Source organism: Lentzea terrae, assembly GCF_003265345.1.
Lineage (GTDB): Bacteria > Actinomycetota > Actinomycetes > Mycobacteriales > Pseudonocardiaceae > Lentzea > Lentzea terrae.
Window position 1 is genome coordinate 93,937 of sequence record NZ_QFWW01000037.1, and the last position, 114,296, is coordinate 208,232.

General features: G+C 68.4%; 116 protein-coding genes, 4 tRNA genes and 1 pseudogene (1 of these 121 running past the window's edge). 54 read left to right on the plus strand and 67 right to left on the minus strand.

Features of this window, described 5'->3' with window-relative positions:
- Nucleotides 1–799, plus strand: the 3' portion of a protein-coding gene (locus DI276_RS45615) for a VWA domain-containing protein (RefSeq protein ID WP_232837367.1). 287 nt of this gene lie to the left of the window's left edge; 799 of the gene's 1,086 nt are visible here — the last part of the coding sequence; the start codon falls outside the window, past its left edge; it ends in the stop codon at nt 797–799.
- Here the strand turns inward: DI276_RS45615 and DI276_RS45620 are convergent.
- Both DI276_RS45620 and DI276_RS45625 read right to left on the minus strand, forming a co-directional pair.
- Nucleotides 796–1,251, minus strand: coding sequence for a hypothetical protein (locus tag DI276_RS45620; protein ID WP_112275975.1), 456 nt, complete (start codon nt 1,249–1,251; stop codon nt 796–798). The two genes, DI276_RS45615 and DI276_RS45620, sit on opposite strands and share 4 nt — an antisense overlap.
- On the minus strand, nt 1,248–1,712 hold the full coding sequence (locus tag DI276_RS45625; protein WP_232837368.1) for a hypothetical protein: 465 nt from the start codon (nt 1,710–1,712) through the stop codon (nt 1,248–1,250). Before DI276_RS45625 ends, DI276_RS45620 begins: the two co-directional genes overlap by 4 nt.
- A 78-nt stretch (nt 1,713–1,790) precedes the next feature.
- Here DI276_RS45625 and DI276_RS45630 point away from each other — a divergent pair, with 78 nt between their 5' ends.
- From DI276_RS45630 to DI276_RS45645, 4 genes are all read left to right on the plus strand, one after another.
- Nucleotides 1,791–2,555 carry a DUF2470 domain-containing protein gene (locus DI276_RS45630; protein ID WP_232837369.1) on the plus strand — a complete coding sequence of 255 codons (765 nt, stop codon included), beginning with the start codon at nt 1,791–1,793 and terminating at the stop codon, nt 2,553–2,555.
- Nucleotides 2,556–2,802: 247 nt separating this feature from the next.
- Complete coding sequence (locus DI276_RS45635) at nt 2,803–3,501, plus strand: CPBP family intramembrane glutamic endopeptidase (protein ID WP_112276317.1); 699 nt, start codon at nt 2,803–2,805, stop codon at nt 3,499–3,501.
- Nucleotides 3,502–3,648: 147 nt separating this feature from the next.
- Nucleotides 3,649–4,836: an arginine deiminase gene (locus DI276_RS45640; RefSeq protein ID WP_112276319.1), complete on the plus strand. Its 1,188-nt coding sequence runs from the start codon at nt 3,649–3,651 to the stop codon at nt 4,834–4,836.
- Nucleotides 4,837–4,936: 100 nt separating this feature from the next.
- Nucleotides 4,937–5,494 carry a ferritin gene (locus DI276_RS45645; protein ID WP_112275980.1) on the plus strand — a complete coding sequence of 186 codons (558 nt, stop codon included), beginning with the start codon at nt 4,937–4,939 and terminating at the stop codon, nt 5,492–5,494.
- A 74-nt stretch (nt 5,495–5,568) separates the two neighbouring features.
- On the opposite strand, the gene DI276_RS45650 is transcribed toward DI276_RS45645, so the two are convergent.
- The 8 genes from DI276_RS45650 to DI276_RS45685 form a co-directional block, all read right to left on the minus strand.
- Nucleotides 5,569–6,705, minus strand: coding sequence for an RNA polymerase sigma factor (locus DI276_RS45650; RefSeq protein WP_112276321.1), 1,137 nt, complete (start codon nt 6,703–6,705; stop codon nt 5,569–5,571).
- Between the two features lie 2 nt (nt 6,706–6,707).
- Nucleotides 6,708–7,115 (minus strand): YciI family protein, encoded by a 408-nt coding sequence (locus tag DI276_RS45655; protein WP_112276323.1) that lies wholly within the window; start codon nt 7,113–7,115, stop codon nt 6,708–6,710.
- 107 nt (nt 7,116–7,222) lie between these two features.
- Nucleotides 7,223–7,795, minus strand: a complete 573-nt coding sequence (locus DI276_RS45660; RefSeq protein ID WP_157985362.1) for a hypothetical protein — start codon at nt 7,793–7,795, stop codon at nt 7,223–7,225.
- A 216-nt stretch (nt 7,796–8,011) separates the two neighbouring features.
- On the minus strand, nt 8,012–8,812 hold the full coding sequence (locus DI276_RS45665; RefSeq protein ID WP_112275984.1) for a hypothetical protein: 801 nt from the start codon (nt 8,810–8,812) through the stop codon (nt 8,012–8,014).
- A 3-nt stretch (nt 8,813–8,815) separates the two neighbouring features.
- A complete protein-coding gene (locus tag DI276_RS45670) occupies nt 8,816–9,262 on the minus strand; it encodes a SigE family RNA polymerase sigma factor (protein WP_232837391.1) in 447 nt (148 codons plus the stop codon).
- Nucleotides 9,263–9,427: 165 nt separating this feature from the next.
- A complete protein-coding gene (locus DI276_RS45675; protein WP_112275988.1) occupies nt 9,428–9,763 on the minus strand; it encodes a DUF952 domain-containing protein in 336 nt (111 codons plus the stop codon).
- A gap of 44 nt (nt 9,764–9,807) precedes the next feature.
- Nucleotides 9,808–10,743: a DUF5926 family protein gene (locus tag DI276_RS45680; protein WP_112275990.1), complete on the minus strand. Its 936-nt coding sequence runs from the start codon at nt 10,741–10,743 to the stop codon at nt 9,808–9,810.
- 26 nt (nt 10,744–10,769) lie between these two features.
- Nucleotides 10,770–11,510, minus strand: a complete 741-nt coding sequence (locus DI276_RS45685; protein WP_112275992.1) for a glycerophosphodiester phosphodiesterase — start codon at nt 11,508–11,510, stop codon at nt 10,770–10,772.
- 89 nt (nt 11,511–11,599) lie between these two features.
- On the opposite strand from DI276_RS45685, the gene DI276_RS45690 reads away from it, so the two are divergent.
- Nucleotides 11,600–12,784, plus strand: coding sequence for a cytochrome P450 (locus DI276_RS45690; RefSeq protein WP_112275994.1), 1,185 nt, complete (start codon nt 11,600–11,602; stop codon nt 12,782–12,784).
- Here DI276_RS45690 and DI276_RS45695 read toward each other — a convergent pair.
- The 11 genes from DI276_RS45695 to DI276_RS45745 all read right to left on the minus strand — a co-directional run bounded on the left by DI276_RS45695 (nt 12,781) and on the right by DI276_RS45745 (nt 22,844).
- Nucleotides 12,781–13,752 (minus strand): glycerophosphodiester phosphodiesterase, encoded by a 972-nt coding sequence (locus DI276_RS45695; RefSeq protein ID WP_112275996.1) that lies wholly within the window; start codon nt 13,750–13,752, stop codon nt 12,781–12,783. The two genes, DI276_RS45690 and DI276_RS45695, sit on opposite strands and share 4 nt — an antisense overlap.
- A 66-nt stretch (nt 13,753–13,818) precedes the next feature.
- The gene (locus tag DI276_RS45700) at nt 13,819–14,724 is read right to left on the minus strand and encodes a DUF4328 domain-containing protein (RefSeq protein WP_232837370.1); all 906 of its coding nucleotides are present in this window, start codon (nt 14,722–14,724) and stop codon (nt 13,819–13,821) included.
- Between the two features lie 2 nt (nt 14,725–14,726).
- On the minus strand, nt 14,727–15,065 hold the full coding sequence (locus tag DI276_RS45705) for a rhodanese-like domain-containing protein (protein ID WP_232837371.1): 339 nt from the start codon (nt 15,063–15,065) through the stop codon (nt 14,727–14,729).
- Nucleotides 15,066–15,124: 59 nt separating this feature from the next.
- Entirely contained in the window at nt 15,125–16,018 is an 894-nt protein-coding gene (locus DI276_RS45710; protein ID WP_112275999.1) for a hypothetical protein, read from the minus strand.
- Entirely contained in the window at nt 16,018–16,509 is a 492-nt protein-coding gene (locus tag DI276_RS45715; protein WP_112276001.1) for a SigE family RNA polymerase sigma factor, read from the minus strand. The genes DI276_RS45710 and DI276_RS45715 overlap by 1 nt, the downstream gene beginning before the upstream one ends.
- Nucleotides 16,510–16,626: 117 nt before the next feature.
- Nucleotides 16,627–18,219: a solute symporter family protein gene (locus DI276_RS45720; RefSeq protein WP_112276003.1), complete on the minus strand. Its 1,593-nt coding sequence runs from the start codon at nt 18,217–18,219 to the stop codon at nt 16,627–16,629.
- Entirely contained in the window at nt 18,216–18,566 is a 351-nt protein-coding gene (locus DI276_RS45725) for a DUF485 domain-containing protein (protein ID WP_112276005.1), read from the minus strand. Before DI276_RS45725 ends, DI276_RS45720 begins: the two co-directional genes overlap by 4 nt.
- 258 nt (nt 18,567–18,824) lie before the next feature.
- The gene (locus DI276_RS45730; RefSeq protein WP_112276007.1) at nt 18,825–20,624 is read right to left on the minus strand and encodes a sodium/solute symporter; all 1,800 of its coding nucleotides are present in this window, start codon (nt 20,622–20,624) and stop codon (nt 18,825–18,827) included.
- A 1-nt stretch (nt 20,625) separates the two neighbouring features.
- Nucleotides 20,626–21,054, minus strand: a complete 429-nt coding sequence (locus tag DI276_RS45735) for a hypothetical protein (RefSeq protein ID WP_112276009.1) — start codon at nt 21,052–21,054, stop codon at nt 20,626–20,628.
- The gene (locus DI276_RS45740; protein WP_112276011.1) at nt 21,051–21,920 is read right to left on the minus strand and encodes a LytR/AlgR family response regulator transcription factor; all 870 of its coding nucleotides are present in this window, start codon (nt 21,918–21,920) and stop codon (nt 21,051–21,053) included. Before DI276_RS45740 ends, DI276_RS45735 begins: the two co-directional genes overlap by 4 nt.
- Nucleotides 21,921–21,983: 63 nt before the next feature.
- Nucleotides 21,984–22,844 (minus strand): S49 family peptidase, encoded by an 861-nt coding sequence (locus tag DI276_RS45745; protein ID WP_112276327.1) that lies wholly within the window; start codon nt 22,842–22,844, stop codon nt 21,984–21,986.
- Nucleotides 22,845–22,941: 97 nt separating this feature from the next.
- Between DI276_RS45745 and DI276_RS51670 the strand changes: the two genes are divergently transcribed.
- Nucleotides 22,942–23,109 (plus strand): hypothetical protein, encoded by a 168-nt coding sequence (locus DI276_RS51670; protein WP_166048541.1) that lies wholly within the window; start codon nt 22,942–22,944, stop codon nt 23,107–23,109.
- Between the two features lie 224 nt (nt 23,110–23,333).
- Here DI276_RS51670 and DI276_RS45750 read toward each other — a convergent pair whose 3' ends face one another.
- A complete protein-coding gene (locus tag DI276_RS45750; protein WP_112276013.1) occupies nt 23,334–24,596 on the minus strand; it encodes a sensor histidine kinase in 1,263 nt (420 codons plus the stop codon).
- 111 nt (nt 24,597–24,707) lie between these two features.
- Between DI276_RS45750 and DI276_RS45755 the strand changes: the two genes are divergently transcribed.
- From DI276_RS45755 to DI276_RS45765, 3 genes are read left to right on the plus strand one after another with little or no spacing between them, the layout of a single operon-like run.
- Entirely contained in the window at nt 24,708–25,415 is a 708-nt protein-coding gene (locus tag DI276_RS45755; protein ID WP_112276329.1) for a (Fe-S)-binding protein, read from the plus strand.
- Complete coding sequence (locus DI276_RS45760) at nt 25,397–26,815, plus strand: LutB/LldF family L-lactate oxidation iron-sulfur protein (RefSeq protein WP_112276015.1); 1,419 nt, start codon at nt 25,397–25,399, stop codon at nt 26,813–26,815. The genes DI276_RS45755 and DI276_RS45760 overlap by 19 nt, the downstream gene beginning before the upstream one ends.
- The gene (locus DI276_RS45765) at nt 26,808–27,386 is read left to right on the plus strand and encodes a LutC/YkgG family protein (RefSeq protein WP_112276017.1); all 579 of its coding nucleotides are present in this window, start codon (nt 26,808–26,810) and stop codon (nt 27,384–27,386) included. The genes DI276_RS45760 and DI276_RS45765 overlap by 8 nt, the downstream gene beginning before the upstream one ends.
- Here DI276_RS45765 and DI276_RS45770 read toward each other — a convergent pair.
- The 3 genes from DI276_RS45770 to DI276_RS45780 all read right to left on the minus strand — a co-directional run bounded on the left by DI276_RS45770 (nt 27,379) and on the right by DI276_RS45780 (nt 30,096).
- Entirely contained in the window at nt 27,379–28,245 is an 867-nt protein-coding gene (locus tag DI276_RS45770) for an Fpg/Nei family DNA glycosylase (protein WP_112276019.1), read from the minus strand. The genes DI276_RS45765 and DI276_RS45770 overlap by 8 nt on opposite strands.
- A gap of 15 nt (nt 28,246–28,260) precedes the next feature.
- Nucleotides 28,261–28,698, minus strand: a complete 438-nt coding sequence (locus DI276_RS45775; RefSeq protein WP_112276030.1) for a DUF983 domain-containing protein — start codon at nt 28,696–28,698, stop codon at nt 28,261–28,263.
- Nucleotides 28,699–28,791: 93 nt separating this feature from the next.
- Nucleotides 28,792–30,096, minus strand: a complete 1,305-nt coding sequence (locus DI276_RS45780) for a sigma-70 family RNA polymerase sigma factor (protein ID WP_198681327.1) — start codon at nt 30,094–30,096, stop codon at nt 28,792–28,794.
- 173 nt (nt 30,097–30,269) lie between these two features.
- Between DI276_RS45780 and DI276_RS45785 the strand changes: the two genes are divergently transcribed.
- The 3 genes from DI276_RS45785 to DI276_RS45795 all read left to right on the plus strand — a co-directional run bounded on the left by DI276_RS45785 (nt 30,270) and on the right by DI276_RS45795 (nt 31,338).
- Entirely contained in the window at nt 30,270–30,668 is a 399-nt protein-coding gene (locus tag DI276_RS45785) for a DUF7674 family protein (RefSeq protein ID WP_112276032.1), read from the plus strand.
- Between the two features lie 32 nt (nt 30,669–30,700).
- Nucleotides 30,701–30,773: transfer RNA gene (locus DI276_RS45790), tRNA-Gly, on the plus strand.
- A 136-nt stretch (nt 30,774–30,909) separates the two neighbouring features.
- Nucleotides 30,910–31,338: an OsmC family peroxiredoxin gene (locus tag DI276_RS45795; protein WP_112276331.1), complete on the plus strand. Its 429-nt coding sequence runs from the start codon at nt 30,910–30,912 to the stop codon at nt 31,336–31,338.
- Here the strand turns inward: DI276_RS45795 and DI276_RS45800 are convergent.
- Nucleotides 31,313–32,353, minus strand: a complete 1,041-nt coding sequence (locus DI276_RS45800) for a cytochrome P450 (RefSeq protein WP_112276034.1) — start codon at nt 32,351–32,353, stop codon at nt 31,313–31,315. The genes DI276_RS45795 and DI276_RS45800 overlap by 26 nt on opposite strands.
- 58 nt (nt 32,354–32,411) lie before the next feature.
- On the opposite strand from DI276_RS45800, the gene DI276_RS45805 reads away from it, so the two are divergent.
- Genes DI276_RS45805 through DI276_RS45820 form a run of 4 tightly spaced genes read left to right on the plus strand, consistent with a single transcriptional unit; the run spans nt 32,412 to nt 36,712 of the window.
- The gene (locus DI276_RS45805; protein WP_198681312.1) at nt 32,412–35,216 is read left to right on the plus strand and encodes a BTAD domain-containing putative transcriptional regulator; all 2,805 of its coding nucleotides are present in this window, start codon (nt 32,412–32,414) and stop codon (nt 35,214–35,216) included.
- A gap of 40 nt (nt 35,217–35,256) precedes the next feature.
- On the plus strand, nt 35,257–35,886 hold the full coding sequence (locus DI276_RS45810) for a hypothetical protein (protein ID WP_157985365.1): 630 nt from the start codon (nt 35,257–35,259) through the stop codon (nt 35,884–35,886).
- 28 nt (nt 35,887–35,914) lie between these two features.
- Nucleotides 35,915–36,307 (plus strand): contact-dependent growth inhibition system immunity protein, encoded by a 393-nt coding sequence (locus tag DI276_RS45815; protein WP_112276041.1) that lies wholly within the window; start codon nt 35,915–35,917, stop codon nt 36,305–36,307.
- 45 nt (nt 36,308–36,352) lie between these two features.
- A complete protein-coding gene (locus DI276_RS45820) occupies nt 36,353–36,712 on the plus strand; it encodes a septal ring lytic transglycosylase RlpA family protein (protein WP_112276043.1) in 360 nt (119 codons plus the stop codon).
- On the opposite strand, the gene DI276_RS50605 is transcribed toward DI276_RS45820, so the two are convergent.
- The 4 genes from DI276_RS50605 to msrA form a co-directional block, all read right to left on the minus strand.
- Nucleotides 36,699–37,076, minus strand: a complete 378-nt coding sequence (locus tag DI276_RS50605) for a hypothetical protein (RefSeq protein WP_157985366.1) — start codon at nt 37,074–37,076, stop codon at nt 36,699–36,701. The genes DI276_RS45820 and DI276_RS50605 overlap by 14 nt on opposite strands.
- A gap of 94 nt (nt 37,077–37,170) precedes the next feature.
- Nucleotides 37,171–37,761: an SdrD B-like domain-containing protein gene (locus tag DI276_RS45825; protein WP_157985367.1), complete on the minus strand. Its 591-nt coding sequence runs from the start codon at nt 37,759–37,761 to the stop codon at nt 37,171–37,173.
- 324 nt (nt 37,762–38,085) lie between these two features.
- Nucleotides 38,086–39,759: a hypothetical protein gene (locus DI276_RS45830; RefSeq protein ID WP_112276047.1), complete on the minus strand. Its 1,674-nt coding sequence runs from the start codon at nt 39,757–39,759 to the stop codon at nt 38,086–38,088.
- Between the two features lie 197 nt (nt 39,760–39,956).
- Complete coding sequence (msrA, locus tag DI276_RS45835) at nt 39,957–40,628, minus strand: peptide-methionine (S)-S-oxide reductase MsrA (RefSeq protein WP_112276049.1); 672 nt, start codon at nt 40,626–40,628, stop codon at nt 39,957–39,959.
- 124 nt (nt 40,629–40,752) lie between these two features.
- Here msrA and DI276_RS45840 point away from each other — a divergent pair, with 124 nt between their 5' ends.
- The 4 genes from DI276_RS45840 (at nt 40,753) to DI276_RS45855 (ending at nt 47,361) form a co-directional block, all read left to right on the plus strand.
- The gene (locus tag DI276_RS45840; protein WP_112276051.1) at nt 40,753–41,853 is read left to right on the plus strand and encodes a hypothetical protein; all 1,101 of its coding nucleotides are present in this window, start codon (nt 40,753–40,755) and stop codon (nt 41,851–41,853) included.
- Nucleotides 41,854–41,888: 35 nt separating this feature from the next.
- Entirely contained in the window at nt 41,889–43,922 is a 2,034-nt protein-coding gene (locus DI276_RS45845) for a glycosyltransferase family 4 protein (protein WP_232837372.1), read from the plus strand.
- Nucleotides 43,923–43,983: 61 nt separating this feature from the next.
- Entirely contained in the window at nt 43,984–45,066 is a 1,083-nt protein-coding gene (locus tag DI276_RS45850) for a hypothetical protein (RefSeq protein WP_112276055.1), read from the plus strand.
- 3 nt (nt 45,067–45,069) lie between these two features.
- Nucleotides 45,070–47,361, plus strand: coding sequence for a glycosyltransferase (locus DI276_RS45855; protein ID WP_232837373.1), 2,292 nt, complete (start codon nt 45,070–45,072; stop codon nt 47,359–47,361).
- On the opposite strand, the gene DI276_RS45860 is transcribed toward DI276_RS45855, so the two are convergent.
- Entirely contained in the window at nt 47,309–48,229 is a 921-nt protein-coding gene (locus tag DI276_RS45860) for an FkbM family methyltransferase (protein ID WP_112276057.1), read from the minus strand. The two genes, DI276_RS45855 and DI276_RS45860, sit on opposite strands and share 53 nt — an antisense overlap.
- 335 nt (nt 48,230–48,564) lie before the next feature.
- Between DI276_RS45860 and DI276_RS45865 the strand changes: the two genes are divergently transcribed.
- The 3 genes from DI276_RS45865 (at nt 48,565) to DI276_RS45875 (ending at nt 49,728) form a co-directional block, all read left to right on the plus strand.
- A complete protein-coding gene (locus DI276_RS45865) occupies nt 48,565–48,939 on the plus strand; it encodes a hypothetical protein (protein WP_045313056.1) in 375 nt (124 codons plus the stop codon).
- A 133-nt stretch (nt 48,940–49,072) separates the two neighbouring features.
- A complete protein-coding gene (locus tag DI276_RS45870; protein WP_112276059.1) occupies nt 49,073–49,414 on the plus strand; it encodes a hypothetical protein in 342 nt (113 codons plus the stop codon).
- 86 nt (nt 49,415–49,500) lie between these two features.
- Nucleotides 49,501–49,728 carry a hypothetical protein gene (locus tag DI276_RS45875; protein WP_112276061.1) on the plus strand — a complete coding sequence of 76 codons (228 nt, stop codon included), beginning with the start codon at nt 49,501–49,503 and terminating at the stop codon, nt 49,726–49,728.
- Here DI276_RS45875 and DI276_RS45880 read toward each other — a convergent pair.
- Together DI276_RS45880 and DI276_RS45885 are read right to left on the minus strand one after the other, a co-directional pair.
- On the minus strand, nt 49,725–51,509 hold the full coding sequence (locus DI276_RS45880; protein WP_112276063.1) for a gamma-glutamyltransferase family protein: 1,785 nt from the start codon (nt 51,507–51,509) through the stop codon (nt 49,725–49,727). The genes DI276_RS45875 and DI276_RS45880 overlap by 4 nt on opposite strands.
- A 19-nt stretch (nt 51,510–51,528) precedes the next feature.
- Nucleotides 51,529–52,830 (minus strand): UDP-glucose dehydrogenase family protein, encoded by a 1,302-nt coding sequence (locus DI276_RS45885; RefSeq protein WP_112276065.1) that lies wholly within the window; start codon nt 52,828–52,830, stop codon nt 51,529–51,531.
- 293 nt (nt 52,831–53,123) lie between these two features.
- On the opposite strand from DI276_RS45885, the gene DI276_RS45890 reads away from it, so the two are divergent.
- Nucleotides 53,124–53,882, plus strand: coding sequence for an SDR family NAD(P)-dependent oxidoreductase (locus tag DI276_RS45890; RefSeq protein ID WP_112276067.1), 759 nt, complete (start codon nt 53,124–53,126; stop codon nt 53,880–53,882).
- Here the strand turns inward: DI276_RS45890 and DI276_RS45895 are convergent.
- A complete protein-coding gene (locus tag DI276_RS45895) occupies nt 53,879–55,522 on the minus strand; it encodes a TM0106 family RecB-like putative nuclease (protein ID WP_112276069.1) in 1,644 nt (547 codons plus the stop codon). The two genes, DI276_RS45890 and DI276_RS45895, sit on opposite strands and share 4 nt — an antisense overlap.
- An 82-nt stretch (nt 55,523–55,604) precedes the next feature.
- Here DI276_RS45895 and DI276_RS45900 point away from each other — a divergent pair, with 82 nt between their 5' ends.
- A complete protein-coding gene (locus DI276_RS45900; protein ID WP_112276071.1) occupies nt 55,605–56,039 on the plus strand; it encodes a DUF6474 family protein in 435 nt (144 codons plus the stop codon).
- Here the strand turns inward: DI276_RS45900 and DI276_RS45905 are convergent.
- On the minus strand, nt 56,017–57,666 hold the full coding sequence (locus DI276_RS45905; protein ID WP_112276073.1) for a BCCT family transporter: 1,650 nt from the start codon (nt 57,664–57,666) through the stop codon (nt 56,017–56,019). The two genes, DI276_RS45900 and DI276_RS45905, sit on opposite strands and share 23 nt — an antisense overlap.
- Before the next feature lie 58 nt (nt 57,667–57,724).
- On the opposite strand from DI276_RS45905, the gene DI276_RS45910 reads away from it, so the two are divergent.
- The 4 genes from DI276_RS45910 to DI276_RS45925 are packed head-to-tail and all read left to right on the plus strand — an operon-like array spanning nt 57,725 to nt 60,554.
- A complete protein-coding gene (locus tag DI276_RS45910) occupies nt 57,725–58,240 on the plus strand; it encodes a hypothetical protein (protein ID WP_157985368.1) in 516 nt (171 codons plus the stop codon).
- Between the two features lie 45 nt (nt 58,241–58,285).
- Nucleotides 58,286–59,014: a YcnI family copper-binding membrane protein gene (locus DI276_RS45915; protein WP_112276076.1), complete on the plus strand. Its 729-nt coding sequence runs from the start codon at nt 58,286–58,288 to the stop codon at nt 59,012–59,014.
- Nucleotides 59,011–59,538, plus strand: a complete 528-nt coding sequence (locus tag DI276_RS45920; RefSeq protein WP_112276078.1) for a copper resistance CopC family protein — start codon at nt 59,011–59,013, stop codon at nt 59,536–59,538. Before DI276_RS45915 ends, DI276_RS45920 begins: the two co-directional genes overlap by 4 nt.
- Nucleotides 59,535–60,554: a copper resistance D family protein gene (locus tag DI276_RS45925; RefSeq protein WP_112276080.1), complete on the plus strand. Its 1,020-nt coding sequence runs from the start codon at nt 59,535–59,537 to the stop codon at nt 60,552–60,554. Before DI276_RS45920 ends, DI276_RS45925 begins: the two co-directional genes overlap by 4 nt.
- On the opposite strand, the gene DI276_RS45930 is transcribed toward DI276_RS45925, so the two are convergent.
- A complete protein-coding gene (locus tag DI276_RS45930) occupies nt 60,547–61,374 on the minus strand; it encodes a LysR family transcriptional regulator (RefSeq protein WP_112276082.1) in 828 nt (275 codons plus the stop codon). The two genes, DI276_RS45925 and DI276_RS45930, sit on opposite strands and share 8 nt — an antisense overlap.
- 87 nt (nt 61,375–61,461) lie before the next feature.
- Between DI276_RS45930 and DI276_RS45935 the strand changes: the two genes are divergently transcribed.
- The gene (locus DI276_RS45935; RefSeq protein WP_112276336.1) at nt 61,462–62,181 is read left to right on the plus strand and encodes an SDR family oxidoreductase; all 720 of its coding nucleotides are present in this window, start codon (nt 61,462–61,464) and stop codon (nt 62,179–62,181) included.
- An 83-nt stretch (nt 62,182–62,264) separates the two neighbouring features.
- Here the strand turns inward: DI276_RS45935 and DI276_RS45940 are convergent, their stop codons facing one another.
- Together DI276_RS45940 and DI276_RS45945 are read right to left on the minus strand one after the other, a co-directional pair.
- Nucleotides 62,265–62,546: a hypothetical protein gene (locus tag DI276_RS45940; RefSeq protein ID WP_109632983.1), complete on the minus strand. Its 282-nt coding sequence runs from the start codon at nt 62,544–62,546 to the stop codon at nt 62,265–62,267.
- A gap of 153 nt (nt 62,547–62,699) precedes the next feature.
- Nucleotides 62,700–64,082: a helix-turn-helix domain-containing protein gene (locus DI276_RS45945; protein ID WP_112276084.1), complete on the minus strand. Its 1,383-nt coding sequence runs from the start codon at nt 64,080–64,082 to the stop codon at nt 62,700–62,702.
- Between the two features lie 493 nt (nt 64,083–64,575).
- On the opposite strand from DI276_RS45945, the gene DI276_RS45955 reads away from it, so the two are divergent.
- Entirely contained in the window at nt 64,576–64,935 is a 360-nt protein-coding gene (locus DI276_RS45955) for a hypothetical protein (protein ID WP_035909125.1), read from the plus strand.
- A 392-nt stretch (nt 64,936–65,327) separates the two neighbouring features.
- Here the strand turns inward: DI276_RS45955 and DI276_RS45960 are convergent, their stop codons facing one another.
- The 3 genes from DI276_RS45960 to DI276_RS45970 are packed head-to-tail and all read right to left on the minus strand — an operon-like array spanning nt 65,328 to nt 68,555.
- Nucleotides 65,328–66,107, minus strand: a complete 780-nt coding sequence (locus DI276_RS45960; protein WP_112276086.1) for an SDR family NAD(P)-dependent oxidoreductase — start codon at nt 66,105–66,107, stop codon at nt 65,328–65,330.
- Nucleotides 66,107–67,267, minus strand: a complete 1,161-nt coding sequence (locus tag DI276_RS45965) for an MFS transporter (RefSeq protein WP_112276338.1) — start codon at nt 67,265–67,267, stop codon at nt 66,107–66,109. The genes DI276_RS45960 and DI276_RS45965 overlap by 1 nt, the downstream gene beginning before the upstream one ends.
- Before the next feature lie 40 nt (nt 67,268–67,307).
- The gene (locus DI276_RS45970; protein ID WP_112276088.1) at nt 67,308–68,555 is read right to left on the minus strand and encodes a GH1 family beta-glucosidase; all 1,248 of its coding nucleotides are present in this window, start codon (nt 68,553–68,555) and stop codon (nt 67,308–67,310) included.
- A 114-nt stretch (nt 68,556–68,669) separates the two neighbouring features.
- On the opposite strand from DI276_RS45970, the gene DI276_RS45975 reads away from it, so the two are divergent.
- A complete protein-coding gene (locus DI276_RS45975; RefSeq protein ID WP_232837374.1) occupies nt 68,670–69,284 on the plus strand; it encodes a TetR/AcrR family transcriptional regulator in 615 nt (204 codons plus the stop codon).
- On the opposite strand, the gene DI276_RS45980 is transcribed toward DI276_RS45975, so the two are convergent.
- Nucleotides 69,281–69,550, minus strand: a complete 270-nt coding sequence (locus DI276_RS45980; RefSeq protein ID WP_112276092.1) for a hypothetical protein — start codon at nt 69,548–69,550, stop codon at nt 69,281–69,283. The genes DI276_RS45975 and DI276_RS45980 overlap by 4 nt on opposite strands.
- 41 nt (nt 69,551–69,591) lie before the next feature.
- Nucleotides 69,592–70,773, minus strand: coding sequence for an amino acid deaminase/aldolase (locus tag DI276_RS45985; protein ID WP_112276094.1), 1,182 nt, complete (start codon nt 70,771–70,773; stop codon nt 69,592–69,594).
- Between the two features lie 86 nt (nt 70,774–70,859).
- On the opposite strand from DI276_RS45985, the gene DI276_RS45990 reads away from it, so the two are divergent.
- Complete coding sequence (locus DI276_RS45990) at nt 70,860–72,140, plus strand: D-arabinono-1,4-lactone oxidase (RefSeq protein WP_232837375.1); 1,281 nt, start codon at nt 70,860–70,862, stop codon at nt 72,138–72,140.
- Here the strand turns inward: DI276_RS45990 and DI276_RS45995 are convergent.
- The 4 genes from DI276_RS45995 to DI276_RS46010 all read right to left on the minus strand — a co-directional run bounded on the left by DI276_RS45995 (nt 72,137) and on the right by DI276_RS46010 (nt 74,724).
- Nucleotides 72,137–72,793: an NAD(P)H-binding protein gene (locus tag DI276_RS45995; RefSeq protein ID WP_112276098.1), complete on the minus strand. Its 657-nt coding sequence runs from the start codon at nt 72,791–72,793 to the stop codon at nt 72,137–72,139. The genes DI276_RS45990 and DI276_RS45995 overlap by 4 nt on opposite strands.
- 14 nt (nt 72,794–72,807) lie before the next feature.
- On the minus strand, nt 72,808–73,425 hold the full coding sequence (locus DI276_RS46000) for a hypothetical protein (RefSeq protein ID WP_112276100.1): 618 nt from the start codon (nt 73,423–73,425) through the stop codon (nt 72,808–72,810).
- Nucleotides 73,426–73,740: 315 nt separating this feature from the next.
- Complete coding sequence (locus DI276_RS46005) at nt 73,741–74,553, minus strand: NADP-dependent oxidoreductase (protein ID WP_157985369.1); 813 nt, start codon at nt 74,551–74,553, stop codon at nt 73,741–73,743.
- An 88-nt stretch (nt 74,554–74,641) separates the two neighbouring features.
- A tRNA-Leu gene (locus DI276_RS46010) sits at nt 74,642–74,724 on the minus strand.
- Between the two features lie 117 nt (nt 74,725–74,841).
- On the opposite strand from DI276_RS46010, the gene DI276_RS46015 reads away from it, so the two are divergent.
- Genes DI276_RS46015 through pknB form a run of 7 tightly spaced genes read left to right on the plus strand, consistent with a single transcriptional unit; the run spans nt 74,842 to nt 84,486 of the window.
- Nucleotides 74,842–76,074, plus strand: coding sequence for a DUF3662 and FHA domain-containing protein (locus DI276_RS46015; protein ID WP_112276104.1), 1,233 nt, complete (start codon nt 74,842–74,844; stop codon nt 76,072–76,074).
- A 50-nt stretch (nt 76,075–76,124) separates the two neighbouring features.
- Nucleotides 76,125–76,586, plus strand: a complete 462-nt coding sequence (locus DI276_RS46020) for an FHA domain-containing protein FhaB/FipA (RefSeq protein WP_030465595.1) — start codon at nt 76,125–76,127, stop codon at nt 76,584–76,586.
- Nucleotides 76,583–77,983, plus strand: a complete 1,401-nt coding sequence (locus DI276_RS46025) for a PP2C family protein-serine/threonine phosphatase (protein WP_112276106.1) — start codon at nt 76,583–76,585, stop codon at nt 77,981–77,983. The genes DI276_RS46020 and DI276_RS46025 overlap by 4 nt, the downstream gene beginning before the upstream one ends.
- A complete protein-coding gene (locus DI276_RS46030; RefSeq protein WP_408610640.1) occupies nt 77,984–79,462 on the plus strand; it encodes an FtsW/RodA/SpoVE family cell cycle protein in 1,479 nt (492 codons plus the stop codon). It abuts the gene before it with no gap.
- Nucleotides 79,459–80,943, plus strand: coding sequence for a peptidoglycan D,D-transpeptidase FtsI family protein (locus DI276_RS46035; RefSeq protein ID WP_112276109.1), 1,485 nt, complete (start codon nt 79,459–79,461; stop codon nt 80,941–80,943). The genes DI276_RS46030 and DI276_RS46035 overlap by 4 nt, the downstream gene beginning before the upstream one ends.
- On the plus strand, nt 80,943–82,430 hold the full coding sequence (locus DI276_RS46040; protein ID WP_112276111.1) for a serine/threonine-protein kinase: 1,488 nt from the start codon (nt 80,943–80,945) through the stop codon (nt 82,428–82,430). Before DI276_RS46035 ends, DI276_RS46040 begins: the two co-directional genes overlap by 1 nt.
- A gap of 55 nt (nt 82,431–82,485) precedes the next feature.
- On the plus strand, nt 82,486–84,486 hold the full coding sequence (pknB, locus tag DI276_RS46045) for a Stk1 family PASTA domain-containing Ser/Thr kinase (RefSeq protein ID WP_112276113.1): 2,001 nt from the start codon (nt 82,486–82,488) through the stop codon (nt 84,484–84,486).
- 51 nt (nt 84,487–84,537) lie between these two features.
- Here pknB and DI276_RS46050 read toward each other — a convergent pair whose 3' ends face one another.
- Nucleotides 84,538–85,179 (minus strand): aminodeoxychorismate/anthranilate synthase component II, encoded by a 642-nt coding sequence (locus tag DI276_RS46050; protein WP_112276115.1) that lies wholly within the window; start codon nt 85,177–85,179, stop codon nt 84,538–84,540.
- Between the two features lie 77 nt (nt 85,180–85,256).
- Here DI276_RS46050 and DI276_RS46055 point away from each other — a divergent pair, with 77 nt between their 5' ends.
- The 3 genes from DI276_RS46055 (at nt 85,257) to DI276_RS46065 (ending at nt 87,806) form a co-directional block, all read left to right on the plus strand.
- Entirely contained in the window at nt 85,257–86,609 is a 1,353-nt protein-coding gene (locus DI276_RS46055; RefSeq protein WP_112276117.1) for an FAD-dependent oxidoreductase, read from the plus strand.
- A gap of 97 nt (nt 86,610–86,706) precedes the next feature.
- Nucleotides 86,707–87,168, plus strand: coding sequence for a hypothetical protein (locus tag DI276_RS46060; protein WP_112276119.1), 462 nt, complete (start codon nt 86,707–86,709; stop codon nt 87,166–87,168).
- Nucleotides 87,169–87,347: 179 nt separating this feature from the next.
- Complete coding sequence (locus tag DI276_RS46065; protein WP_112276121.1) at nt 87,348–87,806, plus strand: hypothetical protein; 459 nt, start codon at nt 87,348–87,350, stop codon at nt 87,804–87,806.
- A 258-nt stretch (nt 87,807–88,064) separates the two neighbouring features.
- Here DI276_RS46065 and DI276_RS51675 read toward each other — a convergent pair whose 3' ends face one another.
- Both DI276_RS51675 and DI276_RS46070 read right to left on the minus strand, forming a co-directional pair.
- Complete coding sequence (locus DI276_RS51675; RefSeq protein ID WP_198681314.1) at nt 88,065–88,220, minus strand: hypothetical protein; 156 nt, start codon at nt 88,218–88,220, stop codon at nt 88,065–88,067.
- Nucleotides 88,220–89,197, minus strand: coding sequence for a class E sortase (locus tag DI276_RS46070; protein WP_232837376.1), 978 nt, complete (start codon nt 89,195–89,197; stop codon nt 88,220–88,222). Before DI276_RS46070 ends, DI276_RS51675 begins: the two co-directional genes overlap by 1 nt.
- Before the next feature lie 529 nt (nt 89,198–89,726).
- On the opposite strand from DI276_RS46070, the gene crgA reads away from it, so the two are divergent.
- Nucleotides 89,727–89,993, plus strand: a complete 267-nt coding sequence (crgA, locus tag DI276_RS46080; protein WP_065915483.1) for a cell division protein CrgA — start codon at nt 89,727–89,729, stop codon at nt 89,991–89,993.
- 244 nt (nt 89,994–90,237) lie between these two features.
- Nucleotides 90,238–90,633, plus strand: a complete 396-nt coding sequence (locus tag DI276_RS46085; protein WP_232837377.1) for a PH domain-containing protein — start codon at nt 90,238–90,240, stop codon at nt 90,631–90,633.
- Here DI276_RS46085 and DI276_RS46090 read toward each other — a convergent pair.
- Nucleotides 90,630–91,550 (minus strand): rhomboid family intramembrane serine protease, encoded by a 921-nt coding sequence (locus DI276_RS46090; protein WP_232837378.1) that lies wholly within the window; start codon nt 91,548–91,550, stop codon nt 90,630–90,632. The genes DI276_RS46085 and DI276_RS46090 overlap by 4 nt on opposite strands.
- On the minus strand, nt 91,547–92,095 hold the full coding sequence (locus DI276_RS46095; RefSeq protein ID WP_112276346.1) for a peptidylprolyl isomerase: 549 nt from the start codon (nt 92,093–92,095) through the stop codon (nt 91,547–91,549). Before DI276_RS46095 ends, DI276_RS46090 begins: the two co-directional genes overlap by 4 nt.
- A 94-nt stretch (nt 92,096–92,189) precedes the next feature.
- On the opposite strand from DI276_RS46095, the gene DI276_RS46100 reads away from it, so the two are divergent.
- Entirely contained in the window at nt 92,190–92,756 is a 567-nt protein-coding gene (locus DI276_RS46100; RefSeq protein WP_112276127.1) for a hypothetical protein, read from the plus strand.
- Between the two features lie 72 nt (nt 92,757–92,828).
- Here the strand turns inward: DI276_RS46100 and DI276_RS46105 are convergent, their stop codons facing one another.
- From DI276_RS46105 to DI276_RS46115, 3 genes are all read right to left on the minus strand, one after another.
- Entirely contained in the window at nt 92,829–95,459 is a 2,631-nt protein-coding gene (locus DI276_RS46105) for a hypothetical protein (RefSeq protein ID WP_112276129.1), read from the minus strand.
- A gap of 124 nt (nt 95,460–95,583) precedes the next feature.
- Nucleotides 95,584–96,282, minus strand: a complete 699-nt coding sequence (locus tag DI276_RS46110; RefSeq protein ID WP_157985370.1) for a hypothetical protein — start codon at nt 96,280–96,282, stop codon at nt 95,584–95,586.
- Nucleotides 96,283–96,385: 103 nt separating this feature from the next.
- A complete protein-coding gene (locus DI276_RS46115; RefSeq protein WP_112276133.1) occupies nt 96,386–96,919 on the minus strand; it encodes a DUF2020 domain-containing protein in 534 nt (177 codons plus the stop codon).
- Between the two features lie 93 nt (nt 96,920–97,012).
- Between DI276_RS46115 and DI276_RS46120 the strand changes: the two genes are divergently transcribed.
- On the plus strand, nt 97,013–97,408 hold the full coding sequence (locus DI276_RS46120; protein ID WP_112276135.1) for a DoxX family protein: 396 nt from the start codon (nt 97,013–97,015) through the stop codon (nt 97,406–97,408).
- A gap of 80 nt (nt 97,409–97,488) precedes the next feature.
- On the opposite strand, the gene DI276_RS46125 is transcribed toward DI276_RS46120, so the two are convergent.
- From DI276_RS46125 to dnaA, 11 genes and pseudogenes are all read right to left on the minus strand, one after another.
- Nucleotides 97,489–97,561, minus strand: a tRNA-Ala gene (locus tag DI276_RS46125).
- A 36-nt stretch (nt 97,562–97,597) separates the two neighbouring features.
- Nucleotides 97,598–97,717, minus strand: a pseudogene (locus DI276_RS52840) (DLW-39 family protein); the annotation flags it as partial.
- Between the two features lie 185 nt (nt 97,718–97,902).
- A tRNA-Ile gene (locus DI276_RS46130) sits at nt 97,903–97,976 on the minus strand.
- A gap of 73 nt (nt 97,977–98,049) precedes the next feature.
- Entirely contained in the window at nt 98,050–98,823 is a 774-nt protein-coding gene (locus tag DI276_RS46135) for a DUF3566 domain-containing protein (RefSeq protein WP_408610644.1), read from the minus strand.
- A 285-nt stretch (nt 98,824–99,108) separates the two neighbouring features.
- Entirely contained in the window at nt 99,109–101,652 is a 2,544-nt protein-coding gene (gyrA, locus tag DI276_RS46140) for a DNA gyrase subunit A (protein ID WP_112276137.1), read from the minus strand.
- Between the two features lie 55 nt (nt 101,653–101,707).
- Complete coding sequence (gene gyrB, locus DI276_RS46145; RefSeq protein ID WP_112276139.1) at nt 101,708–103,675, minus strand: DNA topoisomerase (ATP-hydrolyzing) subunit B; 1,968 nt, start codon at nt 103,673–103,675, stop codon at nt 101,708–101,710.
- Nucleotides 103,676–103,902: 227 nt separating this feature from the next.
- The gene (locus DI276_RS46150) at nt 103,903–104,436 is read right to left on the minus strand and encodes a DUF721 domain-containing protein (RefSeq protein ID WP_112276141.1); all 534 of its coding nucleotides are present in this window, start codon (nt 104,434–104,436) and stop codon (nt 103,903–103,905) included.
- A 106-nt stretch (nt 104,437–104,542) separates the two neighbouring features.
- Entirely contained in the window at nt 104,543–105,649 is a 1,107-nt protein-coding gene (gene recF / locus DI276_RS46155) for a DNA replication/repair protein RecF (protein WP_112276143.1), read from the minus strand.
- Nucleotides 105,650–105,652: 3 nt separating this feature from the next.
- Nucleotides 105,653–106,567: a phosphogluconate dehydrogenase (NAD(+)-dependent, decarboxylating) gene (gene gnd, locus DI276_RS46160; protein WP_112276145.1), complete on the minus strand. Its 915-nt coding sequence runs from the start codon at nt 106,565–106,567 to the stop codon at nt 105,653–105,655.
- A gap of 42 nt (nt 106,568–106,609) precedes the next feature.
- Nucleotides 106,610–107,734 (minus strand): DNA polymerase III subunit beta, encoded by a 1,125-nt coding sequence (dnaN, locus tag DI276_RS46165; RefSeq protein ID WP_030465617.1) that lies wholly within the window; start codon nt 107,732–107,734, stop codon nt 106,610–106,612.
- Nucleotides 107,735–108,394: 660 nt separating this feature from the next.
- Nucleotides 108,395–109,990: a chromosomal replication initiator protein DnaA gene (dnaA, locus tag DI276_RS46170; protein WP_112276147.1), complete on the minus strand. Its 1,596-nt coding sequence runs from the start codon at nt 109,988–109,990 to the stop codon at nt 108,395–108,397.
- A gap of 349 nt (nt 109,991–110,339) precedes the next feature.
- On the opposite strand from dnaA, the gene rpmH reads away from it, so the two are divergent.
- From rpmH to DI276_RS46195, 5 genes are all read left to right on the plus strand, one after another.
- Complete coding sequence (gene rpmH / locus DI276_RS46175; protein ID WP_030465619.1) at nt 110,340–110,483, plus strand: 50S ribosomal protein L34; 144 nt, start codon at nt 110,340–110,342, stop codon at nt 110,481–110,483.
- A 74-nt stretch (nt 110,484–110,557) separates the two neighbouring features.
- Nucleotides 110,558–110,851 (plus strand): ribonuclease P protein component, encoded by a 294-nt coding sequence (gene rnpA / locus DI276_RS46180; RefSeq protein ID WP_408610645.1) that lies wholly within the window; start codon nt 110,558–110,560, stop codon nt 110,849–110,851.
- Nucleotides 110,848–111,105, plus strand: a complete 258-nt coding sequence (gene yidD / locus DI276_RS46185) for a membrane protein insertion efficiency factor YidD (RefSeq protein WP_030480223.1) — start codon at nt 110,848–110,850, stop codon at nt 111,103–111,105. The genes rnpA and yidD overlap by 4 nt, the downstream gene beginning before the upstream one ends.
- Before the next feature lie 5 nt (nt 111,106–111,110).
- Nucleotides 111,111–112,133: a membrane protein insertase YidC gene (yidC, locus tag DI276_RS46190; RefSeq protein ID WP_112276151.1), complete on the plus strand. Its 1,023-nt coding sequence runs from the start codon at nt 111,111–111,113 to the stop codon at nt 112,131–112,133.
- 31 nt (nt 112,134–112,164) lie between these two features.
- On the plus strand, nt 112,165–112,719 hold the full coding sequence (locus DI276_RS46195) for a Jag family protein (RefSeq protein WP_198681316.1): 555 nt from the start codon (nt 112,165–112,167) through the stop codon (nt 112,717–112,719).
- A 194-nt stretch (nt 112,720–112,913) separates the two neighbouring features.
- Here DI276_RS46195 and DI276_RS46200 read toward each other — a convergent pair whose 3' ends face one another.
- Nucleotides 112,914–113,372 (minus strand): protein-tyrosine phosphatase family protein, encoded by a 459-nt coding sequence (locus tag DI276_RS46200; protein ID WP_112276352.1) that lies wholly within the window; start codon nt 113,370–113,372, stop codon nt 112,914–112,916.
- Nucleotides 113,373–113,581: 209 nt separating this feature from the next.
- On the opposite strand from DI276_RS46200, the gene rsmG reads away from it, so the two are divergent.
- Nucleotides 113,582–114,229 (plus strand): 16S rRNA (guanine(527)-N(7))-methyltransferase RsmG, encoded by a 648-nt coding sequence (rsmG, locus tag DI276_RS46205; protein ID WP_112276354.1) that lies wholly within the window; start codon nt 113,582–113,584, stop codon nt 114,227–114,229.
- The last annotated feature ends 67 nt before the right edge of the window (nt 114,230–114,296 follow it).

Here is a 114,296-nt window from a genome sequence, read left to right on the forward strand (position 1 = left end):
CGCCCGCACCCGCGACACCGCGAAAGCCGTGGTGCGCAAGGTGGTCGAGGACATCGAGAAGCGGCTCACCGATCGACTCGTCGAGGCCGTCCGCGGCGCCGTGGACCGCTCGAAGCGCACCCACCGGCCGCAGCTGCCGGACGTCGACTGGGCGACGACGATCAAGGCGAACCTCAAGAACTACCAGCCGCAGCACAAAACCGTGATCGTCGAGGACCTGATCGGCCACCGCAGGCGCAGCCGCGCGGCAGCGATGCGGGACGTCATCCTGCTCGTCGACCAGTCGGGTTCGATGGCGGACTCGTTGGTGCACGCGGCAGTCCTCGGTTCGGCGCTGGCCGGCATCCGCTCGATCTCCACCAGGCTCGTCGTGTTCGACACCGAGGTCGCGGACCTGACCGATCAGCTCAGCGACCCGGTCGACCTGCTGTTCAGCGCCCAGCTCGGCGGCGGCACGGACATCAACCGCGCGGTCGCCTACGCGCAGACCCAGGTCCGCCGGCCCACCGACACGGTCATCGTGATCATCAGCGACCTGTACGAGGGCGGCTCGGAGACCGAACTGCGAAGAAGAGTCCGGGAACTGGTCGCGAGCGGCGTCACGGTCGTGAACCTGTTGGCGCTCAGCGACTCCGGCACCCCGGCCTACGACCACGAGCTGGCGGCCAAGCTGCACGCCCTGGGCGCACCCGCGTTCGCCTGCACGCCGGACAAGTTCCCCGAACTGCTGGCGGCCGCACTGCGCAAGGACGACCTCACTCAATGGGCGGAGTCCGAAGGCATCGCAACGGGCCGTTAGCGGTCCACGACCCGTCCGCGGGTGAGGAACGCCAGACCTCGCGTCATCGCCACGACACGCCCGCGCTCGTCCGGACCGGCGATCCACATCTTGCCGGTGTGCCGCACCAGCACGCGGGCCCGCTCCGGCAGTTCGGGCAGCCGCAGGTTGTTCTCGGAGCCGTCGACCGTCAGGTACGCCTGTCGCCCGATCCGCCTGCCGGGCACGAACTTCACCGACACCGGGCGGAACGGGAACCTCTCCATCAGCTGCTGGGTACCGCGGCGCTGGACGAAGTGCCGCAACCCCGGCGCGGCCAGTTCCAGCACGACGGGCACGGACAGCACGGTGAGCCACAGCCAGCCGATCATCAGCACGACGCCGAGCACGGCCAGCGCGAAGAAGATGTGCCCGACCGCGCGCCGATCCGCCCGCGCCAGGCAGGTGTCGCTCCAGGTCTCGATGATCGTCATCTGGTCACGCGCGCAGGAATCAGCTGCGGCACCCCGCGAAACGTGACGACGGTGTTGCCGGCCGAGTCCGGCGGGACGAACCACGCGCGACGATGGCGCGCAATGCGTCCGCGGAGGAGAGGACCGACGCGCACGGTCAGCAAAAGCGGCGGCGAAGACAGCACGACCAGACGCCCTCCTTCCCACTTCACATGGGCGAAATGCCACGGTTCACCTTCCGGTAAACGCACCGGACGGCGACGCGTCACCACCCACAGCACAACTGCGGCGAAGAAGAGCAGCATCAGCGCCACCGGTGAGGACCACGACCACACAAGTACCAGGACGAACTGGAGAACGAACGCCGACGCGGCGAGGACGGTCCACATGAGGGCACGACGACTCGATCGGTTGACGCAGTGCCGGGTCCACCGATCGTCCAACGCCGTCACCTCGGTGGAAGGCTTGTTGGGCACGACCACCTGTCCACCGTACAGGTGATCCTTCCCAGAATGAGTGGAGCTAAGTTAGGCTTGCCTAACCTTCGAGGAGGTGCAGCGGTGACCGACACCCAGACCAAGCGCCCACCGGCGCCGCACGCCGCCGAGCGCGCTCGCACGATCGCGGCTCGCGGTGGTCACGCCGCCCTGCTTCCTCAGGCCGGATCCCGCACCAGCCCGTTGTTCCACCACGTGCACCCGTGCGGCACCACGATCTTGCTGCTCGCCGACGAGCACCCGCTGGTGGGGCAGCTGTGGCAGGCCCCGCGGGCAGAGGTGACGGCGATGCTGGAGATCGCCGACCAGGCGCCGGTGCCGTTGCGCGAACCGGTGCGCGGCCTGCTGTGGCTCACCGGCTGGGTCACCGCGCTGGACGGCCAGGAGGCGCGCGACGAGATCCTCGCGGTCGCCGACGTGCGACCGGACCACCGGCTGCTGGACGCGGGCCACGGTGCGTCCGTGCTGCGGCTCACACCGGCGTCGATGGTGATCGCGGACGCCGAGGGCACGTCGTCGATCCGGCCGGAGCAGTTCTCCAGCGCGACGCCGGACCCGTTCTGCGGCAACGAGGACCACTGGCTGCGGCACCTGGAGCTGGCGCACCGGGATGTCGTCGGCCAGCTCGCGCGGCACTTGCCGGAGGAGCTGCAGAGCGGTCACGTGCGGCCGCTCGGGCTCGACCGGTTCGGGCTGCGGTTGCGGGTCGAGGCCGAGTGCGAGGACCACGACGTGCGGATCGCGTTCTCGAAGCCGGTCAGCACGCCCCAGGAGCTCGCCGCCGAGCTGCGCCGGTTGATGGGCTGCCCGTTCCTCTCGCAGAGGTAGTGCCGCGGCCCGGAACGTTGCCGAGCGAATTCGCGGTCAGACGGGTGCATCGTGGTGCCGCCCCCGCGTCCTCATACTGGATGTATGGGGGCGCGGAGGCGGTGCCGCGAGGCGCCCTGCTGACCGCGAATTCACCGCCCACGTTCCGGGTCGCGGCACTAACCTCGCGCGGGTGACCTTGACTGCCCCGGAGATCCAGGCTGACGAGAAGCGCGGCTACCAGCTCGAGTTGCTGATCGTCTTCAGCATGACGCTGGGGCTCTCCGGCCTGCGCAGCCTCGTGCGGCTGATCGACAGCCTGCTCCAGCCGACCCCGCTCAACCAGCAGTCCGTCGCGATCAACGTCCCGCAGGCGAAGGCCGATCTGCTGGACCTCGTGGCGCAGCTGCTCGGCGTGCTGCAGCTCGCCGCGTGGGGCGGCATCGGCCTGTACCTGTTGTGGCGCACCGGGATCAAGCTCAAGGTCATCGGGCTCGACGGAACGCGCAAGCGAGCGGACGCGGTGGGCGCCCTGGGCCTTGCCGCGATCATCGGCATCCCCGGCCTGGCGTTCTACTTCGCCGCGTGGGCGCTCGGCCTGAACCTCGCCGTGCAGCCGTCCACTTTGGACAACCAGTGGTGGATGAGCGTGGCGCTGATCCTCGCCGCCGCCGGCAACGCGTGGGCGGAGGAGGTGCTCGTCGTCGGGTACCTGATCACCCGACTCAACCAACTGGGCTGGCGGCAGTACACCGCGCTGTTCGCGGCCGCCGTGCTGCGCGGGTCGTACCACCTCTACCAGGGCTTCGGCGGCTTCGTGGGCAACCTGGTCATGGGTCTGGTCTTCGGCTTCTACTGGCAGCGCACGAAGCGGTTGTGGCCACTGGTGATCGCTCACACGATCCTCGACGTCGTCGCGTTCGTCGGTTACACAATGTTGCGCGGCAAAGTGAGCTGGTTGCCCTAATGATTCGACCGTAGAATCCAATATTCCGCACGATTCGTTGCTAGTTTGGGCTCAGCAGCGGCGATTTGTGCTGTTCGGGGTTACGCTCGTCCGGTGACTGCGCACACGATCGCTGAGACCGAAGCACTTCCGGACGCCGCGCCCCGGGTGGACAGCGAGGTCGGCCCGTTGCGCACGGTGTTGCTGCACCGGCCGGGCAACGAACTCAAGAGGCTCACCCCGCGCAACAACGACCAGCTGCTGTTCGACGGCGTGCCGTGGGTCGGCAGGGCCCAGGAGGAGCACGACGCGTTCGCCGCGACGCTGACGTCCAAGGGCGTCGAGGTCCTGTTGCTCGCCGACGTGCTGGTGCAGGCGCTGGAGGACAACCGCGCGCGCATCGCGGGCATCCACAGCGCGGTCAACGAACGCCGCCTCGGCATCGACCTGGCGGACGCGCTGCGCAGCCACCTCACGTCGCTCAACGCGTCGCAGCTCGCCCAGGTGCTGATGACCGGCATGACGTTCGAGGAGATGCCGGCCGCCGAGGGCGCGTCACTGGTGCGCAAGATGCACCTGCCGGTCGACTTCGCCGTCGACCCGCTGCCGAACCTGCTCTTCACCCGCGACTCGTCGGTCTGGGTCGGCGACCGCGTGGCCATCACGTCGCTCGCACTGCCCGCCCGCGACCGCGAGACGACGCTCACGGACCTGATCTACGCCTACCACCCGCGGTTCCGCCGCACCGGACGCGCGTACGGCGCCCACTCGGCCCCGCTGGAGGGCGGCGACGTGCTGCTGCTGGCGCCGGGCGTGATCGCGATCGGCGTCGGCGAGCGCACGACCCCGGCGGGCGCGGAGTCGTTCGCCCGCTCCGCGCTCGCGGACGGTCTCGCGCACACGGTGCTGGCGGTGCCGATCGCGCAGGAACGCGCCACCATGCACCTCGACACCGTCTGCACGATGGTCGACCGCGACGCCGTGGTGATGTACCCGGCGATCAGCGACAACCTGTCCGCGTACCCGTTGCGCTTGGACGGCGACGGCGGTGTCCGCGTGGACGGGCCCGTGCCGTTCCTGGAGGCGGCGGCCGAGGCGATGGGCATCGAGCGGCTGCGGGTGATCGACACGGGCCTCGACCCCGTGACCGCCGAGCGCGAGCAGTGGGACGACGGCAACAACACGCTGGCGGTCGGCCCCGGTCTGGTCGTGGCGTACGAGCGCAACGTCGAGACGAACGAGCGGCTGGAGGCGGCCGGCATCGAGGTGCTGCGGATCGCGGGGTCGGAGCTCGGCTCTGGCCGCGGCGGTCCCCGGTGCATGTCGTGCCCGATTGACCGAGCACCCCTCGTTTAGATCATTAGGAATGCCTAACCTTTGTTTGGTTCACCTTTCCAAACAAAGGTTAGCTTTTCCTGGAATGCGGGTGTCACCGATTTGAGCTAACGTACTCCGCATGGCCTCGAACGTGAAGAAGATTGCCCCGAAGAAGTCTAAGTTCCACGAACTGCTGCAGACTCAGGTCGGCAACGAGTTCTCCGCTTCGCAGCAGTACATCGCGCTCGCCGTGTGGTTCGACAACGAGGATCTCCCGCGCCTCGCGTCGCACTTCTACAAGCAGGCTCTCGAAGAGCGCAACCACGCGATGATGATCGTCCAGTTCCTCATGGACAACGACATCCCGGTGGCCATTCCCGGCACCGCGGCCCCGCTCAACGAGTTCAAGACGCCGCGCGACCTCGTCGACCTCGCCCTGCGCCAGGAGCAGCAGGTCACCGACCAGATCGTGGCGCTCGCCAGGGCCGCCCGCGAGGAGGGCGACTACATCGGTGAGCAGTTCCTGCAGTGGTTCCTCAAGGAGCAGGTCGAGGAGGTCTCCTCGATGAAGACGCTGCTCACGATCATGGACCGCGCGGACGGCAACATGTTCTACGTGGAGACGTTCCTCACCCGCGAATCCGTGGGCGACGCTGCCGACTCCGGCGCTCCCACTGCCGCCGGTGGCGCGCTCTGAGTTTTTCCTCGCACGCTTGAGTGCCTGAATTGTGCGGCCCGCCTCACCTTCACCGGTGAGGCGGGCCCATCTTTTCAGCGACACTGCCGGTTGAGCCGGGCCGCCTGCCGCGTGAGGTATTCCCGTTCGGCGAGGTTCGACGCTTTTCCGGCCGCCTCGACGTAGAGCCGCGCGGCTGTTTGCTCGTCGCCGTCGCGCTCGTGCAGGTATGCGGCCACCGCCGTGTAGCGGGGCAATGAGTCGTCGAGTTCACCGAGTGCTTTCAGCCCGGCCCTCGGCCCGTCCGCCTCCGCGACGGCCACCGCGCGGTTGAGCCGCACGATCGGACTGTCCGTGAGCTTGGCGAGCTCGTCGTACCACTCGACGATCTGCACCCAGTCGGTTTCCTCGGCCCTGGGAGCGTCGGCGTGCAGGGCCGCGATCGCCGCCTGCGCCTGGAACTCGCCGAGCCGGTCCTGCGCGAGCGCTGCCTGCAGGATCTCGACGCCCTCTGCGATCAGCTCGGTGTCCCACTTCGCGCGGTCCTGGTCGGCGAGCGCGATGAGGCTGCCGTCCGGTGCGGTTCGACTCGCCCGCCGGGCGTGGTGCAGGAGCATGAGCGCGAGCAGGCCGGCGACCTCGGGGTGGTCGATCGCGCCGGCGAGCTGGCGGGTGAGCCGGATGGCCTCGGCGGCGAGGTCGACGTCGCCGGAGTAGCCCTCGTTGAAGACCAGGTAGAGCACGCGCAGCACGGTGGCGACGTCGCCGGGCTGGTCGAACCGGACGTCGCCGACCGTCTTCTTGGCGCGGCTGATGCGCTGGGCCATGGTCGCTTCCGGCACGAGGTAGGCCTGGGCGATCTGGCGGGTGGTCAGGCCGCCGACAGCCCTGAGCGTGAGCGCCACGGCCGACGACGGCGTCAACGACGGGTGCGCGCACAGGAAGTAGAGCTGGAGCGTGTCGTCGGTGTCCGGCACCGGACCGGCTTCCGGCTCGACGTGCTCCTCCCGGCGCCGCCTGGCCGTCTCCGCTCGGGTCGCGTCGATGAACTTGCGCCACGCCGCGGTGACGAGCCAGCCCTTCGGATCGCGCGGCGGATCGTCCGGCCACACCCGGATCGCCTCGACGAGCGCGTCCTGCACGGCGTCCTCGGCCGCCGCGAAGTCGGCTCCGCGGCGGACGAGGATCCCCAGCACGCTCGGGGTGAGGCTCCTGATCAGCGCCTCATCCACGGTCACTCCGTGATCGTCGGCGCGTTGCCGTAGAACGGCCGGACCTCGAGCCACTCGTGGATCGGCTTGCCGTCCTTGCCCGGCGCCGCCGACAGCTCCCCGGCCAGCTCGACCGCGCGCTCGTAGCTGTCGACGTCGATGATCATCCACCCGGCGATGAGGTCCTTCGTCTCGGCGAACGGCCCGTCGGTGACCGGCGGCTTGCCCTCACCGTCGTACCGGACCCAGGCACCTTCCGGAGCGAGTGCCTGTTCGCTGACGTACTCCCCGGTGGCGCTGAGCTTGTCCGCGAAGTCGCGCATGTACTGGATGTGCGCGGTGATCTCGTCCTGCGTCCACTGGTCCATCGGCACGTCGTTGACCGAGGCCGGGGCGCCGCGGTAGTGCTTGAGCAGCAGGTACTTGGCCATCTCCGGTGTCTCCCTCTGTGCGTTGCGACCCATCTTGGCCGCTTTCACCACGGGGACGGAGCCGGCGCGGGCTTCTCGACACGACTGCTCAAGATTTTTCGACCGGGTCAGAGGTAGGCCATCGAGCAGTCGGCATCGCGCGAGATGAGCTTCACGCGCACGACCTTGTTCGCGTCGCTGTCCGGTTCGCCGAGGAACGAGTAGCCGACGGTGTCGGTGACCCGCGCCGACCAGCCGCTGCGGTACGCGGATGCGTTCGGGTAGGCCTTCTTCACGTCGGCGAAGGTCGAGCCGATCCCGATGCCGGTGGACGTCTTGGCGTCTGCGGGCAGCGTGATGCGGACGATGCCGTATCTCTTCGAGATCGCGAGCTCGTCGTCCGCAACGCACATGTGGTCGCCGTCGCTCTGCCAGGTCAGATCGGTCAGGCCGGCCGCACGGGCCTCGTCGAGCGTCATGCCGATCTTGACGGGGCCGTAGCCGATCCGGTTGTCGACCTTGACCGCGACGTTCGCCTTCGGCGGCTCGGTCACGGCCTGCGGGGTCGAGGAGGACGTCTGCGGGTTCGACGAGGACGTCTGCGGTGCGGCGTTCTGCACCGGCGCGGGCGCGGAGGTGCACGCGGCAATTCCGGCGACGGCGACAGCCGCAAAGAAGGCGAGCTTGACCGAGTTCTTCATTTGAATGATCCCCCAAATAATGAGTAAACAAAAGGAAGAAAGAAACGACCCACTAAATTCCCCCAGGCCGTTTCAGACACCCGTAAGACGCCCTCTGAGCTGCGAGGTTGCGACCGGGTTCATCACGAAGAAGTCACGGGCCCCGATGTCACCCGAAAGGACGCCGAGGTCCCGCCGCACCCCCAAGAGCGGCGGGACCTCAGCAAGATCAATCGATCAGACGGGGCAGTCGTTGGCGTTCAGGCGCATTCGCACGACGGTCACCGCGGCACCGTCGGTTTCGAAGACATAGGTCCATTTCGGCGTACCCGCCATCTGCACGAGCAGGGTCGAGCCGCTCTGCGTCGCCGACGGATAGGCGGTCTTCACGTCGGCCACGGAAGAGCCCGCGCTGATGCCCCGCTGCGTCTTGGCGTAGCCGGGCAGCGTGAGCCGGACGATGCCGTTCGCCGGCGAGATGACCGCGGCGTCGCTGTCCGGCACCAACGTCGTGGCGTAGGTCGTGCACGAGCCGGCCGACGTGCCCGGTTCGACCAGCGACCCGGTCGCCAGCGCGTTGGCCTCGCTCATCCCGAGCACGAGCTTGCCGACCTTGCTGGACTCGGACGGCAACGCGGGCGGCGGAGTGGTCGTGGTCGGCTTCGGCGTGCTTTTGCCGGTGGTGCCGCCCGCGCCGGGGTTGCTGCCGGTGGCGTTCGGCGCCGTCGGTGGGGCGGTCACGGTCGTGGTCTGAGCGCCGCTGCTGATCGACGACGAGGGCGGGGCGGAGGAGGACGTCGGCATGGACGTCGGCAGCAGGTCGCCCACCGGGTCGTCCGACGGGGAGCGCAGCTGGGTCAGCCCGATTCCGGCGCCGACGAGCGCGACCAGGGCGAAGGTGGCGGTCATGGCGGAACGGCGGCGTCGCCTGCGATGGGCGCCGCGAACCACCGCGTCGGCCGCGTCCGGGGCCACGTGGACGTCCAGCCGATCGTCGCTGAAGAGCCTGCGCAGCTCGTCGTCGAGGTCGTCGTCCACCGGTCAGTCCTTTCCCAGGCGGGTCCGGAGACTCGCCATCGCCTTGCTGCTCTGGCTCTTCACGGTGCCGCACGAGATGCCGAGCGCGTTCGCGATCTCGGCTTCGGACAGGTTCTCGTAGTAGCGCAGCACGATCACCGCGCGCTGCCGCGGCGGCAGGTCGCGCAGTGCTTGCCAGAGCGGTTCGTTTTCGAGCCTGCTCAGCTCGGGCGCAACGGCACCGCGGTCGGGGAAGTCGGCCACGAGGCTCTCGCGGCGCCGGCGACGCCAGATGCTGATGTGCGTGTTGGCCATGGCCCTGCGGATGTACGCGAGCGGGTCGTCGCCCTTTCGCTGCACGGACACCCAGCGCGAACCGACCTTCTCCAGCACGGACTGCACGAGGTCGGCCGCGTCGTGCGAGTTGCCGGTCAGGGCGTGCCCGTAGCGCAGAAGTCCGGGCATCGACATGCGCACGAACTCCGCGAAGTCCCCCACGGCTTCCGCTCTTCCTCCGCCGTGTTCGGCGGCCAACTCCAGCTGCAGCACCGCCACCACGGCACACCCCCTCCCCGAAGCAACAACTGGGCCCCGGGAGGTTCACGCTCGAGTGCGCGGAACGGTTGCCTCACTAAATCACAAAACGGCAACGGCCTGCGGTAGAACGAACGAACCGTCCGGCTCGCAGGGGAAGTCGTGCACCTCGACCACGGCCGCAACCGGAATCGAGCCGTACACGTGCGGGAACCACAGCGGCGAATCCGCCACCGCCTCCCACCGGACCGGAACGTCGAGCAACCGCGGGTCGATCACGAGCAACAGCAGCCCGCTCTGCCCGTGGAAGAACTTGCCGGCCGTCACGTGCACGACGCCCCGGTCCGAGCAGTGCACGAACTCCTCGCCGGCAGGCGCGATCGAACCGGCCGACTGGGCAGCGGCCCAGCCGGCCGTCGAGATGATGTGCAGCAGCACTTATCCACAGCTCCTTGTGGACAACCGTGTGGACAACCTGTGGATCAGCGCAGCGTGATCTGCCGGCCGCGCAGACCGTCACGGGCCCGGCGCTCGGCGTCGGTCAGCGGCTCGTCGGACGCCAGCGCCTCCAGCAAGCGCTTGCCCAGCGCCTCGGCCGGCTCGGCCCACTCGCGGGCGTGCATCTCGCGGTCGAGGTCCCAGACCGGCACGAGCAGGCCGTGCGCGCGGAACGAACCGGCGTAGCGGGAGCCCTCGCCCAGGTCCAGCTCACCGCGGGCGGCCAGCCGCGCCATCGCGGGCAGCAGCTTCTCCTCCGGCTCGGGACGGACCCAGCGCAGGTGCGCCTTGTCGCCGGCGTCGACCCAGTAGGCGGCCTTCACGCCGGGGGCGTCGAGCCGCTCGGTCGGCAGGATCGCGGCGTTCGCGCGCTCCAGCGACAGGGCGACGTCACCGGTCGGCTCGGTGCCCTCCGGCATCCACCACACGAAGTCGGTGTGCAGCTCGGGCACGATCTCGGCCTCGGGGTCGAGCAGGTCCTGCAACCGGCCGGGGTGCTCGCCGTTGTCCGGGCCGACGACCGCGAGCACGTCACCGGTCTTCGCCTGCTGCGCCCACTGCAGCGCGCGAGCCAGGTCGCGGCTGATGTCGCCGGACCGCGTCTGCACCTGCAGGCCCACGAACGGCACGTCGTCGCCGCGGATCAGACCGGCGGCCGCCATCGGCAGCACCGTCGCCAGCGTGACCTCGCGACCGTCCTTGACCGGCAGCTTCGCGATCGCCGACGGCACGAACTCGCGCAGCGCGATCAGCTCGCACTCGGCGGCCAGCCCCTCGAACGGCCTGGACACGATCACGTCCGTCGCGCCGCCCGGTGCGCCGTGGCAGGCCTTGTAGCGCTTGCCGGACCCGCACGGGCAGGGCTGCTTCGGGTTGATCCCGTCCTTCGGTGCGTCCTTGACGGCAGTCCGCTTGGCCACCTCGGCCCTCCTCGTGTTCAGGCTTCTCAGGTGGCCAAGTTAGCCGTCAGCAGGCGGCGGGTGTTCGCCGGGGCATTCGTCGCGAGGTAGCGGACGCCCAGGTCACGGCACAGTGCGATGTCCTCGGCGCTGTCCACGGTCCACACGTACGTCTCATGGCCCGCCCGGCGCGCCCGATCGACGTAACCGGGGTCGTTGCGCAGCACGTGCACGCCCGGCCCGGTGTAGTCAGCGAACGACGGCAGCGCACCGCTGCGGTACCGGCCGAGGCGGTCGAGCAGCAGCACCGTGCGGATGTCCGGCGCCTGGTCGCGGAACGCCTTCACCGCCGTCGGCGAGAACGACATCATGACGATCTGGCTGTCGAGCTGGTGCCTCTTCAGCGCCTCGACGAGCTTGCGTTCGACCTCGTTGCGGTAGCGGACGGGGTGCTTGGTCTCGACGAAGAGCTGCACCTGCGAGCCCTTGACCAGGTCCAGCAGCTCGTCGAGCACGAGCAGTCCGGCCGGCTGACCGTGGCGGTGCCAGCTGCCGTAGTCGTGTTTCTTCAGCTCTTCCAGCGTGAGCGCGCTGACCGTGCCACGGCCGTTGGACGTGCGGGCGAGCGTGCGGTCGTGCACACACACGATCTCGCCGTCCTTCGACAACCTGATGTCGCACTCCAGCCCGTCCGCACCCTCCTTCAAAGCGAGCTCGTAGGCGCCGATGGTGTGCTCGGGACGGTCAGTGGACGCGCCGCGGTGCGCGACGATCGCTGGCAGCTGCACAACCCGAACGATAGTGTCTGCGCAACAATTTGAGTCATCAATCAAATGGACGTGGACGAAACGCGAATCGCGACTTACCGTCCCGCCTTGTGACGTTCGACCAGCGCGATCCCGCGTTCATCGCCGACCCGTACCCGGCCTTCGCCACCCTGCGCGAAGCCGGTGAGGTGCATCACCACGAGCAGATGGGCGTTGCCGTCGCCGTCTCGCACGCCGCGTGCTCGGCCGTGCTGAGGCACCGGTCGCTCGGCCGGATCTGGTCGGACGTGAAGCCGGTCGAGCAGTTCATGGCGTTCAACCTGCTGCACCGCAACTCGCTGCTGGAGAACGAGCCGCCCACGCACACCCGCCTGCGCCGCCTGGTCGCCGCCGCGTTCGGCCGCGGCCACGTCGAACGCCTCCGCCCGTGGGTCGCCGACCTGGCCGACCGCCTCGTCGACGAGCTGGTCGCGAAGATCGACGACCAGGGCCAGGCAGACCTGCTGGCCCACGTCGCCGCGCCGCTGCCGGTCGAGGTGATCGCCGAGCTGCTCGGCGTCCCCGGCCAGGACCGCTACCTGCTGCAGCCGTGGTCGAACGCCATCGTGAAGATGTACGAGTACGGCCTGCCCGCCGAGCAGCAGGAAGCCGCCGAGCGCGCCGCCGCGGAGTTCGTCGCCTACCTGCGCGAGCTGATCGCGTTGCGCCGCAAGAACCCCGGCTCCGACCTCGTCTCGGACCTGGTCGCCGTCACCGACACCGACGGCGCCCGCCTCACCGAGGACGAGCTCGTCGCCACCGCCGTGCTGCTGCTGATGGCCGGCCACGAGGCCACGGTCAACGTCATCGGCAACGGCGTCTACGCCCTGATGCAGCACCGCTCGCAGTGGGAGCGCCTCTCGCCGGAGATCATGCCCACGGCCGTCGAGGAACTGATCCGCTACGACTCGCCGTTGCAGCTCTTCGAACGCACCGCCACCGAACGCGTCGAGATCGCGGGCCACGTCATCGAGCCCGGCCAGAAGATCGCCGCGCTGCTCGGTGCGGCCGCGCGCGACCCGTTGGTCTTCGAGAACCCCGACACGCTCGACGTCGGCCGCGAGAAGAACCAGCACCTCGGGTTCGGCATGGGCATCCACTACTGCCTGGGTGCGCCGCTGGCCCGCATCGAGGTGGAGGCGGCGCTGTCGTCGTTGCACCGCAAGCTTTCCGGCGCGGTGCTGGCCGAGGAACCCGACCGGCGCGCGGAGTTCGTGATCCGCGGGCTGCACTCGTTGGTGCTCGGCAGGGGCTAGTGCCGCGGATAACGCTTGGGGAGCTTGAAACCGCGCTCCTTCAACACCTTCCGCAACCGGTCCGGGTAGTCGGTGATCAGGCCGTCGATCCCGGTGTCGATCACCTCGTGCATCCGTGACTCCTCGTCCACGGTCCACGGGATCACGGTGAGACCTTGAGCGTGCGCGTCCGCGACCAGTTCCTTGGTGGTCATCGTGTGCACCGGTGAAAGCGCACGGGCGCCGAAACTGCGCACCGCTTTGGCAACGCTGCCGCCGAAGTCGTCCAGGTTCAGCCCACCGGTCCACGGCGAGCCCGGCCGCAGGAACTCCGGCTGAGTCAGGGCGACCAGCGGGATGCGCGGCTCGACCTCGCGCAGCCGCATCAGCGTGCCCCAGTCGAAGGACTGGACGGTCACGTTGGACAGGAAGCCGCTGCGCCGGATCTCGCGGACCGCCCGTTGCACGAACTGCTCGCGCGGCGCGGTCTCGTGCGGGGCGGCTGCCTCGACCTTGGTCTCGATGTTGAAGCGGATGCCCCACGCGCGGTGCTTGCGGGCGAGGTCGAAGAGCTCGGCCAGCGTGGGCATGCGGGCACCCGGCGAGAGCTCCTGGTTCGGGTACTGCGACCACCGGGTGCTGCCGCAGTCGAGGGTGCGGACCTGGGCGAACGTCAGGTCCTTCACGTACTTGCCGGCGTACGGGAACGCCGGGTCGCCGGGAAACGCGGGCAACGTGTCGAGGCACTTCGCCGGGTTCGTCTTGCGGTCGTGGGTGATGACCTCACGGCCGTCCTTGGTGATCTGCAGGTCGAGCTCCAGCGTCGTGACGCCGAGCTCGAGCGCCTTGCCGAACGCCTTGAGCGTGCTCTCCACGGTCAGGCCGATGCCGCCGCGGTGGGCCTGCAGGTCGAGTTCCCGGTGGTGGTGCGCCTGGACGACGCCTGGTGTGGCCATTGCGATCACCAGAGCCCCGATGAGTGTCCGCATTCGTCCAACCTGGCACTCGCTGAGAACGCCGGGAAGGTCCTCACGGACGAACGTCGCCTGAACAGATCAGCGCGGCGAACCGGACGCGCGGAACGACCGCAGCGGGGGCTGGGGAGCGTCCTTGACCTCGAGCACGCGCATCAACCGCACGGACGCGGCGTCCACCGGGAGCAGCAGCGTGGTGATCCGCCGGACGACCAGCGCCGTGGTCACCGCGACGCCCGCCAGCACCAGGTTGGCGAACGCGTGCAGCAGCACCCCGTCGGCCAGCGCCTGCGTGCTGTCGCGGAACGACCACAGGATCATGATCACGAACAGCAACCCCGACCCGGCCCAGAAGCCCCACCACCAGCGCAGCAGCGTCGACGGGCGGGGACGTTCGTCGGCCGACCCGTGCGCCACCGCGTGTTCGAGCTCGGCGAGCACCGAGCCGGGCACGACGAGGTTCATGCCGGGAACGACGAGCCCGAGCAACGCCTGTTCGTCCGAGCGGGAGGGCCCGTAGCCCACGATCGTCGCGGCCACGTTGCGCGCCCGCCGCACCCACAACAGCGTGAGCACGAACGACAGCGCGGAGCCGGTGATCATGATCGCCGTGGAGGACACCACCAGCGCGTCCGACGCGCTGACCACGCCGGGGGAGAGCGCGCCGAAGCGGCTCATCGCGACCAGGACGTACCGCCAGACCTCGGACAACGCCGCCCAGACGGCGACGAAAGCGAGCAGCCACAACGAGTTCTGCGCGGTGCGGCCGAGCCGGCGCACCCCGTCGACCGAGTCGGCCTGCTCGACGGTGCCGGGTACGGCCGTCGGCCAGCGCCACGCCAGCAGCGGGAAGCCCCAGCGCGGCGGGACCGGGTAGTTCGGCGGGCCGCCGTAGGACAACCGCTGCGACCGCCGCGCAGACTGCGGATACGCACCGGGTGGCGGAGTCGCCACCCAGTCCACGCGCATCGGCTGCAACGGCTGCACGATCAGATGACCTCGGGTTCCATGCCCTCGACGCCGCCCTCGAGCGGGCGACCGTGGGCGTCCCAGTGCTGCATGCCGCCCTCGACGTTGACGGCTTCCCAGCCGTTCTGGTTGAGGTACTGGGTCACGCGGGCGGAACGACCACCGGCGCGGCACACGACGTAGAGCTGCACGTCGTTCGGCACCTCGTCGAGCCGGGCACCGATCTCGCTCATGGGGATGTGCAGAGCGCCGGGCGCATGGCCCGCGTCCCACTCGTCCTGCTCACGCACGTCCAGCAGGACGGCGCCTTCCGGCAGCACGGCGGGCACGTCAGCGATCTCCACGCTTGGCACAGTCACGCCCTAGATGTTGCCATGCCGGAGGTTGCGCTTTCGTGAACCTCCGGCACGGCACACCCTCAGGCCACCCCCGCGATGGCGGGCCCGAGCCGGGTGAACTGTTCCTCGCTCAACGGCAGCGTGGCGCGACCAGCACCCGTGCGCTGCAGGACGCCCGGCTGGTTCGGATCAGGACGCACGTCCGGGCTGCCGTAGTTGCGCAGTTCGAGCCGCACGAACAGACCGTCCTTGCGGTAGATCTCCAGCACCTGCTTGAGCGACTGGAAAGGCTCGTACGGCCGGATGTTGTGCAGCTGCATGACCGTGCCGTTGGCGAGGGTCAGCCGCCTGGCCGGTTCACAGTCGCCGGTCGCCCAGAGCCCGTCGTCCGCATGCCACTGCGGGGTACCGGGGAACCTGCCGGCGGAGATGCTGAGGCTGCCGGTCCCGCCGGAGTCGGTCAGGTCGAACTCGATGGCGTCCTTGATGGAGCTGCCCGGCGCGTTGCTGACGGTCACCTCCGGCAACTCCCGCCGCACCAGGTCGATCAACGCGTCGACGGTCTTGGCGGACAACACGTCCGTGCCGAGCCCCCACACCTCCAAGGGTTCCTTCGAGTTGCACAACGGAATCTGCACGACTGCGCGACCGGCGGGTGGCGGCGCGCTCGTCGCGGGTGTCCACGTCCCGTACGGGATCTGCGGCGGGGTGTTGACCCTGGGCCAGCCCGTCGCGTGCTCGACGGTGGCGGGACCGTAGTTCGGCTGGTCCGCAGGCGTGGGGTCCGGCGCGGCGTGGTTCAGCGTCGCGGCGCCGATGCCGATGCCGGCGACCACCGCGAACACGCCCAGCACGGCACCCGCGCGCTGGGCGAACACCCGGCGGCGGCCGCGCTTGAGCACGTGGTCCAAGGTCGTCGTGGGAGGCGGGGCGGAGACGTCGAGAGCTCCGCGCAGCTTCTCTTCGAGATTCATCAAGCACACTCCGAAGTGACCGGCTCGCCGTACGCCTCGCGGAGCGTCGCCAAACCCCTGGCTGTCTGACTTTTGACGTTGCCGATCGAACAGCCCAGCTCAGCGGCCGTCTGCTCGATGGACAGGTCGTGCACGAACCGCAGCACCAGCGCGGCCCGCTGCTTGGCGGGCACCTGCTGCAGTGCCGCGTTCAACTTGGCGTCGGGATCGGAGAAGCCGCCGCCGACGCCGAGCTCCGGCAGCTCGGCGACCGGGCTCACGCGGTCGCGGCCGCGGCGCCTGCTGTCGATGAACGCGCGCGTCACGATGGTGCGGACATAGGCCTCCGCCGTTTCGCGCCTGATCGTCGGCCACTTCGCGTACGCCTTCACGAATGCGTTCTGCGCGAGCTCTTCCGCCTCCGACCAGTCACCGCACAACGCGTACGCCGTGCGGCGGGCCCAGTCGAACCTGCTCGTGAAGAACTCCGAGAACTCTTCGTCCCGTCGCACTCCGGTCCCCCTGCTTTCGCTGCTTCCGCGTTCAATACGCGGCCAGCACCAGCAGGGTTGCACGCACGAAAAACGGGCCGCCCCCTGGGGGACGGCCCGTTCTCCGGAAACGATCGGCTAGTGCGCGATGGCCTTCTCGGCGCCCGCACCGGTGAGGGAGCGGACCTCCATCTCGGCCTGCTTGACCGGGTCGGCCTTGTCCTTCGAGAGGATCGTGCCGATGTAGCCGAGCAGGAACGCGACCGGGATCGACACGATGCCGGGGTTCGACAGCGGGAAGAGCGCGAAGTCGGCGTTCTTGAACATCGACGTCGGCTGACCGGAGACCGCCGGCGACAAGACGATCAGCGTGATCGTCACTGCCAGACCGCCGTAGATGCTCCACAGCGCGCCCGAGGTGTTGAACCTCTTCCAGAACAGCGAGTAGAGGATCGTCGGCAGGTTGGCCGAGGCCGCGACCGCGAACGCCAGCGCCACGAGGAACGCGATGTTCTGGCCGTTGGCGATGATGCCGCCGCCGATGGAGACGAGGCCGATGACGATCGCGGTGAGGCGGGCGACCTTGACCTCGGAGTCCTTGTCCTCCGCCTGACCCTTCTTGATGATGTTGGCGTAGATGTCGTGTGCGAACGACGCCGACGCCGTGATCGTCAGGCCTGCCACGACCGCGAGGATCGTCGCGAAGGCGACCGCCGCGATCAGGCCGAGCAGGATCGGGCCGCCGAGCTCCAGGGCGAGCAGCGGAGCCGCCGAGTTGGCCTTGCCGGGCGCCTTGTTGATCGCGTCCGGACCGACCAGCGCACCGGCGCCGTAGCCGAGGACCAGCGTGAACAGGTAGAAGATGCCGATCAACCAGATGGCCCACACGACCGAACGACGGGCTTCCTTCGCGGTCGGCACGGTGTAGAAGCGCATCAGGATGTGCGGCAGACCCGCGGTGCCGAGCACGAGGGCCAGTGCCAGCGACAGGAAGTCGAGCTTCGTGGTGCCGTTCTTGCCGTACGCGAGACCGGGGCCGAGCAGCTTCTCGCCCGCCTTCGGCGCGTTGTCGACCGCGGCGCCGAGCACGGAGGAGAGGTTGAAGCCGTACTTGCCGAGCACCCAGACGGTCATGATGCCCGCACCGGCGATCAGCAGGACCGCCTTGATGATCTGCACCCAGGTGGTGCCCTTCATGCCGCCGATGAGGACGTAGGCGATCATCAGGGCGCCGACCACGGCGATGACGAGGGCCTGGCCACCAGTGCCCGTGATGCCGAGCAGCAGGGCGACGAGACCACCGGCACCGGCCATCTGGGCCAGCAGGTAGAAGAACGAGACTGCCATCGTCGACGTGGCGGCCGCCGCGCGGACCGGACGCTGCCGCATCCGGAAGCTCAGCACGTCGCCCATCGTGTACTTGCCGGTGTTGCGCAGCAGCTCGGCGACCAGCAGCAGCGCGACGAGCCACGCCACCAGGAAGCCGATCGAGTACAGGAAGCCGTCGTAGCCGTTGAGGGCGATGGCGCCCGCGATGCCGAGGAACGACGCGGCGGAGAGGTAGTCACCCGCGATCGCGATGCCGTTCTGCGGCCCGGTGAACGCGCGGCCGGCGGCCAGGTAGTCGGCAGCGGTCTTGGTGTTGCGGCTCGCCCGGATGACCACGAACAGCGTGACCAGGACGAAGACACCGAAGATGCTGATGTTGAGGATCGGGCTGGACTCGTTCACTTGCCGTCTCCCTCGATCTCACCGCGGAGCTTCTCCGCCAACGGGTCGAGGTTCTTGTTGGCGTGCCGCACGTAGAGCGTCGTGATCACGAAGGTGGACACGAACTGCAGCAGACCGAAGATGAGCCCGACGTTGATGTTGCCGACGACCTTGGTCGACATGAACCCGTGCGCGTAGTCCGCGAGCAGCACGTACAGCAGGTACCAAGCGAGGAACAGCCCGGAGACCGGGAACACGAACTTGCGCAGCCGATGCTTCAGCTCCGCGAAGTCATCACTTGCTTGTACGTCGACCCACTTCTGCGCATCGGGGGCCGACTCGCTCGGGGTGTGTTCGACAGTGCTCACAGTCCCCTCCTCGCGGTACTCGTCGTGGGTGTCAGCAACGTGACGTGCACGTAATGCCTCCAGGTGCGGTCTGTTCTTGGTCGAGAACCGTATGGAGACTTGAGTCACTCAGGTAAGACCCCGTCCGTGCCAATGCGCCCAGCAGTCGGGTGATGCGACGAACGGTCAGTATGCGTAGACGAACAGCACTCTGCGTGACCGCAATCACCGTTCACCGATTCGAGTGACCAATTTTCACCCAATTGAAACGCTGGGTACTCACCGTGACCGACCAGCTCCCCTGCGCTGGTCGTCGGCCATCCGCGCCTTCTCCTCGGCCGTGCCGAACCGCGCGATGTCGCGGTCGCGGATGAAGCCCAGCGGGTCCGGCGCGTGCAGTCTCAGCAGGATCTGGTTGACGTCCGCCGGTGCCCTTCTGCGGGTGGCCTTGCTGACCACGATCATGGTCGCGAAGGCGATCGGAACGGTGATCAGCGCTGGTTGGGTGATGAACGCGGGCGCCCAACGGCCGGTGTAGGAGCTGACCACGCTGATCACCTGAGCGGAGATCACCATGCCGCCGCCGACGACGAGACCGCACACCGCACCCACCCAGGTGAGTCCTCTCCACCAGATGCCGAGGACGAGCAGCGGGCAGAAGGTCGAAGCGGCTAGCGCGAACGACATGGCCACGGTCAGTGACGCATCGGAGCGCGGCAACAGCAGTGCGAGCCCGATCGCGACGAGTCCGGTGAACACAGTTGCCCACCGGAAGTCACGAACCTTGCCCGGCATGATGTCCGTCGAGACCACCCCGGCGACGGACACGACGAGCCCGGACGAGGTCGACAGGAACGCCGCGAAGGCACCCGCGGCGACGATCGCGCCGAGGATCTGACCACCCAGGTTCGGCAGCATCGTCTCCGGCAGCATCAGCACCGCCGCGTCCGTCTTCCCGTTCACCAGCAGCTGCGGCAGGTAGAGCCGGGACAGCACGCCCAGCACCGTCGGGAAGATGTAGAACAGGCCGAGCAGGTAGAGCACGTGCAGCGCCGTCCGCCGGGCCGCCTTGCCGTCCGGGTTGGTGTAGAAGCGGACCAGGACGTGCGGCAGGCCCATCGTGCCGAGGAACGTCGCGAAGATCAGCGAGTAGGTCTTGAGCAGGTCGGAGATGCCGCCGGTCTGCGGGCGCGTCCAGTCGTGGTTGTTCGTCGGCGAGCCCTCGACCACCGGGACCGGGCTGCCGGCGGGGAACTCCATCACCGTGCCGGGGCTGAGCTCGTAGACGCCGCGCCCCCAGAACACCGGCCCGTCGGCGTGCCTGCCGTCGATCTCGCCGTGCACCTTCAACGTCAGCGGCTCGTCGACCCTGACCTTGATCACCTGCTCGGCCACGGTGATCGACTCGGCCTGCGGGAACCTGACGACGCCCTCGTCGCTGATCGGCTGCGTGCCGCGGTCCGGCGAGGCGAGGAACACCACGAAGAGCACGAACGTGGGCGCGGCGATCGCGAAGAGCTTGCCCCAGTACTGGAACGCCTGCACCAGCGTGATCGCGCGCATGCCGCCGCCCAGCACGTTGATCACCACGATGACCGTGACGATCAGGCCGCCGAACCACGCGGGCAGACCGGTGATCGTGGTCAGCGTCAGACCGGCGGACTGCAGCTGCGGCACCAGGTACAGCACGCCGATGCAGACCACGAAGAACGTGCTGAAGTGCCGCACGTTCACCGATCCCAGCCTGGCCTCGGCGAAGTCGGGCAGCGTGTAGGCGCCGGACCTGCGCAGCGGTGCGGCCACGAACAGCAGCAGTGCGAGGTACCCGGCGGTGAAGCCGATCGGGTACCAGAGCGCGTCGATGCCGTCCTTGAGCACGAGCCCGGCCACGCCGAGGAACGACGCGGCGGACAGGTACTCGCCGGAGATCGCGGCGGCGTTGCGGGTGGCCGGGATCGCCCGGCGCGCGACCAGGAAGTCCGGGGTGGTGTTGGCCTTGCGCGAGCCGACGTAGCCGAGCAGGAACGTGACGGCCGCGACGGCGACGATGGCGCTGAGGCTCCAGAAGGTGGCGGTCACGTCAGCGGTCGACCATGTTCACGAAGTCGCGCTCGTGCCGTTCGGCCTGCCTGCGGAACACCCAGCCGACCCCGTAGAGGATCGGGAAGGGCGCCAGGCCGAGCACGAGCCAGGGGATGCCGATGCCGAGGATCTCGAGGTCCCCGATCTGCGGGAACAGGTAGAAGGTGATCGGCAGCAGGCACATGCCGATCAGGACGGCGAAGGCGAGCCCGAACGCGGACCGGAGCTGCTGCTTGATGAGGTCGCGCACGAGCTTCTCGCCGACGCTGGTCTGCTCCTCCAGCTCGATGATCGTGCGCAGCGCCTTGCCGCGTGCCTTCGCGGAGTCGTTGAGGACGACGCGCCGCCTGCGTGGCTTGCGGGCCTGCTCACCGAGCCAGGCCTCGCGGGCGGCCTGCTCGGGCTTTCCCGCGTCGTGCCTGCTCACCAGCCGCTCTTCGGCGGTCGGACGATCCGTTCCTTGAGCTCCTTGGTGTGCCGGCGGCTCACCGGGAGCTCCTTGGCGCCGTCACCGGTGCCGATGACCACCGCGTACCCGTTCGCGGTCATGCGCAGCTCGCTCACCAACGGCAGCGCGACCAGGTACGACCGGTGGATGCGCACGAACCCAGCGTTCGCCCAGCGTTCCTCCAGCTGCGCCAGCGGGATGCGCACCAGGTGGCTGCCGTCCTGGGTGTGCAGGCGGGCGTAGTCGCCCTGCGCCTCGACGTACCGCACGGACGCGCGCGGCACGAGCTTGATGGTGCCGCCCAGCTCGACGGGGATGACCTCGTCGTCGGTCGGCTCTGCGGCCACGGCCTGCGCGGTGGCCGCGGCCGGTGCCTGTGGTGCGGCCGTGCGGCCCACGCGGTCGGCGACCCGGGAGATCGCCTTGAGGACGCGCTCCTCGTTGATCGGCTTGTTGATGAAGTCGAGCGCGCCGACGTCGAACGCCGTGACGAGCGCGTCGCGTTCCTCCACGCCCGTCACGAAGACGAGAGCGGGCGGGTGCCGGAACGCGCTGAGCACCCGTGCGAGATCCATGCCGGAGAGTCCGGGCATGTTGATGTCCGCGAACACCGCGTCGACCGGCGGGAGGCCGATCTTGGTTCGCGCCATCACCTCCTGCTCGTAGTCACCCCTCAGGATGCGCAGCGCCTCGGCAGCGTCGAAGGCCGTGAGGACGCGCCGGATGTGAGGACTGCTCTCGAGCAGGAACTTGATCTCGCTCAGGCCAGGAGCCTCGTCATCGACTGCGAGGACGAGGAGACCGGCGTTGTCTTGGGTACTCACTGTGTCGGGCATCTTGCCCATCAATGTGCGGTCATGTCTACGCCGGGGTAGGTCCCGACACGCCCTGCGAAACCGAACTGATGCTCACAGCCCGAATCGGGACCAGCGAGCACGTTCCTCGAGGCTCGAGAGCACCTGCGTCACGAGATCGCCCGATCGGGTGGACGCGGCCGCGAGCCCGAGCTTGGCCAGCAACGGCTTCTTCGGCTCGGCGATCGTCAGCTCGGCGTCCGGGAAGCGCTTGGCGATCACGGTCCGGATGGTGCCGATGCCGTCGACCAGGCCGAGCTGCTGGGCCTTGGCGCCGGTCCAGATCTCACCGCTGAAGAGGTCTTCCTCGGTCTTGAGCTTGGCACCGCGGCGTTCGGTGACCCACGCCTTGAACTGCTCGTGCAGATCGGCGTGCAGGCCCTTGAGCCACTCGACGTCCTCGGGCTTCTCGGCCTGGAACGGGTCGAGCCGCACCTTGTTCTCCCCAGCCGTGTAGACGCGACGCTCGACGCCGGCCTTGTCCAGCAGGCCGTTGAGCCCGAAGCCCGCGCTGACCACACCGATGGAACCCACAAGGCTCGTGCCGTGCGCGTAGATCTCGTCCGCGGCACACGCCAGCCAGTAGCCGCCACTCGCCGCCACGTCCTCGCAGAACGCGAGCACCGGCACGTGCTTCTTGGTGGCGAGCTCGCGGATGCGCTCGGCGATGAGTGCTGACTGTGTCGGCGCCCCGCCGGGCGAGTTGATGAGCAGTGCCACGGCGATCAGGCGCTCGTTGTCGAACGCGCGGTTGATGGCCGTCTCGACGTTCTGGAGGCTGATCGTGTTGCGCGTGACCGGCGAGGACTGCGGGGTGATCACCCCGTGCAACCGCACCGCGGCGACGACCGGCGGCCGCTCGCCCCGGTCCATGACCCTCGGAAGACGGGCCGCGATCTTGTCCGTGACGCTCATGTACTCGACAGTACGTGCGTTCCACGGCCACGCGGGAGCCTCGATGGTGGTCGGTTGCTCCCGCGTGACGTGGAACACGTGATGCTAGGTTCGGGCTGTGACGTTCAACCCGATCCGCTGGCTCGAACGCTATGTCGAGTGGTGGGACGACCGGGGCAGGCAAAACGCCGCCGGACCGACGCCGATGCACATCTACTGGATGTGGGTGAGCTGGAGCGTGTGCGCCGTCGTGCTGATCACGACTTTGGCTGTTGCAGCCCGCTGACCTGCAGGCTTCTCAGCACTTGCAGCTGTTGAACCCCTTGGCGGTGCACTTGATGCAGACGCGGACGCGCTCGGGTGCTTGTTGTTCCTGCAATTGATGTTGCCCTTAACTCGCGGCCGGCCCCTGTTGCACAAAACGGCCGGCTGTTCATTGGTCAACACCACAATCGGCAGGTTCAGCTTCCGAGTTGAGGATGGTTGAGCGCTCAACTTCTGGCGCCGAGGTCAGGCGCGGATGGCCGGCTGCTCGTTCGTCATCGGCTCGTCGGTGAGCTGCGAGCCCAGGTTCAGGTTCGGCAGCACGTTCCGCGCGAACTTCGGCACCTTGAGGATGACCTTGGTGCCCGCGTTGGGGGCGGTCTCCACGACCAGGGCGTACTCGGCGCCGAACACCGTGCGCATGCGGTCGTTGATGTTGCCGATGCCGACGTGCGCGCCGGTCTGGTGGGCGTCCTTGATGTCGTCGAGGCGGTCCGGATCCATGCCGACGCCGTCGTCCTCGACGCTGATCAGGGCCTCGTTGCCGTTGTCCTCAGCGGTGATCGTGAGCATGCCGCCGCCGGGCTTCTTGGCCAGGCCGTGCCTCACCGCGTTCTCGACCAGCGGCTGGAGCACGAGGAACGGCAGGACTACCTGCAGGACCTCGGGGGCGATGCGCAGGCGCACGGTCAGCCGCGAGCCGTACCTGGCCTGTTCGATCGTCAGGTAGCGGTCGATGTTGGTCAGCTCGTCCGACAGCGTCGTGAACAGGCCGTCGGTGCGGAACGAGTAGCGGGTGAACTCCGCGAACTCCTGCAGCAGCTCGCGGGCGTGCGCCGGGTCGGTGCGGATCAGCGACGAGATCGTGTTCAGCGCGTTGTAGACGAAGTGCGGCGAGATCTGGGCTCGCAGCGCCCTCACTTCGGCTTGGGCGAGCGCCTGCCGTTGCTTCTGGACGACCTCGAGTTCTAGCTGCGTGGAGACGAACCGGGCGGTCTCCTCGGCCATCCGGATCTGGCGCTTGGACGCGACCCCGGACACCACGATCAGGGTTCCGGCGACGTCACCCTCGACAACCAGCGGAACGACAACAACGCTGTGCAGTGAGCACGGGCCCTGCAGCTCGCAGCCGAGCTTGCGGTGGTCGACGTGCTCTTTGTGACAGTTGTTGATGGCACGGGCGACCGTGTCGCGGAGGTACTCGTAGTGGTCGTTCGCGCCGCCGTCCCACGACAGGACGGTGCCCTCTTCGTCGGTGATGGCGACCGCGACGCAGCGCAGCATCTCGCGCAGGTGGGGTGTGGCCTTGTTCGCGGCTTCCTCGGTCAGGCCCGCGCGGAGGTCGCTCGACGCCCTGGACATGCGGTCGAGCATGTCCATCACAGCATCCTCGACCGAGGTGCTGACTCGTCGAGCGCGGCACAGCATCACGAAGAGGCCGAGAACGGCCAGGGTCGCGATGACGCCGAGCACTGCGCGCTCGGTCAACAGGTCGCCCACAAGGCACATGCTGTGCTGTGGGGTGGCCGGATAGCAAGAGGCGCGCCCGGCGTACCCCCGTACGGTCCACCGATCCGGGTAGACATCCGATGATTTTGGGGAGAGGGTGTGCCCGTGAAAGTGGCCCTGTTCGCGACCTGCCTCACCGACACGTTCTTCCCGTCGACGGCCCGTGCTGTCGTGCGTCTGCTCGAACGACTCGGCTGTTCGGTGGAGTTCCCGCTCGACCAGACGTGCTGCGGGCAGATGCACTTCAACACCGGCTATCGGGAGCACGCGAAGCCGTTGGCGCGCAAGTACACCGACGTTTTTCAGAACTACGACTACGTGGTTGCGCCATCCGGGTCATGCGCGGGCATGGTTCGGGAGATCCATCCCACGCTGGGCACGTCGCCGCCGCGGACGTTCGAGCTCGCCGAGTTCCTCGTGGACGTGCTGGGCGTGACCGACGTGGGCGCCTGGTTCCCCCACCGGGTCACCTACCACCCCACCTGCCACTCGTTGCGCATGCTGGGCGTCGGGGACAAGCCGATGGCGCTGCTCAGGGCGGTCAAGGGACTCGATCTGGTGGAACTGCCGGACTCGACGCACTGCTGCGGCTTCGGCGGCACGTTCGCGGTGAAGAACGCCGAGACGTCCACGGCGATGCTCGCCGACAAGATGCGGTGCGTGCTCGACACCGGCGCGGAAGTTCTGTCCGCGGGTGACAACTCCTGCCTCATGCACATCGGCGGTGGCCTGTCGCGGTTGCGCGCGGGCGTCCGGCCGGTGCACCTGGCGGAGATCCTGGCTTCGACGGAGGAGGACCCGTGGCGCGCAACCCCGTGACGTGGCTGGGCAGCCCGACGTTCCCCAAGGCCGCGCACAAGGCGCTGGCCGACACCCAGCTGCGGCAGAACCTGCGCAAGGCCACCGGAACCATCCGGGCCCGCAGGGCAGCCGCGGTCGCCGAGATGACCGACTGGGAGATGCTCAGGGTCGCCGGCGAGCAGATCAAGGACGACGTGCTGGCACGCCTCGACACGCTCCTCGTGCAGCTGGAGGAGTCCGTCACGGCACGAGGCGGCGTCGTCCACTGGGCACGTGACGCCGAAGAGGCGAACCGGATCGTGCTCGACCTCTGCCGCGCGCAGAACGCGGCCGAGGTGGTCAAGGTCAAGTCCATGGCCACGGCGGAGATCGGGCTCAACGAGGCACTCGAAGCCGGTGGCGTGCACGCGATCGAGACCGACCTCGCCGAGCTGATCGTGCAGCTCGGCGACGACCGGCCGTCGCACATCCTGGTGCCCGCGATCCACCGCAACCGCTCGGAGATCCGCGAGATCTTCCAGCGCCGCATGGGGGTCGAGGTCTCCGACGAACCGGCGGACCTCGCCGAGGCCGCACGGGTCTACCTGCGCGAGAAGTTCCTGACCACGAAGGTGGCCATCTCCGGAGCCAACTTCGCCGTCGCCGACACCGGGTCGATCGTGGTGCTGGAGTCCGAGGGCAACGGCCGGATGTGCCTGACGCTGCCGGAAACCCTGATCACCGTGATGGGCATCGAGAAGCTCGTGCCGACGTGGCAGGACCTCGAGGTCTTCCTGCAGCTGCTGCCGCGGTCGTCCACAGCGGAACGGATGAACCCGTACACGAGCGTGTGGACCGGCGTGACCCCTGGCGACGGTCCACAGCAGTTCCACCTGGTGCTGATCGACAACGGCCGCACTCAGACCCTCGAAGATTCCATTGGGCGCCAAGCACTGCGGTGCATCCGGTGCTCGGCCTGCCTGAACGTCTGCCCGGTCTACGAACGCACGGGCGGCCAGTCGTACGGCTCGGTCTACCCCGGTCCGATCGGCGCGATCCTGACGCCGCAGCTGGTCGGCGACATGCACGACAAGCAGGCCGCCTCGCTGCCGTTCGCGTCTTCGTTGTGCGGCGCGTGTTTCGAGGTCTGCCCGGTGCGGATCGACATCCCGTCCGTCCTCACGCACCTGCGCGCCGAGGTGGTGGAAGCCAAGGGGCGCACCGCGGAATCGGTCGCGATGTCCGCCGCCGCGTGGATCTTCGCCTCGGCCTCGCGGTACGAGAAGGCGCAGAAAGCCGGTTCGCTGGCCCGTTTCCTGGCCAAGGACGGGAAGATCACGTCCCTGCCGTGGCCCGGTTCGAAGTGGACGTCCTCACGGGACGTGCCCGCGCCGCCGCAAGAGTCGTTCCGCACGTGGTGGAGGAAGAACCGTGGCTAGCGCACGAGAAGAGATCCTCGCGCGGATCAAGGCGGCACGCGTGCCTCCAGCAGCGCCGGTCGTCCGCGGGTACAACCGGCAGGGACCGAGCAGCGTCGAGCTGTTCGCCGAACGGGTCGCCGACTACCGCGCGATCGTGCACACCGTCAGCGGCGTGCCCGAGTTCCTGACCTCGTTGCGGGGCAAGCGAATCGTGGCTCCGGCGGACGTGCCGGCGGAGTGGCTGGTCGACGGCGTCACGTGGCTGCACGAGCCGTTGTCGATCGAGGAGCTCGACCAGGCGGACGGCGTGCTGACCGGGTGCGCGGTGGCGATCGCCGACACCGGCACGATCGTCCTCGACGGTGGCGAAGCGCAGGGACGGCGGGCGTTGACGCTGCTGCCCGACTACCACCTGTGCGTGGTGCGGGCGGACCAGATCGCGGGCTCGGTGCCGGAAGCGTTGGCACGGCTGGAACCTACTCGGCCGTTGACGTTCATCAGCGGTCCGTCCGCGACGAGCGACATCGAGCTGAACCGGGTGGAGGGCGTCCACGGCCCGCGCACCCTGGAAGTGCTGATCGTCACTTGAGCAGGCGTGACAACCGGCGGTCGGCCAACGGCTTGCCGCCGGTCTGGCACGTCGGGCAGTACTGGAACGCCTTGTCCGCGAACGACACCTCGCGCACCGTGTCACCGCAGACGGGACACGGCAGCCCGGTGCGCGCGTGCACCCGCAGGCCCGACCGCTTCTCGCCCTTGAGCCGGGCCGCGTCCTGGCCGACGGACCGCGCCACGGCGTCGGTCAACGTGCTGAGCATCGCCTCGTGCAGCCGGTCCAGCTGCTCCTCGTTGAGCTTCCCCGCCGTCGCATAGGGCGACAACCGGGCCATGTGCATGATCTCGTCGGAGTAGGCGTTGCCGATGCCCGCGATCAGGCTCTGGTCGGTCAGCGCCGTCTTCAATCGTTCGGTGCGCTTGGCCAGCAGGTCTTCCAGCTGCGTGCGGGTGATCCCCAACGCGTCCGGACCCAGCTTGGCCACGCTCGCGATGGTCTTCGGGTCGCGCACGATCCACGCCGCGAGGCCCTTCTTCGTGCCGGCTTCCGTCAGGTCGAACCCGGGTCCCTGCCCTGGCGGCCCGAGGTGCACGCGCAGCGCCAGCGGACCGCGGCCCTGCTTGGGTGGCGGCGCGGACATGGTGTCGGCCCAGCGCAGCCAACCGGCGCGGGCGAGGTGCACGACCAGGTGCAGGCCGTCCGCGACCTCCAGATCGAGGTGCTTGCCGTGCCGGTGCGCGGCCACGACCTCCTGACCGTGCAGCGCGGTCCACGGCGGGTCGAACGTCTTGAGCACCTGCAGTGACGCCACGTCGACGCGGTGCACGGTTCGGCCCACCGCGTTCTCACGCAGGTGGTGGACCAGTGCTTCTACCTCGGGTAGCTCGGGCACCGCTCCAGTGTCGCATCAGTCGACGGGCTGCAACGGGCCTTCGACGTCGGGCAGCGAGTGCATCTCGATCGTGCGCGCGACGCGCGAGGCCTCCTGGCGCACCGCCATCGGACCCCTGACCTGGCCGATCCACCGTTCGGGTGGCAGCTCGTCGGCCGTGGCCTTGCTCTCCGCGACCAGCGTGTGCGGCCGGCGCAGCGCCCAGCGGACCGGGAAGAACGCGAACAGGAAGATCAGCGCGAGGATCAGCCACGCGGGCACGACCACCTGCTCGGGCGTCCAGGCGATCAGCACGACCACCATGATGGCCAGCATGCCCGCCATCATGATGCCGGGCAGGACGCCACCGCTGACGTCGTGCTCGAAGTCGTCGGACTCCACCGGGTTGCGCCACTCGATGCGGCTGTGGACCGTCCACATCCGCCCGTCGGCACCGCGCACCAGCCGCGTCATAAACCCGCTCCCACGCTCGGTCGGTTCTGCTCAAACCGTACCTGGCGCGAGGCGAGCCTTGTGGGTGAACTCGCCCTATCGAGATCGTTACCGTCAGTCCTCGACGGGCGGTTTGGGATAAAGCGTGATCGTGGTGGCCGTGGTCTGCGGCGGAGGCGGCGGTGGGCACGGGTCCGAGGGCGGCTCGGACGTCGTCGGCGGAGTGTTCAGCGACTTGACGTCCCGCGCGGTGGTCGTCACCGAGGTGATCACCTCGGACGAGGACGACGACTGCACGACCGGCAACGCCCGCTCGACCGGCGGCTCCTTGCGCTTCTCGCTGGTCTGCGGCGGCGCGTAGGACGTCGTCCTGCGCACCGTCTCCTGCTTCGGGGCACCACCGGGGTTGACCACGTTCTCACGCGGCTGCACTTGCTGCTGCTTGGTCTCGGGTGCCGGCGCGACCACGATCTCCTGGCTGTGGCCGGAACTGGTCCCCGACGTGCTCATGGCGATCACGGGCTTCTGGTCCGGCTGCAGCACCGCGACGCCGGGTCCGCCGTTGAGCACCGCGGCCATGGTCCCGATCAGGCCGATGGTCGCCGCGCTGGCGGCGACGAACGCCATCTTCGTCTTGCTGATCAGCACCTTCCCCGCGAACGCGAGGCCGAGCGTGGACGGCACGATCAGGAACGCCGCGTTGGCGCGCAGCGTCGCGCAGACCTCGTTCAGCTCGGTGTAGAGCTGCGAGCAGGGCGAACACGTGTCCAGGTGGGCGCGGATCCGGCGTTCCTCGACGCCCTGGACCCCGCCGGCGGTGAAGGTGCCGAGCTTCGCCCTGATCGCCGCGCACGACGACCGCCCGTCGTCGGCCGCCAAGTGCGCCTGCAGGTACGCCGCACGCAGACCCTCACGCGCGCGGCGAGCCAACGCCGACATGGCGTTGGGCGAAAGACCGAAATGCGGCGCCACGGTGGCAGGGCGTTCGCCCTCCACCTCGACGCGCCACAGCACGACCCGCCACCGCTCCGGCAGGCTGGAGAAGGCTCTGGTGATGAGGTTGTGCTCAGCCCGGCGGTTCGCGTTGTCGCCGACCGGCTCCACGCGACGCCCCAACTCCTCGTCCTCCACCGGGACGTCCCGCCGCCGGCCGCTCCACTCCCAAGCGACCCGCCGCGCGACGGTCAGCAGATAGGTGCGGACGTGGTCCGTGGGACCGCTGCCACGCCTGATCGCCTGCAGCATGCGGAAGAACGACTCTGCGGTGAGGTCGTCAGCTTCGGCCGCCTCGCGGACGTGCCTGAGTGAGAAACGGCGGATCGCGTCCGCGTGCCGGGAGAACAGTTCGCCGTAGGCCGAGTCGTCTCCCTCGCGCACCCTGGCGAGCAGGTCCCGGTCGACCTCGTTCTCGTCGACCATCACGGGTTCAACATGCCACAAGGGGCCAGACCTGCTCCTGGACGAGAGCAGGTCGATATACAAGACCATCCGATAGTCGTGAGCTGATCAGCGCAACGCATCCGGTGACGAGACGGTCACAGGTGGGCGTCGGACCGTCGGCGCAACAAGATCGAGCGACTATCGTCACGGCCGTGGTGGACTGGCGAGAACGTGCTTCGGCCCTGGTGCCGGAACTTCGGGCTGTCGCCGAGACCGAGGAGTGGTCCTGCCACGTCTTCTTCTCCGAGCTGTCCCAACTGGCCGCGGAAGCACATCGCTCGCAGGACGACGACGTGCTGCGCCGCGCGTACGGGTTCGCGCACTGGTGCTTCCACCAGCCGGAGCAGTTCCTCGAGAACGCGGCGTTGATCAGCTTCTACGAGCACGTCTTCGACGACTGGGACCTCCGCGAGGAAGTGGCGGCGTGGCTGCCGTGCGACGTGCTGCCCAAGGTGCGGGCGCTGTGGGAGTGGCGCTGGCCCAAGGAGCAGTTGGACGAGGTAGATCAGCTGTTGGCCGGGTTGCAACCCCCCGGTCGAGACGCCGTTTAGACCTGTTGTATAGTTCTTTCCCGTAAGGCAGTGCGGATGTAGCGCAGTTGGTAGCGCATCACCTTGCCAAGGTGAGGGTCGCGAGTTCGAGTCTCGTCATCCGCTCTCGTGAGAAGGCCGGTGTCCATTGGACACCGGCCTTCTGCGTTCTCGGGGTGATCTCGGGGCGCCGCCGTGGAAAGGTGGTCACCGTCCGCTCGCATCAACCTGATCGAGCTCGTTCGACAAGGACATGGAGACCATGGCTGTCACCCAATCGGCAAGCGCGCACTGGGAAGGCTCTCTCATCGAGGGCAAGGGCAACGTCAACCTCGACACCTCCAAGAGCGGCAGCTTCGACATCGACTGGAAGGCCCGCGCCGAGGAGGCCGGTGCCAAGACCAGCCCCGAGGAGCTGATCGCGGCTGCCCACTCGTCGTGCTTCTCGATGGCGCTCTCCCACGGCCTGACCGGTGCCGGCACGCCGCCCACCTCCATCGACACCAACGCCAAGGTGACTTTTGTCGCCGGACAGGGCATCACGGCCATCCACCTGACCGTGCGCGCCAACGTGCCGGGTCTCACCCAGGAGGCCTTCGTCGAGGCCGCCGAGGGCGCCAAGGCGAACTGCCCGGTCTCCAAGGCGCTCGCGGCGGTCGAGAACATCACGTTGGACGCCGCCCTGGTCTGAACCGCAGCTCCGCGGGCCCGTGGCTGATCAGGTGCTTGCGGTGGCGCACGGGCTGCTCGACCACTTCGAACGAGCGGTCGAGCAGCTCTTCGGCCACGATGCGGCCCTCGAGCCGCGCCAGGCCCGCGCCCAGGCAGTAGTGCGGTCCGTACCCGAAGCCGAGGTGGGCCGGCACGGACGGCCTGCCGGGGTCGAAGTCCTCGGTGAACACGCGCGGGTCGCGGTTGCCCGCCGCGTAGTCGAGGAACAGGTGCTCGCCCTCGGCGATCTTCACGCCGGCCATGGTGACCGGGCAGGTCGCCGTCCGGAAGAAGCCGATGAACGGCGCGTCGAGTCGCACCACCTCCTCCACCACGCCGCCCAGCCGGCGTTCCCGGTGGTCGAGTCGCAGCAGCGTGCTGGACAGCAGGTTCGTGGTCGAGTCGGTGCCGGCCACGACGATCGCGAGGCAGAGCGACAGCCGTTCCTGCTCGGACAGCTGGCCGCCCTTGAACGCGTTCGAGCGCCCGAAGTAGGCGCAGAACTCGTGCATCGCGGCGAAGTACGACCCGAGGACCCGTTCGCTGACCTCCTCTCCGCTGGTCAGTTCCAGCACCGGTGCGACGAACTCGCGGAACAGCGGGAAGTCCGGTTCGGGCACACCGAGCACGTCGCCGACGACGCCCAACGCGAACGGCGCGGCGAACTCGCTCACGAAGTCGGCTTCCTCGGGCAGTTCGTCGAGAAGCCGCCGAGCGCGCGATCGAATTGAGTCAGCCATTTGGCGCACGGCCGATGGGGTGAATTTCTGATTCGCCGCCGCACGAATTCGTGCGTGTCTGGTGCCGTCCGCCGCGTTGAGCGAGGACATCAATTCCAGCAATCGCCGCTGCTCCGGCGGCAGCAGTGCCGCCACGGCCGCGACCTGCGGACCTGTCATGTTCCGGGAGGAGAACGTCACCGGATCAGCCAGCACGGCACGCAGGTCGGCGTATGCGGTCACCCGCTGGGCGTTGATTCTCGGGTCGAATTCCATTGCAGTATCTTGTCCCGGTTCCAGCCTTTGTCGGGGGCTGACGACAGGACGAATTCAAGTGATCATCCGGCTGCTCGGCCCGCTCGAACTCACCGGTCCGAACGGAGCAGTTCAACTCAGCAGCGCGGGACAGCGGACCCTCGTGGCCCGGCTGGCCCTCAACCCCGGTGAGACGGTGACCAGGAGCGCGCTCGTGGACGCGCTCTGGTCGGACGAGGCACCAGCGACGGCCACGAAGACCTTGCACAGCCTGCTCGCACGCCTGCGCGGCCAGATCCGGGACGCCGGACTCGGCGAGCTCATCACCACCCGCGAACCGGGCTACGTGCTGAACACCCCCGCGGACACCGTGGACGCCGCACGGTTCGAGGCGCTCGTCGCAGCAGCACGGAAGAGCGAAGACCCGGTGCAGTCCGCACGGATGCTGCGCGAGGCGCTGGCGTTGTGGACGGGCGATCCGTTGGCGGACTGCAGGCCTGGCGAGTGGACCCGGCACGAGTCCGCGCGGCTCACCGAGCTGCGGATGGACGCGACCGAGGACCTGATGGACGCCTCGCTGGACCTCGGGGAGCACGCCGCAGTGGCGCCGCTGGTGAACGCGCTGGTCGAGCAGCACCCGTTCCGCGAACGGCTGTGGGAGCAGCTGATGATCGCGCTCTACCGGTGCGGACGGCAGGCGGAGGCGCTGGCCGCGTTCCACCGGGCGCGCGGCATGCTGGTCGACGAGCTGGGCATCGAGCCCGGCACCCGGCTGCGCGATCTCGAACAAGCGGTGCTGACCGCCGATCCACGCCTCGACCTGGCCGAACGCGTGCCGGTGGTGGTGCGCGGCAACCTGCCGGCCGACCAGTCGAGCTTCGTGGAGCGGCCGGAGACCGAGCACGTCGCCGGCCTGATCAGGCAGCACCGGCTGGTCACGTTGATCGGTGTCGGCGGGGTGGGCAAGACGCGGCTCGCGGTGCACGTGGCGCGGAGTGAGCAGCCGCCGGACGGGGTGTGGCTGGTGGAGCTGGCGGCGTTGCGCGACAAGGCGCTGGTGCCGCACACCGTCGCCGAGGCGCTGGGCGTGGTCGACCAGACCGGGCGCGGGCAGCTGACCGTGCTCACCGAGTTCCTGGCCGAGCGGGACGCGTTGCTGGTGCTGGACAACTGCGAGCACGTCGTCGACCACTGCGCGGTGCTGGTCGACACGCTGCTGCGCGTGGCGCCACGGCTGCGGGTGATCGCGACCTCTCGCAGAGCTTTACGGGTCTACGGCGAGCAGGTGCTGTCCGTGGCGCCGTTGTCCGTGCCTTATCCGGCGGCAACGTTGTTCGCGCAACGCGCCGACGCCGCGGTACCTGGCTCGTTCGTCATCACGGGAGCGAACGAGCAGGCCGTGACGGATCTGTGCCGGCGGCTCGACGGCATCCCGCTGGCGATCGAGATGGCGGCACTGCGGGTGCGCGCGTTGACGCCGGCGCAGCTGCTGGAACGGCTGGACGACCGGTTCAAGGTGCTGACCGACGGCGGGCGGACCGCGTTGCCGCAGCACCAGACCCTCCTCGCGACGATGGACTGGAGCTTCGACCTCTGTTCGCCGCGCGAGCAGCTGCTGTGGGCACGGGCGTCGGTCTTCGCGGGCAGCTTCGACCTGGCCGCGGCCGAGGCGGTGTGCTCGGACGACACGCTGACGGCGGACTTCATGTTCGACGCGGTCGACGGGCTGGTCGACAAGTCCGTGCTGCAGCGCGAAGAACACGCCGGCGTGGCGCGCTATCGGTTGCTGGAGACCATGCGCCAGTACGGGCAGACGCGCCTTCGTGCGAGCGAAGAGGAGCCACGGCTGCGCATGCGGCATCGCGACTGGTACGCGGGCGTGGCCGAGCAGGGCGAGCGGGCCTGGTTCACGCCGCGGCAGGTCGCGACGGTCGGGTGGATGACGACCGAGAGCGGCAACCTGCGAGCGGCGCTGGAGTACTCGCTGACGACACCGGGCGAGGCCGACTCGGGCCTGCGACTGGCGGCGACGCTGTGGTTCTACTGGGTCGGCTGCGGGCGGTTCGCCGAGGGGCGGCACTGGCTGAACTGGGCGCTGTCGCTGGAGACCGAGCCGTCACGGGCGCGCTGCAAGGCGTTGTGGGTCACCGGGTACGTGGCGACGTTGCAGGGCAACACCTCCGCCGTGCCCGCGCTGCTGGAGGCGTGCCGCACGGAGGCTGTGCTGCTCGACGACACGGACGCCGACGTCTACGCGACCTACGTGCAGGGAGCGGCGGCGGTGTTCAACGACGATCTGCCGTTGGGGGCGTCGCTGCTCGCCGAGGCCGACCGGCTGCACACCGAGCTCGGGCACCTGGACAGCAACGTGATCATGGCTCGGGTGGCGTTGGCGATCACCGTGGCCTTCGGCGGTGAGCTCGACCGGGCGGCCACTTTGTGCGCCGAGGCGCGGGTCGTGTGTGAGGAGAACGGAGAGCTCTGGGCGCGCGCGTACGCGTTGTACGTCCTGGCTTTCGTGGCGATGGGACGTGGTGACGTCGTCGAGGCTCGTGAGCTGGCTACTTCTTCGTTGCGCATCAAGGAGAAGTTCGACGATCTGCTGGGGATCGCGGTGTCGGTGGAGCTGCTGGCGTTGATCTCGGTGGTCACGGGGTCTGCTGCGCACGCCGCGCTGCTGCTGGGCGGCGCCGACCGCGTGTGGCAGTCGGTCGGGTTGCCGCTCTTCGGGTCGGCGAACTTCGCGGCCTCGCACGACCAATGCGTGGCGTTGTGCCTGCAGGCGTTGGGCGAGGAGGACTACGCGGCGGAGTTCGCGCGTGGCTCCGCGCTGACCGTGGACGCGGTGGTTGCGGCAGCCCAGCAGGAACTCACGCAGTCGTGACGCAGTCTCGGTGCAGTCGTCGAGGACCAGCGTGTTCTGAATGAGAACCAGCGTGCGCATCCCCGACGAGGAAACGATCGAGGAAGTCCTGAAGCTCGCCGCGCGAGCTCCGTCGTTCGGCATCGTGCCGCCGTGGCGATGGCGTAAGGGCAACGAGTGCCTGGAACTCGTGACAACACGCACGGACCAGACGGCGATGCTCGCGTGTGGTGCCGTGCTGCACCACGTGCGCGTCGCACTCTCGGCGATGGGCTGGGACTGCCACGTGCTGCGGTCGGTCGCTGCCGACGGCCAGGTCGCGTCCGTGCACCCGCGTTGGGAGCTGGACCCGTTCTCGTGCGAGGTGGCGTCCGCGGCGGCGATCTCGTTGCGCCGCGCGGATCCACGCCCGTTCCTGGCCGACGAGGTGCCGGACTCGGCGCTGACGTGGCTGCTGCACGCGGCCCGCGCCGAGAACTGCGACCTGGAGCTGATGGCCCGGCGCAGCGGGGTGTTGGTGCGGATGATCGGCCACGACTGGCTGCGGCTGGGCGAGGCCGTGAGCGCCGTGCTGCTCGCATCGACCGTGTGGGGTCTGGCGTCGCAGGCGTTGCTGCACGACGGCGAGGTGCTCGTCCGGGTGGGCTGGCAGTCACCCAATGCCGAACCGTTGCCCCGGTCGGCCCGCTAGGTCTTCCCCCGGCAGGGACTATGTGTGCGTGGACCGCGACAGAACGCTCGCGCACCTGAGCGACGACGACTGGCTGAGACCTGACTCGTCGTCCACCCAGCTGTACCGGGACCTCTGCGCGTTGCGCGACCTGCCGGTGCGGGAGCTGACGCCGACGTCGCTGCACCTGCTGGTGACGCATCAGGTGGGCTTGGACGTGACCGCGCTGCTGGCGCTGGAGCACGTCGAGTCGGACCCGCTGCGGTCGTTCGCGCTCTACCCGGGCGACCTGCTGGCCGCTCTACTGAGAGTAGATCACTCGTTTTGGACCGATCACCCTGAGTTGCTGACCCGGATGTCGGTGCTGCTGGACCGCCTGCGCACGTTGCCGGAGGGTGACTGGCAGCTGCTGGTGAACGCCGCCGAGCAGTTCCCCGGTTAGGCGCGCGTTAGGCGTCTCTTTGCCGCGTCCTGGGTTCCTTGGCGCATGGCAAAGATCCTCGCGGCCGCCGGCCTCACGCTGGCCTCCATCGCCGCCTCCGCTGTGCTCATGTCCCCCACCGCCGTCGCGGCGGAGACCTGCAAGGCCTCCTACTACACCGGTGGCGGTACGACGGCCAGCGGTGAGCGCTTCGACCCCAACAAGCTCACCGCCGCGCACAAGACGCTGCCGTTCGGCACGAAGGTCAAGGTGAAGAACCGCTCCAACGGCAAGACCGTCACCGTGCGGATCAACGACCGCGGCCCGTTCATCACCGGCCGCTGCATCGACCTGACCCCGAAGGCCTTCAAGACCATCGCGCCGTTGTCACAGGGCGTGGTCGGCGTGACCGTCACCAGGATTTAGTTGAGTAGAAAACGATCGTTTCGCTTGACCCAATCGAGTGAACGAGATAGGCAATCCGGGTGTTGGCGGCGATGAGTGGGCCTGGTCGGCTCGCAACCGGTGCACTCCTAGGTGCGTTCTTCGCCGCATTTACCGTGCTAGCACCGCATGTCGGATCGTTCGCGTCGGGCGATCCGACAGCCCCGGACGGCGACAGACCGGCCCGCGTATCGCTCATCAACACGCCTTCGCTGATGCCAACCCAGTCCGAGCCGCCATCACAGACAGTGTCGTCCCAGCCGTCGTCTTCCGCGTCGTCTTCTTCTTCGACGACAACGACGACGACAACCACCACGACGACGACAGCCGCGGCCACGACGACCACGACTCAACCGCCGAAGCCCACCACCACGACCACGCAGCCGCGGCCGCCCACGACGACCACGACCACGCGGCCGTGCGGACTCATCTTCTGCTGATCACGCGGTCCTGCGACGTCCGAAGTAGACCGACGCGCCACCCACGAGCAGCGCCAGCACACCGAACGCGCCCAGGCCGGTCACGTTCGCGCCGGTGAGCGCGAGATCCGTATCCGCCTTGTGCACGACCGGAGGGATCTTCTTCGGCTCCGGCTGAGCGCCTCCCGGTGCGTTGACGGGCACGACCTCGACCGCCCAGCCAGGCGACCGGGTGCTGACGTACCACTTGGTCTTGACCTCGTACGGCCCGTTGACCTTCACCGCGTAGAGGCCCCTCGGAATGTTGTTGAAGTGAGCCCAGCCGTGCTCACCCCCGCCCGTGGCGGTCGCGACGACCTGACCGGTCTTCGGGTCCACCAGGCTGAAGCTGACGCCGGTGAGGTGCTCGCCCTCCGGGTCCTGCCAGCCGTTCTCGTTGCGGTCGACGTAGATCGAACCGTAGGTGTCAGCGGTTCCGTTGCCGACCTTGACGAAGTCGGACACGCTCGGGAAGCCGTCGACGAGACCGCCTGCCGGGCCGAAGTCGCACTCCACGTAGGTGTAGCCGTGCTCGGAGGCGTCGTCAGGGACGGTGCCAGGCACAGTGAACACGCGGCTCTGACCGGCCGGAATGGTCACACCCCGGTCCCAGCGCAGGTCGCCGAGACCGTGTGTCGGGCGCAGGCTCTTCCTGCGCAAAAGCGGTCAAGCCGCTGGTAGCGGTCAACGCCAGGGCTGCGACGAGCACGGCGGATCTGCGCGCGACACCGCGCATTCTCGATGCTGACAAGTGGACTCCCCAGTAACAGGCCACCGCACCGACGCGACACGACCCCCGACGCACCGCGTGAAACCCCCGCCGCGCGGTGGACATGGCTTCAACGACGCACGATAAGGTGCCCGACCAGGGAAAACAATTCTCAATTCACATCTGACTCAGTCCTTGATCGTGTACTCCACGATGTCGTTCGACTCGGTCCGCTCGACCGGCAACCCCGCGACCGGCCGGCTCGCGTAGTCGACGCCGTGCGGCTGCGACTTGATCACGATCACCTTCCGGATCCCGTAGTTCCTGAGCACGAGGAGGCTCTCCTCGTCGGGGAACGTCCGGGTGACGTTGGCGATCTCCCGGTACGACTCGGGGAAGTTGCCCGAGTTGCCGTTGGCCATCGTCGGGAAGCCGTTGGTCGACCACAACAGATAGGTCAGGTTGATCAGGTCGCCGGTCGGCAGCACCAGCAGCGGCTCCTGCGCCTGGGTGAACACCCGCTCCAGGTCCGGCGGGATGCCAGGGTTCTGCGCGTACGGCATTCGCGGAATGCTTTCCACCAGGACGGCCAGCGCGGGTACGAGCAGGTAGATCGCGATGAGCTTCAACGAGACCTGTGTGCGGACCACGAGCAGCCGGCCGAACTCGGTGACCGCGCCCGCGGCGAGGAGACCCAGCGGCAGGAGCGCCCAGATCATGATTCGCCCTGGCGTCCGCAGCGCGTTCCAGCCGGGCAGGTAGTCCCACAGCACCTCGTAGACGGCGCCGCCGAGGAAGTTCACCCCGAGCGCCAGCACGGCCGAGACGACCACCGCGGCCGCCAGCATGACGCGGACCCGCACCCGCCACGCGCTGACGAACAGGCCGATCACCGCGAGCAGGACCACGACCAGGCCGGGAAACAGCAGCTTCTCGTTGACGCCCGGCTCGGGAATCACGGTGTGGTCGGTGAAGACCGACCCCGCCCACAACCAGGTCTCGAACGAGGTGGTCCACAACCCGTTCACGGGTGGCGAGAAGACCCCGACCTCCTCCCAGGTGCGCTTGAACCCGTAAAGGTCGACCACGCGGAAATACGGCACGATCAGGAGCCCGGTGACCACGATGAACACCACGGCGCCGTACGCGTTCGCGATCACGACCGACCGCGATCGGCGCCGCCAGGCGGCGATGATGATCACTATCCCGATCACGCCCATCACGTGGGCGAACGGAAGCCCGATGGCGAACCCGATCGACACCTGCCAGGCCGCGATCAGCCACCCGGCGAAGATCCACCAAGGCCGGGACGCGGCCCGCTCCCGGTGAAACGAGTAGCCGTGCCCCTTGGCGAGCGCCCACAGGGCGAGCGCGATCCCGCCGGTCGACACGATGTTGAGGTGGTACAGGTGCGTCAGCCTCCAGGGCGCCCACGCGAAGACCAGACCGGCCAGCGCGGCTCCCTGCCAGTTGCTGCCCAGCTGCTTCGCCAGGAGATACGCCCCGGTGAACGCCAGCGCGAAGGCGAGCACGAAGGCGACGTTGTACCGGAGGATCGCGTCGTACTGGCCGTCACCGCCGATGAGGCTCAGCGGCAGGTATCCGAGCAGCGAGTCGGTGAACGCGAAGTTGTCGACGGCCGGGTAGAACTGATTGGCCGTCCACAGGCTGCCTCCCTCGGTGAGAAAGCGGCGCACCCAGGCCAGTTCCCACGCCTGCAGCAGCGGGTCGCCCAGACCTCCGGTGATCAGCGACCGCGGGTGCAGCACGAGCTGGAAGTTGAAGACCACCGAGATCAGCAGCCCGAAGTAGAACGCGACGGCGCCCTCGGACCTCAGCAACCGCCCGGCGCCCGAGGCCACCCGACCCCAGGGAACCTTCCTGGGCCGCCCTTCTGGTTCCGAAACCGCCTCCGGTGCCGAAATCGCCCCCACGAGCTGGCCCTTCTGTGCGTCAGCCGGTCAATCCCCCGATGCGCCCACGTCTGACGGGCATCGGGCTGACTGTACTTCGCGCGGAGCGGGCCACGGGCCGGGGTTGCTCAGGCCCGCGCAGGGAATCAGGGCTGCGAGGTGATCAGCCCCACCGGGCACGACACACCGGTGCCACCCAGGCCGCAGTACCCGTACGGGTTCTTCGCGTCCGAAAGATATTGCTGGTGGTAGTCCTCGGCGTAATAGAACTCGCCGCGCGGTTCCACCTCCGTGGTGATGGCACCGAGCCCGCCGCCCGCCAGCGCCTGCTGGTAGACAGCCCGCGACGCCTCCGCGGTGACCCGCTGCCCTTCGTCCGCGTAGTAGATGCCGGAGCGGTACTGAGTTCCGACGTCGGCCCCCTGCCGCATGCCCGATGTCGGGTCGTGGCCTTCCCAGAACACCCTCAGCAGCGCCTGGAAGGGCAGCACGACCGGATCGTGGACGACCAGCACGGCTTCCGCGTGACCGGTGCGGCCGGAGCACACCTCTTCATAGGTGGGATTGGGCGTGTGGCCCGCCGTGTAGCCGACTGCGGTCGTCCACACGCCCGGGGTCTGCCAGAACAGCCGCTCGGCGCCCCAGAAGCTCCCCATGGCCACGACCGCCGTGCGCAACGTCGAGGGGAACGGCGGTGCGATGGGGCGGTCGGTGAACACGGCGTGGAACGGGGGTACCGTCTGCGGCGTCGAACGCCCTGGCAACGCGTCATGCGGGGCAATCAGCTTCGTCTTGTTGCTGCGACCGAACAACGCCATTGCTCCAATCTAAGGGTGTCGTGTGCCACAAGGCGGTCACAACTTGCCAGGTCGGCGCGATGTCAAACAGTCGGCTTCGGCACAATGTGGCCGTCTGACGGCTGTCTGAAAGGGGGTGCCAGGCGTGACCTGGCAAGAAGAGCTGCAGAAGCTTGACCTGGAGCTGGCCTCGGGTCGGATCTCTGCGGACGACTACCGCCGACGTCGGGACGAGGTGCTGTCCGGCTCGGCGTCCGCGCCTGCCCCGCAACAGCAGCAGCAAGGCCCCTTCGCCCAGCCGTTCCGCTGGCAGGCGACGCCGCCGCAGCAGGCGCCCAACCCGGACGCGACGCAGGTGGTCACCCCCGGTCAGGCACCGTCTCCGGACAAGACCCAGGTCGTGAACACCCAGCAGGGCAATGACGGCGAGCGCACGCAGTTCGTCCGGCCGGTCACCGGGCCGAACCAGCAGCAGGGTGGCTGGCAGTCCAACCAGCCCGTCTCCGCACCGCCGCCCTGGACCACAGGCGGCGACGGCGGCTTCGGCCCGATGGGCGACCCGACTCCCGGCTGGATCGCCCAGGGCCCGGAGACGTTCGACGACGCGCGCGAGCGCAGCGGCAAGGGCCGGGTGTTCGCGATCATCGGTGTGATCCTGGTGCTGGCGCTCATCGGCGGTGGCGTCTGGTGGTTCGTCGGCAAATCCGGCAGTGGTGGCGGTGGCGGTGGTGAGACCACCCAGCAGACGACCACGAGCAAGCCGAGACCGAAGGACGACCTGGAGATCGGCGAGCTGGGCGGAACCAAGCAGAACCAGGCGCACATCAAGACCTACGAGGACGTGGTCTCGGAGAAGCTCCTCACCGACGAGGAGAACACCGTGTACTCCACGGCCGGTGCGTCGAAGACCCGCGTCGGTCTGGTGACACTGCCGAGCGGCAACGTCGTGCAGATCATCACCGTGCAGGCGACCGATGCGACCGCCGCGGCAAATGCGGTCGACGCACTCGGTGCCTTGCAGCTCAAGTTCGGCATGAAGCCGTACTCGGGCGGGACCACTCCTGCCGGTGTGACCGCTCAGCAGGTCGATGTCGTGGGTGACAAGAAGGGCTCCGTTCGCGCCCACTACGTGCACAAGAACACCATCGTGCGCGTGCAGGTCGTGGGCAAGGACCAGGCGACGATCAGCAAGGACTTCGACGCGGTGCTCGCCGCGCAGATGACCGCGCTGCCCGTCGGCCCGTGATGTCCGCGGGCGACCCCATGGTGGTCGCCTGCACGGTGGCGACACGTGCCCAGCTACCTGCCGCGCAGGTGCTGGGCACGTCCTACCTGAGGCACCACCCCGAGCACGAGTTCGTCGTCGTCGACCTGGAGGACCCGCCGGACTGGCTGGGCTTCGGGATCGACGAGTACCTCGATCTGGCGACCGCGCACGACATCGGCGAACTGGCCGAAGCCGTGGCGCCGAGAGTCGCGAAAGGACTGCTGGAGAAGTACGACGTGGTCGTGCTTCTGCCGCCGCACGCTCTTGTGCTGGCTCCCCTGGCGATCGCCACGCGAGGCGTCGTCGACCTGTCGGACTCCGCGCTCGCGCACTGGAACCTGCACGAGAGATCGCTCGAAGGCGCGAACCTGATCAGGTTCGACGACTACGACCCGAGCGTTCCGTGGGTGCTCGCGCCGAACTGCTCGCAGGTGCTGTTCTCCGAACGACCCGAGCTGAAGAAGATCTACGATGAGTACGCGAGCCTGGTCGAGCCGGCCGATCACCCGTACCGCTTCGGGTCCCTTCAGGACGGAACGCCGATCACCGCGCCGATGCGCACGCTCTTCCGTGAGGCGCTCACACCGTCGAACCCGCTCAACCCGGCCAAAACACGGCCTCCCCACGCCTTCGACGGCGACCGTTTCCGTGACTGGCTCCGCCTTCCCGCCACGCCCGTCGAACGCGTCAACGGCTTCAACCGGCTGCTGCTGGCCGTGTGGCGGTCGCGCGTCGACCTGCAAGTCGCCTTCCCGCACCCGTACGGACCTGGTTTCCGCCAGTGGTGCGAACTTCATGGCACGAACGAGGGCCTGCCCGAGTGGGCGCTGCCGGGCGAGCCGATCGCACCGACCGCACCTCAAGACGAGTTCGGGGTCAACGTCGCCGGCTACCACACGGCCGAGCTGGGCATCGGCGAGATGGGCCGGATCATGTTGCGCGTGCTGGCGGCTTCCGGTGTTCCGCACGTGTCCGTGGTCGAGGAGCACTCGATCACCACGACTGTCCGAACCGGACTCGAACGCCCGGACTCCGTCGGCAGGCCCCGCTTCCCGATCAGCCTGATCACCGTGAACGGGGACTTCACCGCGCCGCTGCTGGCCGCACATCCCGAAGTCGGCCACGACCGGTACCGGATCGGGCTGTGGGCGTGGGAGATCGAAGAGTTCCCCGCGTCGATGCACCACGGTTTCGCCCACGTCGACGAGATCTGGACGGTGAGCGAGTTCTCCCGGCGCGCCATCGCCGAGCACTCGCCGGTGCCCGTGCACACGATCCCGGTGCCGGTGCCCGACCCCGGCGAGCCGCGCCGCGACCTGAGCGGCCGCACGCGGTTCCTCTTCGCGTTCGACTACAACAGCACGGCCGGCCGGAAGAACCCGTACGGACTGGTCACCGCGTTCCAGGCGACGTTCGAGGGTCGTACCGACGTCGAGCTGGTCATCAAGTCCACGAACTCGCACTCGAACGTGTCCGCCGCGGAACGCCTGCGGCTCCAGGTCGCGAGCGATGAGCGGATCACCCTGGTGGAGCGCTACCTCACCGTCGAGGAGCTCGCCGACCTGTACGCCACCAGCCACGCGTACGTGTCGCTGCACCGCGGCGAGGGCTTCGGCCTCACCGTCGCCGAGGCGATGATCCGCGGCATCCCGGTCATCTCGACGGACTACTCGGGCACGGCGGAGTTCGTCACGGAGGAAACCGGCTGGCTGGTTCCGCACACCACGATCACCGTCGGTCCCGGCTGGGCTCCCTACCCGGCTGACGGCCACTGGGCCGATCCCGACCTGGACGCCGCCGCACGAGCGATGCGAGCGGTCGCGGACCAGCCTGAGGAGGCACTCCGGCGCGGTGCCGCCGCACGCGCGCATCTCCTGCGGACCCGTCCGATCGACGTCGCGGCGCGGTGGACGGCCGAACGCCTGACCGCGGCCCACGCGGAGTGGCAGGCCCGGCACGAGGAGCCGGTCCCGGTTCCGGTTCCGGACCCGCCGTCGCTCGCGAGGCGAGTGGCGCGCCGGATCGTCAGGACCGTCCGAATCCCCTGATCCACGTCGTTGACCTCCACTAGAATTCACGCACACCTTCTCCGCACTCCCTGGACGGCTGATGTCGGAAGCACGCCTGGCGGACGCACTCGTCCGCCTGGATCAGAACAAGGAACTGCGGCTGCCACTGCGTTCCCGTGATCTGCTCGGCAGACTCGCGATGCGGTTGCTCTGGCGTCGCCAGGTGAAGTGGCAGATCGAGACCAACATCGCCACCCGCGACGCCGTATCCGCGTTGAGCGAGATCTTGCACAACCAGCACCAGGTGCCGAAGGCCGAGCTCGCGCACGAGGTTCAGCAGCTGCAGCGGGCCGACCAGAACATCATGGCCGGGCTGAACCAGCGCCTCTACGCGGCGATCGGCAGCCTGCGCACCGAGCTGGGCGATCTGCGCCTGCAACTCGTGGACACCGGGCTGCACGCCGAGAAGGTGGATCAGCGCCTCAACGCGCTCGAGGCCCAGCTCGCCGAGCTCACCGCGGCCGCACGCGACGCTCGTCTGCGAAACGCCCAGGTCGACCTCGTGCTCGACCAGTTCCGCCAGACGGACCGCGCCGACACGTCTGCCGTCACGGTTCCCGCCGTGGCGAACGGGGTGGAACTGGCGATCGCCGAGCTGCTCGACGGCCCGGCAGAACACGTGCGCGCCGCACGGGCGGCGCACCTGCCGGTCGTGGAAGGCCGTGGCATCGTGTTCGACGCCGTGCCGTGGCGCGGCGAGTGGTTCGAGGTGCTGCGCGAGGCGGGCATCCCCGCGACCGGCGCGTCGGCGAACCCGTCGGTGATCAAGCACAACGCCGAGCTCGGCTTCCGCCTGGAGGAGGCGGACCCGCTGGACGCGCTCAGCTACGTCGACAAGCGTTCGCTCGGGGCGGTCACGGCTTTCCGCTTCGTCGAGCGGCTGTCGGCGGAGGCGCTGCCCCGGTTCGTGGCCCTGGCCGCGGGCTCGTTGCGACCGGGCGGTGTTCTCCTGGTGGAGAGCGCCGCAGCCGGTCCTGAGTTCCACGTCGACCCGTTCGCGTTGCGGCCCGTGCACCCGACCTACCTGCGTTTCCTCGCCGAGTCGGCGGGCTTCGCCGAGGTGGAGGTCGAGCACCACGACCACCCGCTCGGTGCACGCTTCACGTTGACCGCGCGGATGTGATTCGTGCGCTACAGCATGTGGAGCCCGCTGCCACCTGACCGCAGCGGGATCGCCGACTACACGCACGAGCTGCTCACCGAGCTGGACGACGTGGAGCCCGTCTCCCGGACGAGTTCGCGCGCACGGTCCACCGGACTGGCGTGCTACCAGATGGGCAACCATGCCGGCGCGCACTCGTGGATCTACGACCAGGCGCTCGCGGTACCGGGTGTGGTCGTCCTGCACGAGATGTCGTTGCTGGACTTCAACCTCGGCTACTGCGACGGCCTCACCCCGGCGTTCTACCGGGAGCTGAAGGACGCGCACGGTCCGATCTGGGGCGATCCGCACGATCCGGCGCTGCTGCACGGGCTGCCCGCGGTCGAGGTCGACGGCGTGAAGATGCTCGACAGCCGCACGATGACGCTGGAGCACCGCCTCGTGACGGCGAGCCGCGGCGTGATCGTGCACGATCCTCACTCCGCCGGGCTGCTCCGCGAGCGCTTCCCCGGCAAGCCGATCTTCGTGGTGCCCCACGGCGCACCGCTGCGCGACGACACCGATCGCGACGACATCCGGACGCTCTTCGACTGGACCGACGAGCACGTGGTGTTCGGCGCCTTCGGCGGTTTCAACCGGATCAAGCGCGTTCTGGTGACCGTGCTCGCGTTCGCCGAGGTGCGCAGGCGGTGGCCGAACGCCCGGCTGCTGATCGCGGGCCATGTCGACTACCCCGACGTGCACGCCTCCGTCGTCAGCGTCATCGAGCAGCTCGGTCTCGAGGACTCGGTGCAGCTGGAGCTCAGCCCGGCGAAGAAGACGTTCGAGGACCTGATCACCGCGACCGACGTGGTGATCAACCTGCGCTGGCCGACGATGGGCGAGACCAGCGGCGTGATGATGCGGGCGTTCGGCGCGGGCCGGATGGTGATCACGAGCGATCTGCCGCAGCACCGCCACTTCGACGAGGCGTTCTGCACGCGCATTCCGATCGAGCCCGCCCGCGAGGCGGAGGCGCTGGCCGCGTTGCTGGAGAAGGTGGTCGAGAACCCGGCAGAGGCGCGCGCGGCGGGCAAGCTGGCACGTGACTGGGTGGCGGGGAACGCGTCGTGGCCGATCGCCGCCGAGGGCTACCGGCAGGCTCTGGACAGCGTTGCCGCGGGCGAGAAGCCGGACGACGCTCCGCACGCCGGCGTGAACCTGTTCGCCGACTTGCGCGCCACGACAGGCCTCTCCGAGTCGTTCCGCCGGGCGGGTACGGCGATGCGCCGAGCCGGCCTGCCGATGACGTACACGGAGTTCAACTCACGCGCGCCCGTCCGCACGGTGCAGGTGCCGCGCGAGATGCTGGAGCTGCGTGGCGGGAAGGACTACCCGGTCGACCTGTGGATGGTGAACCTCAACGAGTTCCAGCTCATCCCGGAGACCGCGCTCGACCGGTACACGATCGCGCTCTGGGCGTGGGAGATGCCGGAGATCCTGGACTACACGCTCCAGCAGCTGCCGCGGGTGGACGAGCTGTGGGTCGTGTCGTCCTACGTGGCCGAGGCGTTCCGCACCGCGACCGACGTGCCGATCACGGTCGTGCCGAACGTGGTCACCGAGATCTCGCCGACCCCGGACCGGGCGCGGTTCGGTCTGGACGAGGACGCCTTCGTGGTGCTGTTCACCTTCAGCGCCTCGTCGAGCGACGCGCGCAAGAACCCGTGGGGCGTGATCGACGCGTTCCGGCGAGCCTTCGCACCGCACGAGCGAGGCACCACCGCACAGCTCGTGATCAAGGTGGTCGACCTCGACATCTTCCCGCTGATGGCCGCCGCACTGCAGGACGCGGTCGCGAGCGTCAACGGCGTGCTGATCACGGGTGACCTGACCCGCGCCGAGATGGACTCGCTGCTCGCGAGCTGCGACGTGTACGCGTCACTGCACCGGTCCGAGGGCTTCGGCATGGGCATGGCGGAAGCGATGTCGATCGGCAAACCGGTGGTGGCCACCGGTTACAGCGGCAACACCGACTTCATGCCACCGGGATCGGCAGGCGTGGTCGGGTACGACATCCGCCCGATCACCATGGCCGACCACCGCTACGACGAGCGCTTCGCCGACTGGTACCGCCCAGGACTGCTGTGGGCCGAGCCGAACGTGCCGCAGGCCGCGGGATGGCTGCGCCGGTTGGCGGACAGCCCGTCGCTGCGCGCCCGCATGGGTGCTGCCGCGCGGCAGGCGATCTGGGAGCGGTGCAGCTACGAGGCCGTCGGCAAGGTCATCCGCGAGCGCCTCGAGGAGATCTACGAGGAGCGTTCTCCAGCTCGATGAGGCGTGCCTCCAGCGCGGCGATCCGCTGCCGGGCGCGTGCGGTCTCCTGTTCGGCGTGCTGTGCGGCCTCGCGCAGCGCGTCGAGCTCGGCCGACTCGTCCTGCTGTGCCCGTTCCGCCTCCCGCAGGGCCTCCTCCAGCCGGCGGATGTAGGCCATCTCGGCCATCCGGGCCGCCCGCTGTTCCGCCACCTCGGCGCGGACGTACTTGTCGAACACGTTGGCGGGCACGGCGAGCAGCTCCAGCGCCTCGGTGTCGCCGGCCTGCGCGTAGAACCGGTTGAGCCCGTCGAACAGCGCGCACCGGTACCCGGCGTCGGTCATCAACGGGTCCCAGTCGTGGTGTGCGGGCCTGGTCGAACCGGGCTCCGTCGCCTCGACGACGACCACCCGCGGCCGGTGCCGGTCCCAGTCGGCGCCCTCGATGACGCTGCGCTCCTCGCCCTCCACGTCGATCTTGAGGAAGTCGACGTCACCGGGGTGTTCGTCGAGCACGTCGGCGAGCGTGCGGACCTCCACCTCCACCTGGACGACCTCGAGCGCCGACTCGGCTTCGTACGTGCTCGCGAGCGCGGTGTCGAGGGTCGACCACCCGGACCGGTTCACGACGTGGTGCAGCACCGCGGTACCGGCCTTGGTGCCGAGCGCGACCGCCAGCGTCACGTCACCGGGCCGCGCCTTGCGCAGTGCCTCCGCCTGAGCGGGGATCGGCTCGACGTTGATGCCCCGCCAGCCGAGGTCGTAGAAGTGCTTGGTGACCGAGTCCTCGACGGGATCTGACGCCCCGACGTCCACGTAGCGCCCGGTCGTCCTGCCGTGGAAGAGCCGGGCGAGGAGGACGTCCTCCGCGTTCTGCGCGTACGAGATCACGGTGCAGACAATATCGGTCTGCCCGGTGCGGCAACCCGCGATCGCGCCGCCGCGTCTTTACCATCAGCGGATGAGAGAGCCGGGAGGACTCGATGGCACTCGCAGTGACATTAGTCACATTGGGCGGATTGGCGTTCCTGACGCGAACCGTAATGGCTCTCCTGGCCGTTTCCTCCAACAAGGAGGCCAGTGATTACCCTAAGCCACACACGTCCACCAATTGAGATACTCGTTCGGACTACGGCTTACGGACGAACGTTGACTTACCGTACGATCCTTTCGGGTCGTATGACTGAACGGTCACCCGTTGGGGACCTCACAGGGGTAGGTGCGCCATGGACCACGCACTGAGCAAGGTCATCGAGCTGCGCGAGAGCGGGTTTCAGTTCCTCCACCTGAGGGACGACGCCGGGCAGCTCGACCGCATCATGGCGTTCAAGCAGCGCAGAGGATTCATCGACTCGATCCTGTTCTGGTCGGAGACCGAGGCGCGCGCGGGCCGGCTGCCCGCCGTTCGCGACTCGGCTCGCCCCGCCCAGGCCGTGTGGATCTACGAAGGGCCGTTGTGCGAGGCCGTGGACCGGCTGCTGGATCTGCCGGAGCCCGGTGCCCGCAACGCGCCCACGTTGATGAAGGCGACCGCTTCCGATTTGGCCGTCGTCACGACGCTGCCATTCAAGTTGAAGCTTCCACCGGGCGCGATCGCCTGAGTGCGATGTTCAATACGACCAGAATCGTGACGTTCGGTAGCAAGCCTTCTTATCCCCCGAACGGATGAAGAAGTTCCCTCGCCTGAGTTACGGAGCTTGATGTAGAGGGTGCGAACACGAAACGTTCGCGCCCATGAACCTCAGGAAGACCATCACGGGGGCCGCTGTTGCCCTCGGCAGCGCCACCGTCATGCTCGGCCTGGGCGGCATCGCGCACGCTGATGCCGGCGTCGGTGCCAGCACCACCCCCGACCTCGGCGGCCAGCTGGGCGACGTGGCCAGCGCCGGCGACCTCGCGTCGGTGAACACGGCGGACGCGGCCGGCAAGATCCAGGCCATCAACGCGCAGGACCTCGACGTGGAAGCGATCGTCGAGAACGTCGACGCGGGTGGCAACGGCGTTCCCGCCGCGACCCTGCTCGGCCTCAACGAGCCGCAGGGCCCGCCGCACGCCCACGCCGGCCTCGACATCTGATCTGACCAGTACTTCCTGGCCGGGGCGGCGCCCGATTCCCTCCCCCTCGAATCGGGCGCCGTTCCACTTTTTCGGAGCGAAACGCCTTGAGCATCAAGAAGATCGTCGCGTCCGCCGGTATCGCCGCAGGCGCGCTCGCCGCCATGGCCTCCACCGCGCAGGCCTCGCCGTTGCCGACCCCGGAGCTGCCGCAGGTCGACCCGATCAAGCAGGTCAGCGAGCTCGCGGGCTCCGCAGGCGTCAGCACGCTGCACAACTTCGGTGGTGGCAACGTGGAGCTCGTCCACGACGGCACCGAAGTGATCGGCGGCTAACGTCCGACCGCGTAACCCTGCGCGCCGCGTGGATTCGCACCGGCGCGCAGAAGTCCGTCCGAGGCGTCCCTCGCCACGGCCGACATCCGGCCGAGAGTCCACTCGCCGGCGTCCACGACCTGGTGGCCCTTGCGCCGCAACGCTTCCAGGACGTCCGCGCCGGCGCGTGACTCGATGACCAGCTCGCCGGGGGTCCAGGCGCGCGGGTAGAACGAGCTCGGGAACGCGTTCGAGTGCCACATCGGCGAGTCGATCGCTTCTTGCAGGTTCAGGCCCGCCATGTGCGCCAGCCAGAAGCCGAGCTGCCATTGGTCCTGCTGGTCGCCGCCGGGCGTGCCGAACGCCAGCGCGGGCACGCCGTCGCGCAACGCCATCGACGGCGACAGGGTGATCCGCGGGCGCTTGCCGGGAGCCAGCGAGTTCGGCAAACCCTTGTCCAGCCAGAACATCTGGGCGCGGCTGCCGAGGCAGAAGCCGAGCGACGGGATCGTCGGCGACGACTGCAGCCAGCCGCCGGACGGAGTCGCGGAGACCATGTTGCCCCAGCGGTCCACGATGTCGACGTGCACCGTGTCGCCACGCGTCGCACCGGTCCGCGCCACCGTCGGTTCGCCGATCGAGCCCATCGCGTCGAGCGATGCGCCGTCGGTTGCACCTTGCAGGACGTGCTTGGGCAGCAACGGATTCCGGCCGTCCGGCGAACCAGGACGCAGCTCGAAGGAAGCCTCCGCGCCGATCAACGCACGACGTTGCGCGGCATAGTCCCGCGACACCAGCGTTTCCAGCGGCACGTCGGGATCGTCGCCGTACCAGGCCTCGCGGTCGGCGAACGCCAGCTTCGCGGCCTCGACGGCGAGGTGCACGGTCTCCGCGGTCGGCTTGCCGTCCACATAGGACAGGTCGTAGCCCTCCAGCAGCCGGAGCTGTTGCGCCAGCACGGGTCCCTGGGTCCACGCGCCGGCCTTGACCAACGACCACTCGTCGAAGTCCACGATCAGTGCGTCCTCGTAGGACGCCTCCCACTCCGCCATGTCGGCACCGGTCAGCACGCCGGCGTGCTCACGGCCGGAGTCGTCGCGGAACTCCGAACGGCAGAACTCGTCGATCTGCGCGGCGACGAAACCCTGCGACCAAGCCCGGCGCGCGGCCTCGATCTGCGCCTCGCGGTTCGAGCCCGCGGCCTCGGCGGCGGCGAGCAGCCACTCCCAGGTGTCGGCGAGCTTCTGGTTGCGGAACAGGCCGCCGGGCTTCGGCAGCACGCCACCCGGCAGCCACTGCGCGGCCGACGTGGTCCAGTGCTCGCGGAACAGGTCGGAGACGAGCGCGATGGTGTCCACGGCCCGAGGCAGCAGCGGGAAGCCGTTGCGGGCGTAGCCGATCGCCCGGTCCAGCACGTCGCGCAACGACTTGGTGCCATGATCACGCAGGAGGGTGAGCCAGCCGTCCCACGCACCGGGCACGGTCGCGGCCAGCAGTCCGCTGCCGGGAACCAGGTCGAGCCCCAGCGACGTGTAGTGCTCGATGGTCGCGCCGGCCGGAGCAACACCCTGACCGCACAGCACGCGCGGTGCCGAACCGGCCGTCGCGAAGATCAGCGGCACCTCGCCACCAGGGCCGTTGAGATGCGGTTCCACCACCTGCAACACGAAACCGGCGGTGACGGCGGCGTCGAACGCGTTGCCTCCGTCCTCCAACACGGCCATGGCCGACGACGAGGCGAGCCAATGGGTCGAACCGACCATGCCGAAGGTGCCGACGAGTTCGGGGCGCGTGGTGAACACCCCATAAAGGTATGCGACGCTAACTAAATTGCGTGACTCCGAGTGACGCACGCCCCACACCCGAATGGAGCAGTCCAGCGCGTCCCAACGCGTCTGGATCCAGGTGGTTTCGGGAGTCGACGACGACGTGACCGTCCATCAGCTCGGCGACGCGCACCCAGTCGAGCGTGCGGAACACCGGCCAGTCCGTCAGCAGCACGACCGCCTCGGCGCCCTTGACCGCCTGGTACGGGTCGTCGGTCAGCAGCATGCCCGCCAGCGGCCCGGTCACCTCCGGGTCGAACGCCGTGAGGTCGGCCCCTTCCAGCACCAGCTGTTCGGCGACGGCCAGCGCGGGCGAGTCGCGCAGGTCGTTCGTGCCCGCCTTGAACGCGAGGCCGAGGACACCGATCCGCACGCCGGCCAGCGTTCCGCCGCAAGCCGCCCGCACCTTGTCCACGACCCGCAGCTGCGCACGGACGTTGGCCTCGATCGTCGACCGGACCAGCCCGAAGTCGACCCCGACCGCCTCGGCGATCTGCACCATGGCGTGCGTGTCCTTCGGCAGGCACGAGCCGCCCCAGCCCGGCCCCGGCTTCAGGAACGACTGCCCGATCCGCCTGTCGTAGCCCATGCCCTCGGACACCGACTCGATGTCGGCACCCAGCAGTTCGCACAGCTCAGCGACCGCGTTGACGTACGAGAGCTTCATCGCGAGGAAGCAGTTCGCGGCGTACTTGACCATCTCGGCGCTGGCCGCGTCCATCAGCACGGTCGGCGCACCGAGCTTCGCGAACAACGCGGCCACCCGCTCGGCAGCCGGCGGCGAGTCCGAGCCCACCACGATCCGGTCCGGGTGCAGGAAGTCCTTGACCGCGGTGCCCTCACGCAGGAACTCCGGGTTCGACACGACCGCCACGTCCTCACGGCCGAGCATCGCGCGCACGCGTCCCGACGTACCGACCGGCACCGTCGACTTGGTGACGATGACCGCCCCGTACGGCAGCACGTCGGAGATCTCCGCGGCCACCGACTCGACCGCGCTCAGGTCGGCCGCACCACCCGCGCCCATCGGCGTCGGCAGGCAGAAGAACACGACCTCGGCGTCGGCCACCGCGGCAGCGGCCCCGACCACGAACCCGAGCCGCCCGGCCGCCTGCCCCTCGACGACGAGCTCGGCGAGACCTGGTTCGAGGATGTCGACCTGCCCGGCGCGCAGCCGCGCCACCTTCACGGCGTCGAGGTCCGCGCACACGACGCGGTGTCCCAGAGAAGCGAGGCATGCCCCGGTGGTCAGCCCCACGTAGCCCGTTCCTACAACCGCGATGCGTCGCGTGAACATGCGGGTGAGGTTGGCAGCCCCAGTTGGCCGCCCGGAGAACGCCGTACGACTTTCGTTGTAGCTGACCGTGACAGATCTCCTACCAGAGGTCTACCGGCGCGGCCGATGTTTCGAACACGCTCGAACGGCACAGTTCAAAGCATGGGAGTACTGGCTATCGCAACGATCTTCATCGGCCTCGCGCTGCTGGCGGCAGTACCTCTGGTGGCACTGCTCCACTGGTCCGACCGTTGAAGTTCAGGTAACGAGCGTTAACCTCCTCGCGAGCAGTTCGCTTCGAGGAGGATGAAGGCATGGAGATCTCGGGTACCGCGGCCATCGTCACCGGTGGCGCGTCCGGTCTCGGCGGCGCGACCGCACGTGCGCTGGCGGCGCGTGGAGCGCAGGTGTTCGCGCTCGACCTGCCCAGCGCCATCGAGAAGGCCGAAGCCGTCGAGAACGTCACCTACCTGGCCGCCGACGTGACCTCAGGGGAAGAGGTCCAGGCCGCCGTCGACACCGCGGCCGGCTCCGGCGCCCCGCTGCGCATCACGGTGAACTGCGCGGGCATCGGCCCGTCGACCAGGACCGTCGGCAAGACCGGCCCGCACGACCTCGACCTCTACCGCAAGGTCATCGAGGTCAACCTGATCGGCACGTTCAACGTGCTGCGCCTGGCCGCCGCCGCGATGGGCAAGACCGAGGAGCTCGAGCACGGCGCCCGCGGCGTCATCATCAACACCGCGTCGATCGCCGCGTTCGACGGTCAGATCGGCCAGGTCGCCTACGCCTCGTCCAAGGGCGGCGTCGTCGGCATGACCCTGCCGGCCGCCCGCGACCTGTCGAGCGTCGGCATCCGCGTGCTGACCATCGCGCCCGGCATCGTCGACACCCCGATGCTCGCCACGGTCTCCGACGAGTTCCGCGCGGGCCTCGCCGCCGGGATCCCGTTCCCGAAGCGTCTGGCCCAGCCGACCGAGTACGCGCAGCTCGCGGTCTCGCTCGTCGAGCACGACTACCTGAACGGCGAGGTCATCCGCATGGACGGCGCTCTCCGCATGGCGCCCCGCTAAAGGTCGCCGGCAAAAGGCAGCTTGGACATCGCGTCCGAGGTCATCCACTCGCGCAGGCGGTGGGTGGCCCGGACGTCGTCCTCGTTGTACTCGAGCAGCCGTCGGCGCTGCTCGACGTCGAGCGCGTCGCCGTTCATCCCCACGGCCGACCGGTACCAGCGCATGGAGTTCTCGCCGCCCGCCTCCGGGTCGCGCCACGCGAACCCCGCCGCCGGCGCGATGATCTTCAGGCCCTTGCCGTGCGCACACAGGAACTGCTCGCGGACGATCCCGAACAGGTCCACCCACGAGTCCGACCCGATGAACTCCTTGATCTGGGCGATGGTCGGAATCCCCGGCTTGCCGGCGAACCGTTCCGCCGAAGCCAGCAGCCAGCGGTTCTCCGCGAGCTCGTTGTAGCAGTAGGCGTGGAACGACAGCCCGCGCGCTTTCGCCCGCAGCCGGACACCGGTGAGCCAGGTCCAGAACTCGGCGAACGAACGGGCCTCGTCGTCGCACGGCAGCGCGTCCCACGTGACGAACGAGCGGTACCCGTGCTCCTCGTCGATGTCCTTTCCGGACAGCAGGCAGCCCCACATGTACGCGCCGAGGTCGCCGAAGCTCTCCATGTCGACGTCGACCTCGACGTCCGCGCGCGGCACCTTCATCTCGGGCACGCGGCGGACCAGGGTGAGATCCCGCAGCCAGGCCCGTGCGAGCACGACCGCGTCCCCGAACGGCATGCCGACGAGCTGGATCGGGCCCTCCGCCAGCGGGTCCAGCGCGGCCAGATCGTCCACAGTGGACAGTCCAGCCTTCCGCAGCGCCACGGCGTCCTCGCCGCGCACGACGAGGCTGACGTCCCTGCCCTGCTTGAGATCGCTGTCGCAGGTCGGCCACCACGGGCAGGTCTTGCAGTCGACGATCCGCGACGGCCTGGCCAGCGCGTCCCGCTGGTTCACGGCCGCCAGCGCGACGGCGAGCCGGTCGGAGAACCTGGCGTCGTACTCGGCCAGCGCGTTGCGGCCGCCCGGCCACGTCGGCGCCTCCAGGTCGTGCCACAGCACGACGTCCGCGTCCATGCCGATCACGCCACCGGTCGCGCGGCCGTGCGCGGCGTACCCGGCGGCCTGCAGCTGCCGTTGGGCGTGCGCCAGTCGCAGCTGGTCGCGCGGCTGCGGCCGGACCTTGCGGTGCGGGTCCGTGCGGCTGCCACCGGGCAACGGCATGGTCAACGGGCTCGTGCGCGCGCCCTGGCCGGGATCGGTGATCTTGTGCCGCACCACGAGCACCGGCACGTACCCGGTGGTGTCCTTGACCAGCAGGTCGATGCCACCGCGCCGGCCACCGCGCGGGTCACGCGGCAACGCGGCGCCCCAGATGTACTGCGCGCCCATCTCCATCGCGGCGAGCGTGACGCGTTCGCGGTCCGCACTGCGCACGTCCGGTCCGTTCGGCACCTCGAAGAAGTTCGAGCCGACGATCCGGCCGAGCGCGTCCGCCACCGCGCGACGATGGTTCGTCGCGTCCGCTTTCCGTTGTTCCGAAGCCGGATCCGGCGCCGCTTTGGGAGCGTCGCGCATCTCCGGATCGTTTTCGAGGTGCACCCGCCGCCGACAACGAGTGACCACGCCGGCGTCTAGCTGCACCTGGGAAGTCACAGCAGCAGGGTATGTCGCGCGTCGACCTCATGTGTCAGCAACCTGGGCAGTAAGTTTCTCGTGACGGAGGAGGTGTACCCGAATGGCGCGCAAAACCGGCCATCTGATCACGCCCAAGAGGGCCAAGAACCTGGTCGGAGTGGCAAAGGTGCTCGCCCCGGCGCTCATTCCGGTCCTTGCCCCGGTACTCGCCCGCGGCGCCGGGATGCTGAGTGAGCAGTACGACCGCTATCGCGCCCGCCGCCTCGGCATCGACGTCGCGGACATCGGCAAGTACTCGGGTTACGGCGCCCGGCTGCACGCGCGAATTGTGGGCTTTTCCGACTCGCTGGAGTCTTTGCGCGCTTCCGACGAAGCATGGGTTTCCAAGACCGAGGCTCGGCTCGCCCAACTCCTCGCCGCTGTGCGCGCTTCCGAACGCATGCCGACGGCCCGGCGCAAAGCCGCGCACCGGGCCGTCGGGACTGATCTGGACGTGTTGGAGCAGGACCTGCTCAAGCGTTTGAACGTGCGCTGACCTCTGGCGTCTTGCCGGTCACCTCGGCCACGGCCTTGACCGCCGCCTCCTCGACCACCTGGCCGGGGTCGAGGTGCGCGGTGACCTCCTCCATCACCTCGGCAACGCGTTCCTCGCGCCGGATCATCGGATCCGAGCGGAGATCACGAGCCAGCGAGACGCACAGACCCACCATCACGACCATGAACGGCAACGCCGCGATGATCGTGAGGTTCTGCAGCCCTGTCAGCGCGTTCGACCCGCCGACGAGCAGCATCACCGCGGCGACGGCACCGGTCAGCACGCCCCAGAAGATCACCACGGGCTTCGTCGGCCGGATCGTCCCCTCCTGGGAGAGCGTTCCCATCACGATCGAGGCGGCGTCCGCACCGGACACGAAGAAGATCGCCACCAGCACCATCACCACGACCCCGGCGATCGCCGCCAGCGGGAACTGGTCGAGCAACGCGAAGAGCTGCGACTCCGGGGTCGCCTGGCCGGCCAGGTCGACGCCGCGGCGCTGCTCGAAGATCGCCGTCCCGCCCAGGATCGCGAACCACACCAGCGACACCGCGGACGGCACCAGGATCACGCCGGCCACGAACTGCTTGATCGTGCGGCCGCGCGAGATCCGCGCGATGAACATGCCGACGAACGGCGTCCACGAGATCCACCAGGCCCAGTAGAAGATCGTCCACCCGGACAGCCAGGTCTCGGTCGCGTCGCCACCGGCGGCAGCGGTACGACCCGCCATCGTGGCGAGCTCGCGGAAGTAGTCACCGAGAGCCGTGGGCAGCAGGTTCAGGATGAACACGGTCGGCCCGACCACGAACAGGAACAGCGCCAGCGTCACGGCCAGCACCATGTTGATGTTCGACAGCCACTGGATGCCCTTCGCGACACCCGAGACGGCGGACGCGACGAAAGCCACGGTCAACACGGCGATGATCGCGACGAGCACACCCTTGCCGACGTTGCCGGTCCAGCCGGCGGCCTCCAGCCCGCTGCCGATCTGCAGCGCACCCAGTCCCAGCGAGGCGGCCGAGCCGAACAGCGTCGCGAAGATCGCCATCACGTCGATCGCACGGCCCCAGCCCGAGGCCGCCCTGCGTCCCAGCAGCGGCGCGAAGGCCGCGCTGATCAGCGAAGACCGGCCGCGGCGGAAGCTGCCGTACGCGATCGCGATGCCGACGACGGCGTAGATGGCCCACGGATGCAGCGTCCAGTGGAACAACGTGGTGGCCATCGCGGTTTCCAGCGGATCGCCGTCGGTACCGGGCGGCGGCTTCACGAAGTGGGTCAGCGGCTCGTTGACGCCGTAGAACATCAGACCGATGCCCATGCCTGCGCTGAACATCATCGCGACCCAGGAGACCGTCTTGAACTCGGGTTTCTCGTCGTCACGACCGAGTGGGATCTTGCCGTAGCGGCTGAACGCGAGCCAGAGCGCGAAGATCACGAACCCGGAGGCCGAGATCACGAAGGCCCATCCCAGATGCTGGATGATCCAGCCCAGCGCCGTCTTCGACACGGACGCCAGACTGGACGTGCCGACGATTCCCCAGGTCACGAACGCAAGCGTCAGACCAGCGGCAACGCCGAACACGACCCGGTCGGTACGGCCCGGCTGGTCGCATTGGTTATGCATGCGAACCTAGCTACCCGCTCATAGACCGGGGCAAACTCCTCCGATTACCCTCACCGAGGTGAGCACACGGTCGAGTGAGTTGCGCACCCTGCGTGGTGCCGCGCTCGCGTTGACCTCTGCCGCGCTCACGATCGCCGCGCACGGACTGGGCGGCGGAGAGCTGTCGGAGTTCATCCACGCATTGCCGCTCGTCGTGCTGATCGCGTTCGCGGCGGCATCGCTCGCGGACAAGCGGACCGGGAAGCTCTCGGTCATCGCCGGCCTCGGCACGGCCCAGCTCGCCCAGCACCTGCTGCTGACCTGGGTGAACCACGAGCACAACAACACGCTCACCGGGCAGATGTTCGTGGCGCACCTCGTCGCCGCGACGCTGACCGGCATCCTCCTGTTCCACGCGGAGAACGCCCTGTTCAGGCTGTTCTCCGCAGTCACGCGCCTGATCCCCCGCAGGCTCACGCCGCTGCCGGTACGCAAGCCGCTGCGGACGTTCACCAGCACGCCTTACGTCGCGTACGCGCACGTGACGGACCTGAGGCGGGCGAACGGGCGGCGCGGGCCGCCCTGTGGTTCCTGACACCCAAAACCCCTAATCCCTTTGGCAATCAGGAGCCACAACTTCATGTCGACAAATCGATTTGGCGTGCGCGCGCTCGCCGTCCTCGGCGTGGCCGGACTCGCGGTCCTCGGCACGCCCACCATCGCATCGGCGCACGTCAGCGCCCAGCCGTCGGAGTTCACCCAGGGCGGCCGCGCGACGTTCGCGTTCCGCGTCCCGAACGAGCGGGACAACGCGGGCACCACCAAGGTCGAGGTGACGCTGCCGCAGGACACCCCGCTCACGTCGGTGCGCACCAAGCCGCTGGCCGGCTGGAAGTCCGAGGTCGTCAAGGGCAAGCTCGACAAGCCCGTGACGGTCGGCGGCAAGGAGATCACCGAGGCCTACAAGACGATCACCTGGACCGCCGAGCCCGGCACCAAGATCGGGACGACCGAGTACCAGGAGTTCTTCGTCTCCCTCGGCACGCTGCCGGAGAAGGACACGCTCCTGCTCCCGGCCAAGCAGACCTACGAGAACGGCGAGGTCGTCGACTGGAGCCAGGCTCCCGGTGCCGACGGCAAGGAGCCGGAGCACCCGGCGCCCGCGCTGAAGCTCGCCCCGAAGAAGGCCGGCGAGGACGGCCACGGCGGCCACGGCACGACTCCGGCGGCCAACAGCACCGACACCCACCAGGCGTCGGCAGGCTCCGACCAGACCGCCCGCTACCTCGGTGGCGCGGGTCTGGCCGTCGGCGCGCTCGGCCTGGGCTTCGGCGTCGGCGCCATCCTGCGTTCGCGGCGCAAGGCATGAAGCGCGCGCTAGTCGCGTTCCTGTTCGCTGGTGCGGCCGTGCTCGTCACGGCCGCCCCCGCGGCGGCGCACAACGCACTGATCAGCAGCGACCCGAAGGACAAGACCTCGCTGGAGGCCGGTCCCTCGACGGTCACGCTGACGTTCGACCAGGACGTGCAGGGTGGCCAGGGCATCAACACGATCTCGGTCGTCGACGCCAACGGCGGTCACTACGAGGTCGAAGGCGACCCGACGATCAAGGACAACGCGGTCTCCACGAAGGTCGCCGCGCTCGGCAAGGCCGGCCAGTACAAGATCGGCTACCGCATCCTGTCCGCGGACGGCCACCCCGTCTCCGGTGAGCTGACGTTCACGCTCACGAAGGACGGCACCGGCACGCCGCGCCAGGTCGAGGCAAAGGACCTCGTCGGCAGGCCGAACGGGGACGGCCTGCCCATCTGGGTGTGGATCGTCGGCGCCGTGGTGCTGCTCGGCGGTGGCGTGTTCTTCGCCCTGCGCGGCGGCGGAGGCGCGAAGGCATGAGCGACGTCCGGACCGCCGCCCCCTCCCACTACCGCGTGCTCGCCGGGCTCGTCCTCGGCGCGCTCGCGGGCATCGCGCTCGGCCTCGTGCTGGCACCACCCGTCGTGGTCGCCGGGGTCGTCGACGCCGGGGCGGCGGTCCGGTACGGCCTGCCGGTCACTCGGGTGCTGCTGGACGTCTCGGCGACCATCGTCGTCGGACTCTCGATCCTGCCGAAACTGCTCGGCTTCGACCGGCCCACGCACACCGAACCGGTGCTGCGCCTCGCCCGGCCGGCCGCGGTGGTCGCCGCCGCCGTCTGGGTGGTCACGGCACTGCTGGCGATCGTCCTGCAGGCCGCTGAGCTGCGGCCGGGCACGGAAGTCAGCATCGGCAACGCGATCGACTACATCGCGAACGTCGGTGCCGGCAAGGGCCTGCTGTTCAGCGCGGCCTGCGCGTTCGTCTACCTGCTGGTCGGCGTCATGGCCGTGCGCAGCGGCGAGTCGGTGCCCGCCGAACTGCGGATTCTGATCTCGATGTTCGGCCTGCTGCCGATCCCGGTGACCGGGCACGCCTCCAACTGGAAGTACCACGACTACTCGATGGTCTCCATGGAGCTGCACGTGCTGGGCGCCGCGGCGTGGACGGGCGGGCTCGGCGCGTTGATGGCGCTGGTCGCCTACCGCAAGGGACTGCTCGCGGTCGCGCTGCCGAAGTTCTCCAAGGTCGCGACCATCAGCCTGATCGTCGTCACGGTGACGGGCCTGTTCAACGGGCTGCTGGAGCTGATCCTCAACCCCGTCGTGCCGTTCCCGCAGTCGATGTTCACCACCGGCTACGGGTTGCTGTTCCTCGGCAAGGCGGTCTGCGCCGTGGCGATCGCCGTGCTCGGCGCGCACATCCGGTGGCGGTTGCTTCCGAAGATCTCGCAGCACAAGGTCACCGCGATCGTGCAGTGGGCGATCCTCGAAGTGACGATCATGGGCGTCGCGTTCGGCCTCGCCGTGATCCTCAGCCGGGCACCCGTCAGCTGAACCCCATCGCCACGCGCACCAGGTCAGCGACAGCACGCGACCTGCTGTGGGGCGGCCAGGCGATCACCGTCGTCACCTTCGGCGCGTCCACCACCGGCACCGCGACCAGGCCTTCGAGCAGGCCCGTGCGCACGACTTCCGGCATGACCGCGACCGCACGGCCGAGCGAGATCATCTGGAACAGCTGCGTCCCGTTGTGCACCTCCACGCCGGGGCCTGGCAGGTAGGTGCCGTCGGGCTCCGGCCAGCGCGCGAGCTCCGGCAGGTCGACGACGTCGGCCATCCTCAGCTGCGCCGCGCCGGCCAGCGGATGCGAGGTCGACAGGATCGCGAACTGGCTCTCGGTGTGCAGGGCCTCCACGTCGAGACCCGCGGTCGAGTCGTACGGCTCGTGCAGGATCGCCACGTCGGCGCGTCCGTCGAGCAGGGGTTGCCGGGCGTGGGCCTCGCACAACAGCAGGTCGACGGCGACCGCACCGGGTTCGGCGGCGTAGGCGTCGAGCAGCTTCGCCAGCAGTTCGCTGGAGCCCCCTGCCTTGGCGGCCAGCACCAGCGAAGGCCGGTCGACGGTGCGGGTTCGCCGCTCGGCCGCGGCGACCGCGCCGAGGATCGCCCTTCCCTCGGTCAGCAGCACCGCGCCCGCCTCGGTGAGCGAGACCTTGCGGCTGGTGCGGGTCAGCAACGCGACGCCGAGCCGTTGCTCGAGCTGGGCGATCGTCCGCGACAACGGCGGCTGGGCGATGCCGAGCCGGTCGGCGGCCCGGCCGAAGTGCAGTTCTTCCGCGACCGCGACGAAGTACCGAAGCTCTCGGGTCTCCACGCGTTCACGCTATCGATACCGGCCGGGTATCGCTGCCACACCGAAGTGATGTTGGTCTTGAACGCGGACCGGACCACGATCAAATGCATGAGCGAACAGACGATTGCGCTGGTCACCGGCGCGAACAAGGGCATCGGGTACGAGATCGCGGCGGGACTGGGCGCCTTGGGGATGAGCGTCGGAGTCGGCGCACGGGACCGTCAGCGAGGCGAGGAAGCGGCGGCGAAGCTGCAGGCGGAGGGCGTTGACGCGTTCTTCGTGCCGTTGGACGTGACCGACGACGAGAGCACCACCGAAGCGGCCGCACTGTTCGAGGAGAGGTTCGGCCGGCTCGACGTGCTGGTCAACAACGCCGCCATCGCCGGAGGGTGGCCGGACCAGCCGTCGACGGCCACACCGGAGGGCATCAGGACGGTGGTGGAGACCAACGTGATCGGAGTCGTCCGGGTCACCAACGCACTGTTGCCGCTGCTGAGGCGCTCAGCCAGGCCGCGAATCGTGAACCTGTCCAGCCACGTCGCGTCGCTGACCTTGCAGAGCACACCGGGTGTCACCCTCGGCGGGGTCAGCGGGACCTACTCGCCGTCGAAGACGTACCTGAACGCGATCACCGTGCAGTACGCGAAGGAACTGGAGAACATCAAGGTCAACGGCGCGTGCCCCGGCTATGTGGCGACCGATCTCAACGGCTTCCAGGGGACCGACACACCCGCGGAGGGAGCCAGGATCGCGATCAGGCTGGCCACCCTGCCCGACGACGGACCGACCGGGGGCCTGTTCGACCACAGCGGACCGGTGCCCTGGTGATTGTTCAACGTGAAACATCCACGACTCTGGGGCGCGGACTCGGTGAGTGGTCCGATCAGCGCGACGAGCTGCACACGAACGGACTAGTCGGTGATCAGTCGAGCCGAAGATTCTTCGCGCATGCGCGCCAGCCGGTTCATCGTCCGCTGACCGCGGCGGTCCAGCTCACGGCTGTCGATCCAGCCGTTGGCGTAGTAGCGGTAGTCCTGCGCCAGCGCCACCAGTTCCGCGAGATAGTCGGCTGACCTGCGCCGTCGCTCCTCGTCGAACGCCGCCAGCAGCGGCAGCTGGGTGTCCACCACCTCGTCGAGCAACTGCGCGGACCGCAGCGCTCTCTTGGAACGCCACCTCCGTGTAAGGCTCACGCGCCGCACCTCGTCCTTCGCCCCCGACCTGCCGCACCTTAGGCGTGGATTTCACGCCCGTCGATGCTGCATTCGTGGGAGAAGGTCCTGGCGTTACCGGTTCGTGTCCCACACCATCCAAAAGTGGTGCTATAGGACCCAAACGAGATGGGACTAGGCGGCCGACTCGGTGCCGGTGAAGCGGGCGACGCGGTCGGCGAGCTCGCGGGCCTCCGGGTTGTTGCGGCGCTTCTCCGCCTCTTGGCGCAGCGGTTCCATGCGCTGCTTCGTGCGCACCGACTTGAGGCTTTCGGACAGGTCGACGGCCTGGCGACCGATCTTGGCGCCGTGGTCGATGTCGCCCTCGAGCAGGTGGTTGATGGCCATCGAGGTCAGGTTGAACGAGCGGCTGCGCGCGTACTCGTCACCGAAGTTGTTGATCGCCTTGGACAGCGCCGGGATGGCGGTCCTCGTGTACTTGGCGTCCACCGTCTGCGCCAGCTCCGTGTGCACCGTGCCGATCATGGACGAGAGGTCGATCTCGTTGAAGAACTTGGCCCAGGCGGGGGCTTCGGTGACGTTGGCGCGGGAGAACTCGTCGCGCGCGCGGCCGAGCAGCTTCAGCGCCTGCTCGTCGGAACCCATCTTCGCGTAGGCCCAGGCCTCGTTCGCGCACAGGATGCCCACCGCCAGCTCGGAACCCGAGTTCTGCGCGGCCAACTGCCCCAGCTGGAACACCTTCAGCGCGTCGTCGGGGGCGTTCTGGTGCAAGTAGACGCGGCCCATGCGGTACAGGATGTTCGCCATCAGCGCCTCGTTCTCGCCCTGCTTGGCGAGGTCGAGCGCCTGACCGAAGTGGTTGCGGGCCGAGTCCATCAAGCCCGTGTCGAACGACGTCCAGCCGGCGAGGTTGTGCAGGTCCGCGAGCGCGACGTAGAGGCGCTGGCGGACGACGTCCGTGGAGCTCGCACCGAGCATCTGCTGTCCCCAGGACAGCTGGGCGACCACCGCGTCGCGGCAGGAACCGCCGCCGTACTGGTAGTCCAGGGCACGCAGAGCCCGCGTCGCCGCTTCGACCTGGCGCACATCGGTCATGCCGATGCGTCCCGGAGCCGGAGTCTGTGTGGGGTGTGAAACCCACGACCCGGAGTCCGCTCCGAACACGGCCGCGCCGACTGTCACGGCGGCGGCGTGCGCGAGGAACTTCCGACGCTTCACCGACTCGTCCTCCTCAGGATGGGGTGAGTCCGCGGTTGCGGCCACCCTCACTGCCGTTGTCTCGTCATAGGCGAGACCCATGTATCCACGTGGGACACCCAGGCCGACGGCGATCCGCGTCAGGACGTCATATGCCATCACCTGGCGTCCCTTGAGGATCTCCGAGACCTCGGACTGCGACTGCCCAGTGAGCGCCGCGATCTGGCGCTGGGACACGCCGTGCCGTCGGAGCAGCCGGTAGACCGAGCTGATCTCTCGTCGGGCCAGTGCGTCCCGCATCTCCTGCTGGTCCCACACGTCGGCGGGAATCGGAGAGCCCTGGGAACTCATGGTGTTCATCGCGCACCCTCACAGTCCGTTGAGCGTCATCGGCAGACTAGGGGCAGGTCCCCGAGTCGAGAAGTCCTCTTCGGCGGAGCTGATCGGCCCTACCGAACACCGCTTACCGCTCACCGTAAGACTTCCACCGGTGGGCGCTGTGACGTCCCGTTCCGGCATGAATCATCGCAATCTAGATTCCGGTAAGCGAGTGAGCACGGAGAGGAACGACCAATAGTGGACAGCTCCTCCCCGAGTTCCACCTCCATTGTGGAGACGGGTGACACCGACTCCACATGGCGCGGCACGACCGGGCAGCGTCGGACGTGGCAGATCAGCTGCGGCGACGTGGTCGACCGGGACCGCCAGCTCACCGTGAAGGTCGTACAGGGCCAAGTGGTTCTGGTGGGACCTCCCGGTGAGACGGCAGTCTTGTCCCACGACCAGCTCGTACAGCTCAGGGCTGCGCTACGCGAAGCCGCCGACCAGGCGGAAAGGTGACGGTGACGTTTCGATGGACGCGATCCTCGGACAGGTTCTTCGCAACGCTGTGTGGGAACGCCTCGACCTGCTCACGGAGCTGGCGAGTCGCGCGGACGCCCCGTCCCTCCTGTCGGTGGCTCGATCCGAGCTCCCTCGGCTGACCGAGGGATGGCGTGCTCTGCTGGCAGCGCACGAGCCGGACGAGAAGGGCAACTGCCCTGAGTGCTCCGGTCGTTGGCGCCAGCAGAAGTCACCTTGCTCGGTGTGGCGCGCCGCGTACGAACACCTGGTTGCGGGCGGACTCGCCCCGCGCCCGGCTCGCCACCTGCGCGAGGCTCCGGTGACTCCTCCTGTCACCAGGACCCGCCGCGCGGTGGCTCGAGCCCACTAACGGGCGTTTGCGACTGACCTGGCGTCCCCCCGACACGACCAGGTCTGCAAACCGCCTACTGACCGGTGGTCCGCGATGCGCGAACCCCCGACCGCGACATCGCGGACCCCGGTCAGCTCAACAACTCCACAGATTCCCGCGGGCCGGTGACGTGCACCTTCCCTCCCCGACCGTTACCGGTCCGCGGTCACCAACGTCGGCCCCTTGTCTGCACCTCCCGCGCAGGCAAGGGGCCGTTTCCACGTTCTCGGCGAGATTCCGCTGAGGCCTCGAGCACCGCCTCGCGCACGGTCTGACACTCGAACTTGCCGCTCACATCGTCGGCTTCGGCGTGCGGGTCGCGAACCAGATGGCCGTTGAGCATGCGTGTCATGCCGGAGGAGTGCCCAGCTTCAGCGGTGCGTACCCGTCTTCCAGGTCAGGTATGAGGTCAGACCGGGGAACAGCCGGCCGGAGAGCTCGAACGCCTTGAGCTGCCACGGGAACAGGTGCTCCGCCCGTTCCTTCTCCACGGCGTCGACGATCGCCTTCGCGCACTGCTCCGGCGTGACCGTGGGGATCAGCTTGGCGATCGCCGGGATCCGTTCCTCTGCGCCGGGGTTGTTGTTGAAGTACTCGCTGGAGACCTTTCCCGGCACCACTTCGCTGATCCCGACGCCGGTGCCGCGCAGGTCAAGACGCAACGAAGCGGTCAGGCCCCGAAGCGCCCACCGCGACGACTGGTAGCCCACGCAGCCGGGAATCGGGAGGCGGGACACCGGTGAGTTCACGTTGACGATCCAGCCGGACCGCCGTGACCGCATGGCGCCCAGGTATTCCCTGGTCAGCAGCAACGCCGCCAGGTACGGCACCGAGGTCATCGTCTGCAGCTCGTCGGCGGACGTGTCGTCGAGGAACAGCCAGCGACCGACGCCGGCGTTGTTCACCAGCACATCAGGCACTTCGACCTCCCCGGCGAGTGCGCGAATCTGCGCGGCGTCCGCCAGATCGGCCACGTGGGCGGACGCCGAGCCGCCGAACTCGATGATCCGTTTGACCTGTAGATCAAGCAGTTCGGCGCTTCGGGCCACAAGGTGGACGTGCGCGCCGTGGGCCGCGAACCGGAACGCGGCCGCCGCGCCGATCCCCTGGGACGCCCCCGTGACCAGAACCCGCTTGCCCGACAGCTCCATCAGACCACCGATCGCACTCGACTCATCAACACCGCCGCCAGCGTCGTCGCCAACGCCGACACCGCGAACAGACCGCGGTAGCCACCAAGGTTGGCCAAGATCAAGGCGGTCAGCAAGGGGGCGATGACCTGGGGCAACGCATTGGCCACGTTGAGCACGCCCAAATCCTTGGCCCGGTCGGACGCCGCAGGCAGCACCTGGGTCAGCAACGCGATCGCCACCGCCCAGTAGATGCCGAAGCCGACGCCGAGCAGAGGCGCGGCGATCAGCACCGCGGTCCAGGTCGGCCAGATCACCAGCAACGCCGCGGCGAGCGCCATCACGGCAGCGGCGCCGTATACGTACGGCTTCCGGCGCCCAGAACGATCACTTCGTGCGCCGAACAGCACTGCTCCTGCGGCGAGCGCCACCCCGTAGAGCGCCATGAGCACCAGCAGACCGTCCTCCGGCGACGGGTGGTGGACCACATCGCCGAGGAAGTAGAGGAGATAGAGCGTCCCGAACGCGTTGCCGAGGTTGATCATCAGGTGACCACCCCACGCCCAGGCGAAGTCCGGGTGTTCACGCGGCGAGATCCAGAACGTGGGTCGCACGGGCTTCACGATGAGCTGCGTGTCGGGAGTCCTCAACACGAAGAAGATCGCACCGGTCAGCACGATGGCCGCGCACGCCAGGTAGCCCGCCTGCAGTCCGCTGACCAGCAACGTCACCACGACCGCACCCAGCACCGTGCCGAGCATCTGACTGATGCCGATGAGCCCGCCGACCTGAGCCCGTTGCTCGACGGGCACCCGGTCCGGCACCGCGGAGGTGAGCGCGGCGAGCATGCCGCCGATCCCCGCCTGCACCAGGCACCAGCCGATGGTCATCACGACGACCGACGGCGCGTTGGCGAGCACAGCGAGACCGACGGCGCCGATGATCGCGCCGACCAGCGTCCAGGGGTGGCGCCGACCGAACCGCGAGGTCGTGCGGTCGGACAGGAACCCGATCAACGGCACCACGACCAGCGACACCAGGCCGCCGAAGCCGGTGACGATGCCGAACACGAGCTCCTTGTTGGCCTTGTTCAGCAACTCGGCCTGCTGCGGCAGCAACACCTGGATCGGCGCGTAGACCGCGAGCCACAGCCCCAGGTTCGCGAAGAACAACCACGCCATCCACCCGCGGCGGACGCGCACCACCGGTTCCGCAAGCGCTTCACTCACCACTGATCACCTTGCGGTACCAGTGGAACGAGTCGCGCGGCGTGCGTCGCTGTGTCTCGTAGTCGACCTGGACCAGGCCGAACCGCTGCGAATAGCCGGCTTCCCACTCGAAGTTGTCGAGCAACGACCACACGAAGTACCCGGAGACGTCCGCTGCCTGCGCGGCCTTGAGGTGGCCGTCGAGGTAGGCGATCCGGTCGGCGTCCGCGATCTCGTCGGGGAAGCTGCAGCCGCTCTCGGTCACGTACACCGGCGGCAGGTTCGGGTACCGCTCACGCAGTGCGTTGATCATCTCGGTGAGCCCGGACGGCACGACCGGCCAGCCGAAGGCGGTGCGCGGGTACTCGTCGATCTCCACCAGCTCGAACGGCAGCGGGTTGCCCTCGGACGGCAGCTTCAGCCGCGTCGGGTTGTAGTAGTTCACGCCGTAGAAGTCGAGCGGCTGGTGGATGACCTGCAGGTCTCCGTCCGCGATCGGCAGAAGATCGGCGACTGCGTCGGGATATCGGCCCGACAGAACCGGGTCCGCGTAGATCCAGTTGTGGATTTCGCTGTAGGCCTCGGCAGCTGCTAGGTCGTTCGGAGTAGCCGGCCATGCGGGCGTGTGGTTGTTCGCGGTTCCAACGGCTTGTGCGTTGAACGAGCGGAGCACCTCGACCGCACGCCCGTGCGCGAGGTTCAGGTGGTGAGCGGTCGGCAACGCGTCGAACAGCAGCGTCTTGCCAGGGGCGTGCTCACCGATCGCGTAGCCCTGCAACGTCACCATCGCGGGCTCGTTGATCGGGATCCACAGCTTCACCCGGTCGGCGAGGCGGTCCGCGACCAGCGCGGTGTAGTCGGCGAACCGGTCGGCGATGTCCCGGTTCAGCCAACCGCCCTCCGCTTCCAGCTCGAGCGGAGTGTCCCAGTGGTACAACGTGACCACAGGGGCGATCCCGACGCCGACGAGCGCGTCGACCAGGCGGTCGTAGAAGTCGAGGCCCTCGGCGTTGACCGGTCCCTTGCCGGAGGGCTGGATGCGCGGCCACGCGATCGAGAACCGATACGCGTTCACGCCGAGCTGCGTCATGAGCGCAACATCCTCGCGCCACCGGTGGTAATGATCGCAGGCAACGCTTGCGTTGTCGTTGTCGTGTACGGGAGTGAACTCGTCCCACACGGAGGGACCTCGACCGCCTGCACTGAACGCGCCCTCGATCTGGAACGCGGACGTCGACACTCCCCAGAGGAAGTCGCTCATCGATCCTCCAAAATGTGAAACTTGTTCGGATCGTAGGCGTGTTGACAGGTTCAGGGAAGTGAAAAGGCCGTACAACAGGCAAGATGGAACCAACCCGAACTACTGGGAGTCGCCGTGACGAGCACCACCCCGCTCCGCCGTCAGCCTGTCCAGCAGCGCAGCGCCAAGAGAGTCGAGCGCATGCTCGAGGCCTGCGCGACTCTCATCGACGAGGTGGGCTACGACGGCGTCACCACGACGTTGATCGCGGAACGAGCCGGCGTGGCGGTGGGTTCGCTGTACCAGTTCTTCCCCGACAAGAGAGCCGTCGTGCAGGCGCTGACCCTGCGCAACGTCGACAGGTTCTCCCAGGGCATCACCGACCGGCTGGAGCAGGCGACGCTCGAGCACTGGTGGGACGCCGTGGACACGGTGTTCGACGTCTACGTGACGATGCACCGCGAGATCCCCGCGTTCGGGAGGCTGCACTTCGGTGACGTCGTGGACATGCGGCTGCTGGACGACCGCCGCGACAACAACGCCGTCATCTCGGACAAGATCTCCGAGCTGATCTCCGGCAAGTTCGGCATTCCGATGACCGAGGTCCAGCTGCCGATCGCGATCGCCGTCGAGGCGGCCGACGCCGTGATGAAGATGGCGTTCCGCAAGACCCCGATGGGCGACCAGGCGATCCTGGCCGAAGCGAGGGCGCTGGTCAGGGGTTACCTGTCGTCGCGACTGCCCGCCTAGCGGGTGCACTCCCAGATGACCATGGCGTCGAACGGGTTGCCGAAGCTGAAGATCTCCTCGCACTGCGTGGCGGGATCGGCGAACCCGTCGGCCACGGCCTTGTCCCGCGCGTCCCGGCGCGCGTACTCCCAGGCGAATCCGAAACTGCTGGAGCCGTCACCGCGGAACTGCGCGGTGTAAGGCGCCGCGGTCGCGCTGCCGGTGCTGATGAGCACTGTGGCGAGCACGGCCGCCGACAGTGCGCTGACCAGTGTTTTCACCGTCATGTCTCGACGCTAACGACGGGAACTGCCGGGCGATACCGCCATCAGCCGAAGTTGCGGCGCTCCCCGCGGTAGGTCGGCACGGTCCGCTCGATGCGGTCGCCGTGCACCAGGTGCACCTCGTCGAACCGCTCGAACAGCTCACCGGCCTTGGCGTGCCGCATCCAGACGCGGTCACCGATCTTCAACTGCTCCGCCGCCTTGCCCGTGACCGGCGTCTGCACCTCGCCGGCACCTTCGAGGCCGAGCGTCTTGAGCCCCTCCGGCAGGTACGGCGACGGCTGCCGGTCGGGCGTCGGCGTGCCGGAAGCGATGTACCCGCCGGCGAAGAGCGTCGCGACCCGCTTGGTCGGCTTGCGGACCACCGACAACGCGAACAGCGCTGCCGGTTCCGGCTTGAACGCCTGGTACGCGTCGAACAACGTAGGTCCGAAGAGCCCGCTGCCCGCCGCCAGCTCGGTGACCGACGGGTCGGTGCCGGTGAGCTCCAGGCTGCCGGTGCCGCCACCGTTGACGAACTCCAGGTCGGCGACCTGCCGGACCGCGCTGACCACGGCAGTCCGCCGGTGGATCAGCTCAGGGCCGGACTTGGCCTGGATGAACCGGATGCCGAGCGCGCGCAGCGGCTGACCGGGCGGGTCGTCCCCCAGCCCGGCGATCTGCCCCTCGTACGCCATCACGCCGACGAGCTTGAAGCCACGCCGTTGCGTGACCTTGGCGGCGAATGCCTTGGCCTGCCCCGGCGTGTGGATCGCCGAACGGCGCGGACCGATGTGCAGGCCCGGCAACGGCCGCCACGAGACGTCGAGCTCCAGGCAGACCCGGATGTCCGAGTGCGGCCCGATCGCGGCGTCCACGAAGTCGAGGTGCTCGACCGAGTCGACCATGATCGTGACCCGCTGCCGCGCGGTTTCGTTGGCCGCGAGCTTCTGCAGCGACGCGCGGTCCGCCGTCGGGTACGCCACCAGCAGGTCCTCGCTGACGTTCTGCTCCGACAACCACAACGCCTCGGCCAGCGAGTAGCACATCACCCCTTGGAAGCCGGGCCGCTCCAGCGCCCGGCTCACCAGGTCGCGCACCCGAATCGACTTGCTCGCCACCCGGATCGGATGACCGGCAGCGCGACGGGCGAGGTCCGCCGCGTTGTGGTCGAAGGCATCCAGGTCGACGATCGCGAACGGAGGATCGAGATCCTTCGTCGCGGCATCGAGTCGGTTTCGGCGCATGCCCTGACGGTACGTCGTCAACCCTTGAAACGTGAAGAGCTTTCACTTACGTTACTCGCAGGTCACACTCTTTTGTGGAGGTCCGTGTGTGGACGAACTGGGCTAGAACCGCCTCGTGCACCCCAACGCGCGTCGTCCACCCGGCCAGCACAGACGAGATCGCAGCGGCGATCCTCTCGGGCCACCGTGTCCGCGCGCGGGGCAGCGGTCACTCGTTCAACGACATCGCGGTCGCGCCTGAAGTCGCGCTCGACCTGGACCGTTGGACGGGAATCGTGCGCGCGGACACGGAATCCGGGCTGGTGACCGTCCGCTCCGGCACCCCGCTGCACGCCTTCAACGCCGACCTGCACCACCTCGGCCTGGCCATGCCGAACCTGGGCGACATCGACGCGCAGACCGTCGCCGGCGCCGTCTCCACCTCGACGCACGGCACCGGCGCCAAACTGGGCGTCCTGGCCACCGCGATCGCCGGGCTCGAAATCGTTCTGGCCGACGGCTCAGTCGTGACGTGCTCTCGCACCGAACGCCCCGACCTGTTCAACGCCGCACGCGTCGGCCTCGGTGCGTTGGGCGTCATCAGCACGATCACGCTGCAGTGCGTGCCTTCCTTCGTCCTGCAGGCTTCCGAGGCACCGGGCCGGCTGGACGCCGTGCTGGAGCAGTTCGACGACCTGTGCGCAGTCGAGGACCACGTCGAGTTCCACTGGTTCACCCACTCCGACCGCGTGATCCTCAAGCGCAACAACAGGATCGGCGAACCGGCCAAGCCGCTGTCGAAGCTCCGGCAGGCCTGGGAGTACGAGGTCATGGAGAACGCCGCGTTCGGCGCGGTGTGCAAGGTGGCCAAGACCTTCCCGCGCTACACGCGGAAGCTGAACGAGGTCTGCGGTTCGCTGATCTCCGAGCGCTCCTACTCCGACTACTCGCACAACGTCTTCGTGACGCCCCGGCGGGTCCGGTTCGTGGAGACCGAGTTCTCCATCCCGCGCGAGACCCTGCTGGACGTCATCGGCGAGCTCCGCGCGGTGGCGAACAAGCTCGGCGACCGGGACGCGTTGATCGTCCCGTGCGAGGTGCGCGTCGCACAGGCCGACGACATCTGGCTGTCCACGGCGAACGGCCGCGACACCGCGTACATCTCGATGCACCAGGCACTTGGCATGCAGTACAAGGCTTTCTTCGACGCGTACGCGAGCATCGCCGCGTCGGTGGGCGGCCGTCCGCACTGGGGCAAGATGCACGACCTCACGTCGGCCGAACTCCGCCCGCTGTACCCGCACTTCGACGACTTCCTGCGGGTGCGGGACGAGGTCGACCCCGGCCGCACCTTCACCAACCCGTACCTGGACCGGGTGCTCGGTTAGAGGATCGCGCGAACGGCGTCGGCGACCGGCGTCTCGCCGTTCGTCAGCTCCAGCGTCTTGCCGATCGTCTGCGGAGCGGTGAGCAACTCCGCCAGCACCGCGGCGACATCGGCACGGGTGACGGACGAACGCGGCAACCGAGGCGCTGCCAGCGTGACCAGACCGGTCGGCGCGTCATTCACCAACGGACCCGGCCGCAAGATCGTCCAATCGAGAGCACGCGGCTTGAGATCGTCCTCGGCGAGCTTCTTCGCCTTGAGGTAGACCGCGAACTCGGGGTCCACCGACGGGGAGTCGGCCGACTCGATGCCCACCGTGGAGACCTGGACGAACCGCCGCACTCCCGCCTCCACGGCCGCGTCGGCGAAGAGGGCGGCGGCGCCGAAGTCGACGGTGTCCTTGCGGGCGGCTCCTGAGCCTGCCCCGGCGCCGGCGGCGAAGACCGCGGCATCAGCGCCGTTCAGATACGCCGCGACCGAGTCCACATCGGCGGACTCCAGGTCGCACAGCACCGGAACTGCTCCGGCTTCTTGCACGTCAGCGAAGTGATCGGGGTTGCGCACCAACGCGGTCGCGGTGTCTCCACGGGTGGCCAGCTGCTGCTCGAGAAGCAGCGCGATCTGCCCGTGCCCACCGGCTATGACTACTCGCATGCCCCGACCGTAGATCAGGAAGCGGTGGCGAGCACCTGCTCGTAGACCAGCTCGTTGACCCAGCGGGTGATGGCGGTGTCCTCGGCGGGCACGGTCTCCTGGCGGCCGGTCACGTCGACCGAGAGGTCCTTGTCGTCGTCGGCCAGCAGCACCGAGACGCCGTAACGGCGGACGCGCGGCAGGCAGTTCGACAGGTAGTCGTGCGAGAAGGCGACGGACTCCGGCAGGACGACGGCGGCGTTGCCGTAGCGGGCGAAGGGCACCGCGGAGGCGAGCGCGGTCCGCCAGTGCCGGGCGACGGCCAGGACGCCGACGATGCGCACGGCGGCGGGGGGAACGCGGCCCTCCATCTCGGGCCACACCCAGGTGGAGACGGTGGTCTTGTCGGCCTCGGGGCCCGCACCCACGCACACGCGCTCGGCGTGGGCGTCGGCCAGGAGCTCGGCGACGACGACCACCTTGCGGCCCATCAGGACCATCTCGGGGAGGACCACGCCGTGCCAGCCGAGTCGGATCGCCGCAGCGGCTGCCAGCTCCTCGACGGACGCGGGCAGTTCCGGAACGGGGAGCGCGGTGGTCGACAGTCCCTGCGCGCTGCCGAGTGCCGCGATCCTTGCTGGGGTGCTGCTCACGCCAGTGCCTCCTCGCCACCCGCGGCGGGCGATCCGCCGCGATTCGACTCGTGCTCTGCATAAGGCTTAGCAGTAAGCGCGCGGCCCTTCTCCGGGTCGCAGAGCCTGTTGCGATCGACGGCGCCGACCGGTCGGTGACCGGTCGAAGAGTGGCGCGTGGAGTTCGGTCCTACGGTGCTGCCGTCTGGGTGACGTTAATCCGGATGGACGCACCAAAAGACCTGCTCAGAGTGGGTGCGCCAGGCGTGGGGGCAAATCGGCGGTGAGCGGCGCCGGTCACCGTCCGTCGACCGTTCACCGCGCCAGAACGACCACCTACATGATGATCACGGTCTTGCCGGGACCGTGACCTGCGAAAACATCAACAGCCTCGCGCAGCGGCACGCGGCGGGAAATCGGCACCGAAAGGTCTCCCGCCTGCACCATCGACGCGAGCCGAACCAGCGTTTCGCGCGACCCCTTCATGCCGAAGTTCTGCGCCTTGTCGCTGGAGACGTAGTTGGTGTTGAAGGCCAACGGCGCGTAGCGCGCGTTCGCCTCGAACGACGGACGGTCGGTGCTCACGAGGTCGATCAACGCGTCGGCCTCGACCAGCGCGTCGCCACGACCGACCGGGATGACCCGCTTGCCGGCCGCACGAGCGATCTGCACGGCGAACGACCCGACGCCGCCGCGCGGCCCGATGATCAGCACGGATTCCGCGGGCCCCAGCGACTCGACCAACTGCAACGCCGTCATACCCGCGGTCGGCAATGCGGCGGCCACGGCGGGATCGAGATCTTCCGGCAACGGCGCCAACACGTTCTCGGCCGGAACTGTGACGTACTCGGCGTATGTCCCGCGGCCGACCGGACGGTGGAAGAAGGTGCCGAAAATTCTCTCTCCGGAACCAACCACCTCACCCGCACCATCAGTTCCGGGAACCAACGGGAACTCGTGCGGCGCGGATCCGCGAAGCATCCCGTCGACGACTTTCCGGTCGAACGGGTTCACGCTCGCCGCGAACAACCGGACCTTCAACTCGTTCGGACCCGCCTCGGGCTCCGGCAGCTCCACGAGTTCGAGCTGAGCCCCGAAGTCCGCCGCCGCTATCGCCCACATGCCGACCCCCGAACGAGTGACAGACATCACCTGTTGGATCAAGGAATCCGATACTGCCGATCAACGAAAGAACCCCTCTCGCGATTCCGCGAGAGGGGTTCCATCTGTCTTTCGATGGGCAAGGGGGGAGTTGAACCCCCACGTCCTTTCGGACACACGGACCTGAACCGTGCGCGTCTGCCATTCCGCCACTTGCCCCTGGAGACGTTGGGAACACTAGCACGCGTCCAAACCAGGTTCCTAATCGCCCCCTGTAGGCCTGGTCGTACCCGGATACGATCGGTACAGGAGCCCGTCCGAGCGGAAGGAGTTGACGTGGGCCTGCAACGATTCGAGCGCAAGCTGGAAGGTCTGGTCGGCAACACCTTCGCGCGCGTGTTCGGCGGCAGCGTGGTGCCCCAAGAGGTGGCACAGGCGCTGCAACGGGAGGGTGACAGCAACATCCGCGAACTCGCGGGTGGCAGACTGCTAGCCCCCAACCACTTCGTCGTGCTACTCGGACCTCAGGACCACGAACGTCTTGCGGGCGATGAGCAGGATGAACTACGCATCACCCAGCTACTCGCAGAGGGCCTGCGGGAGCACCTGGCCGAGTCCGGATGGGATACCTATGGTGACGTCGTAGTCTCCCTGGAGCGCTCCGAGGCGCTGCACACCGGACAGTTCCGAACCAGCTCGTCCGTCGACCCCGACGTGAAAGCGGGCAGCCGACGGTCAGCACAACCTCGCACCGCAGGAGACCGACCCATGAGCCAGCCACCCGGCTACGGACAAGGACAGGGCCAGCCCGCCCAGGACCCTTATGGTCAGGGCGGCTACGGCCAGCAGGGCTACGACCAGCAGGGCTACGGCCAGCAGCAGGGTTATGGCCAACAGGGCTATGACCAGGGTTATGGCCAGCAGCAGGGTTACGACCAGGGCTACGGCCAGCAGGGCGGCGGCTACGGCGGCGGCCAGCAGCAGGGCTATGACCAGGGTTATGGCCAGCAGCAGGGCTACGACCAGGGCTACGCCGGCGGCCAGCAGGGCGGCGGCGGGTACGACCAGGGTTACGGCCAGCAGCAGGGCTACGGCCAGCAGGGCTACGACCAGGGTTACGGGCAGCAGCAGGGCGGCGGCTACGACCAGGGTTACGGCCAGCAGGCCGGGTATGACCAGGGTTACGGCCAGCAGCAGGGCTACGGCCAGCAGGGCGGCTACGACCAGGGCTACAACCAGGGCGGATACGCCCCTCCGGCCACCCAGGGTGCCAACCGTCAGCTCAACGCGACGCTGCACCTCGACGACGGTTCCAACCGCACGTACAACCTCAAGCAGGGTGGAAACGTCGTAGGACGTGGGCAGGAAGCCGACTTCCGCCTCCCGGACACGGGTGTCTCCAGGCGCCACCTGGAAATCTCCTGGGACGGGCAGAATGCGATGCTCGCTGATCTCGGTTCGACCAACGGCACCACGGTGAACGGCACGCCAGTGCAGACTTGGCAGCTCGCGGAGGGCGACGTCGTCCGCATCGGCCACTCGTCACTGGTCTTCCGCACCGCGGGCTGAGGTCGATACGGGCGTCGGTAAGCAACTCAAGGCAGGAGCGGTTACAACCGGTGCCAGAGCTGGTGATGCAGCTGACCAGAGCGGGCTTTCTCGTGCTCCTCTGGCTCTTTGTGCTGGCCGCCCTACGTGTGGTCCGCTCTGATCTCTACGCAGCCTCAGGGCTCCGGGCGTCAGGTCTGCCCGGATTCCGGAGGTCCGAGAAGTCGGCGAGGGGAAGCAAGGCGCCTCGGCAACTCGTGGTCACCCACGGGGCGCTGACCGGCACCCGCATCTCGCTCGACGGCAGGCCGATCCTGATCGGCCGCGCTGACGACTCCACTCTCGTCCTGGACGACGACTTCGCGTCGACCAGGCACGCGAGGCTGTCCATGCGCGGTACCGACTGGTACGTGGAGGACCTCGGCTCCACGAACGGCACCTACCTAGACCGAGCCAAGGTCACCGCACCCCTGCGCGTACCTCTCGGCACCCCGATCCGCATTGGCAAAACGGTGATCGAGCTGCGCTCATGACCTTGGTTCTTCGATACGCGGCCCGCAGCGACCGGGGCCTGGTTCGCTCCAACAACCAGGACTCCGTGTACGCGGGCCCTCGCCTGCTCGCAGTCGCCGACGGCATGGGTGGCCACGCCGCCGGTGAAGTCGCGAGCAAGGTGGTCATCGCCTCGCTGGCCCACGTCGACGACGACGAGCCGGGCGACGACCTCCTCGGCAAGCTCCGCGACGCGGTCGCGGCCGGCAACGGCGCCATTTCCGAACTGGTCACGAGCGACCCGGACCTGGAGGGCATGGGCACCACGCTCACGGCCATCCTGTTCGCGGGCAACCGGCTCGGGCTGGTGCACATCGGCGACTCGCGCGCGTACCTGCTCCGGGAGGGCATGTTCGCGCAGATCACGCACGACGACACGTTCGTCCAGTCGTTGATCGACGAGGGCCGGATCACCCCGGACGAGGCCGCCACGCACCCGCAGCGCTCGTTGCTGCTGCGCGCGCTGACCGGCCACGACTTCGAGCCGAGCCTCACCGTGCGCGAAGCCCGCGCCGGCGACAGGTTCCTGCTGTGCTCGGACGGTCTGTCCGGTGTCGTCAGCCTGGAGACGCTCGACGAGGCGATCCGCATCCCGGACCCGCAGGCCTGCGCGGACCGGATGATCGAGCTCGCGCTCAAGGGCGGCGGCCCCGACAACGTCACGGTGATCGTGGCGGACGTCGAGGACGTCGACTTCGGCGACGACTACCCGATCGTCGGTGGCGCGGCCGGTGACGGCAGCGAGGAGCACAACACTCCGCCGGACTCCGCGGCGTCCAGGGCGAGCGCGCTCACCCAGCAGCGTCCGCCGATGCCGCAGCGGATGGAGGCTCCCCCGCCACCGCCGCAGGACCCGAAGCGCAAGAAGCGCAACGCCATCAAGGCGTTCGCGATCATCTTCGTGCTGCTCGTCGTGGCGGGTGCTGTGGCGGTCGGCGGCAAGCTGTGGCTCAACACCCAGTACTACGTCGGCGCCACCGAGGACGGCCAGGTCGCGATCTTCCGCGGGCTCAACGGCACCGTGCTCGGCTTCAAGCTGTCGTCCAAGGTCGAGGACTCGTGCCCGCCCGGATCGACGGGCTGCACCCCGATCACGCTGAAGGACCTGCAGGAAGCCGGTCGCAAGACCATCACCGCGGGCATCCGCAGCGACAACGGGATCGACGGCGCGCGCGCTGCGGTGAGGTTGCTGCGCACGGAGCACATGCTGCCGTTGTGCAAGGACACCTCGTCGTCGTCGAGCACCACGACGACGACCACCCCGCCGTCGGACCCGAACACGCCTCCTCCGAACGGTTCGACGGACACCGGGACCACGGATCCGTCGCCCACCCCGACGGGGCAGAAGGTCGGCGTGGAATGCCGGGAGGGTCCGTAGTTGAAGGGCTCGCCCGTCCCCACCGGGGAAGGCTCACCAGGCGCGTCGGTGGCGACGAGCACGTCACCGGGGCTGCGGCCGCCGACGCGGCGCGGCACCGAACTGGTGATGCTCGCGTTCGCGGCCGGGATCGTGACACTGGCGCTGATCCTCGTCGAACTCAACCAGGAGCGGTCACTGAGCCTGAGGATCCTCTGGCTCGGACTCGCGTACCTCGGCCTCTTCGCCTGTGCCCACCTCGCCGTGCGCAGGTGGGCGCCCTACGCGGACCCGGCGATCCTGCCGTGCGTCGCGTTGCTCAACGGACTCGGTCTGGTGGTCATCCACCGGATCGACCTCGCGCTCGAAGGCGCCCCGTCCGCGGACGGCACCACCGTGTGGGACCCGGTCGCGTTCAAGCAGGTCATCTGGACCGCGATCGGGTTGGTGCTGTTCGCGGCGACGCTGAAGTTCCTCTCCGACCACCGCACGCTCGCGCGGTTCGGCTACACGTTCGGTCTCATCGGACTGGTCGCGCTGATGCTGCCCGGTGTGCTGCCCGGCTTCATCGCGCCGGAGATCAACGGCGCGAAGATCTGGCTGCGCATCGGCCCGTTGTCGATCCAGCCGGGTGAGTTCGCCAAGGTCCTGCTGATGGTCTTCTTCGCCGCGTTCCTCGTGTCGAAGCGCGACCTCTTCACCATCGCCGGCCGCCGGTTCCTCGGCATGGACCTGCCGCGCGCGCGTGACCTCGGTCCGCTGTTCGCGGCATGGGGCGTCGCGGTCGCGGTCATGGTGCTGCAGAAGGACCTCGGCTCCTCGCTGCTGTTCTTCGGCATCGTGCTGGTGCTGCTCTACGTCGCCACCGAACGCGCGGCGTGGGTCGTGCTCGGCATCGGCCTGTTCTCCGGTGGCGCGATCATCGCGTGGAAGCTCTTCACGCACGTCCAGCAGCGTGTGGCGAACTGGCAGGACCCGATCGGGCGCTACGACGTGTTCGGTGGCGGTTACCAGATCTCGCAGTCGCTCTTCGGCCTCGCGACCGGCGGCATCGGTGGCGCCGGTCTCGGTGCCGGCCGCCCGGAGATGATCCCCGAGCGGAACACCGACTTCATCGCCGCCGTGATCGGCGAGGAGCTCGGGTTCGTCGGCCTCGCGGCCGTGCTGCTGATCTACATGGTGCTCGCACTGCGCGGTCTGCGTGGCGCCATCTCGGTGCGCGACAGCTTCGGCAAGCTCCTCGGCGGCGGTCTGGCGTTCGCGCTCTGCTTCCAGGTGTTCATCATCGTCGGCGGTGTCACGAACCTGATCCCGATGACGGGTATCACCGCACCGTTCCTGTCCTACGGCGGTTCGTCGCTGCTCGCGAACTACATCCTGATCGCGTTGCTACTGCGAATTTCTGCTGCGGCGAGGGCCCCGCAGAAGGCTCCCAAGCCGAAACCGCAACAACCGGCTATCGCCGACCAGCACACTGTGATGGTGGAGCGTCCCAAATGAACACACCGCTCCGCCGTGTCGGCATGGCCATGATGGTGATGATCGTGCTGCTCCTGGGCAACGCGACCTGGGTGCAGGTGATCAACGCCGATGAGTGGCGCAAGAACTCGCTGAACCGCCGCGTGCTGCTCGACGAGTACGCCCGCAAGCGCGGCTTGATCACGGTCGCCGACGGCACGGTGATCGCGGACGTCAAGGAGACGACGGACCGTCTCCGGTACTTGCGCGTCTACAACAACGGCCCGGTCTACGCACAGGTGGCCGGATACCTGTCCGTCACCTACGGCACGTCGGGCATGGAGCGCGTGGAGAACGACCTGCTGAACGGGTCGGACGACCGGCTGCTCGCCCGCCGGGTCTCCGCACTGATCACCGGTCGCGACCCGGTCGGCGGCAACGTGCAGCTCACGCTCGACGCGAAGGTGCAGCAGGTCGCGTACGACCAGCTGACCGCGAAGGGCTTCACCGGCTCGGTCGTCGCGATGAAGCCGGGCACGGGCGAGATCCTCGCGATGGTGAGCACGCCGTCGTACGACCCGAACCGCCTCGCGAGCCACGACTCGAACGAGCAGCAGGCGGCGTGGAAGGCGCTCACCGCACCGGACAACGGCAACCCGCTGATCAACCGCGCGACGCAGGGTCTCTACCCGCCCGGCTCGACGTACAAGGTCGTCGTGGCGGCCGCGGCGCTCGCCGACGGCAAGAACAAGGACGCCCAGTACACCGCGGCGGGCACGATCAACCTGCCCGGCACGTCGAACGCCCCGTTCCCGAACTTCAACGGCCAGCCGTGCGGGCCTGGCCAGACCGTGTCGATGGAGACCGCGCTCGCCAAGTCGTGCAACACGGCGTTCGGCGAGATGGCCGGTCAGGTCGGCAAGTCCAAGCTGACGACGCAGTCGAACAAGTTCGGCTTCAACAACGACGATCTTCGGGTGCCGCTGGCGGTCGAGACCTCGAGCCTGGGCGCGATCCCGGACGAGGCCGCGCTCTACCAGAGCGGCATCGGCCAGCGCGACGTGCGCGTCACCCCGCTGCAGAACGCGATGGTCGCGGCGACGATCGCCAACGGCGGCAAGCGGATGCAGCCGTACCTGGTGTCGAAGATCCTCGGCCCGGACCTGAAGTCGATCGAGGACACCAAGCCCGACGACGTCGACACCGCGATGAGCTCGGCCAACGCGGGCGTGCTGCGCGACATGATGATCCAGTCCGAGGTCAACACCGGCGGTGAGGGACGACTGTCCAACATCCAGGTGGCGTCGAAGACCGGTACCGCCGAGGTCGGCGGGTCGTCGGAGGAGAGCAGGAACAAGGCGCCGCACGCCTGGTACATCGCGTTCGCCCCGGCGCAGAAGCCGGAGATCGCGATCGCCGTGATCGTCGAGAACGGTGGCGACCGCGGTCTGGGCGCGACCGGTGGCAAGGTCGCCGCGCCGATCGGGCGCGCCGTGATGAACGCGTACCTGGTGGGTCGCTGATGCTCACCAAGGGCCAACTCCTCGCCGACCGCTACCGCCTCACCAGGCGGATCGCGGTCGGTGGCATGGGTGAGGTCTGGGAAGGCGCCGACGAGCGGCTCGACCGCCGGGTGGCCGTGAAGGTCCTCAAGGCGGAGCTCTCCGGCGACCCCGAGTTCCTGCACCGCTTCCGCACCGAGGCGCGGATGACGGCGTCGCTCAACCACCCCGGCATCGCGTCGGTGCACGACTACGGCGAGACCGCGTCCGTCACCGACGGACCGGAGGACACGGCGTACCTCGTGATGGAGCTCGTCGAGGGCGAACCGCTCGCGACGATCATCTCGCGGGGCCGGCTGACCGCAGAGGTGACGCTGGATCTGCTGGAGCAGACCGGAAACGCGTTGCAGGCGGCCCACGAACGCGGACTCGTGCACCGGGACGTGAAGCCGGGCAACATCATGGTCACGCCGTCGGGGAAGGTGAAGATCACCGACTTCGGCATCGCGAAGGCCGTGGACGCGGCACCGGTGACGCGGTCCGGCATGGTCATGGGCACCGCGCACTACATCGCACCCGAGCAAGCTCTCGGCGGTGAGGCCGAACCCGCGAGCGACGTTTACTCGTTGGCGGTGTGTGGTTACGAATGCCTTGCCGGCCACCGGCCGTTCCTGTCGGACAACGCGGTGACCGTTGCGATGATGCACATCCGCGACATCGCGCCGCCGTTGCCGCCGGACGTGCCGCCGGGTGCACGAGCGTTGATCGAGGCGACGCTGGTGAAGGACCCGCGGCAGCGCTACCGGACGGGTGGCGAGTTCGCCGCGGCCGTGAGCGCGGTGCGGGTGGGTCAGCCGCTGCCGACGCCGTCCGGGTTCACGATGCCCCAGATGGTGCCGCAGCAGATGGCCCCTCAGCAGATGGCGCCGCCCCAGGTGCCGCAGCAGATGGCGCCGCCTCAAGGGCCGCCGCCTCCGCAGGTTTCGCAGCCGCTGCAGGTTCCGCCGCAGCTGCCGCACCACCAGACCGGACCGGGACGCCCCGGTACCCACCCCGGCATGCGACCGGCGCACCAGACCGGGACGTTCGCGCCCATGCCGACACCGCCGGGGAGAAACCGGACCGTCGTTTGGGTTATGGTCGCTTTCCTGGTGACCGTGCTGCTGGTGCTCGGTGTCGTCCTCGTGTGGAAATGGGCCGTGCAGCCGAACAACGGCAGCGGGCAAGGTGGCCTCACGACCACCTCCAGCCCGGCGAACAGCCAGGCGAAACCCGATTCCGCCGACCGGATACCGGGCAACGCGCTGAAGCAGCTCGACGAGGACGACTACATCGGTCGTTTCGGCGAAGAGGTCAGAGCAGACCTGATCAACGACGGCCTGGAGCCCAGGATGCAGAGCCCCCAGGGCACAGCGCCGGGCGACCTGAAGAAGTGCCGGGTCACCGCGATCGCGCCGACAGGCGGGGTGGCGGCTGGCTCGCAGGTGAAGGTGACGTGCGCGCCATGAGCAAGACGAGAACCGAGTTGGGAACACCGTCGACGAGGAGCGGGACGAAGCACCGATGAGCACTCCACGACTGCTCTCAAACCGCTACGAACTGGGTGAGACCCTCGGCTACGGCGGCATGTCCGAGGTCCACAAGGGGCGGGACGTCCGCCTCGGCCGAGACGTGGCGATCAAGGTGCTGCGCGCTGACCTCGCCCGTGACACCCAGTTCCAGGAACGCTTCCGGCGCGAGGCGCAGAACTCCGCTGCGCTGAACCACCCGGCGATCGTCGCCGTCTACGACACCGGTGAGACGCAGACCGAATACGGCCCGCTGCCGTACATCGTGATGGAGTTCGTCGACGGACGAACGCTGCGGGACATCGTGAAGACGCAGGGCCCGCTCTCGGGCAAGCGCGCGATGGAGGTCATGGCCGACGTCTCGGCCGCGCTCGACTTCAGCCACCGGCACGGCATCGTCCACCGCGACGTGAAGCCGGCCAACGTGATGATCACGAAGTCCGGCGCCGTGAAGGTGATGGACTTCGGCATCGCCCGTGCGATACACGACGGCCAGGCCGCGGTCACGCAGACCGCCGCCGTGATCGGCACGGCCCAGTACCTGTCGCCGGAGCAGGCGCGCGGCGAGTCCGTCGACGCCCGTTCCGACGTCTACGCCGCCGGCTGCGTGCTGTTCGAGCTGCTGACCGGCGAGCCGCCGTTCACCGGTGACTCCCCCGTCGCGGTCGCGTACCAGCACGTGCGCGAGGACCCGAAGCCGCCGTCGTCGCTGAACCCGAAGGTGTCGCCGCAGCTCGACGCGATCGTGCTGAAGGCGATGTCGAAGGGGCCGGCGAACCGCTACCAGTCGGCCGCGGAGATGCGCGCCGACCTGGTGCGCGTGCTCTCGGGTCAGCGTCCGTCCGCCCCGGCGGTGATGACGGCCGAGGACCGCACCGCCGTGATGAACGAGCAGGCGCGCACCCCTCGCACCCAGGTCATCTCCGGTGGTGGCCGGCACCGCCCGGCGGCGTTGAAGTCGGAGCCGGACGACGACTACGACCCGATCGCCGACGAGGAAGAAGAACGGCGCGCCCGGCGCAAGAAGGCCATCATGATCACGTTGGTGGTGATCCTGTGCGTGGCCGTGCTCGGCCTCGCCGCGTGGATCACCAACAACATCATGAGCTCCGGCAACCAGCCCGCCGAGAAGGTCCCGGTTCCGTCGATCGTCGGCCGCAGCCCGTTGGAAGCCAAGGAACTGGTGAACAAGGCCGGCCTGGTGCCGCAGCAGCAGGACATCGCCTGCGAGCCGGGCCCGAACGGCGCGCCGGCCCCGTGCAACTCCGACCAGATCTCCAAGGTGGTCAAGACCGACCCGACCGACGGCACCCAGGTGCCGCGGGGCTCGCAGGTCACGATCTTCGTCGGCGCGCCTCCCGGTGAGGCCACCGTGCCCGACCTGAAGGGCAAGTCGCCGCAGGAGGCCCAGGCGATCATCGACAAGGACCCCGGCGGCTTCAAGCTGCAGCAGAGCGCGGAGTCCGTCGAGGTCGACGACACCAAGCTGCAGGGCAAGGTCGCCACGCAGAACCCCGAGTCCGGCCTGAAGCTGAAGAAGGGCGGGACGATCAACATCCAGCTCGGCAAGGCACCGGACAAGCAGAACGTGCCGAACGTCGTGGGTGACGACGAGGGCGACGCCCGCCAGACGATCGAGGGTTCCGGCTTCAAGGTCAACATCGAGCAGATCGACAGCATCAAGCCGGCCGGTCAGGTCGTCTCGCAGAACCCGACCGGCAACAGCAAGGCGGCCAAGGACACGGTCGTCACGCTGAAGGTCTCGAAGGGCAACCAGATCGAGATGCCCGACCTGACCGGCATGACGGAGAAGCAGGTCACGGACAAGCTGAGGTCGTTGGGCTGGAACGGAAACCTCAACGTCGACCAGCAGCAGGTCACCAACCCGCAGCAGGACAAGCAGGTGCTCTCGCAGAACCCGACCAAGGGGACGCCGATCACCAAGGGCGCGGCGGTGACGATCACCGTCGGCAAGTTCGGGATCGTGACGAGCTAGGTTTTGGCTCGTACGGGGCGGCTTCCCTTCGGGGGAGCCGCCCCTTTTCGGTTACTGGCGGGCAGCCGCGGCGAGCGTGCGCATGCCGTTCTCGAGCTGCGCGACCGTGGCCTCCGGCACCTCGTAGCCGCAGACCTTGAGCCAGTTGGCGAGCATCCGGTGGCCACCGTCGGTCAGCACCGACTCGGGGTGGAACTGCACGCCCTCGACCGGAAGTTCCTTGTGGCGCATGGCCATCACGATGCCGGTCTCGGTCTTGCCGGTGACCTCGAACTCCGCGGGGATCGTCTCCGGCAGCACCGTGAGCGAGTGGTAGCGGGTGGCGATGAACGGCTTCGGCACGCCGTCCAGCACACCCTTGCCCTCGTGGAAGACGATGCTCGTCTTGCCGTGCAGCAGCTCCGGCGCGCGGTCGACCGTGCCGCCCCACACCACACCGATCGCCTGATGCCCGAGGCACACGCCGAAGACCGGCTTACCGGTGTCGGCACACGTCTTGATGACGTCGATGCTGGAACCCGCGCGCTCCGGCGTACCGGGTCCGGGGCTCACGAGCACGCCGTCAACGTTCTTGATCTCGTCGAGGTCCACCTCGTCGTTGCGCCGCACGACGCACTCCGCACCCAGCTGGGCGAGGTACTGGACGAGGTTGTAGACGAAGCTGTCGTAGTTGTCGACCACGAGCACGCGCATGGGTTGAGCCTAGTCGGTCTCGTCGAGTGAGTTACCTCTCGTCTGGGATCAGGTAAGGCTACCCTAAAATAGGTGTCATGAGTTCCTTGCGCGTCGCCGTCGTCGGCGCTGGCCCGGCCGGTGTGTACGCGGCCGACATCCTGACCAAGTCCGACGTCGACGTGCAGATCGACCTCTTCGAGAAGCTGCCGGCGCCCTACGGCCTCATCCGCTACGGCGTCGCCCCCGACCACCCCCGCATCAAGGGCATCGTCACGGCGCTGCAGAAGGTGCTCGACAAGCCGTCGGTGCGCTTCTTCGGCAACGTCGAGTACGGCGTCGACATCAAGCTCGACGACCTGCGCCAGTTCTACGACGCGGTCATCTTCTCGACCGGTGCGTCCGCCGACCGTCCTCTCGACGTGCCCGGCATCGACCTGCCCGGCAGCTACGGCGCCGCGGACTTCGTCTCCTGGTACGACGGCCACCCGGACGTGCCGCGCACCTGGCCGTTGACCGCTTCTTCGGTCGCCGTGCTGGGCGTCGGCAACGTGGCCCTGGACGTGGCGCGGATTCTGGCCAAGACCGCCGACGAGCTGCTGGTGACCGAGATCCCTGCCAACGTGTACTCGGGTTTGGCCGCGTCCCCGGTCACCGACGTGCACGTCTTCGGCCGCCGCGGCCCGGCCCAGGCGAAGTTCACGCCGCTGGAGCTGCGCGAGCTCGACCACTCGCCCAACGTCGAGGTGATCGTCCACGCCGAGGGCATCGAGTTCGACGAGGCCTCGATGGCCGCGATCCGCTCGAACAAGCAGGTCGAGATGATCGTGAAGACCCTCCAGGAATGGGCCATCCGCGATGTGGGGTCGCGCCCGCGCCGCCTGCACCTGCACTTCCTGGAAGCCCCCGTCGAAGTCCTCGGTACGTCGTGCGTGACCGGCCTGCGCACCGAAACCCAGGAACTGACCGGCGACGGCAACGTCCGGGGCACGGGCGTCTTCCGGGACTGGGACGTCCAAGCCGTCTACCGCGCGGTCGGCTACCTCTCGACCCACCTGGCCGACATCCCGTTCGACCACGTCTCGGGCACCATCCCGCACCACGCCGGCCGAGTGCTGGACCTGGACGAGGTGCCGATGCCCGGCATCTACGTCACGGGCTGGATCAAGCGCGGCCCGATCGGCCTCATCGGCCACACCAAGGGCGACGCGCTGGAAACCATCACCAGCCTCCTGGAGGACGCCGCGTCGCTCCCCCGCTGCGCCGCCCCGTCGCCGGACGCAATCGTCGAGTTCCTCGAACAGCGCGCCGTGCCCTTCGTGACCAACGAGGGCTGGGGCCGGCTCGACCTGCACGAGATCGCTTTGGGCGCCGTGCAGGGACGTGAGCGCGTGAAGGTCGTCTCGCGCGAGGAGATGACCGCGATCTCGAACGGCCCGAAAGGCAATTAACACAGCGCCGTTCGGTCGTTTCCTGAAGAAGCCGCCATCGTGTGTGGGCGCGATGGCGGCTTCACATATTTCGGTGGCCTTCCCACACACTCGATCCGTGGACCCGTTGCTCCGCGCCCGCCTGCAGCGCCTGAACGCCGACTTCGCCGCCCTCGAAATCTCGCCGGACGTCGCGGTGTGGCTGGCGTGCGACCTGCTGCTCGCCGGCGTGGACACCCCGGCGGTGTGCGCGCTGGCGGGCGAGTCACCGACCCGGCTCGACCGCGGCCTGGCCGCAGACCTCGCGCGGCAGGTGCTCCTGGAACTCGGCATCACACCGCTGTCCTACGAGGAAGCCGACTGGTTCCTCGGCCGCGACACGGCCCAGCGCATTCTCGCCGGCGCACCTCGCGCCGAGTGGGAGGGCCAGACCTGGCGGATCACCACCCGGTTGTGCCGCGAGAACGACGACGTCTTCACGGCACTGGCCCGGTTCGACGACGCCCCCGGCCCATTCCTCGACTTCGTGCGTGCCTACCTGCGGCTCGCCGACGAACAGCTCGCGGACGCCACACCGTGAACGACTCGTCGCGTCCGAGGCGCTGCCCGTCAACGCCAACCGGCCGCCAGCCAACGCGTCAGACCCTCGCCGTGAACACCTCGCCGCGCACCCGCCTACCGCGCACCGCCTGCCGCGCACCCGCCTGCCGCACGTCAACGCCAACCGGCCCCCCGCCAACCAACGCGAGAGGGCCCATCGTGAACACCTCACTGCGCGCCCGCCTGCTACGCCTCAACGCCGGCCTGCTTCCCCCGGACCAGGCCGTCTGGCTGGCCTGCGATCTGCTGGTCGCCGGGTACGAGACGCCCGCGGTGATCGAGCTGGCCGGCGAGTCCCCCACCCAGCTCTGGACCTGGGAGGCGGACCCGCTCGTTGACCGCGTACTCGAGGAGCTCGGCATCCCGCGGCTGAGCGACGAGGAGCGGGACTGGGTCGAGCACCGCGACCTCGCCCTGGACGTCATCAGCGGCAAACTGACGCCCGACCACTGGGCTTGCTGCGCCTGGCCGCTCGGCGAGCTCGTGTCCGGGGACGAACTCGACGAGCTGAGAGCGTTGGCGATCGGCGACCCTGACGCGGTGGCCGACCGCGTGCTCCAGTTCGCGCGCGAGTGCGTGCGGATCGTGGACGAGCGAGTCGGCTTGCGGCTGCCGTGAAGCAGACCGATGAGCCGGTGCCCGCTGCCCCCGCGCGCTTCCTCATGCGCAACGACAACGGCGGGTTTTCGGTTCCCACAGCGTCCGGAATCCTGTGGACAACTCGTCGGCGCTCAGGTCGACGCTACCGCACCCATCGAGCTGAACTGCGCAAACGGCCGTCCCAGCGCCTTGATCACCACCGAGCACCACCCGTCCGGGTGACCCGCATCAGACGATCACCGAGCTGCGGGTCGGCTCACTGGGCTGCGGGTCGGCTCACTGGGTCGTGACGTTGTTGAACGGCAGCTTCGGCTCCGCCCACGGGAACACCACGAACATCAGCAGCGCGACGATGCCCGCTACCAACACGACCGCCTCGACGATCCGCAGGTACAGCGGGCCCGGCAGGTGCCGCCAGATCCAGCTGTACATCAGCCCTCCGTCATCTCTGGCGGCACGAAGCCGTCGGCCACCGGGTAGCTCTTGGTCTCGATGGCGTGCACGATCAGGCGCTGCTTGTCGGAGAAGCGCGGGTGGCACGTCGTCAGGGTGAGCAGGCGGGCCTGCTTCTCGGGCGGCACCGTGGCGTTGACCTGGTGCGGGATCGGGGCGATGACCTCGCCCTGGGTCGGCACGACGATCTCCTGGCCCACGGTCTTGGCGTAGGCCTCGCCGAGGGTGGTGGACAGCGGGGCCACGCCGGCGCAGGAGGGTTCCTTCGAGCGAGCGTTCGACGCCCAGCCGGCCACCTCGCTGCGCATCGGGAGCACTCGGTAGACGAACCACTGGGTCTGGGTCTGCACCACGATGGCGTTGCAGGACTGGAGCAGGTCGAGGTCGTTGAACGGGGCGCCCTTGCCGACGCGGTGGCCGGCGATGGAGAAGTTGCCCGGCTCGCCCGGCTGCGCGGTGTCCTTGTAGTGGCCTGGGCCGATTTCCAGGTGCTTGTCGGTGGTGCCCTCGACCACCGAGAACTTCCAGTCGTTGCCGAACACCGGGATGTACATCTTCGCGAAGGCCTTGCCCTCGACGAGTTCCAGCTTCGCCTTGCGGTTCGGGTCGGCCGGGGGCGGCGTGACGACGTTCGAGCTCCACTCGGAGTCGAGGGCCGCCGTGGCGTCCTGCTGCTTCTCGGCGGAGAGCAGGTCGGTCACGTAGACCTCGTAGACGACGAACAGCAGCACGACGAGGCCCATCGTGATGAGGCCTTCGCCGACGCCGCGCACGGCCTTGCGCGCGAGGCTCTCCGGCGGCGGGGCGGGCTTGGCCTCGTCCTCGTCGTCGTAGTAGTCGTCATCTTCGTCGTAGTAATCGTCGTCGTAGTCGTCTTCGACGGGCGCGATCACCACGGTGGGCGGCTCGACCGGGCGAGGACGAGTCGGACGCGGCGGCATTCCCTGCGCCGGCATTCCGTGCGCCGGCATTCCCTGCGGCGGCCGGCCGTGCCGAGGCGGCCCTTGCGGTGGCTGACTCAGCGGTGGCTGGCCTTGCGGGGGCGGGCTTTGCGGGGGCGGGCCCTGCGGGGACTGGCCCGGTAAAGGACCCGGCATTCCGCGCGGCGGAGTTCCGGGCGGAGGACCCTGCGGCATTCCGCGCGGCGGGGTGCCCGGCGGCGGGGCCTGGTGGCGCGGCGGCGCACCGGACGGCGGCAGGCTGCCGGAGAAAGCGCTGGTGAACTGCGTCGCGTCGGGCGGTGGCACCGGGCGCGGCGACGGTGTGGCCCGCACGTGCTGCAGGTCATCACGACGGGGTGCAGGGCGCCGTGGAGGCGGCTGCTGCGGACCCGAGTTCACCTGAGAACCTCCGCGCGGACTGTGAACTGAAAACAACTGCGTCTGCCAGGTGGTTCGCTGACCACGTCCGCTACGTTAACGTGTTCCCTGAGTAGTGCACGTAAACTTGCGTCACTGAGGGATATCCACGTCAGGCGAGGACAGCATGCCCAAGTCCAAGGTCCGGAAGAAGGCGGTCTACACCGCACCGACTGACCGCCGCACGCCGGTCAAGGTCAAGGCAGCGGGACCGTCCCACCCGGTCTACGTCGTCATCATGCTCGGCTTCATGCTGCTGGGCCTCGCGTGGCTCGTCGTGAACTACATCGCGGCCGAGAAGATCCCGTTCATGCTCGAGCTGGGCGCGTGGAACTTCGCCATCGGCTTCGCACTGATGATCATCGGTCTCCTGATGACGATGCGCTGGCGGTAGCCACCGAGCGAGCGCAGCCGCTCACTGTTCGTCGAGGTCGGCCCGGACGTCACACGTCCGGGCCGACCTTTGTTATCGCCGGGTTCACCTGGTTCATCTGAGCGTCACCGAAGCACACGGCTGTAAGTCATCCCCATTGGGGACAAGTCCTGTGGACAACTTTGCGAGAAAATGCACAAGCGTCGGTTTCCCCTCACGGCGGAGCCGTTCAGTTGTCCACATTGAATGCGGGACACTCGACGGTGTGACTCGCACCTGGTCCACTCCCGCCCCGCTCGTCGCCGGCGCGTGGGTGCTCGCCCTCCTGCTCGCCGTCGCCACGATCCTCGCCGACGACAACGCCGGCCGGCTCCTCATCGGCCTGGCAACGTTGCTGGTCACGTACCTCGCGGCGTTCGCGACGATCGCCCGGCCGCGGCTGTCCGCCGACGCGAGCGGGCTGGCCGTGCGCGGGTTCGCGAACACCACGCACCTGCCGTGGCACGAGGTGAAGGTCAAGCTGCAGACCACCCGCCGGCTCGGCAGGGAACAGCAGACGTTGGAGCTCGACGCCGACGACCGTCTCGTGGTGCTCACGAAACTGGACCTCGGCGCCGATCCGGAAGAAGTCGCGGGAGTCCTGCACGCCCTGCGGCCCTAATTCGGGCGGCACGTCCTGGAAATCTCGGAGATGACCTCAACCGCCGTGTCGAGCTCGGTGGCACGCAACCAGAACATGCCGGCGAGCAGCACGACTGCCGCCACCACGGCGGCGATCTGGTAGAGGTTGCGGTTCTCCCGAGGCGCCCTCACCATCGCGAGCGTCAGCAGGCCGCCGATCACGAACCCGCCGAGGTGCCCGAGCAGCGAGGCGTTGGTGAAGAGGTTCGACACCAGGTTGATCCCGACCACCACGACGATCGTCGAGATGTCCCGCCGCTGGCGTTTCCACAGGATGAGCAGCGCACCCATCAGGCCGAACACCGCACCGGACGCGCCGGCGAGCTGCTGGCAGACCGTGCCGAAGTAGAACGCCGCCGCGCTGCCGCCGAACAGCGACAGGAAGTACACGGCGCTGAACCGGAGCTTGCCCAGTTCCCGTTCGACGTGCTGGCCCACGACGTAGAGCACCGCCATGTTGAGCGCCAGGTGAATCAGCCCGAAGTGCATGAAGCCCGATGTGAGGATCCGCCACCACTCACCCTGCGCGGTGAGCTCGGGAATCATCGACGTCGCCTCGAACCAACCCGACCGGGAGTTGTTCATCGGACTGCCGGACTGGAAGACGGTCACCACGTACGCCAGCACGTTGAGGGCGATCAGCACCGGCGTGATGATCACGCGGTCCGACACCTGCGCGCCCACGAGCGTGCGAGCAGAACGAACCGAGCGCTTGCCCTCGTTCACGCAGTCGACGCACTGCATGCCGACCGCGGCGTCGCGCAGACAGTCCGGACAGGCCGGACGGTCGCACCTGGTGCAGCGCAGCCGGGTGGGCCGATCGGAATGACGTGCGCAGACCGGCGTTTCCGGCTGTGCTCCGATCGGCCCTTCCGGTGGCACAAGTGCGTCGCTCACGCGCGTTCGATCGTGATCCGCTCGATCTTGATGTCGTTGACCGGACGGTCGCCCGCACCGGTCGTGGTGTTGCCGATCGCGTCGACGACGTCGCGCGACTCCTGGTCCGCGACCTCACCGAAGATCGTGTGCTTGAAGTTCAGCCACGTCGTCGGCGCCACGGTGATGAAGAACTGCGAGCCGTTGGTGTTCGGCCCGGCGTTCGCCATCGCGAGGATGTACGGCTTGTTGAACTGCAGGTCCGAGGTGAACTCGTCCTGGAAGCGGTAGCCGGGGCCACCGCGGCCGGTGCCGGTCGGGTCGCCGGTCTGGAGCATGAAGCCGGCGATCACGCGGTGGAACAGGGTGCCGTCGTAGAACGGACCCGATTTGGTGCCGCTCGCGTTCGCCTCGGTGTAGTCCCTGGTGCCCTCGGCGAGCCCGACGAAGTTCGCCACCGTCTTGGGGGCGTGGTCGGGGAACAGGTTGAGGCGAATGTCGCCCTGCGTGGTGTGCAGGGTCGCCGTCACCTTGGTCCCGACGAAGGATTCGTTGCTGTCAGCCACCACCCCATCGTGCCATCCACGGGCGGTGATGTTCAGAAAGGGGCACGATGGGTACCTCTATGACATAACCGGACGACAACGTGTGGAGCACAGAATGGACGAGGTGGACGTCATGACCCGTGCCGGCGAGTCCGTTGGCAAGGCTGTCGGCACCGGTCTGAAGGCCGCGCGTCAGGGTGTCGTTCGCGCTGGTCATGCCGCCGAGGTGAAGCTCGCGGAGCGCGGGATCACGGCTGACCAGGTACGCGGCGCGCTCGTCGAGCGGGCCGACACGCTCATGGGCAAGGCTGAGGACTGGGAGAAGCAGACCCGCCGTTCTCGCAAGCGCCTCGCCAAGAAGAGCGCGAAGACGCGCGCTGACCTCATGAGCAAGGCCGAAGAAGTGCGCAAGGAAGTCAAGAAGGCAGCGAAGCACGCGCGCAAGGACGCCAAGTCCCGCGCCAAGGAGATCCGCAAGGCCGCGGCGAAGATGGGTGCGGACGCACCGAAGCGCCGCCGCTGGCCGTGGGTGATGGGTCTGCTGATCGCGGCCGCAGTTGCCGGCTACGTCGCAATGACGCGCAGGCCGGAAGAGGTCCACCTGCAGGACGAGGAGCAGGCCCCGTTGCCGGAGCCCGTCCTCAACGGGCAGGTGCCGACCCAGAAGGAACCCGTCAAGTAGGTCGCGGAACAGCAGAACGGGTGGTCTTCCGTCTGGAAGACCACCCGTTCGCGTGTTCGGTCAGCTAGCTGGTCAGACCGCCAGCGGCAGCGTGCCGGTGACCGTGCTGAGGTCGCTCACGGAGCCGAGGTTGTTCACCTGGCTGAACGACGGCACGTCGGTGGCGCCCATCAGGCCGTCGGCGAACGACAGGTCGAACGGCAGCGAGCGGGTCAGCGACTTGTCCTCGTCCTCCGGGCTCGGGTCCAGGTAGGTCACGTCGGTGAGCGCCTGGCCCAGCACCTCGACCGGCAGGTCGTAGAGCAGCACGTTGCCGGAGAGCGGCACGTCCATGATCCGGCCCGACAGGTTGCTGCCCTCGGGAGCCGTGGAGTGCTTGCCGCTCGCGACGGCAGCGGTGAACGTCTCGGCGGTGGCGGTGGCGTTGCCCGCCGCCGCGACCGCGACGCTGACGGCCTTCACGACCGCCGGCACGTGGGCACCGATGCTGTTGCCGGCGACCGAACCGTCCTCGGAGGTCGTGGTGTCGTCGCCACCCGCCATCGCGACGGTCTTGTCGTGCGCGCACACCAGTGCCTGGCCGCCCAGCGAGCCCGCGAGGGACACGACCTGCACGACCGGCGCGGCGTCGGCGCGGACGATGTTGCCCGACGCCGAACCACCGTCGCCGTGGGTCTCGCGCGCACCACCGGCGCCCGAGAAGGTGTCGACGGCGGCGTGCGACTCGGCGATGCCGGGAGCAGCCGCGGCCACACCGAAGACCTCGGCCACACCGGCCCAGGCGACCGGGACGATGTTGCCGGAGAGCGACCCGTCCGTGCCGTCGGTCTCCTGCTCACCACCGGCGACGTGGTTCACGACGCCCTCGTGGTCGGCGAACGCGTTGCCGCCGACCGTGCCCGCGATGCCCGCCGGGTTGACGATGGGCTGGGTGACGGCGCCCTCGACGAGGTTGCCCGACAGCGAGCCGCGGTTGCCGTTGGAGACCGCGTCCCCACCAGCGACGAAGTTGGCGAGCTGGGTGCCTTCGGCCTTGGCGTAGCCGAGCACGGACAGCGCGTTGTCGGCCATCAGGAACGACGCGACGACCGGCACGTTGGCGACGTTGCTCGCCGCGGTGCTGCCCTCGGGGGTGCCGTCCGGCGTGCCCGCGACGGTGTCTCCACCGACCGTGACGTACTTGACCGACTCCGGCGCCTTGGCGGTCGCCATGCCGCCCACGGTGTAGGCCTGGCCGACGGCGTTCGCGGCGGCGACGACCGGCGCCTGCGCGATGTTGCCGCCGAGCACCGAGCCGGTGCCCTTGGTCTCCAGCGGCCCACCAGCGGTGATGTGCTGCTCACTCGCGGCGTGCGAATGCGCCTGGCCGGCGACCGAGAACGCGTTCGAGAACGCCTCGGCGAGCAGCGCGACCGGCACGGACGCGATGTTGCCGCCCAGCGTGCTGTCCTCACCGGTGGTCTCGACGGAGCCGCCCGAGATCATCGTGTTGGTCTCGTCGTACTGCGCCGACGCGTTGCCGAGGACGGCCGCCGAGGTGCTGGTGAGACCGTGCGGCAGCGTGACGGGCACCTGCACGACCTGGCCGGAGCCGGCACTCTCCGCGCCACCGGTCTTGATCGGGCCGGGGCTCGCGGTCGACAGCTTGGTCTTCGAGCCGCTCGCGTCCGCGTTGCCGCCGACGGTGACCGCGTCACCGCACAGCTCGCAGGGCAGGGCCAGCGTCGGCTGCGCGACCAGGCCGGACAGCACGCCGCGGCGGCCCTCGGTGAGGACGTACTCGCCACCGGTGCGCGAGGGCAGCGGCGTACCGACCTCGGCGATGCCGGTGTCGTGCGAGTGCGACGACGTGTTGCCCACGAGGTTGTAGGAACCGGCGTTCAGGCCGACCGGGTGGCCGTGCGAGAAGTCGGCGATGGTGCCGCCGCCGACGCTCTCCGTGCCGTCGGACTTGAGCCCGCCGTCGATGCGCCCGATGTCGGTGGTGCAGCCGTCGGTCTCAGCGGTGCCGAGGCCTGCGATGGCGTTGTTGTTGAAGCCGACCGGCAGGGACTGGCGGACCGCGGCGATGATGCCGTTCAGCGTGCCCTTGCGGCCGCTGGTCTCCCAGTCGCCGCCACCGTGGATCGCCATGAGCGCGCTGTTCTGCGTCTTGGCGGTGGCGCCGATGCCGATCGCGTTGCCGGTGATCTGGGTGGGCACGTACCCGGTGATGCCGGCGATGATGCCGGTCAGCGTGCCGTTGTCGCCGTTGGTCGTGATGGCGTTCGGGCGGTGGTACCAGTACTCGGACTCGTTCGTCGTCTCGACGTCGCCGAGGATGCCGATGGCGTTGCCCGAGATGTCGATCGGCACCATGCCGTCGACGGGGATGGTGGTGCCGCTCAGCGGGTGTCCGGGCGGGAGCACCTTCAGCGGCGGCACCAGCTTGCCCAGCGGGCCGGTCTTGATCTTCTCGTTGTGGATCGGCGGCGGCGCGATCTCGCCGAGCGGAGTGCCGATCTTGTTGTTCGCCGCGTGGATCGGAACGTCCACGCCGGGCCCGCTGAGCAGGCCGGCCGGCGCCGCGCCGTCCACGGGAACGTGGGGCTGCGGCGGGCAGGTCGCGTCACAGCCGCCGGCGTTCGCGACGCCGGTGCCGAGAGCGATCATTCCTCCGGTAACCAGTGCGGCTTGGATGCCGCGCTTGGCCCAGATGCGCATTGCTACTCCTGTTCGGGGGGATTTCTGTGCGAGGGGTCGCAACTGCGCGGTTCGACGGCGCTGAGAAGACGCTGACCGAGGGGGTGCGAAGCCTCAACGGGCTTCCGCGAACCGCGCGCTCGGATCAGTCGGGGGTGCGACCGGGCTGCTGCCCGACCCGCACCGACATGACGCGGACGACAGACGTCCAAATGCGGCACGCCAGCTGACCGGACTCGGTCGTGCGCATGGCGTGGCAGGTGCCGTTGAGCTCACCTCGGCGAGGAACGACTGGCGAAGAGTCGTTCCCCTGTCCGTTGGAGGCGCTCGACAACGGCAGCGTCGACGCCGCTTCCGACACGATGACGTCGGAACCGGCCGATGAGGGAAGAACCGGTTCGGTGCTGAACCGGAGAACCGGCGTGCTCGACGCCGGCTGTGCCGCGTGGTGCTCGGTCAGGCCCAGGCGGGACCTGACCGGTGCGACGACGTCGCCGTGCCGGAGATCGACCGGCGACGCGAGCGGCAGGTCGGTGGCGAACTCCTGGAGCAGCGCGAGGCCGGTGTCCAGCGAGATCGGCACGACCGGCGCGGGCACGAGATCGCGCCCGGCGTGGAGCACCCGGTCCGGAAGCTCGTCCGCCTTCGTCGCGTCCTTGACCGAGCTGATCACAGTGGTGGTCGTGGTCGCGGTGACGGTCACACCGTCCTCGATCACGTCCGCCCACGCGGGTGCGGACGTGATGACCGCCGCGGCAATGGCACCTCCGACGACCAGCAACGCACGGCGAAGAAGCCGCGGTAGGCGGCTGTCCTTCCCCGTTTGCCGGTCTTCGGCGCGCACAAAGCCCTCACTGCAGATCAGTTGACGATCTACAGCATGTACGCCGAACGGCCCAACGGTGCGCCAAAACCGCTTTGATCACCGCAACGAGTGATCAAATTCTTCAGATCTTGAGGTTGCCGATCGCGGTCTCGGCGATCCGCCTGGCCTTGATCGACTGCTTCTGATTGCTCGTGACGACCACCGCGGCCTCGCCCTTTGAGACGGCGTAGACGACACCGGTGTCGCTGCTGACGTACCCTCCGGTCCACCCGGTGGGTGAGCTCGCCGGCTGAGAACCGTCCGGCGCGGCCTCGTTCACGATCTTCTTGGCGATCCGCTCGTCACCCACGTACACCCGCACGGTCAACTGGACCTCAGTTGCCGTGGCGTAGAAGAAGCACGCGGGGTGGGGCTCGTCCGTTGACAGTTTCACCTTGGGCACGCGCTGCCCGTTCGCCTCGGCCACGAACGTCGTCGCGAGGTACGGGCAGGCGCCGTCCTTCGCGGGCTGCGGCGCGGGCGGCACTGTCGGAGCCGCGCTGGTCGTGGTGGTGACCTGCTTGGTCTGGGTCGTGGGCACCGGCACGTTCTGGGCGACATCGGTGCCGCACGCGGCGAGTACGCCGAGCAGGGGCAGCAACAGTGCTCGTTTCATAGGGGCAACAGTCAACCAGACCGCGAAGGCGCCTCAAGCGGCAGAGTCTGTGATCGTTCAACTTCTTCGCCCTGCCCGGAAGGACCATCCGCCATGCAGTTTCTGGAGCAAAGACGTGACCAGGCCTTGGCCCTGTTCCGGATCGTGATCGGCCTGCTCTTCTTGATCCACGGCGTCCAGAAGATCATGAAGGGAACCCCGCTGCTGTCCTGGCCAGGCGGCCCGATGAGCCTCATCGAGCTGATCGGCGGCGGGCTCATCCTCATCGGCCTGTGGACGCGGTGGGCCGCGTTCATCAGTTCCGGCGCCATGGCCTACGCGTACTTCGTAGTGCACCAGCCGAAGGGTGTCCTACCGATCGCGAACGGCGGCGAGCTCGCGGCGATCTACTCGTGGGCGTTCCTGCTGCTCGTGTTCACGGGTGCCGGCGCTTGGAGCATCGACGCACTTCGTCAGTCCGCGAAGAAGAAATCTCTGGCCAACGCCTGAGCGTCACTGAGCGGAGTTCGCCGGAAACACACTGAAGCCCTGTTCGCTACGGCGGCGAACAGGGCTTCAGTGAAAGCGGATGGAGACGAGGGGAATCGAACCCCTAACCCCCGCCTTGCAAAGGCGGTGCTCTGCCAATTGAGCTACGTCCCCATGGATCTGGGGCGGCTCGAGCCGCCCGCCAGATCAGTCGGTGGGAGCGGTGGCCTCGCGCCACAGGTCCGCGTCGGCCTTGGCCGAACGGCTGCGCTTCACGAAGAACAGGACCGCACCGGCAACCACGACGAGTGCGATGATCTTCTTAGCCACTTCGAATCCCTCCCAAGACCGCTGACGCACGACCCCACTACGCTACAGGATTCCGAGCGATGATGATGGGGGTCCGGGGGCTTGCCCCCGGCAGGGGGTCTGGGGGCTTGGCCCCCAGAGAAAAAGGACGATGATTCGGCAATCGGTCGGCGCATTCCGCCGACATAGATATCCGCCGAATCGAGTGGGCCTAGGAGGACTTGAACCTCCGACCTCTTCATTATCAGTGAAGCGCTCTAACCGCCTGAGCTATAGGCCCTCGATCAACTGTCGCCCCTCGGGGCGACGAGGAGAACCTTACAGGATCGTCCTCGCCGCTCCCAAATCGGGGGTCACTCCCTCTCAGAGAGGGTGAGTTCCAAGCCACCAGCCAAGTCTGCCGACACGTTGTAGACGAACGCACCCACGGTCGCGAGGGCCGTGAAGAGCACGATGTTGACCGCGCCGATGATCGCCGAGACGCCGAACACGCGGCCGGCACTGATCAACGGTTCGCCCGGCTCGTTGGCCTGGAGCAGGTCGTTCGCGGTGCTGTTGATCTTGTCCCAGACGCCCATGCCGTGCAGCACGCCGTAGAGCACGCCGACCGCCACGAGCCAGACGAAGAACAGCGCGACGCCGAGCACCAGCGCGAGCTTGAGCACCGACCACGGGTCGACGCGCTTCACCTGCAGCGAGGCGCGGCGCGGACCGCGGCCGGGGCGGCGGGCCGACGGGGTGGCGGCGGCGGGACGGGCACTGCCGCCCATGTTCACCGACGTGCGGCTGCTGCCCAGGCCTGCTGGCACGGCCGAGCCCGTGACCACGGGCTTCTGCACCTTGACGGTGTCCGGGTCGGTCTGCGGGAAGGCCGGTGCCTGCTCGGACGACGGCACGGGCGGCGCGGCCGGAGCCACGTACGCCTGGGTCGAGTCCTGCTGGCCGGCCTCCGTGTCGTTCGTCACGCGCTGCCAGGGCGGCGGTGCGGCTACGACGACCGGCTCCTCGGTGACGGCGGCAACCGGCACGACCGGCTCGGCGGCGGGCGCCGGAGTAGGCGTTTGCGCCGGAGCAGACGTTTGCGTCGGAGCAGACGTTTGCGCCGGCTTCGAGGCGGGCGTGTCGATCGAGACCGTCTTCTGCTCGGCCGCAGCCGGGGCAGGAGCAGCGGGAGTCTCGGGAGCAGCGGCCGGTGCGGCGGCTTCTGCCGCCTTTTCGGCCTGCACAGGCTTGGTCTTGTCCTGCGCGTTCCCACCCGAGGAACCGGAGGCCGACGGCGCGGCCGCCTCCGCCTTCTCCGCAGCCTTCTGGGGAGTCGGCTTGGTGATCACCGCGGTCTTGTCCGCGTCCCGACCTTCGCGGTTCTCGGGGGGAGTCACGAGCTGTCCTTAGCCTCTCGCTAGCAATTCCGACTACTCAGCCGAGTCGGTGGGGGTGACTGCCTGGTCGGCGGCAGAGTCCTCCGCGGCAGACGTCTCACCGTTAGTGACGTCGCTGGGCTCGTCCGCGTTGCGTGCGACAGCGATCAAAGTGGTGCTTTCGCCGAGGTTCATCAGCCGCACCCCCTTCGTCTGCCGTCCGGCCTTGCGCACCTGCTCGGCTCGGGTCCTGATGACCCCACCGGTCGAGGTGATGGCGTAGAGCTCGTCGTCGATGTCGACGATGAGCGCGCCCACCAGCCTGCCACGTCGGCGGTCGTGCTGAATGGTCAGCACACCCTTGCCGCCGCGCCCCTGGACCGGGTAGTCCTCGATCGGCGTCCGCTTCGAGTACCCACCGTCCGTCGCGACCAAAACGAACAGGCCCTCCTGGACGACGCCCACCGAGAGCAGCTCGTCGTCGGCGTTGAACCGCATGCCCTGCACACCTGACGTGGCACGACCCATCGGGCGCAGCACGTCGTCGGTCGCGTGGAAGCGGATCGACTGGCCGTCCGCGGACACCATCAGCAGGTCGTCGTCTGCCGAGCAGAGCACGGCACCGACCAGCTCGTCGTCCTCGCGCAAGTTGATGCCGATAAGTCCACCCGATCGGTTGGAATCGAAGTCGGAGAGCTTCGACTTCTTCACCAGACCCTTGCGGGTGGCGAGCACGAGGTACGGCGACACCTCGTAGTTCTTGATCTGGATGACCTGTGCGATCTCCTCGTCCGGCTGGAACGCGAGGAGGTTCGCCACGTGCTGGCCGCGCGCGTTGCGGTTGGCCTCGGGCAGCTCGTACGCCTTCGTGCGGTACACGCGGCCCTTGTTCGTGAAGAACAGGATCCAGTCGTGCGTCGAGCACACGAAGAAGTGGGCGACGATGTCGTCCTGCTTGAGCTGGGCGCCCTGCACGCCCTTACCGCCGCGCTTCTGCGCCCGGTAGAGGTCGGTCTTGGTGCGCTTCGCGTAGCCGGTGCGGGTGATCGTGACCACCACGTCCTCGACCGCGATCAGGTCCTCCATGGACACGTCGCCGTCGAACGGGATGATCTTCGTGCGGCGGTCGTCGCCGAACTTCTCCACGATCGCCGTGAGCTCGTCGCGCACGATCTTGCGCTGCCGCTCCGGCTTTTCGAGGATGTCCTTGAGGTCCGCGATCTCCAGCTCGATCTCGGCCAACTGGTCGATGATCTTCTGGCGCTCCAGGGCGGCCAGCCGGCGGAGCTGCATCTCCAGGATCGCATTGGCCTGGATCTCGTCGACGTCGAGGAGCTCCATCAGGCCCGTGCGCGCGATGTCCGGCGTCTCGGACCGGCGGATCAACGCGATGACGGCGTCGAGCTGGTCGAGCGCCTTCACCAAACCGCGCAGGATGTGCGCGCGCTCTTCGGCCTTGCGCAGGCGGAACCTGGTCCGCCGCTGGATGACCTCGATCTGGTGCTTCACGTAGTGCCGGATCATCTGGTCGATCCGCAGCGTGCGCGGCACACCGTCGACCAGCGCCAGCATGTTCACGCCGAACGAGTACTGCAGCTGGGTGTGCTTGTAGAGGTTGTTCAGCACGACCTTCGCCACCGCGTCGCGCTTGAGCGTGATCACGATGCGCATGCCGATGCGGCGGTTCGACTCGTCCGCGATGTTCGCGATGCCGGTGAGCTTGGCGTCGCGCACCAGCGCGGCGATGTTCTCGACCAGGTTGTCCGGGTTCACCTGGTACGGCAGCTCGGTGACGACCAGGATCGTGCGGCCCTTGGCGTCCTCGTCCATCTCGACGACCGCGCGCATGCGGACCGAGCCGCGGCCGGTGCGATACGCGTCCTCAATGCCGGAGGTGCCGAGGATCTGGCCGTACGTCGGGAAGTCCGGGCCCTTGATCCGGGCGATCATCGCCTCGAGGGTCTCCTCGTCGGAGGCCTCGTAGTTGTCCAGCGCCCACACCACCGCGTCCGCCACCTCGCGGAGGTTGTGCGGCGGGATGTTGGTCGCCATGCCGACCGCGATGCCCGAGCTGCCGTTGATCAGCAGGTTCGGGATGCGCGACGGGAGGACGACCGGCTCCTGGATGCGGCCGTCGTAGTTGTCGCGGAAGTCGACGGTCTCTTCCTCGATGTCGGCCAGCATGTGCATGGCCAACGGGGAGAGCCGGCACTCCGTGTACCGCATGGCGGCGGCGGGGTCGTTGCCCGGCGAGCCGAAGTTGCCCTGGCCCTGGATCAACGGGTAGCGCAGCGCCCACGGCTGGGCGAGACGCACCAGCGCGTCGTAGATCGCCGAGTCGCCGTGCGGGTGGTAGTTGCCCATCACGTCGCCGACGACGCGCGCGCACTTGTTGAAGCCGCGGTCGGGACGGAAGCCGGAGTCGAACATCGAGTACAGGACGCGGACGTGCACGGGCTTCAACCCGTCACGGACATCCGGCAGTGCACGACCCACGATGACGGACATCGCGTAGTTGATGTACGAGGTCTGCATCTCCTGCTGGATCTCGACCGGCTCGATGCGGTCGTGGTCCGGCGGCAGAGTCGTCTCGGTCACTGGTCTCTTTCCTTCTCGCCGGTAACGCCAGGGTGCCTAGGTGCCAAGACCGGACTCAGATGTCCAGGAACTTGATGCTCTTGGCGTTGCGGGTGATGAACGAACGGCGTGCCTCGACGTCCTCGCCCATGAGCACGCTGAACAGCTCGTCGGCGGTGGCCGCGTCGTCCATGGTGACCTGCCGCAGGATCCGGTTCGCCGGGTCCATCGTGGTCTCCCACAGCTCCTCGGCGTTCATCTCGCCAAGACCCTTGTACCGCTGGATGTTGTCGTCCTTGCCGAGCCTCTTGCCGGCCTCGATGCCCGCCTTGATCACGGCGTCGCGCTCCCGGTCGGAGTAGACGTACTCCGGCTCTGCGCGCTGCCACTTGATCTTGTAGAGCGGCGGCTGCGCGAGGTACACGTGGTTGTGCTCGATGAGCGGCTGCATGAAGCGGAACAGCAGCGTGAGCAGCAGCGTGCGGATGTGCTGGCCGTCGACGTCGGCGTCGGCCATCAGCACGATCTTGTGGTAGCGCAGCTTCGACAGGTCGAACTCGTCGTGGATGCCCGTGCCCAGCGCGGTGATCAGCGACTGGACCTCGGTGTTCTTGAGGACGCGGTCGATCCGCGCCTTCTCGACGTTGATGATCTTGCCGCGGATCGGCAGGATCGCCTGGTACATCGAGTCGCGGCCTTCCTTGGCCGAACCGCCGGCGGAGTCACCCTCGACGATGTAGAGCTCGCAGCGCTCCGGCTCGGTCGAGCGGCAGTCCTTCAGCTTGCCCGGCAGGCCGCCGATGTCCAGCGCGCCCTTGCGGCGCACCAGCTCGCGGGCCTTGCGGGCGGCAATGCGGGCCTGCGCCGACGACACCGACTTGGTGACGATCGTCTTGGCCTCGTTGGGGTGGCGCTCGAACCAGTCGGCCAGGTGCTCGTTCGTCGACTTCTGCACGAACGACTTGGCCTCGCTGTTGCCCAGCTTGGTCTTCGTCTGGCCCTCGAACTGGGGCTCCTTCAACTTCACCGAGATGATCGCGGCGAGACCCTCGCGGATGTCGTCACCGGTGAGGTTGGCGTCCTTCTCCTTCAACAACTTCTTCTCGCGCGCGTACTCGTTGACGACACGCGTCAACGCGGCGCGGAAGCCCTCTTCGTGCGTGCCGCCCTCGTGCGTGTTGATCGTGTTCGCGAAGGTGTAGACCGAGGCCGTGTAGCCGGTGTTCCACTGCATCGCGACCTCGACCTGGAGGTCCTCGCCCTGCGCCTCGAAGCCGATCACCTTCTGGTGCACGGCGTCGCGGGTGTGGTTGATGTGGCGGACGAAGTCCTCCAGACCACCGGGGTAGTGGTAGACGCGCTCCTTCACCGCGGCCTTGTGGCCCTCGGCGTCGGCTTCCTCGTCCTCCTCCGAGACCCGCTCGTCGCGCAGGATGATCGTGATCCCCTTGTTGAGGAACGCCATCTCCTGCAGGCGGCGCGCGATCGTCTCGACGTTGTACTCGGTGGTCTCGAAGATCTCCGGGTCGGCCCAGAACGTGACCGAGGTGCCGGTCTCGGTCGTCGGCGCGCCCTTCTCCAGCGGCGTCGGCTTCGCGTTCTCGTAGCGCTGGGTCCACGTGAAACCCTTGTGCCTGATCTCCAGGTCGACAGCCGTGGACAGCGCGTTGACCACCGAGATGCCGACGCCGTGCAGACCGCCGGACACCGCGTACGAGTCGCTGTCGAACTTGCCGCCCGCGTGCAGCTTGGTCATGACGACCTCGACGGTCGGGATGCCCTCGACCGGGTGGATGTCGGTCGGGATGCCACGCCCGTCGTCGATCACCCGGATGCCGCCGTTGGCCAGCAGGGTGACGTCGACTGTCGTCGCGAACCCGGCCATCGCCTCGTCGACCGAGTTGTCCACAACCTCCTGGACCAGGTGGTGCAGACCGCGCTCGCCGGTCGAGCCGATGTACATGCCCGGCCTCTTGCGCACTGCCTCGAGCCCCTCGAGGACAGTGATCGAGGACGCGCCGTACTCATTCTTCTTAGCTGACACGGGCCTGGAGTCTCCTCGCTGATGCAGGCATCGCCCGCACGTTGTGGGTGACGCTCCCCGTGATTCTACCGGGGCACCCCGACAGAACGGGGTCAAGGACACCTTTGATTCGGTCACAGAGCGCCTCAAGAAGCGCAAGACGGGTCAGGACGGCTGAAACAGGGGTTCAAATCCGCAGGTGAACGCTCATTGCGCCGCAGAACGGCCGCTGAGCCCTTGACAGGACCTCACCCGTAGGTGTCACGCGGACCGCGCCCAGGCGCGTGCCTGGGGCCGTGTCGCCAGCTGGGAGCGTCCGGCCCCTTGATCTTGAGCCGTTTCACGACGCCGTGACCGATGCCCGCGGCGATCCGCTTCAGCAGGTCGCGCTGCAACAGGCGCAGCTGAGTGGCCCACGCCGTCGACGACGCCTGGACCGTCAGTTCCCCGTCACTGAGAGCAATCGGTTTCGCGTGCTCGGCGACGTCCTCGCCTACTAATTTTGCCCAACGGGCGAAGACCTGGCCACCCTGGAGTTGCTCGACCCAGCCCCGGTCGGCGGCGAGCCGCGACGCGATCCGACCGATCGTCTGGGGGTCGCGGTCGTCCGGTCCAGGCCCCGACCACCGGCGCCGGCGGCGGTTGGCAGGACGGCCCTTCGACTTGCTGCCGGGGGTGCGTCCGCGCGCTTTCGCGCTCGCCTTCGCGGCCTCGAGAGCGGCCCGCGCGAGGTCAGAACCCCTCAGTGGCTCACCCTCAGGTGTGAATGAACCTGTGGACAAGTCCGGATTTGTGACGGAGTTATCCACACCATCCACAGACTTGTCCCCAGATGTGTGGGCGGACACACCCGATCGAGCTACATCTTGGGGATCTGGAGCCTGTGCGTCAGACACGTCGGACCTCCCCGCCACTGACCTCATACCGGGCACCGCTCAGCTCGTCGGGAACGTCCTCCGCCACCGCCGCCGTGATCAGCACCTGTTCGGCGGCGGCCGCGACCTTCGCCAGCTGCTGCCGCCGGCCGCGGTCGAGCTCCGCGAAGACATCGTCCAGCACGAGCACCGGTTCGATGCCGTCGACACGCATCAGCTCGTAGCCGCCGAGCCGCAAAGCGAGCGCGAACGACCATGACTCTCCGTGACTGGCGTAACCCTTCGCGGGGAGCTCACCGAGCGTGAGTTCGAGGTCGTCGCGGTGCGGGCCGACGAGGCACACCCCGCGTTCGATCTCCTGCCGCCGCACCCGGTCGAGCTCGGCCAGCAACAGGTCCTCGATGCTCTCCTCGTCCTCCGGAAGTTCGCCGACGCTCGACCGGTACGAGATGAGCGCCGGCCGTGACTCCGGAGCGACCTCCGCGTAGGCCGAGGTCACGTGGCCCGCCATGTCGCGGACCAGCTTCATCCGCGCGGCCAGCAGCTCCGCGCCGTACTTGGCGAGATGCCCGTCCCAGACGTCGAGCGTCGAGAGGTCCGCCGACCGTGAATGCTTCACCGTCTTCAACAACGCGCTGCGCTGCTTGAGGACACGGTCGTAGTCGCTGCGCACGCCCGCGAACCGCGGCGCGCGCAACACCAGCATCTCGTCGAGGAACCGCCGCCGGTCGCTCGGATCGCCGCGCACAAGAGAGAGGTCCTCCGGTGCGAACAACACAGTGCGCAGAATCCCGAGCACGTCACGCGTCCGCGGCACCGGACCGCGGTTGATCCGCGCCCGGTTCGACTTGCCCGCCGTGATCTCGAGCTCCACGAGCAGCTCGCGGTCGTCGTTGACCACGGCCGCCCGCACGACGGCGCGCTGCGCACCGTGCCGGATCAGCGGTGCATCCGTGGCGACGCGGTGCGAACCCAGCGTCGCCACGTACCCGATCGCCTCGACCAGGTTCGTCTTGCCCTGACCGTTGCGCCCGACGAGCACCGACACGCCGGGTTCGAACGCCACGTCCGCGAGCTCCCACGACCGGAAGTCGCTGACCTGGAGATGTCTGACGTGCACCCGCTAGCCCTGGGTGCTGCCCGAACCGGACGACGGACCCGCGAGGTGCACCGAGTGGCCACCGAACTGGTTGCGCAGCGCAGCGACGGCACGCATCGCCGGCGAGTCCTCCTGCCGGGAGGTGAACCGCGCGAACAGCGCGGCGGAGATCACCGGGAGCGGCACCGCGTTGTTGATGCCCTCCTCAACGGTCCACCGGCCTTCACCGGAGTCCTCGACGTAACCGCGAAGATCGTCGAGCTCCGGGTCCGACTCCAGCGCACGCACCAGCAGGTCGAGCAACCACGACCGCACCACGGTTCCGCGCTGCCAGGCCGAGATCACCGCGGGCACGTTGTCCACGACGTCGGTCTTGTCGAGCAGTTCGAAGCCCTCGGCGTACGCCTGCATCAGGCCGTACTCGATGCCGTTGTGCACCATCTTCGAGTAGTGGCCGGCGCCGACCTTGCCCGCGTGCGCGAAACCTTCCTCGCGCGGACCTTCCGGACGCAGGGCGTCGAAGATCGGCATCGCCTGCTCGACGTGGGCGGCGTCGCCACCGACCATCAGCGCGTAGCCGTTGTCGAGCCCCCACACGCCACCGGACACGCCGCAGTCGAGGTAGCCGATCTCCTTCTCCGCCAACAGATCCGCGTGAATCTTGTCGTCGGTGAACTTGGAGTTGCCGCCGTCGATCACGAGGTCGCCAGGCTGCAGCAGCTCGGACAGCTCCTGCACCGTGGCACGGGTGATCTCGCCGGCGGGCACCATGACCCACACCACGCGCGGCGCTTCGAGCTTGGAAACCATGTCCGCCAACGACTCCGAGTCGCTGACCTCCGGGTTGCGGTCGTAGCCGATCACCTCGTGACCGGCCCGACGCACCCGCTCGCGCATGTTGAAACCCATCTTGCCGAGGCCGACGAGTCCGAGCTGCACGGTGTTCTCCCCTAAACGTTTCTCGTTACCCGGTAAGAGGTTTTAGCCGGGCAGGCGAACGGGCATCAGGAGGTACAGGTAGCCCGGCGCCACGTTCCCATCCTCGTCCACCGGCTTGAGCAGCGCCGGTCGGCTGGGTGTGGTGAAGGACAAGTGGACACGGGGCGTGCGCACCGCTCCGAGACCGTCGAGGAGGTACCCGGGGTTGAACGCGATCGTGACCGCGTCGCCGGTGTACTCGACCGGCAGCTCTTCCTCGGCCGAACCCTCGTCGTCGCCACCGGCGGACAGGCGCAGGCCGCCGTCCACGAACTCGAGCCGCACCTGCGTGCCGCGCTCGGCGACCAGCGACACGCGCTTGATCGCCTGGACGAGCGTGTCGACCTCGATGATCGCCGCGGCCGAGTGCTCGGTCGGCAGCAACTGGCGGTACTTCGGGAAGTCCGCGTCGAGCAGGCGGGTCGTCGTGCGCTTGCCGGAACCGGACAGGCCGAGCAGTCCGTCGTTCGCCGCGAGCGACATCTCGACCTTGCCGCCGGACGAGCCGAGCGTCTTGGCGGCGTCGCCGAGCGTGCGAGCCGGGACGAGCACCGCGACCTCGCCGAGGGACGCGTCCGGCTCCCACGGGAACTCGCGCATCGCGAGGCGGAAGCGGTCGGTGGCGACGAGGGTCAGCTTGCCCTCGCCGATCTCGACGCGCACACCGGTCAGCATCGGGAGCGTGTCGTCCTTGCCGGCCGCGACGGCGACCTGGCCGACCGCCTCGCCGAAGACCTCGCCGGGCAGCTCACCGATCAACTGCGGCATCGACGGCAGCGCCGGGTAGTCCTCGACCGGCATCGTCGGAAGGCTGAACCTGGCGCTCCCGCAGCTGATCATCATCCGCGCGCCGTCGACCGCGATCTCGACCGGGTGGTTCGGCAGCGCCTTGGTGATGTCGGCGAGCAGCCGACCGGAGACCAGCGCGCGGCCGCCGTCGGCGATCGTCGCCGGAACACCGACCTGAGCCGAGACCTCGTAGTCGAATCCCGAGACCGTCAGCGAATCGTCCGACTCCGCGTCGAGCAGCACGCCGCCCAGCACGGGAACCGGCGGACGGGACGGAAGGCTGCGAGCGACCCAGGCGACAGCGTCGGCGAGGCCGTCGCGTTCGACGCGGATCTTCATGAGGCGTCCTTTCCTCGACAGTCGACAAGCCCAACCACGACAACGTGCCAGTGGGGGTTAGGGAGCCTCGACCCTCGGCTGACCCGAGGTGCGGAGCAACCACGTTAGAGCGTCCTGGCCCTTCCCGTCACTTCGGGGTTCGGGCACCGATCCCCGGGAGCTGTCCCCCGCTGTTTTGCTTTGAAGTTCTTCCTGGAAAAGATCCAACAGCAGTAACAGTAAGGGCTGTGGATTGTGTGGACTGGTGCTAAACCCGCAGGTCGGGACACGGTCGTCCATGTGGACTAAGGGGGGATGGCACCCGGGGACAGATCGGCGCACCCGGGGACAGCCAGTTGTGCACAGCTCTCGATCCACAGATCGTCCACAGTTGTCCCCGGGTGCGTCCCCGGGTGCGGGGCAGTTGTACCCGGGTGTTCAACAGGCTTCTGTGGCCAGATCGTGGCCTGGGTCTCACAACTTTCTAGTTGTCCCCACCCCTTCGAGTGCGGCGGGTGAACAGTAAGCCCCTCCGCGTGGCCGAACACCCCTCGACTCCACCCGGGTTCGAGCGCGCGCGTACGGCCCGTGCGGCGGCCGCGTGCCGTCGGGTCCCGTTGTGTGCGAACAAAAAGAAGGGGCCCTCCGCGGTGGAGGACCCCTCGTCGTACCCGGGTTGGATCAGGGAGCGTGGCGAGCACGCTGCTTGATCCGCGACGTCAGTTCCTGGACCTGGTCGTAGATCCGCCGGCGCTCCGCCATCTCCTTGCGGATCTTCTTGTCCGCGTGCATCACCGTCGTGTGGTCGCGGCCGCCGAACGTCTGGCCGATCTTCGGCAGCGACAGGTCCGTCAGCTCTCGGCAGAGGTACATGGAGATCTGCCGCGCCTGGGCGAGCGCCTTCGTCTTACCCGGGCCGCACAGGTCGTCGATCGTGACGCCGAAGAACTCGGCGGTGACCGCCATGATCGTCGGCGCGGTGATCTCCGGCGCGTGCGAGTCGGGGATCAGGTCGCGCAGGACGATCTCGGCGAGCTGGACGTCGACCGGCTGGCGGTTGAGCGACGCGAACGCCGTGACGCGGATGAGCGCGCCCTCGAGCTCGCGGATGTTCCGCTCTATCCGGGCGGCGATGAACTCGAGCACCTCGGCCGGTGCCGCGAGCCGGTCCTGCGCCGCCTTCTTGCGGAGGATCGCGATCCGGGTCTCGAGCTCCGGCGGCTGGATGTCCGTGATCAGACCCCACTCGAACCGCGTGCGCAGGCGGTCTTCCAGCGTCTCCAGCCGCTTGGGCGGCCGGTCGCTCGACACCACGATCTGCTTGTTCGTGTTGTGGAGCGTGTTGAACGTGTGGAAGAACTCCTCCTGCGTGCCTTCCTTGCCCTCCAGGAACTGGATGTCGTCGACGAGCAGCACGTCGATGTCCCGGTAGCGGCGCTGGAAGGCGACCTTGCGGTCGTCGCGCAGCGAGTTGATGAAGTCGTTGGTGAACTCCTCGGTCGACACGTACCGCACGCGCATGCCGGGGAACAGGCGCTGGGCGTAGTGCCCGACGGCGTGCAGCAGGTGCGTCTTGCCGAGACCGCTCTCACCCCAGATGAAGAGCGGGTTGTATGCACGGGCGGGAGCCTCGGCCACGGCGACGGCCGCGGCGTGCGCGAAGCGGTTCGAGGCGCCGATGACGAACGTGTCGAAGTTGTACTTCTCGTTCAGCCGGGTCTGCGACGGCGACGGGTTCGCGGGCCTCGTGTACGGGAGGTTCCCGTTGGGCGTCGCGGCGCCGGCCGTGTTCGCGGTGTTGAACGTCGGCCAGATCTCGGTGACGGCGGCGAGCGCGTCGCCGGCTTCGTCGACCTCTTCCGAGTCCGTGCCTTCCGTTGCTGTATCAGCGTTTGTCGCAACAACGGCGACAGCGTCCTCGACGATCACGGACCCGGGCGTGTCGCCGTTCGGGATGCCCGGCACCGCTGGAACGGCCTGCACCGGGATGGGCGTGGTCGGCGGGCTCACCGGTTCCGGCGAGTCGACCTTCACCGCGAGGGAGACCGTGCGGCCGAGCCTGCGGGAGAGAGCGGCGGTGATCGGGTCGCGCAGTGCGCGTTCGATCGCCTCTTTCGCGAAGTCGCTCGGCGCCGCGAGCAGGGCCGTTCCGTCCAGCAAACCGATGGGACGGGTGACCCTCATCCACGCGCGCTGCTGAGGGGACAGGTGGCTCGTGGCGAGCTCCTGCACCACCTCGGCCCACACGAGACCAAGATCGACCTGCTGGTTCGACACCTCCGCGCTCCCCTCCCCTCCACCGGAGCCCATGACTCCACACGTGGACACGGAGAATAGAGGCATCCACAGAGTTATCCACAACTGTGCACTAAACGGTGCGTTGTGTTGCCGGTACGGTGGCGGCTCCCTCGCCAGCTCCGGCATGCGCGAGGGAAGAACGGTAACAAGGGCTGGCACGCCTCACAAGACGTGGTGTCGGCCACCCCGATTTGGTCGCCGCACCCGGGGGTGCGTACCCTCGTACGAGTCTCCCGCTTGCGACGGGCGCCTTTCGCGCGCCTACGTCCACTGCCGTCGGGGACAACCACATGGCTTTGTCAGCAGTGAAGCAACGGGAGAACCGACCGTGAGCAAGGGTAAGCGCACCTTCCAGCCCAACAACCGCCGCCGCGCGAAGACGCACGGCTTCCGGCTGCGCATGCGGACCCGTGCCGGCCGCGCCATTCTGGCCGCGCGCCGCAGCAAGGGCCGTGCCACGCTGTCCGCCTGATCGCGGCTGGTAAGCGCAGCGTCGTCGTGCTACCACCGGCCGCCCGGCTCACCCGCAGCCAGGACTTCGGCCTGGTGGTCCGCCGAGGCCGCCGCGCCGGACGACCCCGGTTGGTCGTCCACGCCTTGACGCCTGACGTGCCCACCTTGGATTCGTCCAAGGTGGGCTTCGTCGTGAGCAAGGCAGTTGGCAACTCGGTGGTCCGCCACCGCGTCTACCGGCGACTTCGCCACGTCGTGCGCCCGTGCCTCGCAGACATGCCGCCGGGAACTCTCGTCGTGGTCCGGGCGTTGGCACCAGCAGCCGAGGCGTCGAGCTCGGAGCTCGCCGCCGACTTCTCCTCTGCTCTGCGCAAGGTGCTGCGATGACCACGTTGCCAGCGAAGGTCGCGCTGCTGCCGGTGCACTTCTACCGGAAGTTCATCTCACCGCTGCTGCCGCCGACTTGTCGCTTCTACCCGAGCTGCAGCGCGTACGCGGTGGAAGCCCTGACCGTCCACGGTGCGTTGCGAGGAACTTGGCTGACGATCCGCCGGTTGCTGCGCTGCGGACCCTGGCACCCTGGAGGCCTGGACCCCGTTCCGCCGAGGCGGCAGGTCCCCGACGTATCCACCGAGGAGTAGCTCCCGTGCTCAACTTCATCTACTACCCGGTGTCCTTCATCTTGTGGTGTTGGCACTGGGTGTTCGGCAAGGTCTTCGGTGAGTCGAGCGGCTTCGCCTGGGCGCTGGCCGTCATCTTCCTGGTCTTCACCCTCCGCGCCATCCTCTTCAAGCCGTTCGTCGGCCAGGTGCGCTCCATGCGAAAGATGCAGGAGTTCGCGCCGGAGATGCAGAAGATCAAGAAGAAGTACCCGAACGACCGCCAGCGCCAGGCACAGGAGATGCAGAAGCTCCAGTCCGAGCACGGCGTGAACCCGCTCGGCGGCTGCCTGCCCATGCTGGTGCAGATCCCGGTGTTCATCGGTCTGTTCCACGTGCTGCGCTCGTTCAAGCCCGGCTGGGGCGAGGTCTACTTCTTCGACAAGCAGGGCGTCGACTCGTTCGTCAACGCCAAGCTCTTCGGCACCAACCTCTCGACGTTCATCACGATGCCGTCCGACCAGCTGGCCCAGTACGGCACCGAGCGCCTGAACGTCATCCTGCTGTCCGTGCCGCTGATGATCGTGGCGTCCATCGCGACCCACTTCACGGCCCGCCACTCGGTCGCCCGCCAGAACCAGGCCGCGCTGGACAACCCGCAGACGGCCATCATGAACAAGCTGACGCTCTGGATCTTCCCGCTGGGCGTCCTCGCCGGTGGCTTCTTCTTCCCCGTCGCGATCCTGCTGTACTGGCTGTCCAACAACGCGTGGACCCTCGGCCAGCAGCACATCGTCTACAAGCGCATCGACTCCGAGGAAGAGGAGAAGAAGGCCACCGTCGTCGAGACGCGTCAGGCCCTCGCGCCGAAGCCGGGAGCCAAGCCGATCAACCCGAAGAAGCCCGCGCCAGGCGCCAAGCCGGCCAACGGGGCCAAGCGCATGCCGACCGCGGGCCCCGGCGGCCCGTCCTCGTCGGGTGCCGACAACGGCAGCCCCAACACCGAGATTCCCGGCCTGACCCCAGGCCGATCCACCAGCAAGAAGCCGGGCAGCAAGAAGCGCCGCTGATTTCGGGCGTTTGCCCCGGAGAGGAGACATCGTGTCGGAGACCTTGCAGGCGACCGACGACGTGGAGGCGTCGTCGCCGGCCGAGGCCGAGGCCGCGGCTGAGCCGTCGCAGAGCAAGACCGAGGACCTGCTCGTCCAGGAAGGCGACATCGCCGGCGACTACCTCGAGCGTCTGCTGGACCTGCTCGACTACGACGGCGACATCGACCTGGACGTGGAAGGCGGCCGTGCCGTCGTCAGCATCGACGGCGGCGAGGACCTGTCCAAGCTCGTCGGTCCGCGCGGCAACGTCCTCGAATCGCTCCAGGAACTCACCCGCCTGGCCGTGCAGCAGGAGACGGGCGTCCGCTCCCGCCTGATGCTCGACATCGCCCAGTGGCGAGCGGGCCGTCGCGCGGAGCTGGCCGAGCTCGGCCGCTCCACCGCCGAGAAGGTGCTGGCTTCCGGCGAGCGCGCCCGGCTGCACCCGATGACGCCGTTCGAGCGCAAGGTCGTCCACGACGCCGTCGCCTCGATCGCGGGTGTGCACAGCGAGAGCGAGGGTGAGGAGCCGCAGCGGCGGGTCATCATCTTCCCCAAGCCCTGACGGGTTCGAGCTTCACCTCACGGCCCCTGGTTGCGGTTGGAACCAGGGGCCGTTTGCTTTGCCTGGACGGTGGGTGGGGTTGTCGGGCTTGAGAGGCTTGGGCTGCGAGTGAGGCGCCTGGGCAGGTGGTGGGGCGAGCCGAGGCGAGGCCAAGACTGACTCGGCGCGGGGCGAGTAGACCTGGCGGCGGCTCATCACTGTTCCACGTGAAACCGACCATCCCGAGAAGCCCACCAAGAGGCCAGCCACTCCTCCTGCGCCGCAGTGTCCGGCACCGGCAACCCACGCGCCGTCGAGATGAGCGACCAAGCATCCGCGGGCTCCACCCCATCCATCCCCAACATCAACGCCGCCAACAACGACGAGCGTCCGATCCCGGCCCAGCAGTGGAACACCACGTGCGCCCCCGCTCGGTACAGCTCGTAGACCGACGCGACCGGCGAGACCACCTCCAGTCCGAGCGGCGCCGTTCGGTCCTCGATCGGGATGCAGAAGAACTGAAGACCGGCAGCGGTGGCCATCCGTTCCTCGTCGACGAGGTCGCACTCGACCCGTTCACTGTCGGTCTGGGCGGACACCAAAACGTCGACACCGAGCCGCCGTAGGCCGCGTAGCTTCCGGTCCAGGAACACGCCGCCGGCTGGATGAGCCATCGTCGAGACGGTGCCGGGACCCGTGTGAGTCACCGTGTAGATGGTTGGACGCAACTTTCCCCCAAGTTTCACGTGAAACGGCGCTCAGGATTTGGCGGAGCGCACGGTCGATCCGTCATGATGGTGCCCTGGCATTCGCCAGCTTTTCCACCGGCCGCCGGAACGTCGCCGCCGCGTGGTTTCACGTGAAACGCTCACGGACGGAGAACATGGCCGGGGAGTTGCCCGACAACGCGAAGCTCGTCTTCGGTGAGCACGTCGACCGTGCCGCCGGGTTCGTTCGACTCCTGGAGGAGTACGGCGTCGAGCGTGGCCTCATTGGGCCTCGCGAGGTCGAGAAGATTTGGGAACGGCACGTGCTCAACTCGGCGGTGATCGAGGAGCTGTTCAAACAGAACGAGCGCGTGGTCGACGTGGGCTCGGGTGCGGGACTGCCGGGGGTGCCGCTGGCGATCGCACGGCCCGACCTGAGGATCACGCTCCTGGAGCCGATGGCGCGGAGGATCGCCTGGCTCGAGGAGGTGAAGGAACGGCTCGCGCTCGACAACGTGACGGTCCTGCGGGGCCGCGCGGAGGAAGGGCCGATCCGCGCCCAGCTCAAGAACTGCGACGTGGTGACTGCCCGGGCAGTGGCTCCGTTGGAGAAGCTGGCGAAGTGGTGCCTTCCGCTCCTCAAGGGTGGCGGGCGGATGGTCGCGCTCAAGGGTGAGCGCGCGCAGGAAGAGCTCGACCGCGACGGGGCCGCCGTGGCGCGCATGGGGGGCGTCAACGGCGAGGTTGTTGTCGTGGGAGCGGATGTACTTGAGGTGCCGACGACGGTGCTGATCGTTGAGCGCCAGACCAGGAGGGATCGGTGAGCGTGTACCCGGAGTTTCAGGCAGCCGATGTTCCACGTGAAACCGAGTCCCCCAAACCCAAAGCAAA

Coding starts and splice junctions, on each gene's coding strand:
- DI276_RS45885 (WP_112276065.1), bottom strand. CDS start 52,830: ATGTTCACGCGACGCATCGCGGTTGTAGGAACGGGCTACGTGGGGCTG.
- DI276_RS45925 (WP_112276080.1), top strand. CDS start 59,535: ATGAGCGACGTCCGGACCGCCGCCCCCTCCCACTACCGCGTGCTCGCC.
- DI276_RS45865 (WP_045313056.1), top strand. CDS start 48,565: ATGGACCACGCACTGAGCAAGGTCATCGAGCTGCGCGAGAGCGGGTTT.
- DI276_RS45645 (WP_112275980.1), top strand. CDS start 4,937: ATGGCCTCGAACGTGAAGAAGATTGCCCCGAAGAAGTCTAAGTTCCAC.
- DI276_RS45850 (WP_112276055.1), top strand. CDS start 43,984: ATGTCGGAAGCACGCCTGGCGGACGCACTCGTCCGCCTGGATCAGAAC.
- msrA (WP_112276049.1), bottom strand. CDS start 40,628: ATGGCGTTGTTCGGTCGCAGCAACAAGACGAAGCTGATTGCCCCGCAT.
- DI276_RS45820 (WP_112276043.1), top strand. CDS start 36,353: ATGGCAAAGATCCTCGCGGCCGCCGGCCTCACGCTGGCCTCCATCGCC.
- DI276_RS45780 (WP_198681327.1), bottom strand. CDS start 30,096: ATGGTCGACGAGAACGAGGTCGACCGGGACCTGCTCGCCAGGGTGCGC.
- DI276_RS45795 (WP_112276331.1), top strand. CDS start 30,910: ATGGCTGTCACCCAATCGGCAAGCGCGCACTGGGAAGGCTCTCTCATC.
- rsmG (WP_112276354.1), top strand. CDS start 113,582: ATGGCCGGGGAGTTGCCCGACAACGCGAAGCTCGTCTTCGGTGAGCAC.
- DI276_RS46120 (WP_112276135.1), top strand. CDS start 97,013: ATGCAGTTTCTGGAGCAAAGACGTGACCAGGCCTTGGCCCTGTTCCGG.
- DI276_RS46070 (WP_232837376.1), bottom strand. CDS start 89,197: ATGCCGGCGCAGGGAATGCCGCCGCGTCCGACTCGTCCTCGCCCGGTC.
- DI276_RS45775 (WP_112276030.1), bottom strand. CDS start 28,698: ATGACGCGGCTGGTGCGCGGTGCCGACGGGCGGATGTGGACGGTCCAC.
- DI276_RS46025 (WP_112276106.1), top strand. CDS start 76,583: ATGACCTTGGTTCTTCGATACGCGGCCCGCAGCGACCGGGGCCTGGTT.
- DI276_RS46035 (WP_112276109.1), top strand. CDS start 79,459: ATGAACACACCGCTCCGCCGTGTCGGCATGGCCATGATGGTGATGATC.
- DI276_RS45955 (WP_035909125.1), top strand. CDS start 64,576: ATGGACGCGATCCTCGGACAGGTTCTTCGCAACGCTGTGTGGGAACGC.
- DI276_RS45915 (WP_112276076.1), top strand. CDS start 58,286: ATGTCGACAAATCGATTTGGCGTGCGCGCGCTCGCCGTCCTCGGCGTG.
- DI276_RS45970 (WP_112276088.1), bottom strand. CDS start 68,555: ATGAGCGACTTCCTCTGGGGAGTGTCGACGTCCGCGTTCCAGATCGAG.
- DI276_RS45870 (WP_112276059.1), top strand. CDS start 49,073: ATGAACCTCAGGAAGACCATCACGGGGGCCGCTGTTGCCCTCGGCAGC.
- DI276_RS46055 (WP_112276117.1), top strand. CDS start 85,257: ATGAGTTCCTTGCGCGTCGCCGTCGTCGGCGCTGGCCCGGCCGGTGTG.
- DI276_RS45985 (WP_112276094.1), bottom strand. CDS start 70,773: ATGCGCCGAAACCGACTCGATGCCGCGACGAAGGATCTCGATCCTCCG.
- dnaN (WP_030465617.1), bottom strand. CDS start 107,734: ATGAAGATCCGCGTCGAACGCGACGGCCTCGCCGACGCTGTCGCCTGG.
- DI276_RS45655 (WP_112276323.1), bottom strand. CDS start 7,115: ATGGCCAAGTACCTGCTGCTCAAGCACTACCGCGGCGCCCCGGCCTCG.
- DI276_RS45920 (WP_112276078.1), top strand. CDS start 59,011: ATGAAGCGCGCGCTAGTCGCGTTCCTGTTCGCTGGTGCGGCCGTGCTC.
- DI276_RS45995 (WP_112276098.1), bottom strand. CDS start 72,793: ATGCGAGTAGTCATAGCCGGTGGGCACGGGCAGATCGCGCTGCTTCTC.
- DI276_RS46100 (WP_112276127.1), top strand. CDS start 92,190: ATGGACGAGGTGGACGTCATGACCCGTGCCGGCGAGTCCGTTGGCAAG.
- DI276_RS45935 (WP_112276336.1), top strand. CDS start 61,462: ATGAGCGAACAGACGATTGCGCTGGTCACCGGCGCGAACAAGGGCATC.
- DI276_RS45670 (WP_232837391.1), bottom strand. CDS start 9,262: ATGTCGATGCCCGGACTTCTGCGCTACGGGCACGCCCTGACCGGCAAC.
- DI276_RS51675 (WP_198681314.1), bottom strand. CDS start 88,220: ATGTACAGCTGGATCTGGCGGCACCTGCCGGGCCCGCTGTACCTGCGG.
- DI276_RS45740 (WP_112276011.1), bottom strand. CDS start 21,920: ATGGGCAAGATGCCCGACACAGTGAGTACCCAAGACAACGCCGGTCTC.
- DI276_RS45800 (WP_112276034.1), bottom strand. CDS start 32,353: ATGGAATTCGACCCGAGAATCAACGCCCAGCGGGTGACCGCATACGCC.
- DI276_RS46115 (WP_112276133.1), bottom strand. CDS start 96,919: ATGAAACGAGCACTGTTGCTGCCCCTGCTCGGCGTACTCGCCGCGTGC.
- DI276_RS45945 (WP_112276084.1), bottom strand. CDS start 64,082: ATGAACACCATGAGTTCCCAGGGCTCTCCGATTCCCGCCGACGTGTGG.
- DI276_RS45960 (WP_112276086.1), bottom strand. CDS start 66,107: ATGGAGCTGTCGGGCAAGCGGGTTCTGGTCACGGGGGCGTCCCAGGGG.
- DI276_RS45810 (WP_157985365.1), top strand. CDS start 35,257: ATGAGAACCAGCGTGCGCATCCCCGACGAGGAAACGATCGAGGAAGTC.
- DI276_RS45890 (WP_112276067.1), top strand. CDS start 53,124: ATGGAGATCTCGGGTACCGCGGCCATCGTCACCGGTGGCGCGTCCGGT.
- DI276_RS46040 (WP_112276111.1), top strand. CDS start 80,943: ATGCTCACCAAGGGCCAACTCCTCGCCGACCGCTACCGCCTCACCAGG.
- yidD (WP_030480223.1), top strand. CDS start 110,848: ATGACCACGTTGCCAGCGAAGGTCGCGCTGCTGCCGGTGCACTTCTAC.
- DI276_RS46050 (WP_112276115.1), bottom strand. CDS start 85,179: ATGCGCGTGCTCGTGGTCGACAACTACGACAGCTTCGTCTACAACCTC.
- DI276_RS45745 (WP_112276327.1), bottom strand. CDS start 22,844: ATGAGCGTCACGGACAAGATCGCGGCCCGTCTTCCGAGGGTCATGGAC.
- DI276_RS45660 (WP_157985362.1), bottom strand. CDS start 7,795: ATGAAGAACTCGGTCAAGCTCGCCTTCTTTGCGGCTGTCGCCGTCGCC.
- DI276_RS45635 (WP_112276317.1), top strand. CDS start 2,803: ATGACGCTGGGGCTCTCCGGCCTGCGCAGCCTCGTGCGGCTGATCGAC.
- DI276_RS46200 (WP_112276352.1), bottom strand. CDS start 113,372: ATGGCTCATCCAGCCGGCGGCGTGTTCCTGGACCGGAAGCTACGCGGC.
- crgA (WP_065915483.1), top strand. CDS start 89,727: ATGCCCAAGTCCAAGGTCCGGAAGAAGGCGGTCTACACCGCACCGACT.
- DI276_RS45620 (WP_112275975.1), bottom strand. CDS start 1,251: ATGACGATCATCGAGACCTGGAGCGACACCTGCCTGGCGCGGGCGGAT.
- DI276_RS45965 (WP_112276338.1), bottom strand. CDS start 67,267: ATGGCGTGGTTGTTCTTCGCGAACCTGGGGCTGTGGCTCGCGGTCTAC.
- DI276_RS45695 (WP_112275996.1), bottom strand. CDS start 13,752: ATGCGGACACTCATCGGGGCTCTGGTGATCGCAATGGCCACACCAGGC.
- pknB (WP_112276113.1), top strand. CDS start 82,486: ATGAGCACTCCACGACTGCTCTCAAACCGCTACGAACTGGGTGAGACC.
- DI276_RS45905 (WP_112276073.1), bottom strand. CDS start 57,666: ATGCATAACCAATGCGACCAGCCGGGCCGTACCGACCGGGTCGTGTTC.
- DI276_RS45750 (WP_112276013.1), bottom strand. CDS start 24,596: ATGTGCCTTGTGGGCGACCTGTTGACCGAGCGCGCAGTGCTCGGCGTC.
- DI276_RS46005 (WP_157985369.1), bottom strand. CDS start 74,553: ATGTCTGTCACTCGTTCGGGGGTCGGCATGTGGGCGATAGCGGCGGCG.
- DI276_RS46105 (WP_112276129.1), bottom strand. CDS start 95,459: ATGCGCATCTGGGCCAAGCGCGGCATCCAAGCCGCACTGGTTACCGGA.
- DI276_RS45710 (WP_112275999.1), bottom strand. CDS start 16,018: ATGAATCTCGAAGAGAAGCTGCGCGGAGCTCTCGACGTCTCCGCCCCG.
- DI276_RS45900 (WP_112276071.1), top strand. CDS start 55,605: ATGGCGCGCAAAACCGGCCATCTGATCACGCCCAAGAGGGCCAAGAAC.
- DI276_RS45980 (WP_112276092.1), bottom strand. CDS start 69,550: ATGACGGTGAAAACACTGGTCAGCGCACTGTCGGCGGCCGTGCTCGCC.